96 protein-coding genes and 5 pseudogenes (1 of these 101 running past the window's edge) are annotated in these 115,343 nt (G+C 57.6%); 36 read left to right on the top strand and 65 right to left on the bottom strand.

Annotation, left to right across the window (positions count from 1 at the left end):
* Window positions 1–127: 127 nt before the first annotated feature.
* A pseudogene (locus AC559G_RS14410) lies at window positions 128–946 on the top strand (tyrosine-type recombinase/integrase); the annotation flags it as partial.
* 197 nt (window positions 947–1,143) lie between these two features.
* On the opposite strand, the gene AC559G_RS14415 reads toward AC559G_RS14410, so the two are convergent.
* The 8 genes and pseudogenes from AC559G_RS14415 to AC559G_RS14450 all read right to left on the bottom strand — a co-directional run bounded on the left by AC559G_RS14415 (window position 1,144) and on the right by AC559G_RS14450 (window position 10,797).
* The gene (locus AC559G_RS14415; protein ID WP_498912975.1) at window positions 1,144–1,473 is read right to left on the bottom strand and encodes a hypothetical protein; all 330 of its coding nucleotides are present in this window, start codon (window positions 1,471–1,473) and stop codon (window positions 1,144–1,146) included.
* 38 nt (window positions 1,474–1,511) lie between these two features.
* Window positions 1,512–1,973 (bottom strand): annotated as a pseudogene (locus tag AC559G_RS14420) (IS3 family transposase); the annotation flags it as partial.
* Between the two features lie 80 nt (window positions 1,974–2,053).
* A complete protein-coding gene (ltrA, locus tag AC559G_RS14425; RefSeq protein ID WP_498913212.1) occupies window positions 2,054–3,562 on the bottom strand; it encodes a group II intron reverse transcriptase/maturase in 1,509 nt (502 codons plus the stop codon).
* 672 nt (window positions 3,563–4,234) lie between these two features.
* A pseudogene (locus tag AC559G_RS14430) lies at window positions 4,235–4,932 on the bottom strand (transposase); the annotation flags it as partial.
* A 360-nt stretch (window positions 4,933–5,292) separates the two neighbouring features.
* Entirely contained in the window at window positions 5,293–5,799 is a 507-nt protein-coding gene (locus tag AC559G_RS14435; protein ID WP_498912976.1) for an Imm15 family immunity protein, read from the bottom strand.
* A gap of 218 nt (window positions 5,800–6,017) precedes the next feature.
* Window positions 6,018–9,805 (bottom strand): annotated as a pseudogene (locus tag AC559G_RS14440) (RHS repeat-associated core domain-containing protein); the annotation flags it as partial.
* A gap of 9 nt (window positions 9,806–9,814) precedes the next feature.
* A complete protein-coding gene (locus AC559G_RS14445) occupies window positions 9,815–10,258 on the bottom strand; it encodes a DcrB-related protein (protein ID WP_498912977.1) in 444 nt (147 codons plus the stop codon).
* Between the two features lie 275 nt (window positions 10,259–10,533).
* On the bottom strand, window positions 10,534–10,797 hold the full coding sequence (locus tag AC559G_RS14450) for a helix-turn-helix transcriptional regulator (RefSeq protein ID WP_498913213.1): 264 nt from the start codon (window positions 10,795–10,797) through the stop codon (window positions 10,534–10,536).
* A gap of 510 nt (window positions 10,798–11,307) precedes the next feature.
* On the opposite strand from AC559G_RS14450, the pseudogene AC559G_RS14455 reads away from it, so the two are divergent.
* Window positions 11,308–11,535: pseudogene (locus AC559G_RS14455) on the top strand (Arm DNA-binding domain-containing protein); the annotation flags it as partial.
* Window positions 11,536–11,566: 31 nt separating this feature from the next.
* Here the strand turns inward: AC559G_RS14455 and AC559G_RS14460 are convergent.
* Entirely contained in the window at window positions 11,567–12,466 is a 900-nt protein-coding gene (locus AC559G_RS14460; protein WP_498912978.1) for an AraC family transcriptional regulator N-terminal domain-containing protein, read from the bottom strand.
* A 388-nt stretch (window positions 12,467–12,854) separates the two neighbouring features.
* On the opposite strand from AC559G_RS14460, the gene AC559G_RS14465 reads away from it, so the two are divergent.
* Entirely contained in the window at window positions 12,855–13,697 is an 843-nt protein-coding gene (locus tag AC559G_RS14465; protein ID WP_498912979.1) for an oxidoreductase, read from the top strand.
* 175 nt (window positions 13,698–13,872) lie between these two features.
* Here AC559G_RS14465 and AC559G_RS14470 read toward each other — a convergent pair whose 3' ends face one another.
* Complete coding sequence (locus AC559G_RS14470; protein ID WP_498912980.1) at window positions 13,873–14,760, bottom strand: SDR family oxidoreductase; 888 nt, start codon at window positions 14,758–14,760, stop codon at window positions 13,873–13,875.
* A gap of 121 nt (window positions 14,761–14,881) precedes the next feature.
* On the opposite strand from AC559G_RS14470, the gene AC559G_RS14475 reads away from it, so the two are divergent.
* Complete coding sequence (locus AC559G_RS14475; protein ID WP_498912981.1) at window positions 14,882–15,823, top strand: AraC family transcriptional regulator; 942 nt, start codon at window positions 14,882–14,884, stop codon at window positions 15,821–15,823.
* Between the two features lie 24 nt (window positions 15,824–15,847).
* Here the strand turns inward: AC559G_RS14475 and AC559G_RS14480 are convergent, their stop codons facing one another.
* The 5 genes from AC559G_RS14480 to AC559G_RS14500 form a co-directional block, all read right to left on the bottom strand.
* Window positions 15,848–16,636: an SDR family oxidoreductase gene (locus AC559G_RS14480; protein WP_498912982.1), complete on the bottom strand. Its 789-nt coding sequence runs from the start codon at window positions 16,634–16,636 to the stop codon at window positions 15,848–15,850.
* A 327-nt stretch (window positions 16,637–16,963) separates the two neighbouring features.
* Window positions 16,964–18,268, bottom strand: a complete 1,305-nt coding sequence (locus AC559G_RS14485) for an acyltransferase family protein (RefSeq protein ID WP_498912983.1) — start codon at window positions 18,266–18,268, stop codon at window positions 16,964–16,966.
* Window positions 18,269–18,395: 127 nt separating this feature from the next.
* Entirely contained in the window at window positions 18,396–19,469 is a 1,074-nt protein-coding gene (locus AC559G_RS14490; RefSeq protein WP_498912984.1) for an alkene reductase, read from the bottom strand.
* Window positions 19,470–19,584: 115 nt separating this feature from the next.
* Window positions 19,585–20,628, bottom strand: a complete 1,044-nt coding sequence (locus AC559G_RS14495) for a Rossmann-fold NAD(P)-binding domain-containing protein (protein ID WP_498912985.1) — start codon at window positions 20,626–20,628, stop codon at window positions 19,585–19,587.
* A 16-nt stretch (window positions 20,629–20,644) separates the two neighbouring features.
* Window positions 20,645–21,361: an SDR family oxidoreductase gene (locus AC559G_RS14500; RefSeq protein WP_498912986.1), complete on the bottom strand. Its 717-nt coding sequence runs from the start codon at window positions 21,359–21,361 to the stop codon at window positions 20,645–20,647.
* 104 nt (window positions 21,362–21,465) lie between these two features.
* Between AC559G_RS14500 and AC559G_RS14505 the strand changes: the two genes are divergently transcribed.
* Complete coding sequence (locus tag AC559G_RS14505; protein WP_498912987.1) at window positions 21,466–22,371, top strand: LysR family transcriptional regulator; 906 nt, start codon at window positions 21,466–21,468, stop codon at window positions 22,369–22,371.
* 31 nt (window positions 22,372–22,402) lie between these two features.
* On the opposite strand, the gene AC559G_RS14510 is transcribed toward AC559G_RS14505, so the two are convergent.
* The 7 genes from AC559G_RS14510 to AC559G_RS14540 form a co-directional block, all read right to left on the bottom strand.
* Window positions 22,403–23,173, bottom strand: a complete 771-nt coding sequence (locus AC559G_RS14510) for a YdcF family protein (protein WP_498912988.1) — start codon at window positions 23,171–23,173, stop codon at window positions 22,403–22,405.
* Between the two features lie 91 nt (window positions 23,174–23,264).
* Window positions 23,265–24,155: a ketopantoate reductase family protein gene (locus tag AC559G_RS14515; protein WP_498912989.1), complete on the bottom strand. Its 891-nt coding sequence runs from the start codon at window positions 24,153–24,155 to the stop codon at window positions 23,265–23,267.
* 97 nt (window positions 24,156–24,252) lie between these two features.
* Window positions 24,253–24,930: a hypothetical protein gene (locus tag AC559G_RS14520; protein ID WP_498912990.1), complete on the bottom strand. Its 678-nt coding sequence runs from the start codon at window positions 24,928–24,930 to the stop codon at window positions 24,253–24,255.
* A 160-nt stretch (window positions 24,931–25,090) separates the two neighbouring features.
* The gene (locus AC559G_RS14525) at window positions 25,091–26,023 is read right to left on the bottom strand and encodes a nucleoside recognition domain-containing protein (protein ID WP_498912991.1); all 933 of its coding nucleotides are present in this window, start codon (window positions 26,021–26,023) and stop codon (window positions 25,091–25,093) included.
* A gap of 156 nt (window positions 26,024–26,179) precedes the next feature.
* Entirely contained in the window at window positions 26,180–26,368 is a 189-nt protein-coding gene (locus tag AC559G_RS14530) for a hypothetical protein (protein WP_498912992.1), read from the bottom strand.
* On the bottom strand, window positions 26,365–27,012 hold the full coding sequence (locus AC559G_RS14535; RefSeq protein ID WP_498912993.1) for a TetR family transcriptional regulator C-terminal domain-containing protein: 648 nt from the start codon (window positions 27,010–27,012) through the stop codon (window positions 26,365–26,367). Before AC559G_RS14535 ends, AC559G_RS14530 begins: the two co-directional genes overlap by 4 nt.
* Window positions 27,013–27,293: 281 nt before the next feature.
* Complete coding sequence (locus tag AC559G_RS14540; RefSeq protein ID WP_498912994.1) at window positions 27,294–27,923, bottom strand: TetR/AcrR family transcriptional regulator; 630 nt, start codon at window positions 27,921–27,923, stop codon at window positions 27,294–27,296.
* Window positions 27,924–28,244: 321 nt separating this feature from the next.
* Between AC559G_RS14540 and AC559G_RS14545 the strand changes: the two genes are divergently transcribed.
* Both AC559G_RS14545 and AC559G_RS14550 read left to right on the top strand, forming a co-directional pair.
* Complete coding sequence (locus AC559G_RS14545) at window positions 28,245–29,264, top strand: ROK family protein (protein ID WP_498912995.1); 1,020 nt, start codon at window positions 28,245–28,247, stop codon at window positions 29,262–29,264.
* A gap of 187 nt (window positions 29,265–29,451) precedes the next feature.
* Entirely contained in the window at window positions 29,452–30,996 is a 1,545-nt protein-coding gene (locus AC559G_RS14550) for a nucleoside hydrolase-like domain-containing protein (RefSeq protein WP_498912996.1), read from the top strand.
* 104 nt (window positions 30,997–31,100) lie between these two features.
* Here AC559G_RS14550 and AC559G_RS14555 read toward each other — a convergent pair whose 3' ends face one another.
* Genes AC559G_RS14555 through AC559G_RS14565 form a run of 3 tightly spaced genes read right to left on the bottom strand, consistent with a single transcriptional unit; the run spans window position 31,101 to window position 34,497 of the window.
* Window positions 31,101–32,450: a carboxylesterase family protein gene (locus AC559G_RS14555; protein WP_498912997.1), complete on the bottom strand. Its 1,350-nt coding sequence runs from the start codon at window positions 32,448–32,450 to the stop codon at window positions 31,101–31,103.
* A 2-nt stretch (window positions 32,451–32,452) separates the two neighbouring features.
* On the bottom strand, window positions 32,453–33,829 hold the full coding sequence (locus AC559G_RS14560) for a hypothetical protein (protein ID WP_498912998.1): 1,377 nt from the start codon (window positions 33,827–33,829) through the stop codon (window positions 32,453–32,455).
* 8 nt (window positions 33,830–33,837) lie between these two features.
* Window positions 33,838–34,497 carry an O-methyltransferase gene (locus tag AC559G_RS14565; RefSeq protein WP_498912999.1) on the bottom strand — a complete coding sequence of 220 codons (660 nt, stop codon included), beginning with the start codon at window positions 34,495–34,497 and terminating at the stop codon, window positions 33,838–33,840.
* A gap of 176 nt (window positions 34,498–34,673) precedes the next feature.
* On the opposite strand from AC559G_RS14565, the gene AC559G_RS14570 reads away from it, so the two are divergent.
* On the top strand, window positions 34,674–35,321 hold the full coding sequence (locus tag AC559G_RS14570; RefSeq protein ID WP_498913000.1) for a TetR/AcrR family transcriptional regulator: 648 nt from the start codon (window positions 34,674–34,676) through the stop codon (window positions 35,319–35,321).
* A gap of 45 nt (window positions 35,322–35,366) precedes the next feature.
* Here AC559G_RS14570 and AC559G_RS14575 read toward each other — a convergent pair whose 3' ends face one another.
* From AC559G_RS14575 to AC559G_RS14590, 4 genes are read right to left on the bottom strand one after another with little or no spacing between them, the layout of a single operon-like run.
* Window positions 35,367–36,788, bottom strand: a complete 1,422-nt coding sequence (locus AC559G_RS14575; protein WP_498913001.1) for an outer membrane factor lipoprotein domain-containing protein — start codon at window positions 36,786–36,788, stop codon at window positions 35,367–35,369.
* Window positions 36,789–36,794: 6 nt separating this feature from the next.
* Window positions 36,795–39,893, bottom strand: coding sequence for a multidrug efflux RND transporter permease subunit (locus AC559G_RS14580; RefSeq protein WP_498913002.1), 3,099 nt, complete (start codon window positions 39,891–39,893; stop codon window positions 36,795–36,797).
* Window positions 39,890–43,099, bottom strand: coding sequence for an MdtB/MuxB family multidrug efflux RND transporter permease subunit (locus AC559G_RS14585; RefSeq protein WP_498913003.1), 3,210 nt, complete (start codon window positions 43,097–43,099; stop codon window positions 39,890–39,892). Before AC559G_RS14585 ends, AC559G_RS14580 begins: the two co-directional genes overlap by 4 nt.
* A complete protein-coding gene (locus AC559G_RS14590) occupies window positions 43,096–44,322 on the bottom strand; it encodes an MdtA/MuxA family multidrug efflux RND transporter periplasmic adaptor subunit (protein ID WP_498913004.1) in 1,227 nt (408 codons plus the stop codon). Before AC559G_RS14590 ends, AC559G_RS14585 begins: the two co-directional genes overlap by 4 nt.
* A 301-nt stretch (window positions 44,323–44,623) precedes the next feature.
* Between AC559G_RS14590 and AC559G_RS14595 the strand changes: the two genes are divergently transcribed.
* The 3 genes from AC559G_RS14595 to AC559G_RS14605 all read left to right on the top strand — a co-directional run bounded on the left by AC559G_RS14595 (window position 44,624) and on the right by AC559G_RS14605 (window position 47,919).
* The gene (locus AC559G_RS14595; protein WP_498913005.1) at window positions 44,624–45,658 is read left to right on the top strand and encodes an FUSC family protein; all 1,035 of its coding nucleotides are present in this window, start codon (window positions 44,624–44,626) and stop codon (window positions 45,656–45,658) included.
* 268 nt (window positions 45,659–45,926) lie between these two features.
* Window positions 45,927–46,610, top strand: a complete 684-nt coding sequence (locus tag AC559G_RS14600; RefSeq protein ID WP_498913006.1) for an oligogalacturonate-specific porin KdgM family protein — start codon at window positions 45,927–45,929, stop codon at window positions 46,608–46,610.
* Complete coding sequence (locus AC559G_RS14605; RefSeq protein ID WP_498913007.1) at window positions 46,600–47,919, top strand: histidine phosphatase family protein; 1,320 nt, start codon at window positions 46,600–46,602, stop codon at window positions 47,917–47,919. Before AC559G_RS14600 ends, AC559G_RS14605 begins: the two co-directional genes overlap by 11 nt.
* Before the next feature lie 40 nt (window positions 47,920–47,959).
* Here AC559G_RS14605 and AC559G_RS14610 read toward each other — a convergent pair whose 3' ends face one another.
* The 3 genes from AC559G_RS14610 to AC559G_RS14620 are packed head-to-tail and all read right to left on the bottom strand — an operon-like array spanning window position 47,960 to window position 50,341.
* Window positions 47,960–48,475, bottom strand: a complete 516-nt coding sequence (locus AC559G_RS14610) for a ClbS/DfsB family four-helix bundle protein (RefSeq protein WP_498913008.1) — start codon at window positions 48,473–48,475, stop codon at window positions 47,960–47,962.
* A gap of 45 nt (window positions 48,476–48,520) precedes the next feature.
* Window positions 48,521–49,363 carry a PhzF family phenazine biosynthesis protein gene (locus AC559G_RS14615; RefSeq protein ID WP_498913009.1) on the bottom strand — a complete coding sequence of 281 codons (843 nt, stop codon included), beginning with the start codon at window positions 49,361–49,363 and terminating at the stop codon, window positions 48,521–48,523.
* Between the two features lie 36 nt (window positions 49,364–49,399).
* Entirely contained in the window at window positions 49,400–50,341 is a 942-nt protein-coding gene (locus AC559G_RS14620) for a LysR family transcriptional regulator (RefSeq protein WP_498913010.1), read from the bottom strand.
* Between the two features lie 93 nt (window positions 50,342–50,434).
* Here AC559G_RS14620 and AC559G_RS14625 point away from each other — a divergent pair, with 93 nt between their 5' ends.
* On the top strand, window positions 50,435–50,917 hold the full coding sequence (locus tag AC559G_RS14625; RefSeq protein WP_498913011.1) for a GNAT family N-acetyltransferase: 483 nt from the start codon (window positions 50,435–50,437) through the stop codon (window positions 50,915–50,917).
* 36 nt (window positions 50,918–50,953) lie between these two features.
* Here AC559G_RS14625 and AC559G_RS14630 read toward each other — a convergent pair whose 3' ends face one another.
* From AC559G_RS14630 to AC559G_RS14660, 7 genes are all read right to left on the bottom strand, one after another.
* Complete coding sequence (locus AC559G_RS14630) at window positions 50,954–52,390, bottom strand: glycoside hydrolase family 1 protein (RefSeq protein WP_498913012.1); 1,437 nt, start codon at window positions 52,388–52,390, stop codon at window positions 50,954–50,956.
* Between the two features lie 199 nt (window positions 52,391–52,589).
* Window positions 52,590–53,453 carry a ribokinase gene (locus AC559G_RS14635; protein ID WP_498913013.1) on the bottom strand — a complete coding sequence of 288 codons (864 nt, stop codon included), beginning with the start codon at window positions 53,451–53,453 and terminating at the stop codon, window positions 52,590–52,592.
* Between the two features lies 1 nt (window position 53,454).
* Complete coding sequence (locus AC559G_RS14640) at window positions 53,455–54,312, bottom strand: MurR/RpiR family transcriptional regulator (protein WP_095844977.1); 858 nt, start codon at window positions 54,310–54,312, stop codon at window positions 53,455–53,457.
* Window positions 54,312–55,283 (bottom strand): ABC transporter permease, encoded by a 972-nt coding sequence (locus AC559G_RS14645; protein ID WP_498913014.1) that lies wholly within the window; start codon window positions 55,281–55,283, stop codon window positions 54,312–54,314. The genes AC559G_RS14640 and AC559G_RS14645 overlap by 1 nt, the downstream gene beginning before the upstream one ends.
* Window positions 55,284–55,332: 49 nt before the next feature.
* Complete coding sequence (locus AC559G_RS14650; protein ID WP_346079554.1) at window positions 55,333–56,826, bottom strand: sugar ABC transporter ATP-binding protein; 1,494 nt, start codon at window positions 56,824–56,826, stop codon at window positions 55,333–55,335.
* A gap of 19 nt (window positions 56,827–56,845) precedes the next feature.
* Window positions 56,846–57,886, bottom strand: a complete 1,041-nt coding sequence (locus AC559G_RS14655; protein ID WP_279024783.1) for a sugar ABC transporter substrate-binding protein — start codon at window positions 57,884–57,886, stop codon at window positions 56,846–56,848.
* A 60-nt stretch (window positions 57,887–57,946) separates the two neighbouring features.
* Window positions 57,947–58,927 (bottom strand): apurinic/apyrimidinic endonuclease family protein, encoded by a 981-nt coding sequence (locus tag AC559G_RS14660; protein ID WP_498913015.1) that lies wholly within the window; start codon window positions 58,925–58,927, stop codon window positions 57,947–57,949.
* A 297-nt stretch (window positions 58,928–59,224) separates the two neighbouring features.
* On the opposite strand from AC559G_RS14660, the gene AC559G_RS14665 reads away from it, so the two are divergent.
* The 5 genes from AC559G_RS14665 (at window position 59,225) to AC559G_RS14685 (ending at window position 64,917) form a co-directional block, all read left to right on the top strand.
* On the top strand, window positions 59,225–60,139 hold the full coding sequence (locus AC559G_RS14665; RefSeq protein WP_498913016.1) for a ketopantoate reductase family protein: 915 nt from the start codon (window positions 59,225–59,227) through the stop codon (window positions 60,137–60,139).
* A 311-nt stretch (window positions 60,140–60,450) separates the two neighbouring features.
* The gene (locus tag AC559G_RS14670; RefSeq protein ID WP_498913017.1) at window positions 60,451–62,040 is read left to right on the top strand and encodes an MFS transporter; all 1,590 of its coding nucleotides are present in this window, start codon (window positions 60,451–60,453) and stop codon (window positions 62,038–62,040) included.
* 24 nt (window positions 62,041–62,064) lie between these two features.
* Entirely contained in the window at window positions 62,065–63,204 is a 1,140-nt protein-coding gene (gene bglB, locus AC559G_RS14675; RefSeq protein ID WP_498913018.1) for a glycoside hydrolase family 88/105 protein, read from the top strand.
* A gap of 279 nt (window positions 63,205–63,483) precedes the next feature.
* The gene (gene kduD, locus AC559G_RS14680) at window positions 63,484–64,245 is read left to right on the top strand and encodes a Rossmann-fold NAD(P)-binding domain-containing protein (RefSeq protein ID WP_498913019.1); all 762 of its coding nucleotides are present in this window, start codon (window positions 63,484–63,486) and stop codon (window positions 64,243–64,245) included.
* A 33-nt stretch (window positions 64,246–64,278) separates the two neighbouring features.
* On the top strand, window positions 64,279–64,917 hold the full coding sequence (locus AC559G_RS14685; protein ID WP_498913020.1) for an RpiB/LacA/LacB family sugar-phosphate isomerase: 639 nt from the start codon (window positions 64,279–64,281) through the stop codon (window positions 64,915–64,917).
* Between the two features lie 56 nt (window positions 64,918–64,973).
* Here AC559G_RS14685 and alr read toward each other — a convergent pair whose 3' ends face one another.
* From alr to AC559G_RS14720, 7 genes are all read right to left on the bottom strand, one after another.
* Entirely contained in the window at window positions 64,974–66,203 is a 1,230-nt protein-coding gene (alr, locus tag AC559G_RS14690) for an alanine/ornithine racemase family PLP-dependent enzyme (RefSeq protein WP_498913021.1), read from the bottom strand.
* A gap of 405 nt (window positions 66,204–66,608) precedes the next feature.
* Entirely contained in the window at window positions 66,609–67,592 is a 984-nt protein-coding gene (locus AC559G_RS14695) for an XdhC family protein (protein WP_498913022.1), read from the bottom strand.
* Window positions 67,592–68,164, bottom strand: a complete 573-nt coding sequence (locus AC559G_RS14700) for a nucleotidyltransferase family protein (protein WP_498913023.1) — start codon at window positions 68,162–68,164, stop codon at window positions 67,592–67,594. The genes AC559G_RS14695 and AC559G_RS14700 overlap by 1 nt, the downstream gene beginning before the upstream one ends.
* Window positions 68,165–71,752: a molybdopterin cofactor-binding domain-containing protein gene (locus tag AC559G_RS14705; RefSeq protein ID WP_498913024.1), complete on the bottom strand. Its 3,588-nt coding sequence runs from the start codon at window positions 71,750–71,752 to the stop codon at window positions 68,165–68,167.
* Entirely contained in the window at window positions 71,745–72,275 is a 531-nt protein-coding gene (locus AC559G_RS14710; protein WP_095844990.1) for a (2Fe-2S)-binding protein, read from the bottom strand. Before AC559G_RS14710 ends, AC559G_RS14705 begins: the two co-directional genes overlap by 8 nt.
* A gap of 54 nt (window positions 72,276–72,329) precedes the next feature.
* The gene (locus AC559G_RS14715) at window positions 72,330–72,800 is read right to left on the bottom strand and encodes a MarR family winged helix-turn-helix transcriptional regulator (RefSeq protein ID WP_279024752.1); all 471 of its coding nucleotides are present in this window, start codon (window positions 72,798–72,800) and stop codon (window positions 72,330–72,332) included.
* Window positions 72,801–72,879: 79 nt separating this feature from the next.
* Window positions 72,880–73,932 carry a 2,5-dihydroxypyridine 5,6-dioxygenase gene (locus AC559G_RS14720; RefSeq protein WP_121555068.1) on the bottom strand — a complete coding sequence of 351 codons (1,053 nt, stop codon included), beginning with the start codon at window positions 73,930–73,932 and terminating at the stop codon, window positions 72,880–72,882.
* A 312-nt stretch (window positions 73,933–74,244) separates the two neighbouring features.
* On the opposite strand from AC559G_RS14720, the gene AC559G_RS14725 reads away from it, so the two are divergent.
* From AC559G_RS14725 to AC559G_RS14740, 4 genes are all read left to right on the top strand, one after another.
* Complete coding sequence (locus AC559G_RS14725; RefSeq protein ID WP_095844993.1) at window positions 74,245–75,393, top strand: FAD-dependent monooxygenase; 1,149 nt, start codon at window positions 74,245–74,247, stop codon at window positions 75,391–75,393.
* Window positions 75,390–76,211 carry an alpha/beta fold hydrolase gene (locus tag AC559G_RS14730; protein ID WP_498913025.1) on the top strand — a complete coding sequence of 274 codons (822 nt, stop codon included), beginning with the start codon at window positions 75,390–75,392 and terminating at the stop codon, window positions 76,209–76,211. The genes AC559G_RS14725 and AC559G_RS14730 overlap by 4 nt, the downstream gene beginning before the upstream one ends.
* Complete coding sequence (locus AC559G_RS14735; protein WP_498913026.1) at window positions 76,208–76,843, top strand: N-carbamoylsarcosine amidohydrolase; 636 nt, start codon at window positions 76,208–76,210, stop codon at window positions 76,841–76,843. Before AC559G_RS14730 ends, AC559G_RS14735 begins: the two co-directional genes overlap by 4 nt.
* 160 nt (window positions 76,844–77,003) lie before the next feature.
* Complete coding sequence (locus tag AC559G_RS14740) at window positions 77,004–78,314, top strand: MFS transporter (protein WP_498913027.1); 1,311 nt, start codon at window positions 77,004–77,006, stop codon at window positions 78,312–78,314.
* On the opposite strand, the gene kdpE is transcribed toward AC559G_RS14740, so the two are convergent.
* The 6 genes from kdpE to AC559G_RS14770 form a co-directional block, all read right to left on the bottom strand.
* Complete coding sequence (gene kdpE / locus AC559G_RS14745) at window positions 78,311–79,000, bottom strand: two-component system response regulator KdpE (protein ID WP_095844997.1); 690 nt, start codon at window positions 78,998–79,000, stop codon at window positions 78,311–78,313. The genes AC559G_RS14740 and kdpE overlap by 4 nt on opposite strands.
* A 15-nt stretch (window positions 79,001–79,015) precedes the next feature.
* Window positions 79,016–81,709 (bottom strand): sensor histidine kinase, encoded by a 2,694-nt coding sequence (gene kdpD, locus AC559G_RS14750; protein ID WP_498913028.1) that lies wholly within the window; start codon window positions 81,707–81,709, stop codon window positions 79,016–79,018.
* Between the two features lie 77 nt (window positions 81,710–81,786).
* Window positions 81,787–82,356, bottom strand: a complete 570-nt coding sequence (gene kdpC, locus AC559G_RS14755) for a potassium-transporting ATPase subunit KdpC (RefSeq protein ID WP_498913214.1) — start codon at window positions 82,354–82,356, stop codon at window positions 81,787–81,789.
* 18 nt (window positions 82,357–82,374) lie between these two features.
* Window positions 82,375–84,444, bottom strand: a complete 2,070-nt coding sequence (gene kdpB / locus AC559G_RS14760; RefSeq protein ID WP_498913029.1) for a potassium-transporting ATPase subunit KdpB — start codon at window positions 84,442–84,444, stop codon at window positions 82,375–82,377.
* A 27-nt stretch (window positions 84,445–84,471) separates the two neighbouring features.
* A complete protein-coding gene (gene kdpA / locus AC559G_RS14765; RefSeq protein WP_498913030.1) occupies window positions 84,472–86,163 on the bottom strand; it encodes a potassium-transporting ATPase subunit KdpA in 1,692 nt (563 codons plus the stop codon).
* Complete coding sequence (locus tag AC559G_RS14770; protein WP_121525186.1) at window positions 86,163–86,252, bottom strand: K(+)-transporting ATPase subunit F; 90 nt, start codon at window positions 86,250–86,252, stop codon at window positions 86,163–86,165. Before AC559G_RS14770 ends, kdpA begins: the two co-directional genes overlap by 1 nt.
* A 290-nt stretch (window positions 86,253–86,542) precedes the next feature.
* Here AC559G_RS14770 and AC559G_RS14775 point away from each other — a divergent pair, with 290 nt between their 5' ends.
* A complete protein-coding gene (locus AC559G_RS14775) occupies window positions 86,543–86,884 on the top strand; it encodes a hypothetical protein (RefSeq protein ID WP_498913031.1) in 342 nt (113 codons plus the stop codon).
* A gap of 1 nt (window position 86,885) precedes the next feature.
* Window positions 86,886–87,392 carry a glycine zipper family protein gene (locus tag AC559G_RS14780; RefSeq protein ID WP_279024737.1) on the top strand — a complete coding sequence of 169 codons (507 nt, stop codon included), beginning with the start codon at window positions 86,886–86,888 and terminating at the stop codon, window positions 87,390–87,392.
* Between the two features lie 22 nt (window positions 87,393–87,414).
* Here the strand turns inward: AC559G_RS14780 and AC559G_RS14785 are convergent, their stop codons facing one another.
* Window positions 87,415–88,344, bottom strand: a complete 930-nt coding sequence (locus AC559G_RS14785; protein WP_498913032.1) for an aldo/keto reductase — start codon at window positions 88,342–88,344, stop codon at window positions 87,415–87,417.
* A gap of 388 nt (window positions 88,345–88,732) precedes the next feature.
* Between AC559G_RS14785 and AC559G_RS14790 the strand changes: the two genes are divergently transcribed.
* A complete protein-coding gene (locus AC559G_RS14790; RefSeq protein ID WP_498913215.1) occupies window positions 88,733–89,836 on the top strand; it encodes a YncE family protein in 1,104 nt (367 codons plus the stop codon).
* 49 nt (window positions 89,837–89,885) lie between these two features.
* Here AC559G_RS14790 and gss read toward each other — a convergent pair whose 3' ends face one another.
* Window positions 89,886–91,757, bottom strand: coding sequence for a bifunctional glutathionylspermidine amidase/synthetase (gene gss, locus AC559G_RS14795; RefSeq protein ID WP_498913033.1), 1,872 nt, complete (start codon window positions 91,755–91,757; stop codon window positions 89,886–89,888).
* Between the two features lie 263 nt (window positions 91,758–92,020).
* Between gss and AC559G_RS14800 the strand changes: the two genes are divergently transcribed.
* The gene (locus AC559G_RS14800) at window positions 92,021–92,908 is read left to right on the top strand and encodes a LysR family transcriptional regulator (protein WP_498913034.1); all 888 of its coding nucleotides are present in this window, start codon (window positions 92,021–92,023) and stop codon (window positions 92,906–92,908) included.
* Here AC559G_RS14800 and AC559G_RS14805 read toward each other — a convergent pair.
* Genes AC559G_RS14805 through AC559G_RS14825 form a run of 5 tightly spaced genes read right to left on the bottom strand, consistent with a single transcriptional unit; the run spans window position 92,889 to window position 97,202 of the window.
* A complete protein-coding gene (locus AC559G_RS14805) occupies window positions 92,889–94,121 on the bottom strand; it encodes an aspartate aminotransferase family protein (protein WP_498913035.1) in 1,233 nt (410 codons plus the stop codon). The two genes, AC559G_RS14800 and AC559G_RS14805, sit on opposite strands and share 20 nt — an antisense overlap.
* A gap of 23 nt (window positions 94,122–94,144) precedes the next feature.
* On the bottom strand, window positions 94,145–95,431 hold the full coding sequence (locus AC559G_RS14810; RefSeq protein ID WP_498913036.1) for a TRAP transporter large permease: 1,287 nt from the start codon (window positions 95,429–95,431) through the stop codon (window positions 94,145–94,147).
* Window positions 95,428–95,928 (bottom strand): TRAP transporter small permease, encoded by a 501-nt coding sequence (locus AC559G_RS14815; RefSeq protein WP_498913037.1) that lies wholly within the window; start codon window positions 95,926–95,928, stop codon window positions 95,428–95,430. Before AC559G_RS14815 ends, AC559G_RS14810 begins: the two co-directional genes overlap by 4 nt.
* A complete protein-coding gene (locus AC559G_RS14820) occupies window positions 95,925–96,935 on the bottom strand; it encodes a TRAP transporter substrate-binding protein (RefSeq protein ID WP_498913038.1) in 1,011 nt (336 codons plus the stop codon). The genes AC559G_RS14815 and AC559G_RS14820 overlap by 4 nt, the downstream gene beginning before the upstream one ends.
* A 24-nt stretch (window positions 96,936–96,959) precedes the next feature.
* Window positions 96,960–97,202 (bottom strand): hypothetical protein, encoded by a 243-nt coding sequence (locus AC559G_RS14825; RefSeq protein ID WP_498913039.1) that lies wholly within the window; start codon window positions 97,200–97,202, stop codon window positions 96,960–96,962.
* A gap of 89 nt (window positions 97,203–97,291) precedes the next feature.
* Here AC559G_RS14825 and AC559G_RS14830 point away from each other — a divergent pair, with 89 nt between their 5' ends.
* Window positions 97,292–98,194 (top strand): MurR/RpiR family transcriptional regulator, encoded by a 903-nt coding sequence (locus AC559G_RS14830; RefSeq protein WP_498913040.1) that lies wholly within the window; start codon window positions 97,292–97,294, stop codon window positions 98,192–98,194.
* Window positions 98,195–98,232: 38 nt separating this feature from the next.
* On the opposite strand, the gene AC559G_RS14835 is transcribed toward AC559G_RS14830, so the two are convergent.
* Window positions 98,233–100,365: a TonB-dependent siderophore receptor gene (locus AC559G_RS14835; RefSeq protein ID WP_498913216.1), complete on the bottom strand. Its 2,133-nt coding sequence runs from the start codon at window positions 100,363–100,365 to the stop codon at window positions 98,233–98,235.
* Window positions 100,366–100,566: 201 nt separating this feature from the next.
* On the opposite strand from AC559G_RS14835, the gene AC559G_RS14840 reads away from it, so the two are divergent.
* The gene (locus AC559G_RS14840) at window positions 100,567–100,809 is read left to right on the top strand and encodes a hypothetical protein (protein ID WP_498913041.1); all 243 of its coding nucleotides are present in this window, start codon (window positions 100,567–100,569) and stop codon (window positions 100,807–100,809) included.
* On the opposite strand, the gene AC559G_RS14845 is transcribed toward AC559G_RS14840, so the two are convergent.
* From AC559G_RS14845 to AC559G_RS14860, 4 genes are all read right to left on the bottom strand, one after another.
* On the bottom strand, window positions 100,806–101,987 hold the full coding sequence (locus tag AC559G_RS14845) for a CobW family GTP-binding protein (protein WP_498913042.1): 1,182 nt from the start codon (window positions 101,985–101,987) through the stop codon (window positions 100,806–100,808). The genes AC559G_RS14840 and AC559G_RS14845 overlap by 4 nt on opposite strands.
* A 20-nt stretch (window positions 101,988–102,007) precedes the next feature.
* Window positions 102,008–102,427: a TraR/DksA C4-type zinc finger protein gene (gene dksA, locus AC559G_RS14850; RefSeq protein ID WP_498913043.1), complete on the bottom strand. Its 420-nt coding sequence runs from the start codon at window positions 102,425–102,427 to the stop codon at window positions 102,008–102,010.
* Between the two features lie 130 nt (window positions 102,428–102,557).
* A complete protein-coding gene (locus AC559G_RS14855) occupies window positions 102,558–103,199 on the bottom strand; it encodes a TenA family protein (RefSeq protein WP_498913217.1) in 642 nt (213 codons plus the stop codon).
* Window positions 103,199–104,041 carry a BtpA/SgcQ family protein gene (locus tag AC559G_RS14860; protein WP_498913218.1) on the bottom strand — a complete coding sequence of 281 codons (843 nt, stop codon included), beginning with the start codon at window positions 104,039–104,041 and terminating at the stop codon, window positions 103,199–103,201. Before AC559G_RS14860 ends, AC559G_RS14855 begins: the two co-directional genes overlap by 1 nt.
* Window positions 104,042–104,070: 29 nt before the next feature.
* On the opposite strand from AC559G_RS14860, the gene AC559G_RS14865 reads away from it, so the two are divergent.
* Window positions 104,071–104,940: a ribokinase gene (locus AC559G_RS14865; RefSeq protein WP_498913044.1), complete on the top strand. Its 870-nt coding sequence runs from the start codon at window positions 104,071–104,073 to the stop codon at window positions 104,938–104,940.
* Between the two features lie 9 nt (window positions 104,941–104,949).
* Here the strand turns inward: AC559G_RS14865 and AC559G_RS14870 are convergent, their stop codons facing one another.
* Window positions 104,950–105,897 carry an ABC transporter substrate-binding protein gene (locus AC559G_RS14870; RefSeq protein WP_346080854.1) on the bottom strand — a complete coding sequence of 316 codons (948 nt, stop codon included), beginning with the start codon at window positions 105,895–105,897 and terminating at the stop codon, window positions 104,950–104,952.
* Window positions 105,898–106,288: 391 nt separating this feature from the next.
* Between AC559G_RS14870 and AC559G_RS14875 the strand changes: the two genes are divergently transcribed.
* The 8 genes from AC559G_RS14875 to AC559G_RS14910 all read left to right on the top strand — a co-directional run.
* Complete coding sequence (locus tag AC559G_RS14875; protein WP_498913045.1) at window positions 106,289–107,308, top strand: LacI family DNA-binding transcriptional regulator; 1,020 nt, start codon at window positions 106,289–106,291, stop codon at window positions 107,306–107,308.
* A gap of 364 nt (window positions 107,309–107,672) precedes the next feature.
* Entirely contained in the window at window positions 107,673–108,419 is a 747-nt protein-coding gene (locus AC559G_RS14880; protein WP_498913219.1) for an ATP-binding cassette domain-containing protein, read from the top strand.
* A gap of 20 nt (window positions 108,420–108,439) precedes the next feature.
* Window positions 108,440–109,441 (top strand): ABC transporter permease, encoded by a 1,002-nt coding sequence (locus AC559G_RS14885; protein ID WP_498913220.1) that lies wholly within the window; start codon window positions 108,440–108,442, stop codon window positions 109,439–109,441.
* Between the two features lie 3 nt (window positions 109,442–109,444).
* Window positions 109,445–110,524, top strand: a complete 1,080-nt coding sequence (locus AC559G_RS14890) for a phosphotriesterase family protein (protein WP_498913046.1) — start codon at window positions 109,445–109,447, stop codon at window positions 110,522–110,524.
* Window positions 110,525–110,537: 13 nt separating this feature from the next.
* A complete protein-coding gene (locus AC559G_RS14895) occupies window positions 110,538–111,293 on the top strand; it encodes a glutamine amidotransferase (RefSeq protein ID WP_498913047.1) in 756 nt (251 codons plus the stop codon).
* Window positions 111,293–112,414: a M20 family metallopeptidase gene (locus AC559G_RS14900; RefSeq protein WP_498913221.1), complete on the top strand. Its 1,122-nt coding sequence runs from the start codon at window positions 111,293–111,295 to the stop codon at window positions 112,412–112,414. Before AC559G_RS14895 ends, AC559G_RS14900 begins: the two co-directional genes overlap by 1 nt.
* Window positions 112,415–112,715: 301 nt before the next feature.
* Window positions 112,716–113,648, top strand: coding sequence for an AEC family transporter (locus tag AC559G_RS14905; protein WP_498913048.1), 933 nt, complete (start codon window positions 112,716–112,718; stop codon window positions 113,646–113,648).
* A gap of 96 nt (window positions 113,649–113,744) precedes the next feature.
* On the top strand, window positions 113,745–115,343 hold the 5' portion of the coding sequence (locus tag AC559G_RS14910) for an acetolactate synthase large subunit (RefSeq protein WP_498913049.1). Its footprint extends 75 nt past the window's final position; 1,599 of the gene's 1,674 nt are visible here — the first part of the coding sequence; the start codon lies at window positions 113,745–113,747; the stop codon falls past the right edge of the window.

Consider the following 115,343-nt stretch of genomic DNA (forward strand, 5'->3'; position numbering starts at 1 on the left):
ACTATATCGTTGGGTATTACAGTGCACTCAGGCCACACGAATATAACGGTGGGTTACCACCAAACGAATCGGAAAACCGATACTGGAAAAACTCTAAAGCGGTGGCCAGTTTTAGTTGACCACTTCACTGGAAGTTGCGTCCCGCACGCGGCAGCACCTCAGCAACATCATGCGTTATGCCGTCCATCAGGGATTAATCGACACCAACCCGGCGGCCAGCCTTGAGGATGTGACGACGCCGCCTGTCAGACGCCATTATCCCGCCCTGCCACTGGAGCGGCTGCCTGAACTGCTTGAACGGATTGACGGTTATCACCAGGGGCGTGAACTGACCCGGCTTGCCGTCCTGCTGACGCTGCATCTGTTCATTCGTTCCAGTGAGCTGCGCTTTGCCCGCTGGTCAGAGATTGATTTCAGAAACCGGGTCTGGACGATACCCGCAACACGCGAGGCCATTGCAGGCGTGCGTTATTCCGGGCGCGGTGCCAAAATGCGCACTGCTCATATCGTGCCCCTCTCAGAACAGGCCATCGCCATTCTGAAACGGATTAAGGATATTTCCGGTGAAGGTGAACTTGTTTTCCCCGGCGACCATAACCCGTATAAGCCGATGTGCGAAAACACGGTCAACAAGGCATTGCGCCTGATGGGATACGACACGAAACAGGATATCTGTGGCCACGGCTTCCGCACAATGGCATGCAGCGCACTGATGGAATCCGGTTTATGGACACAGGATGTGGTTGAACGTCAGATGAGTCACCAAGAACGTCACACTGTACGGGCAGCTTATACCCATAAAGCTGAGCACCTTGATGCCCGAAGGGTCATGATGCAATGGTGGTCAGATTATCTTGACAGATGCAGAGTGTTATTCGTGTCGCCTTACATCTTGTCCATAAAAGGTCATGTGAGCAGGAATGAAAACGATGAACAGGATGGATAACAGACATTTTATTTATTAGCCAGTTAATAGATAAATCATTCACACTAATAAGAGCCATATTAGTAAAGTAGCTTCCAGAATGTCAGAGGTATTTTGCCTCCTTTCCGTAGTTTTCATTAAATGAGGATCGATAAATGCCAGCAGCAAGACAGTATTAATAAGCTGCTGGCATTAATCATTATAATCGTTCCAGTATATTATCGATGCAGGCGTAGCATACTTGAGAGTGACGATAGCGCTGATATAAAGCAGGCAAGCCCAAAAACGTAAACGACAAACTGTGCATCGGTGTCGTCCGTTAATCTGTTTAACAGTGCAATAACCATCGCAACCAACGCCGCACCAATGGATTGTCCTGCTGTCCTGGCGGTCGACAATACCCCCGAGGCGGTCACCGTTCGGTTCGCAGAGACATTCGAAAACATTTCTTTATTGTTCGGTGGCAGGAATAGTCCGTAACCAATCCCGCAACCCGCTACACGCCACAGAAAATCATTCATCGTTGCCGCTTCCGGCAGCAGCGCCAATGGTAATCTGATCCTACCCACGTAATGTGGACACCGCCCTAAGCGAGATTCTGGTTTTCAAATTGTTCCGGGCTGAGACCGCCGCAGGCACTGTGACGGCGCCAGCGATTGTAATCACACTCTATATAATTAAACACCGTGCTTCGCATTATTTCACGGCTGGCGAAGTGTTCACCGTGGATGCATTCCACCTTCAGTGAGTGAAAGAAGCTTTCTGCACAGGCATTATCATAACAGCAACCTTTTGCACTCATACTGCCACGCAGATTATGCCGTTTCAGTAAAGTCTGGTAATCCGCTGAACAGTACTGACCACCTCTGTCTGTATGAACAATAACCTGTTCCGGCCGCTTCCGACGCCACAGCGCCATCTGTAACGCATCGCAAACCAGCTGTGCCGTCATCCGCGAGGACATCGACCAACCGATAACTGACCGGGACCACAGGTCGATAACGACCGCAAGGTAAAGCCAGCCTTCATCTGTTCGTAGTAGAGTAAGAGACAGGGCGTAGTCGGACTATTTCCCTGCCTCTCCTCTCCGAACCGGACGTGCACCTTTCAGCGCATCCGGCTCTCCGTTTAAACGCTGGCGAACGCCATTGCCACTTCAGTAAAACGCGATGTGTATGTATTTCTGGCTTCCGTCCTCAGATAGGGATTACCTTCAGGCAGTCGCCAGCGGAACACCTTCTTGCCTTGACCCACCAACCGGTACAGTATTTCACCATTGAGTTTACCGTGGTTAGTTTTACCAAATAAAACCCACGTTTTGCTCTGACCCGGTTTCGGTGATTTACACCACCTCCTCATCAGGCGTTTGATACCGCAGCGGTATTTACGGGCCAGCCAGTGAGCCAGCTTCCAGAACACGATACGGTCAATATAACCGAAGACTTTGGCCTTAAAATCAGCGAACTGGTAGAACGCTGCCCAGCCCTTCAGTTTCCGGTTGAGCATCTCGGCCATATCAACTTTGCTTTCACTGTAGTTGCCTGATAACAGTGCTGTCAGCGATGCTGCGAAGTTTCTGGCTTTCTCCTTGGGGATCGTCGAGACCACCCGCATATCGCCGTAACGACTGCGTTTGCGGATGATACGATGCCCCAGAAAGATAAAGCCATCATTAACATGGGTGATCCGGGTCTTGTCCATGTTCAGCCTCAGTTTCAGACTCTCTTCGAGCACGCGCCGACATTCTTCCCTGATGGTTTCTGCCTGCGCCTTGGTGCCTTTGACGATGAGCACGAAGTCATCAGCATAGCGACAATAGGCAACTGCAGGTTTCCATTGCCGGTTTTCCCTAACCGCAGTGCTTCGGCCTCGCTGGATACTGTTATTCCAGTACCGGCGATTCTTTCGGGCTTTCCCACTCAGGTACCCTTTATGCAGGTACTGATCGAACTCATTCAGCATGATATTCGACAGCAGCGGCGATATTACGCCTCCCTGTGGAACGCCTTCACTGGCCGCCCGAAAGAGACCGACATCGATATGTCCCGTTTTGATGATTCTCCACAGCAGAGCCATGAAACGTGCGTCACTGATCCTGCGACGCACGGCTTTCACCAGCAGTCGATGATGCACAGTGTCGAAGTAGCTGGACAGGTCACCCTCAATCACCCAGCGGCCCCGCGTTTCCCCGCAGTCCGTGAGTTGTAATTTCACCGTGCGGATCGCATGGTGGACGCTGCGTTCAGGTCGGAAGCCATATGAGAGTGTATGAAAATCACTCTCCCAGATCGGCTCCATGGCCATCAGCATGGCCCGCTGAACAATACGATCCCGCAACGTGGGGATACCCAGTGGCCGCAGTTTGCCGTTGCTTTTAGGGATGTAAACCCGTCTGGCTGGCAGGGGCTGGTAATGACCCGAGAGAAGTTCCTCCCTGAGTCGTTGCAGCTCAGCAGGTAGTCTGGCCTGTAACTTTACTTTATTCACACCATCAACGCCGGGGGTATGCGCCCCCTTTGATGAAAGCGTGATCCGCGCGGCTTCAGCCAGCCATTCTGGTTGTGTTATCAGACGTAGCAGCCGCTCAATCCGTCGGGACGGATCGGTTGCTGCCCATGTGGCAAGCTTGCGTTGCATTTCGCTGATTATCAAAGGTCTTCACCTCATTAGGTCAGTTAATTTACGTCGCAAACACATTCAAACTGCTTCCCTTCGCCATGTAATGGGCTTTCCCCATCGCGGACTACTATGGAAGCTCCGCCAGCCAGTGCAACATCGGGGCCATGCCCCCTTAGCATTCGCAACTGACCTTCCCCGGTTCACTTGTCTGGACTCAGGCATGCTGAGGAGGCTGCCCGTCGCACTCTTTATCCTTGCTTGCCGCAAGTTGGCAGAAGTCAGCAACGCGAGCGTGATGGGCGCTGCTGTCCCGGTGTTTCGCATACTTGTCAAAGCACCTTTGACCGGCGGTGCTTACCTATCACTGCCGGTTCCTTCTGCACGACCTGTCAGATCACGTAGGCCGTGGTGACATTTTCAACCCACAGAGGCGGATTAACGGATTCATGTTCTTCAGCCTTTCAGTACTCAACCTTGAGGATCATCTTGGCTTAGTGATCTCGCCTCAATCCCCGTTGTCAGCGGGTTACATCACCCTGCAGGCATGCCGCAGGTCACTGCCGCTCAGGTTCTCCACCGTCACACCCGGTGGGATTGTCGGGTTTCTCGTCATGAGTTACCGGTTCAATATTCCAGACAGACTCGTGGTTCATTTGAGCGTCCATGCTCGCCCTGAACTCCGGGCACACAGTACGTGATGTCACCCGCCCACTTCTGGTTCGGGCCGCTGGCGATAAAGTCCTGCTTCAGCAGGTTTTCCGATACTGGCAGGCCGTGCGCACGGTAGCTGACCGGACTGAACTTCCGGCTGGCTTTTGCCCTCAGCCCCTGACGATGCAGGCTGGAGGCGATGGTTTTCACGTTGTATTCCGGCAGTTCGGCTGCAAGACGCGGCGCACCATACCGTTGTTTTGCTGCACTGAATGCCTTGCGAACAGCATTATCGCAATTAAGGCGGAACTGCTGACGCGGGCTGACCTGATAACGGCGCAGACGCCAGGCATACCAGCCGCTGCGGGCGACACGCAGAACCCGGCACATGGCCTTGATGCTGAACTCAGCCTGATATTTTTCGATAAAGACATACTTCATTTCAGGCGCTTCGCGAAGTATGTCGCGGCCTTTTGGAGAATGGCCAGCTCCTCATCCCGTTCTGCCAGTTGCCGCTTTAACCGGGCATTTTCTGCGGCCAGTTCACTTTCACGTTCTGAAGAGGTCATTTGTTGTTGTTGCTTACTGCGCCAGGTATAGAGCTGCGATTCATAAAGACTGAGCTGGAGGGCAGCAGCAGCGACGCCGATGCGCTCAGCCAGTTTCAGGGCTTCATCGCGGAATTCAGGCGTGTGTTGTTTACGGGGCTTCTTGCTGGTTGATGTCGGTTTTGTCATGAGTCACCTCTGGTTGAGAGTTTACTCACTTAATTGCGTGTCCACTATTACTGGGTAAGATCAAACATCGTGGATAGCTATATGCACGTCATGACAGAATTCCTAAGACGTCCAAGAGCACGCAGAATAATGCCAAAAAGTGAACAGTTGAACGTCCGCTTTGGCACAGAGCCGCCTGTCAGATTAGGTTTGGCCCTGTGTCGTAGTTGTGTCAGGTCAAGTCTGAGCTAATACAAATAATGTCAGCCGCATCGTCGCCTGGATGAAAACGGAAGAGCACACCAGGCGCGTTACCTGTCCAGTTTTTGTTTCCATCGAGCGGCGTGCGCTGAACATCCGGTTCAAATGCTCCTGGGGAAATTAATTATCGATGATTGAGTTCTTCAACACGTAAACCCTCTTATTTGCCTTACCACCCTCAGGAACAAACACGTCGAAATCGATTAGAGCCAGGGAAGACAAGTACTCCTTTACCAGACGCTCTTCATCCGACCCAGTTTTCTTCAGCTTTAAATGAGTAAGCAACCAGCCTTTGCGGCGAGACAAAACTATATTTGGCGTCAAACAATTTATCTCTTCACAATCATCCCATCCAGTCAAACTCATACAGATGAAATAGTCTTTCTGCTCATCCCTATCCAGGTACTCATTTGATTTCTCATGATAATAAGAGACCAATTTCGCACCCTCCCTGATAAACAACTTGTTTTTTTCATCAAATGACAGCGACGAAAGGAATGAAATCTGGTTCCATCTCGAAAATAACGGCACCTCTTCAAAAGTGTCGTAATCTGCATAGTAAACATCTGCATTATCCAGCCCTTCCTTATGCAGAAGGCGCTTCATTTCTCTATCAAAACTCTTCATAGCCAGTCATCCACGTTCCACCCATGATCTTTCAACCATTTTAATGTCTTCTTGGAAAAAGATGGAGCTCCGTCATGCGTTGAACCATCCTGATTCAAAGCGGGATTCTTTCCTTTTTCTGGTTTCGTCTGATGAGCATGCCATTGACTACCAGGCACGCTTTCTTCGGGCTCATCTATACGCTTGATATCTTTCGGTCCCTGCCCTCTGTTCACTTTCTTCTGAGCATCTTTCGGGCTGCCGCCGCATGGTGCTTTGGCCAATCCCAGCGGATCTATCCACGTAAGTGGATTTGGAGCATATCGATAAAGATTCACCCCGCCCGCCAGCCCTATCGGGTCCTGCGTCGTAAACCGTCCGCATTCAGGATCGTAGTAGCGGAACAGGTTAAAGTGCAGCCCCGTTTCGCTGTCTGCGTACTGTCCCGCATAGCGCAGCGGCTGGTCGGTGATCGGCTTGCCGGCGCGCAGCGTATGGCTGTCCACCGTCTGACGACGTACCCGGCCGAATTCACCGTACACGCCGCTCCAGCGCACCGCGCCCTCTTCGTCCGTCACCTCCAGCGGCGCACCGTTCAGGTCGGTGCCGTACCAGTACAGTTGACCGTGCGGCGCATCCCCGGCCTGATCGATGCGTGCCAGCGGGGTATACGGCTCCGTCGGATCATAAGTGTACGTCCGGCGCATGCCGTCGTCATGCAATGTCTGTAGCAACCGCAACCCATGCCAGATAAAACGCGTCTCGCGCGTGCGCCGCTGCGTCCCCTGCCCGGTGATCACCCGTTTTCGGATGCGCCGGCCGGCGGCATCGTATTGATAGTGCGCCTCGAACTCCCCTTCGGGGCCAGTGCCGCGCGCGCGGATTAGGCGGTTGTCCGCGTCATAGGTGTAGTGCTGTTCGTCCGCGCCGCTGCGGCGCGTGACCAGATTGCCCCAGGCATCATAGCGGTTGAACAGTCGCTGCCACTGCGTCAGGCGGTTGTCGCTCACCGGATGTGCATGCGAGTCGTCCAACAGGTTGTCCGCCTCATCGTAGCGCAAGCGCTGATGCAGGCCCTGACGAGGCTCGGACTGGCTCAGCAACCTTCCCTGCGCATCGTAGCCGTACTGTACGTCTCCGCGCAGCGCGTCGTTCACCCCGGCCAGTTCGTCGCGGGCGGTGTAGCGGAACACCCGCCACAGCAGTCCCTCTTCCGGCCGGGTTATCCGACCGTCGTCGCTCAGCGCCCCGCTGCTCTGCCAGGCTCTGCGGCCGAGCGCATCATAGCCGCGCTGCTGGGTCAGGCTGCCCTGGCTGCGGGCGGTCTCCCGGTGCAGACGGTCGCGGGTGAATGCGCTCACCAGCTGCTTGTTGAACTTCACCGCGCTGGCATGCCCGGAGCCGTAGTACAGCCATTGCAGGCGGTCGCCCTGCGGCGTGGTCAGCGCCGTCAGGTTGTCCAACCCATCAAACTCGGCCAGCAGCTCGCCGTGCAGCCCTTGTTCGGCCACCCGCCGCCCGGCGGCGTCGTAGCGGAGCTGCACGGTGTCCGGTTCGATGCCCAGCGCGATGCCGGCCTCCGTGGGCGTGCGCGTCAGCTCGGTCACTCGGCCGGCGCGGTCGCGTCGGTAATGCCAGTGCGCCTGTTCGGTGGCATAGCCCATCAGCAGGCCGCCATCGTCGAACTGATACTGTTTCACCCGCAGCGGCAGGCCGCCTTCAGCATCGGGCCTGCCGGCCTCGGAGCGCCGGGCGGGGAAGCCCCGTTCGTCCCGCTCCAGCCGGTATTGCGTCTCATCCGGTCGGATTTCTCGCTCCAGCCTGCCTTCCGGGTCGTACTCGAAGCGGTATGCGCCGCCGTTGCCATTATCGAGCCTGGTCAGGCGGCCGCGCGGGTCGTAGTCATAGCGCAATTCGCGCCCGATGCGATCGGTGACGCGGACCGGCAGGCCAAGCGCGTTGTACTGCCAGCGGATGATGCCACCCGCCGGATCCTCCCACGCCGCCAGCCGATCTGCCTGCCAGGCGAAGGTCTCCTCGCTGCCGTCGGCGCGAACGATGCGCGCCGGTCGGCCATTGGATGCCAGTCATATCGGGTGACCAGCCCTTCCGCATCGGTCTGTTTACGCAGTTGTCCCAGATAGTCATATTCGTAGGCCGTGACGCTGCCGGAGCAGTCGGTGTAGCGAGTCACCAGGCCCTGACGGTTCCACTCCAGGCGCACCTCTCCGCCCTGCGCATCGACAATGACTTCCGGCAGGCTCTCCTGTTCATCCGGGTAGAGGTAACGGGTCACGTCGCCGGCCGGACCGGTCTGTGCAATGACCCGTCGCTGTTCGTCATAGTCGTTGCGGGTGGTGGCGCCGTCCGGCCCGATGACCGCCGTTATCCGATCACTGTTGCGCCACCACTGATAGCCGGTGCGGCGCCCCTCCGGGTCCGTTTCTTCCGTCAGCCGGTTGAACCGGTCCCAGCGGGTGCGGCGCACCGCGCCGCCCGGCAGGATCACACCGCACAGCCCGGCCCGGTCGTCGCCTGCCTGGTCGTCGTACAGCAGCGCGTACTGCCGCCCGTCCGGCGCCAGGTAGGCCGACACCCGCGGCAAGCCGTCAATCTCCTGCCAGCGGTATTCGTTCAACAGCCCGGCCGCATCCCGGTGGCTGGCCATCAGCCCGTCGCGCCAGCCGAAGCTTCGCACTACGTTGCCGTCCCGGCCGCGCACCGCGATCAGTTGCCCCTCTTCATCGAAGTCATAGCGCACCAGCATCTGCAGGCCGTTATCCGTGTACAGATTGACGCGGCTCAGCCGGATGCCGCGGCCGGTGTGTTGGTAGCCACAGACAATACGCTGGCCGGCACAGTCCACAGCCTCGGTCAGCAGGCCCGCCTCATCACGCAGGAAGTCGGTGGCGTTGCCGGTCGTGTCAATGACCCGGGAAACCAGCGACGACCGATCACCCTGCAGAGGCGGATAGCACCAGCGCTCATCGTCCGGGCCATATACCAGCCAACTGTCGTCGTCCAGATGCTCCAACCACAGAGTTTCAGCTTCGCAGTAGGTTCGATAGCCAATGGGAACCTGCGGGAAGCTGATGTAGTCGCCCGAAGGTGCGCGCCACACCAGTCCGTCCTGATACGGCGCCAGCCAGGACTCATGCGGCAGGCTCCACCCCCGGCCCAGAACGCTGTCACCAGGATTCCCGCTTCGCCAGTAACGCTGCCAGCGCAGCGGTAACCGCGAGGGCAGTTCAAAATCAAGCTCATCCTCGCCATTAAGAAACTTTTGTCCACTGACCACATCGATCGGTCGATCCATGATCGCCAGGGCAGCGGCAGCCTGGATCACCTGGCCCGCACGACAAATAATACGCCCCAGTTTGTTGATACCTGGCAGACGCTCCAGCAACGCGGCCAACCTGCCAACCTTGGCCCCACCGCCCAAACCGATCAACCCGGCAAACAACAGCGTCAGATCCGACGCTTTGTAAGCCCATTCCGGTACCTCAGGAGCGATAGCCATCGTCGTAACCGTCGCACCGCCGATACGAACATTCCCTGAGCCAACCAGCACGCTGGCATCGCAGTTCGTCTTGTCTCCGGTCCGGGCTGCCGGATGGCCATTAATGAACACTGTTGACGAACCCTGCGCCATTTGCATGGAGGGACCGTGGTCAGAGCATTCCACCAGGCTGATCGTGGCGATCGCGGCAGGCTTGCCATTGATGAAGACGTTGGGCGAACCGGAAAGGATCTTCCCGGTTGAAGACGCACTTGCAGCACCGGACTCCGCCATACTGTCGCTCGTTGAGGTAGCTGCAGCTGCAGTCAGGCCGCCAACCGCGACACTGAGCGCAACCAGCACGAGACCAACCCCAATACAGGAAGCGGCCAGACCAACCATGAACAGAGCACTGGATGCAAGACCGCCAAGAGCAGCCAGCGTGCCGCCCACCACAGTGCCGGCAATCATGCCCGCCATGGCATGAGAGTGACCAATGGGGTCACCAACACGCGCCGCTTCGTACATAGCCGCTCCTTACCTGTAATCTGCCGGTTTGAAACTACCAAGCAGATCCCGGAAGATCGCGTTGTCTTCAATACTGAGTTTTTCACTGCGGCTCTGTGTAAAAACCAGGACAGAACCCCTTTGCAAGACGAATACTGCCTGTTGCTGCCAAATACGCTTTCCATCTCGAAGATAACTGGCAGAAATACATTCGCCCGATACCACATCTTTACCAAGCGCTACAGGCTGACGATCAGTGGTTTTCCAGCCACTAAGGTGCTGTTCGAGTAATTTTAACTGCCTATCAACATAGCCGGAAAGACTCTCATTTTCTTGCGCAGTATCACGCGAAACATTGATGGAGGATGCATGTGCATCACGAGGAGAGAAAACGTTTACGGTACGGTCTGAGTATCCTGTTGGCAGTGTCACACTGCCCTCGCTGAACAAGCATTGAGAGGAGGGAGAAGACATCCTGGTGCTTCCTTCACTTAAGTATTTCTGATTGATTGAATCTGCCATATTCACTTAAAGCAGGCAATCCGAAAATACTGCAAATGGAAGCCAGACACGCCAGGAACGGTTCCCCCAACTAACTCATACACAAGAAAACATGAATCTTTGGAACCAGGGCAGGAGAAATCCCAAAGGCAGGCGATCGATAGATTCGTGCGCGCTCAGACCGCTTATAAAGGTAAGCATTTATGCCCCCAAAATGTTTTCTGGCACAAAATTCTTGCTAAACAGGCTCAGGTTTTGGGGATTGACTCTTCCCTGTACAAGTTCAGGACCTTCATAGCAAATTCATCACTCTTTATGTAGAAATAGCATTCGGGCACGCCCAGTATTTCCGCCATCTGGCACGCAAGTGAATATTTGGGCGTATGTGTTCCCAGTTCATATTGAGAAATGCGCTGTCTGGCAGTCGCTTCCTCTATGCCTATCATCACACCCAACTTTTCCTGTGTCATGCCACACATTTTCCGGGCTTCTTTCAGTCTCTTCCCTATCATCGCTAATCCAGACAATCAATTTTTATCATTGACGCCTGTCTAGCATTCCTTTACATTTTATTTGTAAAGTAAAACCTTTACATGAGCCATATACCAGGGAAATCGTCATTATAAGATTGTAGTTTATGGGCTCCGTCCGCAAGACAGAGCCCTGTTTCATCATGCGGGATGTAAAAGAAATAATTTGCAGCCCCTGGCTGGACTGCTAAAGAAGCTCAGGACACTGGCTACCAAATAAAAATAAGTCCATAATTAAGTCCTGACCATTTTTTGTTGTTTACGAAACTCTTTTTTCAACAATTGGTTAGAGCCTGGATTCAGGTCCAGTCAGGGAGCCAAATTCTTGTTTTCATGCCTCTTTGCGAATCATTATACGATTTAGATTCAACAAGTTAGCGTGAAAAATCTTCCCGATGCATTTTCAGTTTTCCCTCCGCATCGGGAGAATTTGGTGGTCAGATTTGGGGTCAAGTTGGTTCGATGACGGAGTGACCCCCAAATGTCTCTTAACGACTCAAAAATCTAAAATCATCCGCTAATCCCTTCAAAGTTTCCGATTCTCATGGTCTGTACCTTTTGGTCAACGCCGGCGGTTCATGTCTCTGGTATCTCAAATATCGTATCGATGGCAAAGAGTCCCGCCTCAGTTTAGGCGCTTATCCCGATGTGTCTCTGACCGATGCTCGGCAACAGCGCGACGGCATCCGTAAACTGCTGGCTCAAAATATCAACCCGGCACTGAATCTGGTCGGCGTAATGGCTCCGCCGGTTAGCAGAGTTGGCCGAGATCTCGATTAGTCATTAGCCGTGTGGTATCCGTCATCGGTGGGGCACCGAACATCCGCTTGTAATCCCGGGTGAATTGCGACTGGCTCTCATAGCCCACCCTAACCCCGACTGCGCCCGCTCTTTCACCCTCCGCCAGAAGTATTCGGCGGGCCTCCTGGAGACGGATCTGAGTACGGTACTGGATTGGGGACATCAATGTGATATTTTTAAAATGACGGTGAAACGAACTGACGCTCATGTTTGCCATATTAGCTAACGTCTCAATGCTCATCGGATTTGCATAGTGCAACTTAATCCAGTTTGTCACCTTACGTATTTGTAATACATGAGGCCTGTTAAGAGAGAACTGAGTGAGGACATCGCCCAGGTTACTTTGTATCAGGCGAAAATAAATCTCTTTTACAATCAACGGGGCGACAAACTCAATATCGTTCGGCTGGTCGAGAAGTCTTAACAGCCTCATGAATGGTTCGAGCAAGTTGAATGTCGTTGTAGTCGCCGCAATTCCCGGAAAGGAACATGCGCTAATGGGTTTAGCCGGAACCTTTTGCAACACATCAGCAAGAACAGATAGATCAAGATCGAGAGTAAATGCAAGGTGCGGCATGCCATTTGTAGCCGTGTAAATTTGTGTTGCGACAGGAACATCCACAGTCACCACTAAAATTTTCTTCGGATTAAGCCAAAATGGGCTGCGTCCAAGCTGGACCCGCTTGCTTCCTTGAGCAACAACGAGAATTCTTGGATGATAAATAAGATGCTGTGGACGTGTCGCATTTTCTATCCTGAACAAAGTAAGGCCTGAAATAGCGGTCAACCGATGCGAATCCGTGCAGTGACGTTCAACAATATCGCACAAGGACGGAAGAACCCTGTTCATAAATAATTCCGTATCTCAATGTTTGACCATAGCCCCCAATGAAGCCGCCTGGCTATATTGACATAGTATTCTGAATCATCATATCCGGTCTGCTTGCCGCGAGCGATGCTTAATCCTTTTCAGTGAAAATCACCTTAACCTCAAAGCCCGCCCCGGCGTATGCATTCATGAGGCCCCCCCAGAGGTGGTGATGAGAAGAAAATTGATACGATCGTGCAAAATAACGGCAGTATGGTTGTAGTAGATAAACCCCCAAAGCACGAAAATTTGCTCTATCACCGTTAAATATATTGATCCCCCTTTTTGCAGAAAATACCCAAAGAAGAAACTAAGCGGGTTGCATGCCATCAGGACCAACGTCTTTTAATCATCAGTAGAGGTCAGCGATATGACAGAAAGAAAGGTTTGGTTTATTACAGGATGCTCGACTGGATTTGGATATGAACTGGCACACCAGGTTCTCGCAAAAGGCGATCGAGCAGTCCTCACAGCTCGAAATATCGCAGCGCTTCACAGCCGTTTCGCAGCGTATGCCGATAATGCTTTTATCCTGCCGCTGGATGTCACCAATGAGGACATGATTCGTAAAGCGGTTGCAGAAGCAGAGGCACATTTTGGCCGCATTGATATTCTGGTCAATAATGCAGGTTATGGCTACGTATCAGCGATTGAAGAAGGCGAAGATGTTGAAATCCGGCGTCAGTTTGAAACCAATGTGTTTGGATTATTCTCTCTGACGCGGCACGTACTTGCGGGCATGCGGAGGCGTCATAGTGGTCACATCATTAACTTTTCTTCCATCGGTGGTCTGATGGCGTTCCCGGCGGTCGGTTATTACAACGCAACCAAGTATGCTGTGGAAGGATTCTCTGAAGCGTTGTCTCTGGAGGTCGCCGCTCTGGGTATCCATGTAACGATTGTCGAACCAGGACGTTTTCGGACCGACTGGGCCGGTCGATCAATAATCGAATCCGGTACGATTATTGAGGAATACGTTAATATCACAGGAAAGCGCCGGGAGCAATTGCGTGCCTCCTCCGGAACCCAGCCGGGCGATCCATCACGCGGAGCGACGGCTATTATCAAGGCGACGGAAGCTGCTCAGCCACCGTTACGGCTTCCACTTGGCACCGATGCCTATCAACTCATACTCGCCAAACTTGATGCCATGCGGAAAGATTTTGAAAAGTGGAAGGAACTGACTGTTAGTACCGACTTTCCTGAAAAATGATGCCAGCAACGCGAGACTGGTCAATGAACGCCCTGGGCAGGCCACCTCATGGTACGTCTACTCCTGGAAGAGAATGACGTCTGCCTTGATCAATACGGATATCAGACTCGCCGTCCAGCAAAGCCGCTCAAGGAAACTTAAGCGGCTTTTTTTGCTGCAACAGGTGGTTGGCAGGTTAAAGCGAAAAATATCGCGCGAGATCCGCAAGCAGCCCTGAATGGGAGGGATGCCAGCCGACGCGCTGCCGGGTCTGCGCGCTTGATGCCCGCATATCCATCTGCGCGAACATCGCCAGCCAGCCAAAATGGTCATTAGCGGCTTCAGACGAGAGGCTGACCAGCGGGACACTCAGGCCCACGCTAATCGCTTGCGCGATATCACGAAGAGGAATGCCCTCTTCCGCTACCGCATGATAACGCAGCCCGGATTGCGATTGTTCCACCACCAGCCTGTAAAGCGCAGCGACATCAAGAAGATGAGCCGCGGCCCATTGGTTGGTCCCCTCTGCCACATACGCGGATACCCCTTTCTCGCGCGCAAACGCGATCAGTTCAGTGACGAACCCTTGTTTACATTCATTATGAACTTGCGGGAGGCGGACAACCGAAACATTGACGCCGCTATCCGCGACGCGGGCCCCGGCCAGTTCGGTCGACTTACGCGGATTGCGCGTCGCGGAGTCATAAAAATCTTCGGTAGCCAGTTGACCCGGCGCAGCGCAGCCCATGGCGGCAACGGAGGTAATGATCAGGGGGCGCGAGGAACCCTGCAGCCCTCTTCCCAGCGCTTCGATGGCCAGGGTTTCTTTTTTCGCCGTCTCCTCAGGATAGCTAAAAGAGTGATCATAAGCACAATGAATCACTGCATCGGCCCTTTGCGCCCCCTCAAGCAGGCTCTGAAGATTTTCCAACGCCCCCCGGTGAGTTTCCGCTCCGATGCGGGCCAGAAGTTGTTCGCTTTTATCCGAACGAGCTAGGCCCGTCACCCGATGGCCGGCCCGGATAAGTTCTGCAGTGACCGCGAGCCCAATAAAACCGGTGGCTCCCGTTAAAAAAATATTCATAATTTTCCCCTGCTAAGCGGTTTCAGGTTAACGATTTCACCCTTAATGGCAGTATAAAAGATGAACATCGGTACGGTCTCTGCTATAAATACGTCATTCTGTGCAGATCGTACGGTATTATATGGATCCTCTTTCAGAAGTTCTGTCATTGCTCAAACTGGAGGCTTATATCTCCGGCGGTTTTCCCCTGCAGGCGGGAAACGGGCTTGAATTCAGCCGCCACCCTGGCATCAAATGCTGCGCTGTTATTGACGGAAACTGTTGGGTTGCTATCGCCGGGAGCCAGCAGCCCGTCTTTCTAAAATCGGGTGACTGTGTATTTCTGCCTTCCGGCGCCCCCTTCTATCTGGCGACCAATCCCAACAGCCCACGGCAACCTTTTATCCCGCCGGACAAGAGGACGGGCTCTGCGCTGACAATGCAGGCGCCCCGGAACGGGGCGTTTATTCTTGGCGGACGTTTTACCTTCAGCAGCGCTCATGCCGATATCCTGCTGCATTCCCTGCCTCCACTGATACCGATCACCGAAGGTATTGGGCAAAAGGTCATGCGTAATGCCATGGAATGCCTGCGCGAAGAGATGCGCGTCCCCCAGCCGGGTGGTGATTTGATCGCGCAGCAGCTGGTACAAATCATGCTGGTTCAGGCGCTAAGGGTATTCCTTCAGCAGGAAGGGAGTGAACGCGTTGGCTGGATGTTTGCCCTTTCCGATCCGCAGCTCAAAGCCGCGCTTAGCTATATGCACCAGGATCCCGCGTTCCCTTGGACCCTGCAGGAACTGGCGAATCGGGTTGGCATGTCCCGGACTGTTTTTACCAAACAATTTAAACAAAAGGTCGGCACCACGCCGATGAAATACCTCTCCCGATGGCGAATGTTACTCGCAGGAGAGCGCCTCAGAAACTCCCGCGATTCGATCACGCAGATATCGCTGTCCGCCGGATATGACAGCGATAGCGCGTTTGGCCGGGCGTTTAAAAAAGAGTGGGGATGCTCTCCGCGCGAGCATCGCCAACAGCAGCTGGGGAAAAACACGATCTCGTCATCAAATGCAGGCGAATAACACGCCGCCAGATGCAATAGCCACTTACTGCGACGCAATACGATCGTTGAATGCCTGATAAAAAGCGGCGTAGTCTCCACGTTCAGCAAAACGCTGAGGCTTCACTTTTTCAACCAGCACTTCCGCGATATCGGGCTGAGCACTGAGGATACTCATCGTTTCCGCAATAAATGCCGCCAGCGGTATTCCGGCAGGATTGCTGGCATGCTTATCACCCATCAGCTTCGTTTGTACCAGTGGAGGAACAAGTTCGGTCACCTGTATGGAAGTATCGCGTAGTTGATAGCGCAGGCTCTGCGTCCAGGAGTGAATCGCCGCTTTCGTTGCACAGTAGGTTGGAGTCGGCGCGATCGGTACAAAAGCTAAACCGGAAGAAACCGTCAGGATGGCAGCATGGGGTTGCGCCAGCAGATGAGCTATCAGTGCGGCGGTTAAACGAATCGGCCCCAGAAGATTCGTGGTGATTTCGGCTTCCGCTACCGCAATATCGCCGCTTTTCAAATCTTCCGCACGCATGATCCCCGCGTTATGTACAACAACGTTTAATTTGGGCCATGTTCGGGTTAACGCGGCGGCGCAGGCCAGAATCGACTGCGGGCTATCAATATCAAGGACGATCGCATGCATGCCCGGGTTTGCGGCCACGGTATCATCCAGCGTTTCTTTTCGCCGCCCGGCGATGATCACCACATTGCCCGCCGCATGGAGCGCCTCAGCCAACCCGCGGCCAATACCGGAACCGCCCCCGGTGATCAGAATCGTATTGCCGGTTAGTTGCATAAAAATTCCCCTCTGCGTGCTGCCAATAAGCATCAGTGGCTCATGGGTAATAAGAAGGGAAAAGTATATGGCGTTTTCTCGTTGGCTACTCGACAGAACGTACGTAATACTATGCCGACAATACCTGAGTAATAAGATGATGCGTTAAAGCCAGGAAGACAGGAAGTTTCCGAATTAAAATATGCCCATAGCCAATCTGGCTTATACATGAAACAATTCTTTCATCAATTGCTTTCTCTACTTCAGCCTGCCACCTGCGCAGATCGTTCCGCGTTTGGCGAGCGGATCAACGTATTACCGGATACTTCGGCGCTATAGTTCAGGTTCATCAACGCGGCCGTAGCCAGGCGCCGGTAACCGTCAAGGTGTCGAAACCATCGGGGCAAGCTCATCCCACAATACCGGTGCAAGGGTGAGTGCGAACGACGCCGTCATGTGGTGATCGTCACGGTATACCAGATGATTGCCAATCACCGGGCCACAACGGCTTTGCGTACATAAATAATCGCTGAGATCGATAATCGCCGCCCCCGCATGCTGCGCGGCAAGTGCGAAATCCTGCGCACGATCAGTGACGAGCGCCTTGCCGCGAGGGGCGCCGCAGGCTTGCGTGTCCGTCAGATGATCAGCGAGACATTCGGCCCGTATAAATGAAAAATGTGACGTATCCGCGATCACCGCCACTTTCGAAAATTGCCGCAATTGCTCAATGACCTCGGTAAGCGCGCGTTCCCAGCTTACTCGGCTATGACTATATTCTTCGAAGCTTGAGATAATCACCAGATCCGGTGGCGACGATTTCAGCTTGGCGAGCACATTTCTGCGCCAATCCTGGCAAGCGGAATACTGATTGTTCTGCATCGCCTCACAATCGGATTTTGTATAAGTAATGAGCCGAAAATCATGTGCGTTCGCCAGTTCATCAAGCGCGGGAAACCACTGCGCGGCATGTAAATCGCCGAAGAGCGCCACGATAAGACGCGCATGGGCGTGCCCAAACGTACAGTGGGTTTGCGCCGCCGAGCCGGGATAATCGAGATGACAGCCATTTGTATACAGAATGGGGACGTAGTCACTGGCCTGCTGTAGCGCCGGGATCAGGTTATCCGGAACATAAGAAGTGAATTGAGGCGGCTTGCTAATGGCTACCGGAGTGACCGTTTTTGCTGTTTGCAACGCGGCGGCATTCGCAGCGTAGTAGCTTCCCATAAGCGAAACTGCCAGCCCACCGGATGCGATAGTCGATAAAAGCGAAGGCGCATCGCTCTTGTTTAAATAATAGAGTCCTCGTACGGCGAATAGGATATTTGGAACATAGAGCGTTGCCGCGATCGCATCGCGACTGACGGCCTTGAGTTGCAAAGATGACAGAAACACCCAGGCCAGCAGACTACTGCCGGCAATGACGAAAAGAGCCGCCGGAAGCAGCCGCTTGGCTCGGCGCGCATAGAAGGCGGAAAGCGAAGCCCATGTGTTGCCATGAACTTCAAGCAATTGTCGGCTAATGAGATAGCCCGATATCACGAAAAAAATATCGACGCCAACGTAGCCGCCACGCAATCCCGGTACGCCGACGTGATACAGCACGACAGCACACACAGCAACAGCACGAAGCCCCTGGATATCGCTGCGAAACGGGCGTTTTTCAAGCGCGATCGGGTCCACGGCGTGATCTCCGTCTTGAGTTGGCTGGCACGGCCTTGGCAACGAGCATGCCCACGCCCACAGTCAGGGAGCACCTTGAGGCACACGATGACCTCGCGAGCCGCCTCAGACGCGGTATCAGGGGTGCTTAGGCGCCATTCGGGTAATCCGTATAACCCTCAGCCCCCTGGCTGTACCAGCTCCCCCGGTCATCCGGCGCAAGCGGCAGACGTGCGCGCAGACGATGCACAAGGTCAGGATTGGAAATGAACGTTCGCCCGAAAGCGATCGCGTCCGCCGCTCCGTTATGTAGCGCTTGGGCGGCGGCCTCCGGCGTGTAGTCCTGGTTCAGCACCAACGGCCCGGTGAAGACTTGCCGGATCGCCGGCGAGAGTTTGGGTGAGTCGCGACGGTCAAAGGTGCCATTCGGCCCCGGTTCACGCAGTTCGAGGAAGGCAAGACCAACGCCGTCAAGCAACTTGGCCACACGCAAGAACAACGCCGCTGAATCGCTATCAATGCAGCCTTTACTTTCAGCGTTGGGTGACAACCGCACCGCGGTGCGGCTGGCGCCGACGGCGTCTGCCACACGTTCGACCACCTCTCGCAAAAAACGCAGGCGGTTTCCCGGTTCGCCACCGTAGCCATCCTCGCGGCAATTGGTGCTGTCGCGCAGGAACTGGTCGATCAAATAGCCGTTTGCGGCGTGAAGCTGCACACCGTCAAACCCCGCCGCCAGGGCATTGCGCGCAGCGTGGGCGTAATCGTCGAGGATACGCGCGATATCGGCGATATCCAGCGCTCTGGGCAGTTCATAGGACATCTTGCCGTCATAGGTGTGCGCCTGCCCAGGTGCCGCGATTGCCGATGGGGCAACAGGCTGTTGGCCGGTAACGCTCGAATGCACCGCCCGGCCCATATGCCAGAGCTGCGCGACGATTTTCCCGCCCCGCTCATGAACTGCGACCGTCACCGGTTTCCAGGCCCCGACCTGCGCCTGGCTCCATATGCCTGGCGCATAAGGCCAGCCCAGGCCTTCGCGGCTGATGCCGACGGCTTCGCTGATGAGCAGGCCCGCAGTCGCACGCTGACGATAATAGTCGGCCATCATCGGTGTGGGAATATGGTGGGACGTGGCGCGGGCCCGCGTCATCGGCGCCATGAATACCCGATTTTGTGCCTTGATGGCACCCACGTCGATAGGCGTGAACAAATCAACCATATCAGTTCCCCCGTTTGGGTGCTTCCGTGGGCACTGCCAGTGCCGGCCATGAAACCATGGCTGGCGAGGATGCCGCCCACGATACCCCGCCAGAACACGGGCACACAGAGTCCGATCACGGGATCAGTTTGCGTGCGCGCATCCCCTCCAGGTGCGCCAGCAGTACGTCATCGGAGCGTTCGTTCATGGCATTGAAGCCTGCACGGCGCGCCTTGGTGAGGTCAAAAATCGCGTCGGTTTGCACATGGAAGATAAAATCGCCGAAGGCGCCCAACGCAATGCGGTCGAGACTGGCTTCGGCCAGGCCGGCATTGCTGGCCAGGTTCGCCCAGACAGGCCGCAGCGCCGCCAGGCGCTGAGCGAGTGAGATGGGTTGCGGCTCACCGATCTCCAGGCCAAACCAGTCAGCCAACTTCGGCCAGACATGCGCCCATCGGAACACATCGCCGTTGGTGATGTTAAAGGCACCGTCTGCATTTTCCTGTGCCGCCCACAAAGCCGCTGCGCCAAGCACTTTGCCGCCCGTCACGTTGACCAGCGCGCCGCGATAGGCTGCGTCGGGGCCGGGGAACTGCATGGCCGTTCCTGTCTCCCGGCACAGCGTGCCGTAGGCACCGATCAGGTTACCGAGGTTCATCGCCGAGCCGAGCGAGTGGCCGATAACGATGTCTGGGCGCAGCACAGTCCATTTCAGGCCCTCACTCTCCAGCGAACGGGCATAGTCCTCGTGCCGAAAATAGAGGTTGGGCGGGAAATGCCGGCTGTCGTCTTCACGCGCCGGCGTTTTATACACCCCCAGATGCGCGCCATACACCTTACCGCCCTGGATGAAGATGATCCGTTCCAACGGAGCGGCGGCCGTACGCAACGCAGTGACAAGATTTTCCAGCATCGCGGCGTTCTCGTCAGCCTCTATGCCGGGATCTGAATTGGGTTTCAGGGCCGCGTAAAAAAGATGTGTGACCGTCTTGAAGACGTGGGTGTTGGCCGCCAGGCTCTCAGGGGCAAGCAGATCCGCAGACAGATGCCGGTGATCGCTTGGCCCCGTCGTACTGCGGTTGAGTGTCGTGATTTCCCAGCCGGCGTCACCGAATGCGTCGATTGCGGCGCGGCCCACCACTCCGCCGCCGCCTGCAATAAGTACATGCTTGCTCGCCATGGATCATGTTCCTTTATTAGAAGCGGGCTCCGCCTTCAACGTGGATGGTTTCGCCGCTCACGAAGCCGGCACCGAGCAGCCACAGCGCGGTATCGGCAATGTCGCCGCTCACGCCTGCACGGCCAACGAGCGTCGATGCGGCAGCGCCGTCGAGCAGCCCCTTCTTGGTTTCCGCGCCGAGCGCATCCCAGGTGCCGGAATCAATAATGCCCGGCGAAATCGCGTTGACACGTACCGGCGCCAGCTCCTTCGCCAGGTGGGTGGCGAGGAAGGCTACCGCCCCATTGGACACGCCCATGACGGTGTAGGGCGCACTCGGATTCCACGCCGCAACGCCGGAGAACAGGATGATCGACCCAGCCTTGGACAGGCTCGGTGCGAAATGTTTGGCCACCAGCAACGGCCCGAAGACTTTTGCGTCGAACGCCGTGATGAGCTTGTCCTTCTCCAGCACCGCTACCGGAACGTTATGATGCGCGGACGCAGTGATGACGATGTGGTCGATCTTGCCGAGAGCGGTCGCTGCCGCCGCGATGGTGGACTCATCGGTGATATCCAGGCGGATGGCGCTGCCACCCGACAGGCTGTCGGCAACCACCTTCGCTTGCGTGAGGTCACGTGCGCCGATCACAACCTGCGCGCCGGCGGCGGCAGCCTTCCGGGCGATCGCTTCCCCGAGGAACTTCGATCCGCCGATGACGAGGACCTTCTGACCAGTTAAGTTCTGACTCATGTTGCGCTCTCTGTTTCCAATAGATGAATACTGAATAATAGACGCACAGCGTTCGAGTTGATAAGAGCCTTTGCGATGCAGGCTTTATTCACATAAGATGAACTATGGACCTGTTGACCCACCTTCGTATTTTCATCGACATTGCCGATCACGGCAGTCTGGCGGCTGTCGCACGGGCACGCAGTCTCGCGCCCTCGGCGGTAACCGCCAGCCTGCGCCGGCTTGAGGCGCACCTCGGTACCCAGCTCATCCTGCGTTCCACCCGCCATCTAACTTTCACGCCGGAGGGCGAGCTTTTCCTGACCCAGTGCCGCCGTATCGTGCGCGATCTCGATGATGCCTGTGACCAGATTGCCGACGACGGGCCATTGAAAGGAACCATCCGCATCACCGCATTGAATGATTTCGGGCGATCTCGGCTTGCTTCGGTGATCGACTCGTTTCTCAAACAACATCCAGGGGTGCGTTTCGATCTGACACTCGATGACGCAGTCGTGGACCTGATTGAAGGTGGGTACGATCTCGGCATCCGCACGGGGCCCCTTTCCGACTCACGACTGAAGGCGCGGTTGATATTGCGCAGCGGGCGCTCGATCTGTGCCGCCCCGGCCTATTGGCAACGCTGGGGCAAACCAGCCCGGCCGGAAGAATTGGTCCATCATAACTGTCTTGTCCTGTCCCGAATCGGCAACCCCCAGACGATCTGGCGCTTCAATGACGGCACGGAGACGCTTTCCGTTGCGGTCTCGGGCGACAGAACCGCGGACGACGGCGGGCTGTTGCGCCGCTGGGCGGTCTCGGGTGCCGGTGTCGTACTGAAATCAGATTATGACATCGCTGATGATCTAAAGGCGGGAAGACTGGAAACGGCGCTGGACGAGTTTAAGCAAAACGACGTCAATCTTTATGTCGTGCATGCCGCCGCCCAGTATCTCCCGCGCCGGGCGCGCGCCTTTATTGAACACCTCGTCACCGAAGGCAATAACGACACAACGGAAACCGCCCCATAAACGCGATGACGTAACACCATCAGGCGATCCGTTAGCGAACGATTTCCACCAGTTTGCTATCTCCGATAAGACGCTGCCACGCGCACTCTATTTCTTCAGGAATATCAACATGGCCGATGAATCCTGCCCCTAATGGGCCGTAGCCTGACACATCATCCCGAAGACGCTTCACCTCACCCAATATCATTGAGATGTAGCGATTAATCGCCCATACACCGTAGAATTGCACGCCAGTAATAATCGGCTGATTGCTTGCCATAATTAAATGGGGTTTAAAAACCGGCCAGTTAATAAAACGCCCCGCCATATTTTTCTTCTTCCAACTGAATGCGAAAGATTCGTAAGTTCTGCGCTGCATCAGTGGATCTTGCACAAGAATAATCGTTGATGGCGCCCAATTATGCTGTAATATCAGTTCACTACTGAAATCAGCATTTTGACCACAGTTGGTTGATTGACTCTCAACAAAAATCTTATTTTTCGGTATTCTGAAAATTCGCTCAGCAATATCCGCAAGGATCTCCGCTTCACTTTTATCTTCGGTTTCAATAGCCGTGGTCAGGGGATTATTTTTAACCGCCTGCCGCAGAAGCGCCGTCGAATGCCCTATACCACCACTAAAAAGTACTGGGATACCGGTTTCAGCAATAAACCGCATAGCCCCGGTAATATTAGGCAGAATTGCATGGCCTGCCAGGATGAGCAGATCCGGGCTGATACTTTCAGAAGCAGCCAGCTCGTCAGGTGAAAGCCAATCAGCCAGCGTATTCAGATCGTGGATTATGCCACTAGATAAATTCATAACGACCTCGTTATTTGTTGCTGTGGGAATCAAGCTCATACGCCACGATGCAATATGGTCTGTACAGGGCCGGTGTGCGAGTGCCTGAAGATTACCCCGGCCCGTCGCTGCCTGCCGCAAGCAGAGGAACGATGATATCACTGAGTGGCGTTGGGATACCGTGCATACGCCCCCGGCGTTGCACCACGCCATTACGAATATCCCATTCCAGCGGGCGCTCCGCTTGCCGGTCGGCGAGGATCGAGGTGCCTAAATCAGCCGGGGCACGATGAAAGCCATCCACAATCTCCCGCGGCACGTCATCACTTAGCGTTGCGCCTTCGGCGCGCGCGACGGTGAGGCATTCACACAAATACGCTAATGCCAGCTCGGTGATATCGGCGCGTGCAAACATGCCGGCACGGCGGTTCGCCAACACCATCAACCCCGCCACCGCGTTCTGAAGCAGCTTGCGCCAGGCGATAGAGGTGAAATCGGCCGCCAGGTCCACCGAACAACGTGTGCCGCTTAGCGCGTTGAGCACCAACTTCGCCTGCGGAGAATCCGGCAGTGTGAGCCGCGGTTTAGCACGCAGCCAGACGGAAGCATCCGCTTCACGCTGTGCTGGGAACCATACCACTGAAGGCAATACCGTAGCGCCACACACATAAGGTGCAAGCAGGCTCTCCTGCTCAACGCCATTTTGCAGTGCACACACCACCGTGCGCTCATGGCATAAAGCAGCCAACCATGGCGCCGCCGCATCAATCTGCGTGGTCTTTACCGCAACAAAAACCAAGTCAAACGGGTGGGAAGTCTCCGTGGGATGAGTAAGCACCGGCCCAGGGACAATAATCTGGCCGCCATCGTAGCGCAGTACCAACTGCGTATGCGCTGTGCGCCCGCAAAGGCGTGGCGTTCGCCCTACCTCATGCAGTGCCGCAGCAATGGTTGTGCCAATAGCGCCCGGCCCAATAAGCGCAATGGTTGGATTCAAAGGCATCGTTTCATCCTCCTGATCCTCATAGGCTGCCCTGCGGCATTAGCAGGGCGCATATCAAGATTTCATCGAACAACGACGACGCACCTTGCCATTGACGCTATTCGGTGGTCGCCGCCGCCGGTGTTGTGGTTTCTGGCACCGCAGTGGTTGTCGGCGTTGATGTTGTTGCTGGCGTCGTGGTTGTCGTCGGCGTGGTGGCTGTTGGTGTAGATGTCGTTTCTGGCGTGGTTGTCACGGCCGGTGTCGTCGTAGAGGGCGTGGTTGTTGCGGCCGGCGGCGTCGCCGTTGAAGGCGCTGTAGCCGCCGCAGGGGCCGTGGCAGCAGCCGGGGCGCTAACGATCACTTTCGTAGAAGGCCCAACGGTGAATTTAGGCGTTTTGCGCGTTATGGCGTAATTGACGTGCTGCTTGGTGTGCGGTTCCGTTGTCACCTCTACCGCAGGAATGGTTACACGGCCCACTAACGAACGAGCATAGCCGCCGATTTTATGTTTGCCCTCGCTGACGTGCAACTCAACGGTTTGGCCAATAGCAAGAATACCCGCATCAATACCATCAACAGTGACGTAGATCGGTTCACCATCGTCTGCCGGCGTAGCAACATGGGTAACGCTGACCAGCGTAGGCCCGGTAGAAAAATCGACAATTTCAGCCTCAGCCGGGGACAAGACTGCGCTAACCGAGGACTTGGCAGCTGAAGTTGCCGCTGTAATCTTCGCGCATCCGGTCAGCATAAGCGCAGAGGTGACGGCAATCAGGGTGAAACGGTTAATCATGTTGCGACATCTTCCTATCAGATTTTTGTGACTTGGTTAACATCATAACTGATAACGATATTGAGATGAATGTCAGGCTGATGGTCTTAACAAAAACCAGACAAAATGAATATCCCCTCTCACCTCTTCCGGGCAGGAACATATCCTCATCGCTGTTGTATTAAAAAAGAGCCAAATGCAAAAGCGTGCGCACTAAAATGCCGAACATCGCGCCCGGTGCGGCATAGCGGAAAACCCGAGTGAACCGCGAGCCAGCACCGAGAAATATGCCAATCCCGGGTAAATCAAAAGTCTGTACCAGCAGCCCCGAAGAGGCGTTAATTTGGCTAGCGGTAATCTTGCCTTGCTGAACCAGATCAGAAATCACACCGAAATAGGCAGTACCGCCTGCCAGGCATTTCACCAGTGTCGGCATAACGAATACTTCAGGGATGCCCATCGCCGCCAGCAACGGCGACAGCAAATGTTCCAGCCCGCTGACTACCCCGGCCGCCGTCAGCATGCCCACGATAACCATCGACAAAAGCAGCATCGGCACCGAGCCAATGGCCAGCCGAATAGCATCCGAACCTGCGCCATTGATAATCCCGATAATCCCGCGGGCCGTTTTCTCTTCTGGCCGCGCCGCCTCTAAACGGGCGCCTTCCGCCACGGACAGCTTTCGCCCCAGCCAGTGGTAGGTCAACGCGGCCGCGCTCAATCCGCCGATAATGGAGATCACAATCGCGGCGCCCCAATGCAAACCAAAAGGCGTTAACGGATAAAACGTGTTGCCCTGCCCCATCGCGAACACCATCGCCAGCGTCGCCGCCAGATGACGATCGGATACCCCACGCTTTTCCATGATCGATAGCGTGGCAAGCGGCGCGGCAAAACTCACGAAGTTAAGCTGAATCATGGCAAAAGTGCTCATACCGCTAAGCCCGAAGGGCCGCAGCAAGGGCGTCATCCACTTAACGACAACGTCCAAAATGCCTTTGACTTCGAGAAATTTCATGATGACCAGCATCACGACCATGATGGGGAGTAGCGTATACAACGCGACATCAACGGAGGACTTCCCCGCTGAGATGATGATTCCGATTACGTCCATGACCAAACTCTTTCGGGCCATTTATTATTGAACGCGTACCTTAGCACCATCATGCGGGATTAAACAGAGCCGGTTCATTTTTTAACTAAAGGAAACACAACCTCAGGCCGATAATAACAGCCTGATGCAACCAGCCTGCTTTCTGTGCGCAGACTGTCAACGATTATCATCTGCTTTTGCTGCTAATCCTCTCGCGTTATTACCATTATTTTTATCTGCCGTTATGACATAAACAGGCTTGTATTTAATATCCAATAACCTTTTGTTTTTATAATCTCTTTTTTTCTTTCTTCCTGGCCAATACATTAATATATCGGCGATTAAATCAAGTAGTTCCATGCTCATACCGCCCCGTTGGTGTGCCCGTTTGTCGCTCCAGGCCTCACTGCGGCGCCGTACAGGAACACATGCACCGCTTCGCGAACCATTTTTCTTATCTGGCACAGGTTGAGGGGTTCAGGCTCCTGTTCCAGCAGGCGTATTTCACCAACGGCAAAGAAAAGCGAAAGTAATTGTTGGGCCATTATGCGCGGATCGCCCAGCCGGATTTCCCGGCGAACCATGGCAATATCCAGCGCTTGCGTGAGTTTTTCCAGCGCATCACGAAAACCCGCTTCATAAAAAAGCAAACCAATATTCGTGCATGCGGCATCGGATAGAACACGGCGATAGATATCAAGCGCATCCCGATCGTCTTGCAGCACAAGCAGCATCCGCACACCAAAACGGGTGAGCATGGCGCGCAATTGATAACTCTGCGTGTCGGATATCACGGAAACGGCCTGCGTTAAATGCCGGGTGGCATAGGTGCGGATCACCACCGTAAGCAGTTTATCTGGATGGGCAAAATGGTTAAGCAACACGCGCTCGGCACAGCCCAGGCGGGAAGCCAATTGCCGGAATGTTAATGCTTGGTATCCCTGGCTTTGCAGTATCGCAGCCGCCTCAGTGATGATGTGTTCCCTCAGGATATCCGAGCCCTTTCTCATGCTCTCCTCCGTTGTTGCTGAATATAAAGAACCCTAAATCCAGAAACATTTTATTGGCGAAGCGATGATAGCAACGAAAAACCACCCCGTACAGTTATAATCGATATCGCCTTAGGCGCCCGGCGTTCTCCGGTGGTCAGCAAAGGAATAGCCATAGCCTGAGCCGTAAAGGCAGATGATACAGCGTGAAGAATGCCAGCTCTGAAAGGCCAAGGGCTGGCCTATTCAGAGGGATGTGGGGGCCATAATGCGCAGACAGGCAATAGGGAAAACAGCGCGAATTATTTATTCTCTTCCCGCGGTATTGCGCCGTTCAAAAACAACCGCACGGCGCCCTTGACCATTTGCTTGATTTTGGCATTGGTAAAACGCGGCAGTTCGCGCTCAAAGAGCAGCGCATCCGTCTCGGATTTAACCAGGGCGGTAAATTGTTTTGCCCGCAGCATCGGCTCACCTTCGGTCAGCTCACCTTTTTGCATGGCTTCTCTCATGACCTCGGCCAGCGCTTCCATGCTTTGCCGAATGCCGGCCTCGCGAAAACGTGCGCCAATATCGGAATGCCCGGCCTCGCCCACCACCACACGGTAAATCTGCAGCGCCTGATTATCGCCGGTAAGCACCTGAAGCATCCGTTCGCCAAAGCGGGTAATCTTTTGCTCAAGCGAGAGTTTTTCACTGCCAGGCGCCACCAACTCCGCCGCCGCTTCCGTTAAAAAATTTGCGCTGTATTGACGGACTACCGTTTCAAACAGCGCTTCTTTCGATGAGAAATAGTTATACAGGGTCGCCTTAGAGCCACCGACACGCTTGGCAACCTCATTCATTGACGCGCGCTCATAACCGATCTCCTGGAAAACCTGCGCAGCGGCGGCAATGATGGCCTCTCGCCGTTCCTCTGTTAATGTTCTCATGCCATCGCCTCCCCTTGGGTCTGCTGAAGAGTTTACATCAGCAAAACGAACGAAATAACTAAACAGTGCAGTTAATAAAGCATTATGTCACGCTAAAGCAGCCAAGGTTAAGACATGCGTCATGCCGTGGGCAATGGTGCCCATAAACGCAACATAGAAAAACTATACCACATGGTTTAGTTATTAACAGCTCCTCGGTGTTTCAGCAAATGTTAAAAATATTTATTTGTAATAAGAAAGAAAATGATTCTAAAACAAAGCACTCTATGAGCATAAAATGCTAAGGTATTGGCAGTACGCTTCTACCTTGCGGGGCTGACCATGGATTACAAACAGCAAATTCTGAATATTCTGCATAGCACCCCCACCTCGCGGGTCGCCATGACCAAAACATTGAATATCACCCGCGCCTATGTGACCAAGCTGACTGCGGGGTTGCTCAGCGACGGCATTATCGAAGAGTCTGACGTGAAAGACGCGCCACTGGGGCGCCCACAACAGTTGCTGGCCGTTAAAGCCGGCAGGCTGTTTAGCATCAATGTTATGATCAGAACCTATGGCCTGCAGGCCTCGCTCAATGATTACAACACCACCCGGCCAGCGCTGGCCACGGTGAACTATCCATTGAGCGGCGCGATGAAAACGCAACGCCTGGCTGAAATGCTTGATGCGCTGGTGGCGGAGCTATGCGCCCAGGCCGGTGTGGCAAGGGAACAGGTCAAAGCCCTTGGCGTCGCGTTGCAGGGCGGCATCGAACAATACTCCGGCGTCGTGAGATGGTGCCCGGTGCTGGAAGAGCGCAATATCAACCTGCGCGATATTATTTGCAGCCGCAGTGGCATTACAACGCAGATCGTCAACATCGCCTGGTGCTCATGTTACATGATCAATAAGCGAACCCATTCCCGCGAATCCTGGGTGGCTTTTATGCCGGGCTTCGGCAGCCTGGGGTTCGGTTATTGCATCGACGGCCAGCCGGGCCTGGGCGACAACGGGTTTTACCCTGAAATCGTCCATTTGCCCTATGCTTCCGGGCTGGAAAACGCCTTTTTGTTCGATCCCGCCACGCCGCAGCAATCCGCGCAGCGCATGGCCGAAGCGCTCTATTTTGCCATCTGCTGTACCGCGCCGATACACAACATTAAGCGTGTGATCCTGACCGGCGAACTGTTTGAAGACTATGTGGATTTGATCATGCCGATCACCCATTGCCTATTGCGTGAAAACCCCAGCGAACATATCAACACCATTCGTCTGGAATACATGAAAGCCAGCTACAACTACAGTATGGTCGGGCTGGTTCAGCTCAGCGCAGACGCCATCACGGCCACCCTGCTTTAAACGCGCCCCGTTCCCCTTCCCGCTCCGGCATTACGCCCAGCGGCAGATCTCTTTTTTGTGATTCATTTAGCAAAAATGATTTTTATTTTTTTACTTTGTTTCCTCTGCTAACTAATGTGTTCTCACCCGCTTTTCATCCCCCACAAAGAAAAATAATTCATTGATTTCATTAGCCATGAGGTTTCCAATGATCAAAGTAACGCACAACGCCATCACCAAAGGCCTGCTGCTTATCGCCCCGGTGTTGTTCACCGCAGCGCTGCCTGCCGCCGCGGTTGCCAATGAGTCTATGCAGCAAATCGCCGGCAAAACCCTGCCTTACCAGGAAAGGCCGCGCGTTTTCATCCTGAGCGATATCGGTAACGAGCCCGACGACCAAATGTCGCTTACCCGTTTTCTGCTCTATAGCAACGAGCTGAACGTTGAAGGCCTGGTAGCCACCACCTCCACCTGGCAACGGGAAAAGGTGCATCCTGATATGATTGAACTGGTGGTGAACCACTACGCCGAGGTGCAACCGAACCTGCTGAAACACGATCCGCACTACCCTGCCGCTTCGTTGCTGAAAACGCTGATCGCCTCCGGCCAGCCGGCTTACGGTATGGCCGCTACCGGGGAAGGGAAAAATACCCAGGGTTCGGATCTGTTGCTGAAGTCGATTGAGAAAAGCAGCGATCCGGCACATCCTCTGTTTATTAACCTCTGGGGCGGCGCCAACACCTTGGCACAGGCACTGATCGATCTGTCGAAAAAACACCCGGCAGCGCAGGTTGACGCACTAACGCGGAACCTGGTGGTCTATTCCATCTCCGATCAGGACGATGCTGGTGCGTGGGTCAGGCAGCATTATCCACAAATCACCTATATCGTCGATCCGTCCAGCCAAAACGGCGAAGACTACGCCCGCGCCACCTGGACCGGCATCAGCGGCGACAAATATTACCGCAATGCGCCCGGCGCGGATTTCACCACGGTTTCGCAAAGCTGGCTGGATAAAAACATCCGCAGCAAAGGGCCGTTGGGGAAAGGCTATCTGCAATATGCCTTTATTATGGAAGGCGACACGCCGGCCTTTCTCGGCCTGATCCGCAATGGCCTCAACAGCGACATGAACCCCGGCTGGGGTGGCTGGGGCGGCCGTTACATTGTGCGCCAGCCGCAAGGTGAAACCCGCCCGATCTGGAGCAACGGCGGCGATTTCTTCCCTGGCAACCCGAACGCGGCGGATACGGTCATCGGCAGCGATGGCCAGCAGTACACCTCCAATCAGGCCACCATCTGGCGTTGGCGCACCGCATTTCAGCATGATTTCGCCGCCAGAATGGACTGGAGCATAAAAGACTACGCCGCAGCCAACCATAATCCGCGGGCCGTGATAAACGGTAAAACCGGCAAAGAGGTGCTCAACATCACCGCCCACGTGGGGGAAACCGTCACACTGAGCGCGAAAGGAAGCCACGATCCAGATGGCGATAAACTCAGCTATAACTGGATCCGTTACCCGGAAGCCACTTCCGCCATTTCCCACCAGGTGGCGATGGATCAAATTGTCGGCAAGTCAGGGGAAGACTTCCTGCAAAAACCACCGGTGCTGGAATTAAGCAAGAATGGCAAAGAGACGATAGACGTGCAGGTGAAAAACAAGGGAACGGAGCACATTATCCTGGCCGTGACCGACGATGGCAGCCCGGCCTTAACCGCCTACCGCCGCATCATCATCACGGCGCAATAACCGCGCTTATTCAATACCGGCATAGCGTTCGCTGTGCCAAACAAAAAGCCACGGCGCCTTTATGCGCGCCGTGGCTTTTTCATCGTGTCGCCTGGTTAACCGCCCTATTTATGCTGACGGAAGATCCACTCCCGAATCGGCTCAATGGTATAGGCGATGCGCCAAGTGTTGCGATGGCCGCTGGCGCCGGCGGCGGACTGGCCCTGCGGGATCACAGTGCCTTTGCGGAAAGTCACGTAATTAATCGGGCTGTTCTCCGCCGTAATTTTGTCGAAGGCGGCGCGGAACTGCTCCGGCGACCAGGTGCCGTCCCAAACCGCACGGCTGATCTTCGCCCCGGCTTTCTCCAGGTTGGCGGTGATGGCGTTCTGCCCAGGGTAGGCTTTGTCGTCATCCTGTGAAACCAGTATCCACAGTTTCTGCCCGGCCAGCGGTTTCACCAACGCAGGGTCCCATTGGCCGGCGACTAAAAACGAAGCGGCGAAGAAACTGGGGTATTTGATGTCCATGGCGATCGACATCATACAACCGCCGGATTGGCCGGTGGTATACAGCCGGTTGCGGTCAATGCTGTATTTCTCCGCCAGCGTCTTGATCAGCGTAATGGTGATATCCAGCATATCGGAGGTTTTTGAATCGTCATCGGCGATAATTTCCGCATACTGCGGCGCCAGAACGAAACACGGCCGTTTGGCTTGATCGGCCGGGCTGGCCCAGGCTATCGCCCCCAATCCCTGATACAGCGTTGTCCGCGTCACATCGCTGGTTGCGCCCGCGTCGTGCATAAACAACACCAGCGGATAGGCTTTATTGGCATCATAGCCTTTCGGCACGAACAGGTTATAACGCAGCAGTTTGCCGGTTTTTGGATCGTGGAATTCCAATTGCTGAAAATCATCAACGATCGGGTTTTCCACCTGCGTGGTTGCAAGCGCCTGGCTGCTGGCGGGTATCACATCGCCGTTTGCCAGCGTGACGGGCGCCGCCTGCAGCACCTTAGCCGCCGCCGTTTTATAGACGGTGTCATAGGTGGGAATATCCCCCGCGTTGCCGGGGCCGCCGCCTTTCATCCCTTTGCCAGCCTCCTTGCCTGACGCGCCCTGCGGCTGCACTTTCTCGGCCAGCGTGGCGTTGGCATCTTCGGGCGACAGCGTCACGATCGCAAAGCGCCCTGCCTGCGCACGATCGGCCGGGTTAGCCGAGGTACTGGCGAAAACGCCGGTGACCGTCCGCCCTTCAACCTGGAAGCTCGCCGCCTGTAAATCCGCGCTGTTGATCGGTGCATCGTACTCTACGGCAACCGCCGCCAGCCGGATGCCATCGCCGAACACCTGTGTGATAGCGGTCGCACTCTTCGCATGCAGAGCCCCATTTTTGGCAAACACAGGAACATTAATCGCAATCAAGGCTCCGGTGCATACCCCCATAAGCAGGAATTCCCGACGTGATGGCATCTTTATTCTCCTTCGCCGTTGCTGGCTTTCATTTGTTTCAGTTTATCCACTATCGCCGCTGCAGCCGCTTCCGCCGCGCCTTTGGCATAGGGCGAATTACGCGCTTCATAGGTGAAACGCGCGTAGCTTTGCGCATCGGGCAGGTATTTGGCCGCGCCGTCGACCATGGTGGCGACGAGGGTCTGCGGATACGGCGAGGCCGCACGGATTTGTGCGCCAACGCGGGCAGCCAACTCCGGCTGCATGCCCACCAGCACCATAGCGCCGATACGCATCATCACGATCGGCAGCGCCCGCGTTTTGGCACTGGATGGATAATTGAACGCGATAACGGGGCCGGTGGGCCGATCTTCCGGCGTAATCTCTTGCGCGGCCACGTTTATCTGCGCGCGCCGTACCGCCAGCGTGGCTTGGGATGCCGGCGTAATTTGCCCGGCAACCTGCACCACGCCGGCGCCGAGCCGCTCGCCCAGCAAATCCACCAGCGTGAACCCCGCTTCGTGCACATCAATTTGGCCCACGCTGCCGTCGCCGTTGACGACCTGGCGGTTGGCCTGCAAATACGGCGCCTGATCCCCGGCCGCCCCCACCAGGAACAGTGCGACGGTATCCGAACCGTAATGTGCCTCAACGTAACGCGCCGCGGCGCCGGCAAGATCGGCGGAAATCAACTTCCCGCCGGCGGCCTGCTGCGAACCGTCCATAATCGACGACTGCACGGCAAAGTTCATCAGGAGCGCCAGCGGCTTGCCATCACGGCCATCAATACGCAATACGGCGAGAAAAGGATCGGCAAAACCGGCATCGTTCGCCCCCAGCCACCAGCCGTGCGGCGTCGGCACATCACGGTTCACATTCACCCGGCTGGTCCCGGCGCCAAAGCCCAAACGGGCTGGCTGCAAACTGGCGTTGGCATGCTCCGCCGCAGCGCGCAGCGCGGCAAGCACCGCGCGCCAGGCAGCTTCATTACGCACGGTGTCCGTACCGGCGGGCGCTTGCCCAGCGGGAAAAATATGCGGAGTGGAAAAGGTGTGGCTGGCGCAAACCAGCGTGTTGTCAGGCGGCACGCCCGCCACCTCGGTCAGGATGGTTTTTATCGCACTGATCATGCCTTCGGCGATCGAGGTCAGATCGACGACTACGATGCCGAGGCGTTGGCTGCCGTCATCCAGCAGCAACACGCGGACAGCCAGCGGATCGTGCACGCCGGCAAAACCGTCCAGCGGGAAAAGCGCGGCGGGAAAGACGATCTCCGTCCGCCCGGCGCCAGCCCGGAGCGCCGATGCCGTTGCCGTACCTGCTGCCGCCACCAACGGTTGCAGCAGCGCCGCCGCCCCCAGGCCGATGCCCGTTAACAGAAATTGCCGCCGTGATTGCATACCAGACCTTAACCCACCTTCAGCGCCAGCTCCGTGCCGCGTTTGATCGGCAGGGTGACGGAGATAAATCCATTAGCAGGATCGCGAATGTATTCCAGGAAATCCGGCTCGGCGTTATCGTTGAGCACATAGCCGCCGGTGCGTAACTGCAGCGCGATAATCTCAATCACCTGGCGGGCGAGCGAAGGCCCCTGCTCAACCGGCCAGCCATCGATCAACGCAAAATCGATAGGTTCGCCAAGGTCGCGCAGCGTTTCGCGCGCATCGCCCACGCGAATATCCGCATAGTCTGCCAGCCCGGCATCGGCCAGATTGCGCCGCGCCACATCGACCTTCGCCTGCACATACTCCGCGCCGATCACCAACCCACCGCCGTTGTCACGCATCGCGGCGGCAAAATACAGCGCCGACATGCCAACCGAGGTCGCAAAATCCACCACCCGTTTCGCCCCCATGCCGCGGCACAGCAGGTATATCAGATCCCCCTGATCGGGGTGAATGGAAAAACCGTAATCGGCGAAGGCCTCGGGCGCCTTGCCCGCAGCGCCCTGAAACGCACCCGGTTCCGGGAAACGCCGCGCGGCGTTCATCCGGGCGATAACCTCAAGAACGCGGGGATCCCGGATAGGGCTTGGCCCTGTTCCCTGGGATGGAATAGCCTTTGGCATGATCAACCTCCGTTACCTCTTCTAACCGTAGCAAAGCAACCCAGCCCGCTCAAACGCGGCCGATGTTCGCCGCAAGCCGGGCCAGCCTTGAAGAAAGTCTTGCCCACTGATATGGTACTATAAAAGTACCATATTGTAGCCGATGCAGGCTGTCAATGAGAAAACCAGGAGAACGGATGGACGTCACCCCCAAAAAAACCACGCCCAAACGCGGGCGGCCAAAAGTGTTCGGGGAACAGGAACGCCGGCAGTCCATCATCGCCGGGGCCTATGAGGCCTTTATCGAACTGGGGTTTGCGCGCACTACAACGGCCGTTATCGCGGCAAAAGCCAAAGTTTCCAAACGCTCGATCTATGAAGTATTCAGTAACAAAACGGCGCTCTTCGCCGCCGTGATACAAGAGAAACAACACCTGATCCTGGCTCTGCCGCGCCCGCCGGGTGAAGCACTGCCGCTGCTGGAAACGTTGATCGAAATTTTCCGCCTGAATATTGATCAGGAAACCGCCCGCGCGCGTGAAGCGATACTCAATTTGATCGTTAGGGAATCGATCCAGTTCCCCGAGCTGTCCGATTATCTCTATGAAAACGAAATCATTCGTTCACGGGAAGCGCTTATCGAATGGCTCCAACTGGAGGCTGAACGCGGCCGTATGGTGGTTGACGATCCCGAGCTCTGCGCCGGGATGCTGATGGATATCGTATTTGGTGCGCTGCTGCCGCGCAGAAGAACACAACAGGCGCCGGACTATGTGCGCCGCGCGGCGCACATTAAACAACGGCTGGCGATATTCCTGCGCGGCATCCAGGCTGGCCCGGCATAACGCCCGCCCGCCGACATCAGGGGAAGGCGTACCGCGCCGGCGCCGCTATGGCGCCAGGTTTTTCGAATCCCAGCCGCCGCCCAGCGCCGCAATCAGTTCCACGCTGGCCACCCACTGCGTGCTTTGCAGCGACAGCAGGCTTTGTTGCTGGCTCAGGCTGGTGTTTTCCGTAGTGGCGACGTCCAGGTAATCAATCATACCGGCCTCATACTGATTGCGCGTCACGCGTGCCGAATCCTGCGCCGCAGTGGCGGCGCGCTGCTGCGCGGCCAGCTCATCCTGCAGAGTATTCAACTGCACCAGATAGTTTTCCACCTCGGTAAAGCCCTGCAGCACCGCCTGGCGGTAACTGGCGACGCTGGCGTCATAGGCGGCGCGCGCCTGTTCCACCTTCGCCGACGTCGCGCCAAAGTCCAGCAGCGTGCCGCTCAGCTCCGGCCCGAGCGACCAGACGCGGTTCGGCAATGAGATCAGATTATGCAATGCCGAACTGGTGAAGCCACCGCTGGCGCTTAACGTCAGATCCGGGTAGTAACCGGCGATCGCTACCCCCACCGCCGCATTCGCCGCCGCCACATTACGCTCGGCATAGGCGATATCCGGCCGGCGCTGCAACAGTTCCGATGGCAGCGCATGTGGGATCGCCGGCATGGTTGCGCTCAGCGGCGCGGCGGCCAGGCTGAACTCCGCCGGCGTTTTGCCGATCAGCAGCGCAATCGCGTGTTCCAGCTGCGCCCGTTGCCAGACATAATCCAGCGCCGACGCTCTGGCGCTCTCCAGTTGCAGTTGCGCCTGCGCCAGCGTACTGCGTGATTCGGCACCGGCCTGATATTTGTTGTTGATCACCTGCAGATAGCGTTCATAGGCCTGCACGCTCTGCTGATACAGGGCGATTTGCTGATCCATAATACGCAACTGGAAGTAATCCTGCGCCAGCTCCGACTGGGCGCTCAGGGTAATGTTGGCCAACTCGGCCTGGCTGGCCTGCGCGCTGGCCTTGTTCTCTTCCAGCGTGCGGCGCAACTTGCCCCACAGATCCAGCTCCCAGCTGGCGCTGGCCTCGGCCGAGAAACTGTTGCTGACGGAACGCTGGCTGGAACCGCTGCTGCTGGCCTTGCTGCCGCTGCGGGTGCCCGAGCCGGTAGCGCTGAAGGTGGGGAACAGTTCAGAACGCGATTCCGCCGCCAGCGCTTTAGCCTGGCGATACAGCGCCTCATACTGCGCCACGTTCTGGTTCGAAATACTCACCTGGCTGAGCAACGACGATAGCGTGGCATCGTGATACACCGCCCACCATTCGCCCTTGTTGACCTGATCCTGCGGTTTGGCCTGCTGCCAGCCTTTGGCTTCCTTATACTGCAACGGCACGCTGGTGGGAGCCGGGCGCTGATAATCGGGCCCCACGGCGCAGCCGCTGAGCACCAGGGCAAGAAAAAGCGGAGTAAAGGCAATATTTTTCAGTTTCATAAACGGTTATTCAGCATGGCGCAAACGCTGCCACTGACGACGAGTGGCGCGGCTGGCGCGATCAAGATAAAGGTACACCACCGGCGTGGTGAACAGCGTAAGTAACTGGCTGAGCGCCAGGCCACCGGCAATCGCCAGGCCCAGCGGGCTGCGCAAATCGGCGTCGCCGCCGCTGCCCAGCGCCAGGGGCAGCGCGCCGAAGAACGCCGCCAGTGTGGTCATCATAATCGGGCGGAAACGCATCAGGCAGGCCTGGGTGATCGCCTGCTGCGGCGACATGCCCTGCTGGCGTTCGGCCATCAGCGCAAAGTCGATCATCATGATGGCGTTCTTCTTCACGATACCGATCAGCAACAAAATACCGATCAGCGCGATCACCGTAAGCTGGGTGTTGGTCAACAACAGCAACAGCAAGGCGCCCACGCCGGCCGACGGCAGCGTTGAAAGAATGGTCAACGGGTGGATATAGCTTTCATACAACATACCCAGCACGATATACACCGCGGCCAGCGCCGCCAGGATCAGCCACGGCATGGTGGCGGTCAGTTCGCCGAACTCACGGGCAGTACCGCTGTAGCCGGCCTGCACGTCGCTCGGCAGGCCGATCTGCGCCATGGCGTTTTTGATCAACACCTGCGCCTGCTCCAGCGAAACGCCGTCCTGCAGGTTGAAGGCGACGGTGCTGGCGGCGGACTGCCCCTGATGCGCCACCGACAATGGCGCAGTGTCGCTGCTAAAGGTGACAAAGGCAGACAACGGCACCTGATCGCCATTGTCGTTCACCACGAACAGATCTTTCAGCGTATCCGGATCGCGGGTGAAGGTGTCATCCACCGACATCACCACATGATACTGGTTAAGCGTGTGGTACAGGGTGGCAATCTTGCGCTGGCTGAAGGCGTTATTCAGCAGGGTATCGAGCATATTGACATCAATACCCAACCGCGTGGCCTTGTCGCGATCGATATTGATCATCACTTCCTGCCCGCCGTTCTGCGAGTCGGAATCCACGCTGGTCAGTTGCGGGATCTGCGCCAGCGCCGCCTGCACTTTCGGCGTCCAGGTACGCAGGGTACTGAGATCGTCCGCCTGCAGGGTGTACTGGTAGCTGGCGTTGGCGCTGCGGCCGCCGACGCGCAGATCCTGCGCGGCCATCAAAAACAGTTGCATGCCGGCCAGATGTTGCGCTTTGGCGCTCAGGCGGTTGGCGATTTCGCTCGCCGTGGCGCTACGCTGATTAAAGTCTTTTAGATGCACGAAGAAGTTGGCGCTGTTGCGCGAACCGAACGCGCCGCTGCCCATCGACGCCATCACCCCGTCCACGTCCGGATCTTCGGCGATCAGTTTGGCGGCCTGTTGCATCTTGGGCTTCATCGCCTGGAACGAGATGTTCTGATCGGCGCGCACCATGCCCATCAGCAGCCCGGTATCCTGGGTCGGGAAGAAGCCCTTCTGCACCACGGTGTAAAGGAAAACGTTGAGCATCACGGTCAGCAGCAGGCTGAACAACGTCAGGCGCTGGTGCTTCATCACCCAGCCCAGCCCGCGTGCATAGGCCGCCAGCAAAGCGTTGAGCTGATTTTCAATCCACTGGTACAGCGGATGCGGCCGTTTCGTCACCGCCGGTTTGCGTTTCAGCAGCCGCGAACAGAGCATCGGCGTCAGCGTCAGCGACACCAACATCGAGATCAACAGCGACACCGTCAGCGTCACCGCAAATTCACGGAATAACCGCCCTATTACGCTGCCCATCAGTAGGATCGGAATAAACACCGCCACCAGCGATAAGGTCATCGACAGCACGGTGGAGCTAACTTCCCGCGCCCCTTTCAGCGCCGCCCGCACCGGGCTAAGGCCGGCTTCGATATAGCGGGTAATGTTCTCCAACACCACGATGGCGTCATCCACCACAAAACCGGTGGCGATAATCAGCGCCATCAGCGACAGGTTATCCAGGCTGTAATCCAGCAGATACATCACCGCACAGGTACCGATCAGCGATACCGGCAGCGCCAGCGCCGGGATAATCACCGCCTGCACATTGCGCAGGAACACGAACACCACAGCGATCACCAGCAGCACGGCGATCAGCAGCGTCTCTTCGGTGTCATACAGCGAGGCGCGCACGGTGGTGGAGCGGTCGACCACCAGCTTCAACTGTGTATCCGCTGGTAGTTCCTTTTGCAGATCCGGCAGCAATGCTTTGATCGCATCAATGGTTTGCAGCATGTTGGCGCCCGCCTGCCGGGTCACGCCAATCATCACCGCCGGCTGTTGGTTGTAGTAACCGGCCTTGTATTTGTCTTCGATCGCATCGTACACCGTGGCCACGTCGCTCAGGTGGATCGCCCGGCCGTTCTGATAGCTAACCACCAGGTTGCGATACTGCGCCGCTTTATCCAGTTGACCATTATTGTCCACCACCCACGATTGGCTGTTGCCGTTCAGAATACCTTTGGGCAGGTTGGTGGTGCTGTCGGCAATGGCGGCGCGCACCGTATCCAACGAAACGCCAAAGTGGGTCAGCATCTGCGGCTGCAGATCGATACGCACCGCCGGCAGCGCGCTGCCCATCAGCGACACCTCGCCGACCCCCTGCACCTGGGCGATTTTCTGGTCGATCTTGCTGTCCGCCAGATCGTAGAGTTCGCCGGCCGGGCGCGTTGCCGAAGTCAGCGCCAGCATCACGATCGGCGCATCGGATGGGTTGGCCTTGCGGTAGGTCGGCAGCGTCGTCATGCTGCTGGGCAGCAGGCTGCGGGCGGCGTTGATCGCCGCCTGCACGTCGCGCGCCGCGCCGTTGATATCGCGGTTCAGTTCAAACTGCAAAATGATATTGGTGCTGCCGGAGGAACTGCTGGAGGTCATCTCGGTAATCCCGGCGATCTGCCCCAGCGCCCGCTCCAACGGCGTCGCCACGGTGGCGGCCATGGTTTCCGGGCTGGCGCCGGCCAATGAGCCGGTCACCATGATGGTGGGGAAATCCACCTGCGGCAGCGGCGCCACCGGCAGCAGGCGATAACCCAGCATGCCAAGCAACAGGATCGACAGCGTCAGCAACAACGTGGCGACCGGACGGAAGATAAACAACCGTACCATATTCACTCCCCGCCCTGAGACTGCTGCTGCGCTTTACGCATATAGCGTTTCCCGCGCTGCGCCAGGCCGTCGAACCATAGATAAATCACCGGCGTGGAGAACAGCGTCAGCACCTGGCTGACGATCAAACCGCCGACGATCACCAGCCCCAGCGGCTGACGCAGCTCCGCACCGGAACCGGAAGCCAGCATCAGCGGCAGCGCGCCGAGCAATGCCGCCATGGTGGTCATCAGAATCGGCCGGAAACGCAGCAAGCAGGCCTGATGGATCGCTTCACGCGGGCTGAGGTGCTGATGGTTCTCGGCCTCAAGCGCAAAGTCGATCATCATGATGGCGTTCTTCTTAACGATGCCGATCAGCAAAATCACGCCAATCAGCGCAATCAGGCTGAATTCGGTGCCGGCCAGCAGCAGGATCAGCAGTGCCCCCACCGCCGCCGAAGGCAGCGTCGACAGGATGGTGATCGGATGAATAAAGCTTTCGTACAAGATGCCCAACACCACGTACATGGTGAGCAACGCCGCCAAAATCAGCCACAGCGTGTTGCTGTTGGCGCTCTGGAAAGCGGAAGCTTCCCCTTGGTAACGCAGGGTAATGCTCGAAGGCAGTTCCAGTTGCTTGCTGACCTCAGCAATCGCCTGCTGCGCGTTTTCCAGCGAATAGCCGTCATTCAGATTGAACGACACCGTGACCGCCGGGAACTGGTTCAGCCGCATATGCATCAACGAACCAGGGCGCTGGTGAATGGTGGCGATCGAGGTCAGTTTCACCATATTGGCCGTCGAACTGCTTGAACTGGTCGACGTCGACGTGGAGGACGTTGAGCTCGTAGAAGACGTCGATGTTGTGGATGAAGATGACGTACTGCTGCTGTCGGAAGACACCGTACTGGCCAGCCAAACGTCATCGAACGACGCCGGGGACTGCTGATAGGCCGGCGCCACTTCCAGCACCACGCGGTACTGGTTCGACTGAGTAAAGATGGTCGAAACCAGGCGCTGCCCGAAGGCGTTATATAACGCGGTATCCACATCGGACGCGGTAATGCCGTAGCGCGCCGCCTTATCGCGGTTCAGCTCGACATAGGCCACCTGCCCCTGATCCTGCAGGTTGCTGACCACGTTGTTGAATTCCGGGCGTTTTGCCAACGCCGCCACCAGCTGCGGCGACCACTTCACCAGGTTTTCGCTGTCGGCGTCATCCAGCGTGAACTGATACTGGCTCGGCGTCACCTGGTCGTTCACCGTCAGATCCTGCGCCGATTGCATATACAGCTCGATGCCCGGCACGCTGCGCACCGCTTGTTTCAGCTCGGCGATCACCGTGTCGGCGCGATCGTCGCGCTCATCGAACGATTTAAGATTGATTTGCAGGCGCCCGCTGTTCAGGCTGGTGTTGTTGCCGTCGATGCCGATGGTGGACGACACGCTCTCAACCGCCGGATTCTGCAAAATCACATCCGCCAGCGCCTGTTGCCGCCTGGCCATTTCACCAAAAGAAACATCCTGCGACGCCACGCTGATCCCCTGAATCAACCCGGTATCCTGCGTCGGGAAGAAGCCTTTGGGGATAATCAGATAAAGCAGCGCCGTCAGCACGAAAGTGCCCAGCGCCACCAGCAGCGTCAGTTTCTGATGGTTAAGCACCACCGTCAGCAAACGATCGTAGCCGTGGATCAGCTTGTCGAAAAACTCCCCGCCCTTGCGCGAAAAGCGCGACTGTTTTTCCGGCGGGATGTGGCGCAGCAAATAGGCGCACAGCATCGGCGTTAAGGTTAACGACACCAGCATCGACACCAGTATCGCCACCGCCAGCGTAATGGCGAATTCGCGGAACAGCCGCCCGACCACATCGCCCATAAACAGCAGCGGGATCAACACCGCAATCAGCGAGAAGGTCAGCGAGATGATGGTGAAGCCAATCTGCTGCGAGCCTTTCAGCGCCGCCTGCATCGGCGTTTCGCCCTCTTCCAGCCGGCGGGAAATATTCTCCACCACCACGATGGCGTCATCGATAACGAAGCCGGTGGCGATGGTCAGCGCCATCAGCGACAGGTTGTTGAGGCTGAAATCGGCCAGATACATCACGCCGAAGGTGCCCACCAGCGACAAAGGAACCGCCACGCTTGGGATCAACGTCGCGGCGATATTGCGCAGGAACAGGAAGGTCACCATGATAACCAGCGCAATCGACAGCATCAGTTCGAACTGCACGTCGCTGATTGAAGCGCGAATGGTTTGCGTGCGATCGGACAATATCTCCATTTTCACGCCATCCGGCAGCGCCGCCTGCAGCGTCGGCAGTTGGGCCTTGATATTATCCACTACCGAGATAACGTTGGCGCCTGGCTGGCGCTGCACGCTGATGACAATCGCCGGGCTGCGGTTGGCCCACGCCGACTGATAGCTGTTTTCCGACGCTTCTTCAATATGGGCGATATCGTGCAGGCGCAGCGCCGCACCGTTCTGGTAAGCCAGAATCAGATTGCCGTACTCTTCGGCGGTGCGCAGTTGGTCATTGGCATCAATGGTGACCGAGTGGTATTTACCGTCAAAGCCGCCCTTCGAACCGTTAACGTTGCTGTTGCCGATCAGCGTATTGACATCTTCCAGCGTCAATCCCCGCGCCGCCAGCGCTTTCGGATCCACCTGCACGCGGATGGCAGGCTGGTGCCCGCCGGCCAACGTCACCATCCCCACGCCGGAAATCTGCGACAGCTTGAGCGCGATACGGGTGTTCACCAGATCCTGCACTTTGATCAGCGGCAGGGTATCGGAGCTGGCGGCCAGAGTGATCACCGCGCTATCCGCCGGGTTAACTTTTTTATAGGTCGGCGGATTGGGCAGATCGCTTGGCAGCAGGCTGTCGGCGGCATTGATTGCCGCCTGCACTTCCTGCTCGGCAACGTCCAGCGACAGATCGAGCGAAAACTTCAGGGTGATCAGCGAAGAACCGCTGCTGCTGTTGGAGGTCATCTGGCTCAGGCCGGCCATTTGCCCCAGTTGGCGCTCCAGCGGCCCGGTCACGGATGACGCCATGACGTCCGGGCTGGCGCCCGGATAGAGCGTCGTTACCTGGATGGTAGGATAGTCAACCTGCGGCAGGGCGGAAGTCGACAGTGTGCGATAAGCAAAAATCCCGGAAATCAACACGCCGACCATCAATAAGATGGTCGCGACCGGGCGCTCAATAAATATTCGTGACGGGTTCATTGAGCCTTAGCGCTCCCACTGGCCGCGCCGGTCTGCGTCTGTTCCGCCGTCACCACACTGACTTTGCTGCCGGTGGCCAGGCGATCGACGCCTTCCGTCACCACCCGATCCCCCGGCGCGACGCCGGAAATAATCGCCCGCTGGTCGTCACCGAAGTTCGGCCCGGTTGCCACCACCTTACGCGTTACAGTGTTGTCTTGGTTGATCACAAAGACAAAACTTCCGTCGCTGCTAAGCTGCAGCGCCTGGGAAGGAATTACCGTCGCCTGCGACAGCAGGCCGATTTGCAGCCGCACGTTGACGAACTGGTTGGCGTACAGCGCCTCATCCTTATTATCGAACAGGGCTTTTAACTGCACAGTGCCGGTGCTGGTATCGATGCTGTTGCTGATGAACTGCGCTTTGCCCTCGGCAAGCTGCGTTTTGTTATCCTGATCAAACGCGGTTACCGGCATGCTCTGCCCGTTATGTAACGCTTTCAGCAGCACCGGAATATTGCTTTGCGGCACGCTGAAGGTCACCGCCGCGGGTTGAGTTTGCGTAATGGTAACGATGCCGGTGGTATCGCTGCTGGTCACCATATTGCCCGCATCCACCAGCCGCAGGCCCACGCGCCCGCTGATCGGCGCCGTGATGCGCGCGTATTCGATATTCAGCTTGGCGGCGGCAATCTGTGCTTCATCGGCTTTAATCGCCCCGCTGTACTGCCCGACGGTGGCGATTTGCGTATCCAGATCCTGGCGGGAAAGCGAATCCTGCGCGAACAGCTTTCTGTAACGGGCCAGCGTGAGCTGCGCGCTTTTCAGCAGCGCCTGGTTTTCACTCAGCTCGGCCTGGTACTGCGCCAGCGTGGCCTGGTAGCTGCGCGGATCGATCTGCGCCAGCAACTGGCCGGCTTCCACCTTCTGCCCTTCGGTAAAATAGACTTTCATGAGCTGGCCATCGACCCGGCTGGTTACCGTTACCATGGCGTTCGGCGTCACCGTGCCCAGGGCATTGAGGTACACCGGCACATCGGCCTGGGTGGCGGTTCCGGCATGAACCAGCGTATTGCCACCGCCCATCATCATCCGGCCTGGCCCGCCGTGACCACCGGGGGCACGCATACCGGTTTGGCCGCTCTGCCCTTGTGGCCACAGGCGCCAGACCACGCCGGCAACGATCAGAACCAAGATAACAAGTAACAGAAGTTTCAATAATCGAGAACGCGATGGCTTAGTCATGAAAATCTTAATGTTGATGAGAAAAGGACACCTCACCCACTTGCGGGATAAGGAAAGTATATACCCTTGATACTTCACGTTGCCGATGTGCTGGCTTTGCTGCAACTCGGATTATTTTGGGTATAGGTGCTTATTATCGTCAACTATGTTAGCTGCTTTCTATAGCTGAACTGTAAGGTTTTCGTTAAAAGGCTTCAGTATTTCCAGCAGCCGGCGGATGCACCCACGGCCAGCCACCGCCCGTTAGGCTACACTAGGCTTTAGGATACGCCCGTTGCCCATCAGATTCAGGAGACACCGTTTGCCGATTCGCCTTCCCATCACCTTGCAGCAGGATATGTTGCTGGGGCTGTGCTGCTTGCCGGCCATTATCGTGATTTACCTGGTCGGCTTTGCACTGGATCGCGTCCCGGCGGCAAGCGTGGTGGCAAGCGGCGCATTAACGCTGGCGTTTGGCGCCAACAAAACCTGGGGCGGCTCGGCGTTTTCACTGCTCATCACCACCACGCTGGGGCTGGCTTTTTCGTCCTGGCTGGGCTGCCTGACGGGGAACGTTTTACCGTTGTACATCGCCGGCGCCATGCTGTATGCCGGGGTCTACGTCACGATGGCGAACGTGGACAGCAGTGCCTGGTGGATGTTGCTGCAATGGGCGATCGCCTATCTGGTTTCCGGCTATTTCGCCGGCTCCGCGGAACACGCCGCCGCCCGTGCGGCCATGACGGGCGGCGGCGGCCTGCTGCAAATGCTGTTCCTGGCGTTGATCTTCCGCCGTTACGGCTTCCACCGGCAAGATTTCAGCCCACGATCCTGGCTGCGTTTTTTGCGCATCACTACCAGCAAATACAAGCGCAAAATCCATCTGCAATGGTCGATTTTTTACGCCCTGCTGACCATGTGCCTGGCATTAAGCACCGTCGAACTGCTTCATATGAAAAATGGCTACTGGGCCGGTATGACGTTGCTGTTTTGCCTGCGCAACAACTATAAGGACACGGTGGAGCGGGTGCAGGCGAGAGTGCTGGGCACGCTGATGGGCAGTATCCTGGCCGCCACGCTGATAGCTTATTGGCACAGCCCGCTGTTGCTGGTCTGCGGGTTTATTTTGTTTGGCTATATCGCCTTTACCTTTTCCTATTCGCTGATTTCAAAATCCTATTTTATCTTCACCTTTTTCGTCACTCTGATGGTGGTGTTTATGATTTCCAGTCTGGGTTTCTCACAGGTGGATGTCGCCACGCATCGCCTGGAATCAACCGCGCTCGGCGGGATATTTGCGATCTTTGCCGTCATGATGACCCGTCTGTTTACCCGGCGGCAAATCGTCAATAAATGAACCGCGATTGCCGTGCCGAAGAATAAGCGCCAACCCCAGGCATAATGGTTTGGTAGTGTTCTCACGACAATCCCCCCCTGAAATATAAATGGCACCACCATAATTAACGTTTAAACATTTCAGCATGAATAATAATTTTTCATGAAGGTTTTATTAAGAAAAGAATAGTTCCCCTTTGGTGTCTTGCTTTTATTTTTTCTCGCTGAAAAAATAGCGCCTTCGAAGGACGTTATATCCTAAATAATTATCAATTAGCTGAACAAGACAAATGTATAATCGTAATTTATTCCTTTTCCCCTGTTTGCTTTTTTCCATAAATGCTCATGCACTATCGCTCTCTTGGGCGCACGAATTCGCCGACGTTACCCGTGAGCATACCGATAAGTTTGAATTAAACCACAGCTTTGAAAACGGCCTTGGCGTCTCGACGGCGCTTGAGTACTCACCGCGCGAAACCGAAGATGGCCGCAGCGGCCAGGCGTTCAACCATTTAAAAAATAAAAAGAAGGTGTTCGGCATTGATTATGCGATTAATGCGCCGGCTAACTTTACGCTAACGCCCGGCCTGTCGCTCAATCTGTATGATGAGAAAAAAACCTGGAAGCCGGGGTTAGAGATCCGATGGGATTATAATAAATCGCTGGCTTTCGTCACGCGCTACCGCTATGAAATAACCGACTATGATGAAAAACCTACCAAACACACACACCGTATAGATATCGGCGCCAAATATAAAATACAACCGGTAACACTGATCTATAAATACGCACGTTACTTTAGCGACAAACCAATTTATGCTAAAAAAGACACCGACTATAAGCACGAGGTGGCCATGAAGATTAAATTCTTCACCCATTGGAAATATGTAATGGAAGTCAGTAATGAGTCAGTGGCAAAAAACAGCGAACGCCGGCAGACGGTTTACACCACGGGGGTTGAATATGCTTTTTAACTCCCGCCAATACGGCCATATGTATAAACCCATGCTCAGCGCCGCCTTGTTAGCCCTGAGCGCCTCGTTGTTGGCCGCCACCCCGGCGCATGCAGTAGACGAACGCTACACGCTGGAAAAAGTGGTGATGCTAAGCCGCCATGGCGTGCGCCCACAAACCGACACGGAAAAGCTGAACAAAGCCACCGGCCGGCAATGGCCGCAATGGAACGTCGAGGACGGCCACCTTTCCGGCCACGGCTACGCCGGCATCGTTAACCAGGCGGCTTACCAGATCGCCAGTTGGCGCCGCGCCGGGTTAGCGCTGGGGCCGGCGTGCCCACCGGCCGGTGCGGTGTTTGCCTGGGCCAGCCCACTGCAACGCACCAGAGCCACCGCGCAGGCGCTGCTTGACGGCATGTTTCCCGGCTGCGGCCTGGCCGCTGGCCACACCCGCAACCGCTACGATCCGCTGTTTCAAAGCGTAGACATGGGCCTGGCGAAGCCGGATAAGGCGCTGGCCAGGCAGCAGATTATGGCGCGCATGGGCGGCAGCGAAGCCGCGGCGGCCGCGCATTATCAGCCCGACGTGGAACGCCTGCACGCCGCGGTTTGCGCCGACGATACGCAGGCGTGCGCCTTCCTGCACGAACCGTGGAAACTGGTTGAGAAAGAAAACGGTTTTGCGCTGAAAGGCCCGCTGTCGCCCGGAGCAAATATCGGCGAAACTATCCGCCTGCAATACAGCGAAGGGTTGCCGCTCAGCCAGGTCGCTTTCGGCCATGCCGCCAACGCCAAACAGGTGGCGGCTCTGATGGCGCTGCACGCGGCGAAATACGATTTGATCAGCGATACGCCGGAGCTGGCGCGCCATGGCGGCACATTACTGATGGAACAGCTCGCCACCGCACTGAAGCAGGGCACGCCGCTGGAACAGCCGGCCGCCAAAACCCCTGCCCCACGGCTCACGCTGTTTATCGGCCATGACACCAATATTGCGCAAATCCACACCATGCTGAACATGAACTGGGCGCTGGGGGAATACCCGCCCAATGACATCCCGCCGGGCGGCAGCCTGATTTTTGAACGCTACCGCGATAAACGCAGCGGCCAACGCTTGGTGCGCCTGGCGTTTACCGCCATGTCACTGGATCAGTGGCGCAGCCTGCGCCGCATAGACACCGCCCACCCCTTGCTCAGCAAGGATTACAGCGATAAGCATTGCCATAAAACCGCGCGCGGAACACTGTGCCCGCTCGACCACGTGCTGCAGATGATGCAACACGCACAGGTTGCCGGCATCAACACCCCTCAGCCGATTTTCCAGTAGGGGCTAACGCCAGCGCCAAGCCAGGCTGTGTCATGCACTATTACGGGACACAGCCTACTTTTCGCAATGCGTTTAGCCTGCCGCAGGCGTTCTTATACGGTGACGCCGTGTTGAACTGAATCATCCGGCCGCGCGTCCATTTGCCGTACCACGGCTGGCCGTAGAGCGCCTCATCGCTAAAGCCGTCAATCAACGCGATAATCTGCCGTTTATTATCGGCAAGCCGCATCAGCAGGGCGCCGTAGTCCGTAATCTGCGCATAATCACGGTAAAACTTTTGCGCCAGCAACCCCAATTGGTTCCACTTAAAACCGTCTTCGGGGAAGGCGATTTCAAGGCCTTGCCTTTCTTTCGCATGCCAGGACAAAACCAGCTCCCCCCAGCCAATCAGATAGGCCACCAGTTGGGCAACGCTCATTACGCTGCCCTTGGCATACCCCGGCATCAGCGGCTCAAACGCCTTTTCTGCCGGTATGTCGTCCAGTTTTTTCATCAGCAGCGCAAAATTGCTGTTCACCGCTTTGATCAATGCGCCTTTTGATTCCGGCACGGCCATCCGTCACTTCCTTTTGTTTTTCCTGCCATAATCGGGGGCAGCCGGTTACTCCGCCGTCATCCGGCGCGCGGTGCCGGAAACACGGATCGACGCCCCCGAAACCGGGGTGATGTCAGCGTGAATACGCGAAGGCATCCCCATATCCTCACCCTGAATAATATCGATCGCCCCGGCGTGCGGCCAGGCAATATCCCGCAGGTAACCCGCATAAGCGGCCGCCGCCGCGCCCGTTGCCGGATCTTCATACACCCCGCCGGAGGCAAATGGATTGCGGCAATGAAAGCGCTGCGGCGTTTGCGCATAGGCCAGCATGATGGTGGCCCAGCCTTCACGCAGCATCAGCGCCTGCCCGGCGGCGATATCGTAATGCATGGCCGCCAGCGCTTCACGCGTGTTGAGGGTCAAGGCAAAGTGATCGGCGCCGCCGTGGATGCGCGCCGGCGCAATCGCACTGCTGACATCGCCAGGCGTATAGCCAAACAACGCCAATACCTCTGCCACCAGCGGCACTGGAGCGGGCGCGCTATGGGTCGGCGGCGACTGCAACACCGCCGAAAGCCGGCCGTCGGCCTGCGCCCCTTCAACAGTGATCGTCGCCTGATTAAGCACCAGAGTAAACACCCCGTCACCCTGGCGCAGAGCCAACGCCGCGCCCAGGGCGATGGTCGCATGGCCGCAAAACGGCACTTCCATCTGGGGCGAGAAATAGCGCACCCGCCAGCCCTGTTCACAGGGCGCCGCGAAAACCGTTTCCGAATAGCCCACTTCGGCCGCGATCCGCTGCATCTCGGCAGGATCCGGCAGTTGTTCGGCGATCAGCACCCCCGCCGGGTTGCCGCCCGTCTGACCCTCGGAAAACGCGGCAATACGTAAAACATCAATGCTCAACGGATCTCTCCTGCCAAAATAAGACGCCGCTGCGGTTTATGCCCCCGCAGCGGCCGATGCGCCGGAAAAAGCCAGCGCGCGGATTTGCTCTGTTAGCCAACGGTTGGCCTCGCGGCGTTGGTTACGCCGGTGAGAATAGATTTTGATCCGGTACGGCGGCACGTAAAACGGCAATTCATGTATCGCCCAATGGTGCAATGGCGCCAGTTGCCGGGCGGCGAACGCCGGTAGCGTCATAAACATCCGGCTCTGGGCGATAATAAACGGCGCCGCCAGCAGCGAAGGCATGCGCAAAGCAATGGTGCGCTGCCGCCCCAGTTTATCCAGTTCGTAATCAATCGCCCCGCGCGCCTCGTTCCAGGGGGTGATCACCACGTGCTTTGCCGCCAAGTATTCGGCCAACGACAGCGGCGTGAGATTATTGCGCTGCGCTGCCGCGATGATGGCGACATAGCGATCCTCCATCCAGTCAATCTCGTCAATATCCTCATGCAGGCTATCGGTAGATTCGGTGAAACCCAGCGCGAAATCAATACGCCCGGCCAGTAAATCCTCGATCGCCACTTTTTGATCGCCATGCAACAGCTGGAACTGCAAATGAGGCGCGCGCTCCTGCAGGGCGGCCATTAACGTCGGGAAAAGGCAAAACGCGGTGTAATCGGTGACGGAAAAGGTAAATTGTTCATGGCTGTGCAGCGGCGCAAAGCGCGGCTGTGTATTCAGTTCGCGCTCCAGGGTGCGCAAGCTGTCGCCGATGGTCGCAGCCAGGCTTTCCGCCAATACCGTTGGGCGCATTTGTTGGCCGGAGCGGTAAAACAGCTCGTCGTTCAGCGCATTGCGCAGGCGCCCCAGCGCGTGGCTTAAGGCCGAGTTACTCATTGCCAGCTCGTCCGCTGCACGGGTAACCGACTGGTGGCGATAAATAGCGTCAAAAACCAACAGCAGGTTGAGATCCATCCGGCGTAAATAAGAATGCATAAAATTCACTGTCTATTGAGGATATTGCACTTCATGCAGTATAGAGCAGTGATTATGATGATGCATCACTGATAAACACACTGGAAGACCATCATGACATTACACATCCGCCCGGCGGAAAAGCGCGACGCTGCCACTATTTTTTCGTTCATTTGCCAACTGGCCGAGTATGAAAAAGCGCTGCACGAGGTGAAAACCACCCCGGCGGAAATCGAAGCAACGCTGTTCGGCGAGCGGGCCGCCACCGAAGCGTTGATTTGCGAATCGAACGGCACGCCAATCGGCTTTGCCGTGTTCTTCAGCAGCTATTCCACCTGGTTGGGCCGCAATGGCATCTATCTGGAAGACTTATACGTCGCCCCTGAATGCCGTGGCCAGGGCGCCGGGAAAGCCTTGCTGAAACACATTGCACAACTGGCCGTCGCACGCGGCTGCGGCCGCCTGGAGTGGAGCGTGCTGGACTGGAACCAACCGGCGATCGACGTGTACAACCGGCTGGGCGGCGAACCGCAGACAGAGTGGATCCGATACCGGCTGGAAGGGGATTCTCTGCACAACATGGCCGCCGCGCAATGAGGCTTGCCGCCCCGTGCACCCGGGGCGGCCTGGCGATCAGCCGATATCATCGCCGTTGGTGGCGATCACCTTCTGGTACCAGTAGAAAGATTTCTTCTTATAACGGTTGCCGCTGCCGGCGAGAGTATCGTCCAGATCGACATAAATCAGGCCGTAGCGCTTCGACATTTCACCGGTGGACATGCTAACCAGATCGATACAGCCCCACGGGGTATAGCCCATCAGCTCCACGCCATCCTCAATCGCTTCGGCCATCGCTTCAATGTGCTGGCGCAGATAATTGATGCGGTAATCATCGGCCACATAGTGGTTGGCGTCCGGCTGATCGATCGCCCCCAGGCCGTTTTCGACGATAAACAACGGCTTTTGGTAGCGATCATAGAGCTGATTAAGCGCGATGCGCAGGCCAACGGGATCGATCTCCCAGCCCCACTCGCTGGCCGCCAGGAATGGGTTGCGCGCCCCGCCCAGCAGGTTACCCTGCGCCGCTTGGCTATCCGGCTCGGTCTTATTGACCGTCGACGACATGTAATAGCTAAAGCCGATGTAATCCACGGTATGCTGCCGGATTAACGCCAGATCGCCAGGTTCGATGGCCAATTCCACACCGAGCGTTTCCCACAGGCGTTTGGCATAGTAAGGATATTTGCCGCCGGCCTGCACATCCGCACAGTAGAAATTGAACGCCTGCGTTTCTTGCAGAGCGGCCAACTGGTTAGTGGGGTTGCAGTCATAGGCGTAGGTGGTGGCGTACAGGATCATACAGCCGATCTGGATATCCGGGCGGATCTCATGGGCGATTTTCACCGCCATACTGCTGGCAACAAACTGGTTGTGCCAGGCCTGGAATTTGGCCTGGGCCTCCAGCGCCCCGGTTTTAACAATCAGCCCCTGGCTCATCACCGGGAAATGGGCGGCACTGTTGATCTCGTTGAAGGTCATCCAGTATTTGACCTTATGACCAAAGCGCGCCAGCACAGTGCGGGCAAAGCGTTCATAGCAGGCGATCAACGCACGGTTTTTCCACCCGCCATAGGCGGTGGCCAGGTGCAGCGGCATTTCATAGTGGGAAATGGTCACCACCGGTTCGATACCGTGCGCAATACAGGCATCAATCACCCGATCGTAATGGCGCAGGCCGGCTTCATTCGGCGTTTCTTCAGTGCCATTCGGGTATATCCGAGTCCAGGCGATGGAAAAGCGGTAACACTTAAAGCCCATTTCGGCAAACAGCGCGATGTCTTCGCGAAAGCGGTGATAATGGTCGATACCATTATGGTTTGGATAGCTGTATTTTTCCGGCTCAATGGTGAAGTCAAATTCAGCCGATGAAACAATATTTAACCGTTGCTTGCCGCCTGGAATCGCGTCGACAATCGACAGCCCCTTTCCCTCTTGGTCATAAGCCCCTTCAACCTGGTTGGCGGCCGTAGCGCCGCCCCATAAAAAGCCTTGCGGAAACCGATTTTTCATTGAGTTCGTCTCTGTATGAACGCGGGTTGTGTCACAGCACTCGCTGGCCCGTGCGGCCAGGCGGCGCTATTTGGCTAGCCATCCGTCCTTGAGCGATGGCGGCGCACAGAGATTCTAAAATAAAAGCAGAGAAGCCGACAGCCCGGCGGGCGGTTAGCGCCCCCAACCGCAACCGGGGGCGAATAACATCAAGAGAGGGTCAGGAATGTGGGCGCGAAACGTGCTCGGCGGCAGCCTGATTTGCGTTGGCCACCGCCTGCGCCAGAGGATGGCCCTGTAACAGCGAGGTGCACAACATGCCCATAAAGCAGTCGCCGGCGCCGTGGGTGCTGATCAACACCACTTTCTGCGCCGGCAGGGATTGGCTGCTCTCCCCTGCTTCACAGAAGGCCACGCCGTGTTCGCCGGCGGTGACCACCACCGCCGGATAGGCCTGGCTCAACGCTTCGGCGGCGGCGCAGGCACCGGGCAGATCCGGCACCGGGATGCCGCTCAGATCCCGCGCTTCCACCGCGTTGACCACCAGCAGATCGATACAGGATTGCAGGGCTGTGCTCAGCGCCCGGGCGGGCGCCGCATTCAGGCACACCGTCACGCCGCGCTTTTTCGCTTCGCTGGCCGCCTGCAAGTTCACCGCCTCCGGCACCTCGTTTTGCAACAACAGCATGCTCACCTGGTTCCACACGGCATCATCATGAAACAACTGCGGATCGATATGGTTATTGGCGTTTGAAACCACCACCGCGCCATAGTCGCCTTCCGCATCCGTGATCGCAACGCTCATGCCGGAGGGCGAGGCGGCGGTCACTGCCACCTGCGAGTGGTCTACGCCGTGCTGGTTGAGCACCGAGAGCAAAAATGTCCCCTGGGAATCCGCCCCCACCGCACCGGCGAAGCTCACCTGCGCCCCGGCCTTGGCCGCCGATATTGCCTGGTTGCCGCCCTTGCCGCCGAATTTATAGGAACAGGCGCTGCCGATAACCGTTTCCCCCTTTTCCGGGCGGTGATGCGCCTGCAGCATGATGTCGTAATGGAGACTGCCGGTAACGAGTATTTTACCCATGTTAATATTCTCGTAGGTCCTGAACCGCCTGTTGGGTTTTCATCAGGTTCTTTTCGGCTTTCTTCAGATCCTTTTGTGCAATCGCCACAAACAGTGCATCCAGTATGTTCAACTGGGCAATGCGCGACGCTGCATTTTCCCCAAGCAAATGCGATCCCTGAGAGGTTGAATTGAGCACCACGTGCGCATTGCGCGCAATGGGCGATTCGGCATAGTTGGTGATGGCAATCACTTTGGCACCGTTACGCGCAGCCAGTTTAATCGGATCGTTCACCGCGCGGGTTGCGCCGGAATGGCTAATGGCGATCACCGCATCATCATCCGATAAAACCGCCGCTGACATCAGCATAATATGGGCATCATCATAGACCGTTGTTTTGATCCCGATTTTGAGCAATTTGTGCGACAAATCACGGGCGACGGTTGCCGAACCGCCGACGGCATATAAATCGATGTGCCTGGCTTTAAACAAAATGTCAGCCGCACGGTTGAATTCAGAAATATCCAAAATAGAAATAGTTTCTTCTATTGCCTGAATAGAGGTTCTGAATACTTTTGCCAGTAATTGCTCCGACGAGTCATCGGGCTCAATTTCCGCATGTAAGCCGGCCACTTCAGAATAGTTATAGTAAATTAAACTACTTCTAAATTCCCGGAAGCCTGAGAAATTAAGTTTCTTGGCTAATTTCACTACCATTGCCTCAGAAACATTATTCCCTTGAGCAATCTCTTTTAACGACGTTTGCTCGGACAAATCCGTTTTCGAAGTAATTGAATCGACAACTTTCCTTTCCAATGGCGTCAGGTGTGGCAATCGCATACGAATTTGAGCACCTATTGCTCGCGGATCTTGCTTCATTACTTGCCTCTTGTCGCTCTGTCAATCAACATCGCTATAATAATTATAAGGCCAGTAGCAAGCAATTGATAAAACGCCTGAATATTCAGAAGCGTCAAACCGTTACGCAGCGCCCCCAGAATAATGGCGCCGATCAGGGTACCGATAATGCTCCCCTTGCCCCCCATCAGCGAAGCGCCCCCGATGGCGGCCGCCGCGATAGCGTCCAGTTCCCATAAATTCCCCATCGTCGGTTCGGCAGCGCCGAGGCGGCCAATCAGAATCAGCGAAGCCAAAGAAGCCAACACACCGGAAATAACAAACACCGTCACCTTGGTTCTTTTTACCGGCACCCCGGCCACGCGGGCGGCTTCTTCATTGCCACCGACGGCAAGAATATATTCACCCAGCGGGGTTTTATTCATCAATACCCACAAAATAACGGCAATGGTGATAACAATCACAATCGGCGCCGGCACCCCAAACACCGTACTGTTGATCAGGGTACGGAACTCCACCGGAATGCCAAAAATCGGGTTACCGTTCGTGAAGATCAGCGCCAGCGCGCGGAACAGAGACAAACCGCCAAGGGTCACGATAAACGGCTGCAACCCGGCGTAAGCCACCAGCGTACCGCTGAACACCCCGCACAACGCCCCAATGCCCAGGGTCGCCATCACTGCCAGCGGCACCGGCACGCCGGCCACCATCAGCGTGGCGCCGAGCACCGCCGACAGCGCCGCCGTCGGCCCTACGGAAAGGTCGATGCCGCCGGAAATGATCACCAGCGTCATCCCCAGCGCAATAATGCCGTTAATAGACGATTGCTGCAAAATATTCAGCAAATTGGGCACGGTCCAAAACATCGGTGAAAGAAAAGAGAAGGTGACAACAATAATGAGCAAACCAATAAGCGTACCGGCATCACGCAAATTAAACTTAAACAGCGATGCAGGGTTTGCTTTTGGCTGAGTATTACCTTGTGCCATCATAATGATTACCTTAGTGATAAATGCAGGTTACAGTTACAGTGGTTATGTTTTAAGTCAGATCGTTAATCGCATAGCGTGCAATATTTTCTTCCGTAATCGCATCGCCTTTCAGTTCTTTGGTCACCTTCCCTTCACGCATGACCAATACGCGATCCGAGATGCGTATAATTTCCGGCATCTCTGAAGAAACGACCACAATCGCCTTTCCCTGCCGGGCCAGTTTTTCTATCAGATTATAAATTTCCGACTTGGCCCCGATATCAATCCCCCGGGTTGGCTCATCAAATAAAAACACTTTATTATCCGCGGCAACCCAGCGGCCGATTATTACCTTTTGCTGATTACCGCCGCTTAGGGTGCCGATAGGTTTATCAATATTTAGCGGCCGCAGTTTCAGATCGCTCATCACTTCCAGCGCAATCTGGTTTAAGCGCGCGTTTTTCAGCAGCCCATAGCGGGTGAATTTCCCCATGGAAGGCAGCGCCATATTCATTTTCACCGCCCGTTCCTTAATGATGCCCTCTTTTTTTCGATCCTCCGGCACCAGGCCAATCCCGGCACGAATCGCGCTGCTGACGTTGAGGTTTTTCACCGGCGCGCCATCGATCAGCACGCGGCCGCTGGTTTTGGCGTCAATCCCGGCAATCAGTTTTAGCAGCTCGGTGCGCCCGGAGCCCACCAGCCCGGCGATGCCCAGCACTTCCCCGGCCTGCACGCTGAAACTGGCCGGCAGCACGGCGCTATCGCGCCCCAGTTCTTCGATCCGCAGCACTTCCTGATCCGTGACGAACGACTGGTGCTGCACTTTCTCAATCTTGCGCCCCACCATTTTGGTGACGATGCTCTCTTCCGTTTCGTCGCAGATATTCACCACGCCGACCTGTCTGCCGTCGCGTAAAATCGTGGCGCGATCGCACACCTTAAAAATCTCGTTCATCTTGTGCGAGACATAAATCAGCGAGACGTTCATGGATTTCAGATCGGAAATCAGCTCCGCCAGCCGGTCAAATTCGGTCGGCGTCAGGCTCGACGTCGGTTCGTCCATGGCGATGATTTTGGCCTCATCCAACAGCGCACGCGCGATCTCAACAATCTGCTGCTGGGAAACCTTCAGGTTTTTAATCGGCTCGTCGGGATTAATGCTCGGATCCAGCCGCCGCAGGATCGATATCGCCCGCGCGTACTGGGCCTTTCTGTCGACGAACCACCCTTTATATTTGGTTAACGGCCGCCCAAGAAACATATTTTGCGCAACGGAGAGTTCGGGAACGTGCTGCAATTCCTGGTGGATCATCGCAATCCCGGCGCGGCGCGCGGAAAGCGGGTTTTTCATCTGAATCGCCTGGCCCTCCACGCTGATTTCACCGGAGTCCGCCGCCCGCACGCCCGAGAGAATATTCAGTAGCGTCGACTTGCCCGCGCCGTTTTCGCCAATCAACGCATGCACTTCGCCGCGCCGGACTGAAAAATCAACGTCCTGCACTGCCGCCACGCTACCGTAGGTTTTATTGATGCTGCGCATCGTTAAACAGAACTGTTCCATAACCCCTCCGTTGCCTTGCTTAGTGCTGCTCAAGCAACTGGCGCAGCTTGGCGTTGTCTTTGGTCGAGAAAGCATCCGCATTTTCTTTGGTGATCAACGCCTGCGGGGTGGAAACCACGCGCGAGAGTTTCTGGCCGTCGATCAGGCGCAGCATCACTTCCATCGCCACTTCGCCGGTCAGCACCGGGAAGCTATCCACCGTGCCGGTCAGCTCACCGCGCTTGATCGAGGCATAGGCATCAGAGATACCGTCGGTGCCAAACACCGCTACCTGGCTGGCTTTGCCCAGCGAGCGCACGGCTTCCACAACCCCCAGCGCCATCCCGTCATTGTTGGCATAAAAGCCAATCAAATCCGGGTGCTGCTGCAAAATGGTGGAGGCGGCGTTGTAGGCATTTTCACGGCTCCAGTTGGCCGGAATGCTGGCCACCACGGTGAACTTGCCGTTGGCTTCGATCGTTTCCCGGAACCCTTTGGTGCGCTGCGCTGCGGCGTAAACGCCCGGTTGGCCTTCGATAACCGCCACCTTGCCGCCTTGCGGATGGTGTTTGATAAACCAGTCGGCAACCCTGACGCCGTTATCCTTCTGAACGTTGCCCACGTAATACTGCACGTTCGGCATAACAGCATCGTTCACATTCACCACCGGAATGCCTTTGCTTTTGGCAACTTCATAGGCCGGCTGCAAATTCGCGTCAGTCTGCGGGGAAACCAGCAGGCCATTAAACCCTTGGGAAATTAACGTTTCGGCAATGGAGAGCTGGCCCAATTGATCGTCTTCATTGGCCGCGGCCTGGTAGGCCAGCGTGAAGCCGTACTTTTTCGCCACGTTTTGATAGCCTTCGCCCAGCGAACGCCAATATTCATTGGTCAGCGTTTTAGAGACGCCGCCGATCTTCAGCTTGCTGTCAACGGCGGGCAATGGGCCATACTTGGTGGCCAATTGCGTCCAGTCGGTGCGATCCGGCTCGGTGTCGGATTGCAGCGGCGGAAGATCCGCCGCGTAAACGCTGGTGCAAAACAGGGTAGAAGCGAGTACAGAGAGTAATTGTTTTTTCATCATCTATCTTTCCTGTTGTTATTGATGGAAATACCGCAGTTGGCTGCGGCGGTGTAGGGATTATCTGGCCAGCATCAGGTCGTTAACGATCTGCTGTGAAGCTACCGCATCCTGCCGGCCAATGGCCGCCAGCAGTTCGGCATTGCCTTCCAGTTTTTCGCACAGCGCTAACAGGCGGGTCACCGTGGCGATATTGGTTTCCGCTTCACGCACCGGATCGAGGCCGCTGGCATCCGGGAAGGTATCGAAGTAGTAAGCGCCCTGATAACCGTCGCGCTTCATCTGCCAGAGGAATTCCAGCGTGGCGCGCGGGTTGACGGAAGCGACCATCAAGCCATCATCGCGCTTGCCCCAACCGTCGTTCAGATCCAGGCCCAGCAGGCGTGAACGGCGCGCCACCATGGCGGCGGCAAAGGCCGGGACTTCATTGGCAAACAGCACATGGGCAAAATCAAGGGTGATGCCCAGGTTGCGGCAGCCGGCTTCTTCCACCGCCAGCAGGCAGGTGGTGGCGTTAGGGAAAATGCTGAAGGCGCGGGGTTCGTTGGGCTTATATTCGATGCTGATGTCGATATCCGGCGCATACTCCGCCACTTCGCGCACCGCGCTGACGGCATCTTCCCAGATTTTTTTGTAATCGGCCTGGAAGCAGTAATCAAAGCCGTCCTGCCCCATCCACAGCGTCATTAAACCCGCGCCGAATTCACGGCCGGCGTCAATGCCGCGCTTGGTCAGTTCGATCGCCTGGCGGCGGATTTTTGCATCCGGATTGGTAAACGCGCCGATTTTAAACTCCGGCGCGTCCCAGCGCATTTGCATACCGTTGACCGCCAGCCCCACGTCTTCAATCTTCTTACGCAAGGTCTTCAGATCGTCGGTGATGTGCTGGGGATAGTTCAGATCCAGGTGGGTCAAGCCTTTCACCGTTCCGGCACGTTCAATCATTTGCAATACCGACGGCTTGCCCTTCAATCCTGGCCAGTAGCGAAAGGCCCCTGACGCAAAGGAGTTCAGACGTGTGGCAAATTTAATTTCCGACATGGGGTGTCCTTCATGTGTTGACTCGTAATGTACTTTACTCATTCACAGATATTAGTGAACTAGTGCATTACTATCATTGCGCGCAGGCGGCTGCAAGATCGCTGGATGCTTAAATAATCAATTTGCGAAGTGATTCACGAATTTGCCCGTAGGGGCCGGCAAAGCCGGAGAGTTTGCGCAATGCGCGGCCTTTCGCCGAAAGCGCTATCGCCGAGTTCAGACCAACGGCGCGCATGCTATTGCACCGCGTCTTTTGCTATAGTCTTTTTTACCTTGAACTCTTTAGCGGACAACAATATGCGCATTCTCGTGGTGGGCGCCGGGGCAACCGGCGGGTATTTTGGCGCCAGGCTGGCACAAGCCAGCAGAGACGTAACCTTCCTGGTGCGGGAAAAACGGGCGGCGGCGCTGCAGGCGAGCGGCCTGAACGTCATCACCCCGCAAGGCAACTTTTCACTAAGCCCGAACATCGCCCGGGCGAAAGATCTCAACGCGCCTTTTGATCTGATCCTGCTGACGGTGAAAAGCTTTGGCCTCGCCGCCGCATTGGACGACATCGCACCGGCGGTGGGCGCCAATACCACCATCATGCCGGTGCTAAATGGCATGGGCCACCTGGCCGTGCTTAAGCAACGCTTTGGCGCCGAAGCGGTTATCGGCGGGTATTGCAAAATCAACGCCACGGTGGATGCCGACGGCAATATCGTGCAGATGACCCCGCTGCATGATATCGCCTACGGTGAACTATCCGGGGAGCGCAGCGAACGCATTCGCCAGATCGACGCGCAGTTCCAGGGGATTGGCGTTAATGCCCGCCTTGCTGACGACATCACCCGCGAAATGTGGGAAAAGTGGCTGTTCTTGTCCAGCCTGGGCGCCATCACTTGTCTGATGCGCGGCAATATCGGCCAGGTTGCGGCGGCCAGCGGCGGCAAAGCCTTTGCCACCGCCCTGATCCACGAAATTGCCGCGACCATCAAAGCGGGCGGATACCGTGAGCGCGAAGGGATGGTGGCCAGCACCATCAATGCGCTGACCGACCCCGAGTCGCCGCAAACCTCATCGATGTACCGCGACATGGTGCAAGGGTTTGCGGTGGAAGCCGACCACATTATTGGCGATCTGGTGCGCATTGCCGCCGCCCATGCGGTGAATGCCCAGTTGCTGAATGCCGTTTACACCCACCTGTCGGTGTATCAGCAGGCAAGATAATCCCCCCGCCGGTGATCTGGGGCCTGGCCGGCCCCATAGCTGGCTGGCAACCACGCCGCCAACCCTCTTTCCGTCTTCCCTTAGCCGTACATTTCTTATTTTTAAAACCATATTTTATTAAAAATAAAACACCGTTTTTAATTTATTGAGAAGTTGGCCACCCTATTCTTTTCACCGCTGCCATTAAATACGCCCCTATGGCAAAAACACAAAGGCTAGCGATTGCACATCCCCCTACCTTACAGATGCACCCCACTGATCGTACCTATGGCGGGAACACGACGTCTCTTATGGCTATGGGAATAACAGTCATGAAAAAAAGAAAAATCGGACTTATTAACTATTTGGCCTACGGCTCGGGCGATTTCCTGGGCGCAGGCACCACAGCATTAACCGCCGCCTGGCTACTCTACTTCTACACCACGTTTTGCGGCCTTAGCCCCATTGAAGCCACGTTTATCTTCGCCATGGCCAGGGTGCTCGACGCGGTGGTCAGCCCGGTGATGGGCTACCTGACCGACAACTTTGGCGGCACCTGGCTGGGCAAACGCTTCGGCCGCCGCAAGTTTTTCATCCTGCTCGGCATCCCGCTGGTGTTCAGCTACAGCCTGATGTGGGTGGGCCATATGGACTATTGGTACTACCTGTTTACCTACCTGTTCTTCGACGTGATCTACACCATGATCCTGGTGCCCTATGAAACCCTGGTGCCGGAGATGACCGATGATTTCAAGCAAAAGACCAAATTCTCCGGCGCACGTATTTCCCTGGCGCAGCTTTCCGCCATCCTGGCGGCGTTTCTGCCGGGGATCCTGCTGAGCTATTTCGGCAAGGACAACGCGGTTTCCTTCTTCTATTCCAGCATGGTGTTTTCCATCATTTGCGCCTGCGTACTGACGCTGGTGTATTGCTTTACCTGGGAGCGCGCGCCGGAGCAAAAATCAGCCGCAGCCCTGCAGGCCGAGCAACAAAAGCTTACCCTGCGCCAAAGCCTGAAGCGCCTGAACGTTGAGCTGACCTCCACGCTGCGCATCCGCATCTTCCGCCAGCACCTGGGCATGTATCTGGGCGGCTACATCGCGCAGGACGTCTTCAACGCGGTCTTCACTTACTACGTGGTGTTTGTGCTGATGCAGACGCCGTCGATGGCCTCCAACCTGATGGGGGTGATGGCGATCATGCAGTTCATCGCGGTGATCGGCATGATCCCGCTGTGCATCCGCTTTGGCCCGGCTCCGTCTTACCGCGTCGTCACCGCTCTGTTCGGCCTGAGCGCCATTTCTTACGCCATTTTGTATTACGCCAACCTCAGCGACATCTTCTCGTTGCTGCTGCTGATCTCCGCATTGGCGGGGCTGGGGCGCGGCGGGATCAACTATGTGCCCTGGAACATCTATACCTATATTGCCGACGTAGACGAGGCCATTACCGGCCAGCGGCGCGAAGGCATTTTCGCCGGCATCATGACGCTGACGCGCAAGGCCTCGCAGGCCGGCGCCGTGATGCTGGTCGGCATTATCCTGCAACTGTCGGGGTTTGTTTCCGGCCAGAGCGCCCAAACCCCCGCCGTGAGCCACACCATCCTGCTGGTGTTGTGCTTCGGTACGTTAGCGGTGCTGACCGTCGGTTTTATCATTTCGTTGCGTTTCAAACTGAACCTCGCCACGCACAGCATATTGCGTGAAGAAGTCGCCAAAATGCGTGCCGCCGGCCAGATTGTGCCAAACAACATTACGCCGCAGGCACGCACCACCGTCGAAATGCTGGCAGGTCTGCCGTATGAGGCCCTGTGGGGCAACAACAATATTGGCTATCTCAACCGCCATAAGCCGGCGATCGCCACGCGTGTGAAGGCCGCTGACGGTGATGACGCAACGCACGCATCCCCTTATCAACCCTGATTAATCTTTACTGAGAGCCGCATTATGCTGATATACCCCGTAAAACATAGCCCGCTGTTGCGCCAGCCAGAACGCTTCATCAGCCGCGAAGCGCTGCACCAGTTGATTCAACGCCTGGTAGACAACCTCATCCACATTACGGATGACAGCGGTGAATTCTTGTTACGGCTTGACGACGGGCGCGTGATCGATACCAAAGGCTGGGCCGGCTGGGAGTGGACGCACGGCGTGGGCCTGTACGGCATTCACCGGTATTTTCGCCTGACCGGCGATAACACGCTGAGCGCCATCATCGACGACTGGTTCGCACAACGCTTTGCCGAAGGTACGCCGACCAAAAATGTGAACACCGTCAGCCCCTTCCTCACACTGGCCTATCGCTACGAAGAAACCGGCAACCCGCAGTGGCTGCCCTATCTGGAACGCTGGGCCGAATGGCTGATGCACGACATGCCGCGCACGCAGCGCGGTGGCATGCAGCACGTCACGCTGGCCGAAGAGAACCACCAACAGCTGTGGGACGACACGTTGATGATGAGCGTGCTGCCGCTGGCCAAAATCGGCAAACTGCTGGATCGCCCCGCTTATATTGAAGAAGCCAAATACCAGTTTTTCGTCCACACCCAGCATCTGATGGAACGTGAAAGCGGCTTGTGGTTCCACGGCTGGACTTTCGACGGCAACCATAATTTCGCCCGCGCCCGCTGGGCGCGCGGCAACAGTTGGTTGACCATTGTGATCCCAGAATTTCTCGAGCTGCTGGATTTGCCAGAGCAGGACGCTACGCGGCGTTTTTTATTGCAGGTGCTCGAAAGCCAGGTGGCCGCACTGGCGCAGTGCCAGGATAGCAGCGGGCTGTGGCACACGCTGCTGGACGATCCCACCTCGTACCTGGAGGCCTCGGCCACCGCCGGTTTCGCCTTCGGCATACTGAAAGCGGTACGCAAGCGTTATATCGCCCCGCATTACCAGGCCGTGGCGGAAAACGCATTGCGTGGGGTGATCGAGCAGATTAACGCCGACGGCGAACTGGCACAGGTGTCCTTCGGCACCGGCATGGGCAAACAACTTGACGACTACCGGCAAATTCCGCTGACCGCCATGCCGTATGGCCAGGCGATGGCGATCCTGTGCCTGGTGGAATATCTGCATGTTTATCTGTAAACACGCCGGGCTTGTCTGCCCCGGCACAAGCCCGCGCCCCCTGTCGGGGGGCGTACTTACATATTAACTGGGTGAATATATACGAAATGATCCAAGCCGCGTCGAGGCGGCCTGAAGCATTAAATGTATAGCTCTAAATAATTCGAGTTGCAGGCAGGCGGCGACGCAACGAGTTCCCAGGCGCTTACTCAGGTAAGTGACTGGGGTGAGCAAGGAAAGCCAACACACCTGTAACTTGAAGTATGACGAGCATATGCCCATAGCACCAAGGAGAACAGAATGAGTCTGGAGAGTTTCTCGTTGCACGGCAAAGTCGCCATCGTCACCGGCTGCAACACCGGGCTGGGCCAGGGCATGGCGCTCGGCCTGGCGCAAGCAGGTTGCGATATCATCGGCATCAACCGGGTGCAGCCGCAAGACACCGTCGCCGGCGTTACCGCGCTCGGGCGGCGCTTTTTAAGCCTGGAGGCCGATCTCAGTCAACAAGAGGCGCTGCCGGCATTGATGGCGCAGGCGGTGGCGGAATTTGGCCATATTGATATTTTGGTCAATAACGCCGGCATTATTCGCCGCCAGGACGCACTGGCGTTTAGCGAGCAGGATTGGGATGACGTGATCAACCTGAACGCCAAAACCGTATTTTTCCTTTCACAGCTGGCCGCGCGCCAGTTTATTGCGCAGGGCCAGGGCGGCAAGATCATCAACATCGCCTCGATGCTCTCTTTTCAGGGCGGCATCCGGGTGCCTTCCTATACTGCATCCAAAAGCGCCGTGCTGGGGTTAACCCGCCTGATGGCCAATGAATGGGCGCAGCACGGCATCAATGTTAATGCGATCGCCCCAGGTTATATGGCCACCAATAACACCCGGCAACTGCGTGACGATCCTGAACGCAGCCAGGAAATCCTGCAGCGTATCCCGGCCGGGCGCTGGGGCGAGCCTGCCGATCTGGCCGGCCCGGTGGTTTTCCTGGCTTCATCGGCGGCGGACTATATTAACGGCCACACTCTGGCCGTTGACGGCGGTTGGCTGGCGCGCTGATGGCCACGCCGGCACATTTTTGAGGAGACAACGATGAACATTGCATTAATGATGGAAAACAGCCAGGCAAGCAAAAACGCACTGGTGCTGGAACAGCTGCAGGCCGTCGCCGATACCCATCACGATCGGGTATTTAACGTCGGCATGAGCGACGAGCAAGACCACCACCTGACATATATCCATCTAGGCATCATGGCCAGCCTGCTGCTGAATGCGCAGGCGGTGGATTTTGTGGTGACCGGCTGCGGCACCGGGCAAGGGGCGCTGCTGGCGCTGAATATTCACCCGGGGGTGATCTGCGGTTACTGCATCGATCCCGCCGATGCCTTCCTGTTCGCCCAAATCAACAACGGCAATGCCATCTCGCTGCCGTTTGCCAAGGGCTTCGGCTGGGGTGCAGAACTGAACCTGCGCTATGTTTTCGAGAAGTTGTTTAGCGGGCGCCAAGGGGAAGGCTACCCGGTGGAGCGCAAAGCGCCGCAGGTCCGCAACGCGGCCATCCTGGGCCAGGTGAAAAGCGCCCTGCTGAAAGACGACTACCTTGACAGCCTGCGAGCCATCGATCCGGCCTTGGTGCACACCGCCATCGGCGGCGCACGTTTCCAGCAGTGCCTGTTCGAACAGGGCAAAAAGCCAGAGGTTCTGGCCTTCGTTGAACAGTTGCTCAAATAACGGCCCCACGCCGCGGTGGCCGGCACAATGGCCACCGCGCATCACGCTCCCCAGGGTTATTTCACCAGCACCTTGTGGTTGGAGTTGCCCCAGATGGTATAAAGATCCGCCAGCAAGGCACCGTTAATATCTTCAAGTTCGGCCTGGCTGATCTCCTCATTGCCCTGCTTGCCGAACAACACCACTTCATCTTCCATTTTCACGTTGGGGATATCGGTCACGTCCACCATCAGGGTATTCATCGAAACCTTGCCCACCACGGGTGCGCGTTTGCCGTCGATCAGCACAAACGCCTTATTGGTAAATACCCGGCGGTAGCCGTCTGAATAGCCCACCGGAATATTAGCCAGGAGCGAATCACGTTTCAGCGTATAGGTTTTATCGTAGCCAACCGTATTCCCAGCCGGATACGCGTTAACACTGGCCACTGCCGATTTGAACTGCATAACGCGCTGGTACTCCGTGTGGCTGGGGACGGTATCGCCGTACAACGCGCCGCCAACCCTGACCATATCAAGCTGGGATTCCGGCACCTCCAGGGTGGCGAAGGAATTGGCCGCATGCAGAATCAACTTGCTGCGATCCAGCCCCGCGGCCTGAATCAACCACGCCGACTGCTGGTTGAATTTTGCCAGGTTTTGCCGCACATCCTCTTTTTCCTCCACCGGGAAGTGCGTCATGATGCCAACCAAGAGCAGTTTAGCCAGCCGGGTAATGGCGATGGCATCCTGCTTGCCTTGTTCAGTGGAAACGTCCAGGCCGTTGCGGCTCATGCCCGCCGCGTTTAACCCGAGATGTATCGCGATAGTCCGATGATGGCGGGCGGCGATGGCGGCGACCTGCTGCGCATGGGCCAAATTGCCCACCAGCTCTTCAATATGGAAAGGCAGGCCCGCTTCAACCTCGCCAAGGGTCGCCGTGCGCAGCCGCATCAGTTGGCCCTTATAGCCGCTGGCGCGCACCGTTTGCGCCTCTTCGTTACTGGTAATGCCAATGCAGTTCACACCGCTTTTTATCACCTGCGGCATCAGCAAACCGATGCCGTGACCATAGGCGTCGGCCTTCATCACCGCGCAAAGCCGGCTTTTCGAATTCAGATAACGCTGCATGGTTTCAATATTATGCTGAAATGCCGGCTGAGAGATTTCCACCCAGGAATGATATTGCGTCAGTGATTTTGCCAGCGGAGGAATAACCACTCCGGTATTCGTTTCCTTTGCCAACAGGGCACTGCTATTTAACGCCAAAGAGATCGCCAGTACGGAAAATGCTACTTTAAACTTCATATTTTAACCTTATGTTCACTCATTCTTTATATAAAAACTGTCCATCACACAACGGTTGTGTAGCATCAACCGTGCCAATCGCAGCCATAATGAGCACCCGCCAATTTTCCTGATAAAAACAAGGTGATAGAGTGAATAACAATTCATTTATCATGGTTTTATATTGAAAAAATCAGCAAAAAACTCGTCATTAATAAATAGGGATAAAAAATAATCAATCGGGTGAGGGCGTAATTTTTCCGTAAAACGATAACGGCGGAAGAAGCTATTTTTTGAACAAGCAAAATTCACATGCACTAAAATAGAACAGCACAGGGATCAACTCGGTGCAATAAAGGCCGACATATTGGCGGCATCAAATATACCCTTCATACTTCAAGTTGCAGATGTATTGGTTTTTCTCGTTCACCCCGCTGGCGATTGCAGCCGGTTCTTTGCCATCACAATCTGCGCCATCACCGCCAGGGCGATCTCCGCCGGGGTTTTACTGCCGATCGGCAAACCAATCGGCGCCTGGATACGCGCCAGCTCGGCCGCGCTCAACCCACCAACGGTTGCCAGCCGTTCACGCCGCCGCTGGCTGTTGCGTGCGGAGCCCATCGCGCCAATGTAAAACGCCCGGGTATTAACCGCCTCGGCCAGCGTCAGATCGTCAATGCGCGGATCGTGCGTTAACGCCACGATGGCGCAGCGCGCGTGGGCGCTTTCCAACTCCAGATAGCGCGCAGGGAAACGCGGTGAAAAGCGCAGCGCCGCTTCAGGAGCCGGAAAATCCTGGCGAAACTGCCGCTGTTGTTCTTCACGGTGCTCACACAGCAACACCTCAAAACCCAACATCTGCGCCAACAGGATGCAGTCATGAGCAACCGCGGAATAGCCGGCGACGATCAGCCGCGGCGCGGCGCCCATCGGGATAACCACCTGTTCGCCCTGCCAATGGATCTGCAGGCCTGCCGCCCCACCGACATCCCATTGCCAGCCGGCGCGCTGGGGAAGCGTGATGCGCCGCACCAGCGCCTGCCGCCCTTCCAGCGCCGCCAGCATCGCCGCCAGCTGTGGCCGATCGGCGGCCGTCATCCGTTCCACCAGCACATCGATACTGCCGCCGCACGGCAAAGCCACGGCCGCCGGCAACCCGCCCGCGCCGTAGCGAATAATCTGGCTGTCGGCGGCAAACGCCCCACGGCTCAAACGGGTGATGAAATCATCTTCAATACAGCCGCCGGATAAAGAGCCGCTGAACGCCCCGGAGCGGGTGGCCGCCAGCAGGGAGCCCGGCACCCGCGGCGCCGAGCCATAGGTATGCAAGACCGTGCACAACCAAACAGGTTGGCCGCTTTCCAGCCAGCTCTGCGCCTGGCGGACGACGCGGATATCCAGTGATTCCATCAGTTGCCCTCGCTAATGGCCTGCCAGTCGCCCGGCAGATCGACATCCTGTACACAGCCGGCGTCATCCACCGGCAGTAAATGGCAGCCCACGTGGCGCATCAGTTGGCGTGCCCCCCATTCGCCACCGAGCGCCAACAGCGCCTCGCGCTGGTCGGCCCGCCAACCCACCGGGTGCCCCGGTAGCCCCTGATACACCGGCCGCACACAGGCATATTGGCCCAGCGCGGCCAAGACCCGCCGGCAGGTTTCAATGCGCACGGCGGGCATGTCCGCCAGCAGTATCAGCCAGCCTTCGGCATCCAGCGTTGCCGCCACGCCGGCCGCCAGCGATTGCGCCAGCCCGGCACTGGCCAGTTGCGTCACGCCACAGCCGTGAATCTTCGCCCGCGCCACCAGCGGTGAACCCGGCCGGGTGACGGCCTGCACCGGCAACCCCAGCGCTAACGCCCGGCGTAAACTGACGTCAAACAGCGCTTGCCCATCCGGCCCTGCGGCCAACAGCTTGTGGCAGCCCGCCGCTGCCCGGTAGCGCCGGCTTTCACCGGCTGCCAGCAACAGTACCGTAACCATTTAGTGGCTCCCCGGGTGAGCGCGCACCTCGGCAACCGCCGATTGCAAATCCGCCCATGCCGGCTTATCCGGCGCGTAGCGATGGCGGATCCAGGCGGCCAAATCCGCCACCTGCCGATCCGAAAAGCTGCCGCCAAACGCCGGCATGTAACCCAGATCGCCCGTCGCCGGTTCGGGAATGCCATACAGGATCACGCGGATCAGGTTATCCGGCGCCGCGCTGTGCACACTGGTATTGTTGGCCATTGCCGGGCTGACGCCATACAGCACCGGCCCGCCGCTGTCGGCGCTGTGGCAGGCCTGGCAAGCGCCGTTGAACAGTTGCTCGCCACTACGCAGCGCGCGCAGGCCGTCAGGTACCGGTGGTGGATTGGCAGCCAGAGGCGGTGTCTGGGGCGTTGGCGCCGCTGCGCCTCCCTGCGCCGCCAGATAGTGGGCGATCGCCCGCACATCGCTTTCCGGCAGCGTAGCCAATTCGCTAACCACCGGCCCCATCGGCCCGGCTGCCACGCCGTGTTCGCTGGCATAGCCGGTGAGCAAATACTGATACAGTTGTGCTTCCGTCCAGGGTTTGGGCGCCATCGACAGCCCGTTCAGCGCCGGCGCATCCCAACCGTCGACGTTGCCGCCGGCCAAAAAATCGGCGCCGCCCTTTTCCGCCCCCAGCGCGTTGCGCGGCGAATGGCAGGCGCCGCAGTGCCCCAGGCCGTTGACCAGATACGCGCCGCGGTTCCACTGCGCGCTTTGCTGCGGATCGTTACGGTATTCGCCACGGCCAAGAAATAACGCATTCCAACCGGCCATCAGCGGGCGCAGGTTAAACGGGAAACGCATGTCATTTTCCGGCGCCGCTTGGCGCACCGCCGGCCGGGACATCAGCCAGGCATAAAGCGCCTGCATATCGGCATCGCTCATCAGGCGAAAAGAGGTATAGGGAAAAGCCGGGTAAAGATGGCGCCCATCACGGCTTATACCCTGACGCATGGCGCGATCGAAGGCGGTGAACGACCAGGCGCCGATGCCGGTTTCCACATCCGGGGTGATATTGGTGCTGTACAGCGCGCCGAACGGCGTGTCCATTTTCAGGCCGCCGGCATTGGTGGCGCCGTGTTCGCTGGTGTGGCATACCGCGCAATCGCCCGCCGCCGCCAACTGCCGCCCACGTTCCAGCGTCGCCGCCGACCAGGTATCCGCCGCCGGCGTGGCGATCGGCGCAATCGCGCTGCGCCACGGCAAGGCGGTGGTGGCCAGCCCTACGGCCGCCCCGACGATGCCCGCCACGCCGCCCAGCAGCCAGCGGCTAAAGCGGGGCTTTTTTGCCGCCGGCCCTGCCAGCCGGCCGCTGTCTTCACTGTCTGGGCCGTTGAGCGCCACCCGTAGCTTATCCGAGGTGATCGGCAGTTCGCGAAAGCGGATGCCGGTGGCATCAAACACCGCGTTGGCAATCGCCGCCGCGCTGGGCACCGAAGCCGATTCGCCGGCGCCCAGCGGCGGCTCCTCCGGCCGCGGCATCATCATCACATCCACCGCCGGCACTTCCGGGAAGGTCAGGATCGGGTAACCGCCCCACTCTTTGCTGGCGATGGTCGATTGTTCAAAGGTGACGTTTTCCTTCAGCACCCGGCTGGTGGATTGGAGCACGTTGCCGTGGATCTGGTGGCGCACGCCGTCCGGGTTGACCATCATGCCGGCATCGTGGCCCACCACGATGCGCGTTACGGCGATTTCGCCGCTCTGTTTATCAATGGCGACATCCGCCACCCAGGCCGCCCAGGCGGCGCCAAAGCCGGGGAACTTGCTGTGAATGTAACGGGCATAGGCAAAGCCGCGCCCACGCAGCACGCCGTTGGCATCCGGCTGTGGCGCGGCATCGGCGCGCGGCGTCCATTCAGCGCGGGCGGCGGTGCTGCGAATTAATTCAGCGGCCCGTTCATCCTTTATATAGCGCAGGCGGTATTCCACCGGATCGACGCCGGCCGCCGCGGCCAGCTCATCCATGTACGACTCATGGGCAAAGGTGTTCGGCATCGCCGATACGCCACGCATCCAGGAGGCGCGTACCAGCGGCGCCATGTCATTGATGGTGATGCGCATCGCCGGGTAGTCATAGGGCGGGATGCTGGTGCGATCCCCCATTTCATAGGCCTGGGCAATCGGCTCCACCCGGCCGGTCAGCAGCAACGCCAACGTGGGCGCGCCGTTGGAAGGGTACGAGGTGGCGAAGTCGTACACCGCCGGGTTGCCGGCGGCGTCCAGCCCGCCGTCCACTTCCATCAGCTGTGCGCTGCCCTTCGGCTCCCACAGGTGCTCCTGCTCGCGGGTCAACTGCACGCGCACCGGCCGCCCCACCGCCCGTGAGAGCAGCGCCGCATCAGCGCAAACGTCATCCGCGCAGTTGCGGCCGTAACACCCAGCGGCCTCCATTCGGCAGATCTCGATCTGTGATTCAGGGTATTCCAGCAGCCAGGCCAGATCGGCCCGCAGCAGGTGCGGGTTCTGGGTTCCCGACCAGACCCGCAACGCTTCCGGCCGATAGTCCGCCAGCGCACACGAAGGGCCGATCGAGCCGTGCATCTGGTACGGCCACAGATAGCTGCGGGTAAAACGGCGTTCCAGCTTCGCCAGCGCCGCGTCAACGCCGCCGGTATCGTGCACCACCCGCTGGCTGCTGGGATTGTCACGCAGCGCCTGGGCGATATCGCGTATGTCCGGCAGTTGTGTTTGCCACGGCTTCCATTTGACCTGCAACTCGCTCGCCGCCTTGGCCGCCTGCTCTTCGCGCTCGGCGACGATGCCGATAAAATCACGGATCACCACCACGCTCACAATGCCCGGAATATGGGCGATTGACGATTCATCAACCGCGATCAGGCTATTGCCGACGAAATCCCCGCTGTCATAGCCGGCATAGGGTGGACGCACCACCCGGCCATGCAGCATATCCGGCAGGCGCATATCGTGTACGTAGGTGGTTTCGCCGGTGGCCTTGGCGGGAATATCCACCCGCTGTGAGGAGGTGCCGACCAGACGATACGCCGCCGCCGGCTTGAGCGGCGCGCTGCCGCTGATAAACAGCTGTGTGCGGCGCCCGGCCACCAGCTCGCCATAGCGCAGACGTTGGCCGTCGGGGGCAATAATTTCGCCGTCGTTCAGCGCCAGTGCTTCCTGCGGTTGGCCAAAGCGCGCCGCCGCCTGTTGCAGCAGCCAACGCCGCGCTTCGGCGGCGGCATTGCGCAACGGCACGGCGGAAATTTGCAGCGTGGCGCTGGCGATCGTCGCCCCCTGATTGGGCGCGCGGGCGGTGTCGCCCAGCACCATCGTCACCTGTTCCATACGCAGATACAGCTCTTCGGCGACGATTTGCGTCAGCGCCGTGCGCACGCCAGTACCCAGATCGACATGGCCGTTAAAGGCATAAACCTCGCCGCTGTCGCACAGGGCGATAAACAGCCCCAGTTCCGTAGGCTGTTGTTTCGGCGTACTGCCTTTCGGCACCGGGCCGGAAGGCGGCTGGATATGATCGACAATCAGCAACACACCCTCGCGGGCCAGTAGCGCCGCCTGGGTCGGCGAAGGAGCGTTAGTCATGGCGGGGATCCTTACGGCAAAGTTCAGCGGCGCGCCGCACGGCGCGCAAAATTTCCAGGTGGGTTCCACAACGGCACAAATTGCCAGAGAGCGCCCGGCGGATTTCGCTTTCCGTCGGGGCAGGGTTGCGGCGCAGCAGCGCCGCGGTGGTCATGATCATGCCGTTAAGGCAGTAGCCGCACTGGGCGGCCTGTTGTTCGATGAAAGCCTGTTGGATGGGGTGTGGCGCAGCACGGCTGCCGAGCCCTTCAAGGGTCGTGATCTCACGCCCGACCAGGCCGGCGGCCGGGATCACACAGGCGCGTGCGGCAACGTTGTTAATCATCACGGTGCAAGCACCGCATTCACCCAGCCCGCAGCCGTATTTCGGGCCGTTCAGCTGCAGATCGTTACGCAGCACCGCCAGCAGGCTGGTGTCTTTAAAGGTGGTAAAGCGCCGTTCCTGCCCGTTGACCCGCAGCGTAAATGACACTTCCGGTAATAGACGTACTGCGATTAACTCACTATCGGGGCGCCCCTTCATGATGCTCCGTTCTCCGCTTCGGCCACGGTGACAGCGGCCAGCAGAGCAGACGCCTTACTCTATCTGGACATCACCGTCATCCAACATTTTTCTTAACAGATACACCAGCGCAATGCGTTCGGCCGGATTGAGCCGGGCCATCGTCAGTTCGCTGATGCGCAGCGCGTGCGGCACCGTGGCTTCGACCAGCGCCGCGCCGGCCTCGGTCAGCGCGACAATTACTTTGCGCCGGTCGTAGGGATCCGGGTTGAGCGCTACCAGGCCGCGCGCCTTCAGCCGTTCGACAATGCCGCGGATGGTCGCCTGGTCCACCGCCGTGACGCGCACCAGATCGGTTTGCGCGCTCGGCCCCAGATCGCGGACGGCGCACAGGGTGATGAACTGCACCGCGGTCAGTTGGGCATCACCCACGTTTTGCTGAAAAATCGCCTGGTGCCGCTGGTATACCTTGCGTAACAGGTGCCCCACCTGCTCGGTATACTGATATGCGCACGGCCCTGCGGCGTTGTCCGGTAAACTTGTCATCGTGTTTCCCTATCGGGTCAGAAAGCCTACCGGAATAGTACAAAGCCGCGATCCCGGCAGCAATGTAATCTGCGCGCCCTCAGCCGGCGCGCGAAGCCGCTGGCGCGATGACATCGCCGTCGGCCACCACCGTTTCGCCATCCAGGCTGATATCACAATGGCGCAGCGCAATGTCCATATGGCACGGCGTTTTGCGCGTTCCCCCCACCTCGGTATTCGGGCCGGTGGAAAACAGGAAATTGCCGTAAAACGCCCGCGCATCCATGCACATGCCGTCGTTACGATCGTGCAGCCCCATCGCCGTCCACTGCGCCCGCGGCTGCAACCCCCAGCCGATGTGCGAAATGCCGTACACTTCCGGATCGTTAAAATACTTCATGTAATCACGCAGGTATTCCGCCTCAAAGCCGCCGTGAATGGCAGTGACAAAGCCCTTATCAATCTCCAGCGTGATGCGCTCGCGGCAGTAAGTTTTAAACGGCAACAGGATATCGCCCACGTCCAGCACCAGCGTTCCTTCGGCCTGTTCTTCGTTCGGCCAGGTAAACAAAAAGCCGCTCGGCCAGTGATCCCAACGCCCCGGTTCATCGGCAAAGCCGTATTCGGTCACGGTGGGGTACTGCCCCAGCGGCGCGCGAAAATCGCTGCCGGCGCGGGATTTCACCTGCATCACCCGGGCTTTTTCCAGCACCGCCGCCGCCGCCATCACCCGCGCTTTGTCCTGTTCATTAGGCAACATTCGTGCCAAAACTTCCGGCGGTTCCACCGCCAGCAGAATGCGGGTGCCGGTTTTCAGGATTTGCTCCTGCTCCGGCGAATGCAGCAGCATCATGGTATCGACAATCAGATCCGCCGCTTCCAGCGCCCGCTGCGCCGCGGTATTGCCGGTCAGCGCGGTGTCGCCGCACCAGGCCGTCATGTCGTTGCCCATCGCCCGGGTATGGTTGAAGGCCGGCAATTCCACGGTATACACCTTGGCGCCAAGCCGCAGCGCGGCGTCGGTGGCCGCACGCACCGTGCGTGGATCGGAATAGTGGCTTTTCAGTATTGCTACGCTTTGCGTGGCATCAACCCGGGACAATCCCAGCACCTGCTCAAACATTTGCCCTAACTGGCTGTCGTTCACTGCCATGTCGTTCTCCTCGTAACGGTTTGGGTAACCACCGCCGCACACTGCTTAAATTAACAACAAATTAAAGTGAATACGCTTTAATTAACTTATAGGCCAACTCATTCACCAAATGCAACACGCGATAACCATGCATAAGAAAATCCTATTTTATCCACACACAGCAATGGGTATAACGTTAATTTAACAAAAACAAGCGTGACAATAACCTGATGAATCCTTTTGTTAACACGACCATTTACAGTGTATACACTTTAAATATCTGCTTAATAAAACCCGAATCACAGGTGAACACGCTCACGATGAGGATGGGCTATGAGCAGTAATCAACGGATCGCAGTAATCGGCGCGGGGTTAGGCGGCGCGGCGGCGGCGGCACTGTTACAGAAAGCGGGATTTAAGGTGGATGTCTACGAGCAAAGCCCGGCGTTTTCACGGCTGGGCGCCGGCATCCATATGGGGCCAAACGTGCTGAAGATCTTTCGCCGCATGGGGATTGAAAAGGCGCTGGAGCAAATGGCATCCCACCCTGATTTCTGGTTCAGCCGCGAGGCGCAAAGCGGCGACTATCTGGCGCGCATCCCCCTGGGCGACTACGCCCGCCAGCACTACGGCGCCGCCTATGTCACCGTGCATCGCGGCGATCTACAAGCCCTGCAGATGACCGCCCTCACCCCCGGCAGCGTGCATTTCGGCAAATGTTTACAGCAGGTGGACGATAACGGCAGCGATGTACACCTGCGCTTTAGCGACGGCAGCGAGGCACGGGCAGATATCGTCATCGGCGCCGATGGCATCAACTCGAAAATCCGCGAGCACCTGCTGGGCGTGGAAGCGCCGACCTACAGCGGCTGGGTGGCGCATCGCGCGATGATCAGCGCCAGCCAGTTGGCGAAGTATGATTTGCGCTTCGAAGACTGCGTGAAGTGGTGGTCGGAAGATCGTCACCTGATGGTTTACTACACCACCGCCCGCCGCGATGAATACTACTACGTCAGCGGCGTGCCGCACCCGGCCTGGGATTTCCAGGGCAGCTACGTCGACAGCAGTCAGCAAGAGATGTACGACGCGTTCGCCGGCTACCACCCGACGGTGCAGGCGCTGATCGCCTGCAGTGAACAGGTGACCAAATGGCCGTTGCTTAACCGCAAGCCGCTGCCGTTGTGGAGCCAGGGCCGGCTGGTACTGCTGGGCGACGCCTGCCACCCGATGAAGCCGCATATGGCGCAGGGCGCGGCGATGGCGATTGAAGACGGCGCCATGCTGGCGCGTTGCCTGGCGGAAACCGGCCTGGCGGATTTCACCACCGCCTTCCGGCTGTACGAAGCCAACCGCAAAGAGCGCGCTTCGCGCGTACAGGCGGTGTCGAACGCCAATACCTTCCTGCGCACCCAGGAAGATCCGGCCTGGGTGTATGGCTATGACCTGTACGCACAGCCGCTGAAAACGGAGAGCGCCGCATGAGCCAGTTTCTGTACGGCGGCAACGTAACTGCCAACGGCATCCGCCAGCACTATCTGCGCTACGGCGGCAAAGGCCCGGCGCTGCTTCTGATCCCCGGCATCACCAGCCCGGCGATTACCTGGGGCTTTGTGGCCGAACGCCTGGCCGAACGCTATGACACCTGGGTGCTGGACGTGCGCGGCCGCGGGCTGTCCGCCAGCGGCCCGGCGCTGGATTACGGCACCGATGCCTGCGCCGACGATATCAGCGCATTCGCCGCGGCAGTTGGGCTGGAGGAATACCACCTGATGGGGCATTCGATGGGCGCGCGCTTTATCCTGCGCGCCGCCGTGCGCCACCCGGCCAGGGTAAAAAGCCTGACGCTGATCGATCCGCCGGTCTCCGGGCCGGGGCGGCGGGCCTATCCGGGCAAACTGCCCTGGTACGTCGATTCCATCCGCCAATCGCTGCAGGGGATGGATGCCGACGCCATGCGCGAATACTGCCCCACCTGGACGGAAGAACAGCTGCGGCTGCGCGCCGAATGGCTGCACACCTGCTATGAACCGGCGATCGTCAAAGCCTATCACGATTTCCACGAGGTGGATTTCCATCAGGATTTGCCGGCGGTGACGCAGCCGGCCCTGCTGATGGTGGCGGGCAAAGGCGGCGTGATCCTGCCCGACGATCAGGCCGAGCTGTGTGCGCTGCTGCCGTCGCTGGCGGTGCGCCACGTGCCGGACGCCGGGCATATGATCCCCTGGGACGACTTTGACGGCTTTTTCGCCGCGTTAGGCGATTTTCCGCTGCAGGCGCAACACGGGGGGCAGGCCAAATGAGCGATCCACAGGCAAATTATCAGGGCGTGTGGGGCAACCGCATTGGTTTTGGCCAGCGCCCGGCACTGCTGGTGATCGATTTTATGCAGGGCTACACCATGCCCGGCGCGCCGCTGTTTGCCCCTGGCGTGGTCAGCGCCGTGGAACACGCGGCCGTGCTGCTGGCGGCGGCGCGCAGTGCGGAAATACCGGTTATTCATACCAATATCCGCTATCATCCCCCTCATTTCGCCGACGGCGGCATGTGGGTACAAAAGGCGCCGGTGATGAAAAGCATGGTGGAAGGCAACCCGCAGGCTGCCTTCTGCGAAAGCGTCACCCCTTTGCCGGAAGAGCTGGTGATCAGCAAACAATACGCCAGCGCCTTTTTCGGCACCGCTTTGGCTTCCCTCTTGCATACGCAGGGTATTGATACGCTGCTGCTGGCCGGCTGTTCCACCAGCGGCTGCATTCGCGCCAGCGCCGTTGATGCCGTGCAGCACGGCTTTCGCACCATTGTCGTGCGTGAATGCGTCGGCGATCGCCATCCGGCCCCGCATGAGGCCAACCTGTTCGATATCGACAGCAAGTATGGCGACGTGGTTAGCCGGCAGGAAGCCCTCGACTATTTGACCACCCTGGCGCAGGCGTAACCGCCCCGTTGGCCACCCGGCACATCGCGCCGGAAACTGATGTAAATCCTGGTGCGGGCTGTTATAACGCGCCTTATCCGCCCCCTGGCGGAACACATTCACCTGCAGATCGCTCCCTGTCAGCCGGGGGATCCAGACTGCCATTGCCGGAGATGTAAACATGGCTATTGCATACCCACGCCCTTCTCAGGAAGCGCACGCAACATCGCCGTTGCTGTACCGCAAAATCACCTGGAGACTGATCCCGTTTCTCTGCCTGTGTTACCTGGCCGCTTACCTTGACCGCATCAACGTGGGCCTGGCCAAGCTGCAAATGGCCGATCAGTTGGCGTTGAGCGAAGCGGCCTTCGGTTTGGGCGCCGGGCTGTTTTTCGTCGGTTATATTCTGTTCGAAGTGCCGAGCAACCTGGTGCTGCAGCGCGTCGGCGCCCGGCTGTGGATTGCCCGCATCATGATCAGTTGGGGGCTGCTTTCCACCGCCACCATGTTTGTCACTACGCCGATGCAGTTTTACGTTATCCGTTTCCTGCTCGGCGTTGCCGAAGCCGGCTTCCTGCCGGGCGTGCTGTTCTATCTGACCATGTGGTTCCCCAGTTGGCGCCGTGGCCGCATCATCGCGCTGTTTATGCTGGGGCTGCCGCTGTCGAGCGTGATCGGCGGGCCGCTGTCCGGCTGGATCATGGGGCATTTCGATATGCGCCACGGCCTGCACGGCTGGCAGTGGCTGTTCCTGCTTGAGGGCCTGCCGAGCGTGCTGCTGGGTATTATGACCTTCTGGATGCTGCCGGACCGTTACCAGCAGGTGAGTTGGCTGAACACCGAAGAAAAAGAGCAGTTGGCCGGCGATCTGAAGCGCGATGAGGCCGAAACCGACCACACCAACCACCGCTTTCGCGACGGCTTTTTCAACCTCAAGGTGTGGATGCTCGGCGGGATTGATTTTTCGATACTGCTCAGCGCCTATGCCATGGGCTTCTGGATGCCTTCGTTTATCAAAACCGCCGGGGTGGCGGACATCACCCACATCGGGATGCTGACCGCCATCCCAAGCATCGCGGCATTGCTTGGCATGCTGCTGATCGGCGCCAGTTCCGATCGCCACCGCGAACGGCGCTGGCATATCATCGCACCGTTCTGGATTGGCGCCGCCGCCATGGCCGCCAGCACCTTTTTCACCCATAACGTCTTCGCCACCGTGCTGCTGTTTTCCGTGGCGCAGGCGACGATTATCGGCGCGGTGCCGGTGTTCTTCAGCCTGCCGGCCACCTTCTTGCGCGGCGCGGCGGCGGCCACCGGCTTTGCCCTGGCCTGCTCGCTGGCCAACATTGCCGGGCTGGTGAGTAATTCGCTGATGGGGTTGGCTATCGATCTGACCGGCAGCGGCAGCGGCGCACTGTGGGCCTTCGCCGCCTGCCTGCTGCTCAGTTCACTGCTGGTGGTGGCGCTGCCGGCGCGGGTGGTGAACCGCTAAGGCATGAAACGGTAACCGACGCCGGTTTCCGTCAGCAGATGGCGGGGCCGCGCCGGATCGTCTTCCAGCTTCTGGCGCAGGTGGCCCATGTAGATGCGCAGATAGTGGCTGTGCTCCACGTAGTTTGGCCCCCAGACGTGGCTCAGCAACTGGCGCTGCGTGATCACTTTGCCAGGGTTGGCCAGCAGTTCGGCCAGCAGGCGGAACTCAATCGGCGTCAGGTGCAGCGCTTCACCGTTGCGCTGCACCTGGCGGTTGATTAAATCCACCGTCACCTGCGAAAACGTCACCAGCGGGCTTTCTTGCTGGCTGCCGGCATGGCGGCGCAGCGCCACCCGCACCCTGGCCAGCAGTTCGCCGATGCCGAACGGCTTGCTAAGATAATCATCCGCCCCAGCGTCCAATGCGGCGATTTTGTCTTCTTCAGCATGGCGCGCCGACAGCACAATCACCGGGATGGCGCTCCACTGGCGCAGATCGCGGATATAGCTCACCCCGTCGCCGTCCGGCAACCCCAGATCAAGAATAATCAGATCCGGCTTACGCGTACCGGCCTCGATCAGACCGCGCTGCAGCGTTTCGCTCTCAAACACCCGCAGCCCTTCGTTTTCCAGCGCGGTGCGCACGAAGCGGCGGATCTCTTTCTCGTCTTCGACAATCAGAATATTGGTTGGCGTGCTGGTCACAGGTCCCCTTCGGCGTTATGGCAAATCACAACGTTCCTCATCCATCAGCGGCGGCGTTTCCAACGGCAGGCGGAAGTTGAAGCTGGCGCCGCCATTTGCGCCGTTTTCCGCCCAAATGCGCCCACCGTGTATTTCAACAATCGCGCGGCAAATTGCCAGCCCCAGGCCGACGCCGGGGATCGCCGACTCTTTGTTGCCGCGGGCGAACTTATCGAAAATCTGCTGCACCTGCTCCGGCGGGATGCCGGTGCCGTTGTCCCAAACCTCCACCGCCAGCCAGCCTGGCTGCACGCGGGCGCGGATGCCCATCATAGCATCGGGGCCGGCATACTTGATGGCATTTTCCAGCAGGTTGCTAAACACCCGCTCCAGCAGGCTGCCGTCGCAATTGATCAGCACCATGGGCACCGGCAGCTCCACCTTGATCTGGCGCGGGCTAAGCAGCGGTTCAAGCATATGCAGCGCGGCACCGACGATCTCTTCCAGCGATTGCCACTCTTTGCGCAGGCTAAAACCGCCGGACTGCAGGCGCGCCATGTCCAGCAGGTTATTCACCAGCCGGGTGGTGCTGAGCACCTGCTGGCGCATCTGGCCGGCCTGATGCGCCTGGGGCGAACCTTCCGCCGCCAGGGCCTGCGCCAGCAGTTCGGCCTGGCCCAACAGCACCGTCAGCGGTGTGCGCAAATCATGGGACAGCGCCGCCAACAGTGAATTGCGCAGTTGTTCGCGCTCCGTATCCAGCCGCGCCTGTTCCGCGCTGTGCGCCAGATGCAAGCGCTCAAGCGCACTGGCAATCAGCACGGTGAAGGTCTGCAACAGACGCTGCTGCTCCGGCACCATCAACTGGCGCAGACTTTGTGGCTCGATCGCCAGCAGGCCGAAGGTGTGCTGCGAGGCACGCAGCGGCAACAGTTGGTAAGGTAACGCCGGTAGGGTATCGGTGCCGGCGCCGGCCGGCTGGCCTTTATCAAAGCTCCAACGGGCGATCGCTTCATCCACCGCCTGCAGGCTGTTCTCGCCGCCCTGCGGCTGCAAGCGGCCGTCTTCCTGCGGCAACAGCAGCGCGGCCTTGGCCTGAAAGCTGCTGGCCAGAAAATGGCTGCTGGTTTTGGCGATATCCGCCGCGGTCAGCGATTGGCTCAGGCCGTGCGACATTTCATACAGATAGCGGGCACGCTGTTCGCGGTAGCGGGCAACCCGCGCCTGGTAGCGCACCCCGGCGGTCAGGTTGCCGACGGTGATGCCCACAATCAGCATCACGCCGAACGTCAGCAGGTATTGCACATCGCTGACCGAAAACGACCATTCAGGCTGGACGAAAAACAGATCGAAGCTGGCAACGTTAATCACGGCCGCCAGTACCGAAGGCCAGCGGCCGAACAACAGTGCGATAATCACCACGCCGAGCAGATACACCATCACCAGGTTGGCCTGGTCAAAGCCCGGCAGCAGCCACTGGAAAAACAGCGTGATCAACGCACACAGCGCAAACGCCACCGCGCAGCCACGCAGTTGAACGCGCCATTTGTCGCCCATCGGGCGGCTATCGGCTTCCTTCGTCGGCGGCGGCGTGCGGGTTTCCTCCAGCGCCACCACCAGCAGATCAACATCCGGGCCGAGCCTGGCGAGCCGATCGGCAAAGCGGCGGCGCAGCGGCCAGCGCCGTTCGGGCCGCCGGCCAATCACGATCTTGCCCAAATTATGCTCACGGGCATAACGCAGCACCGCACGCTCTGCGCTGGGATCGGCCAGGGTCGCCGTCTCTGCCGACAGATCCTGCGCCAGCTTCAGCGCCCGCAGCACAGCGCGGCGCTGGCTTTCCGGCAGGCGATGCAGCCGCGGCGTTTCCACGTACACCGCGTGCCACTGGCAGCCAAGCCGCGCGGCCAGGCGGGCGGCGATACGCACCAGCTTTTCATTGCCGCCGCCCGGCCCGATGCACAGCAAAATGCTGTCGCGGGTGTGCCAAACCTTGTCCTGGCCGAGCGGATCGCGGAAGGCGCGCATCTGCTCATCCACCCGATCGGCGGTGCGGCGCAGCGCCAGCTCACGCAGAGCGATCAGGTTGCCCTTGCGGAAAAAGTGCTCGATGGCGCGCTCGGCCTGGCCGGGGATATACACTTTACCTTCGTTCAAGCGCTGGCGCAGATCGTCCGGCGGCAAATCCACCAACACCACCTCCGCCGCCTCGTCAAATACGTGGTCGGGCACCGTTTCGCGGATCTGCACCCCGGTCACGCCGCCGACCACGTCGTTCAGGCTTTCCAAATGCTGCACATTGACCGTGGTCAGTACGTCGATGCCGGCATCCAGCAGCTCTTCCACGTCCTGCCAACGTTTGGGGTGGCGTGAACCCTGCGGGTTGCTGTAGGCCAGCTCGTCGATCAGGATCAGCGCCGGGCGGCGAGCCAACGCCGCGTCCAGATCGAATGCCGCCAGCACCCGCCCGCGGTGGCGAATACGCTTTGGCGGCAACTGCGCCAGCCCGGCCAACAACGCGGCCGTTTCGCGGCGACCGTGGGTTTCCACCACCCCCACCAGCACATCCAATCCCTGGGCGCGCTGGCGCTGCGCTTCCTGCAGCATGGCATAGGTCTTCCCCACGCCGGCGCAAGCGCCGAAAAACACCTTCAGCCGGCCGCGCGGCGTTTCATTCGCCACCGCCAGCAGGCTGTCGGGATCGGGGCGTTGCGGTTCCTGCTCTACCATCGCTGTTCCTTTATACTTAACGCAAACGGGGCCAAGATATCAGCCCCGGAGTATTGCCCCCTGCCGGGGCGGCGCGATTATTTCAACGCATCCAGCGCCATGTTCAATGACAACACATTAACCACCGTTTCGCCCATAAAGCCAGGGAAGGCGCGCACGGTGTGCTGTTCAATCAGTTTCGCCACCGTGGCAGGCGGCAGGTGGCGGGCGCTCGCTACGCGGGCCGCCTGATAGTGCGCCGCCGCCAGCGAGATTTGCGGATCCAGCCCGCTGGCCGATGCGGTGAGCAAATCGACCGGAATTGGCCCCTGCATCGCCGGGTTCGCCTGGCGCAACGCAGCCGCACGCGCGCTGACGGCCTGGTCTAACGCCGGGTTGCTGGCGGCCAGGTTACTGCCGCCCGAAGCCAGCGCATTATAGGCGGAATCGGCGGTGGCCGATGGCCGGCCCCAGAAATACCCCGGCCGGCTAAACGGTTGGCCGATTAACGCCGAGCCGGCCACGCGGCCCCCCTGGTATAGCAGCGAACCCTTGGCGCGCTCGGCAAACAGCAGTTGCGCCAGCCCGGTCGTCAACAGCGGGTAGGCGATACCGGTGAGCAGCGCCAGCACAACCAGCATCACCAACGCAGGACGTAAATAAGCCATCATAATTTCCTCGTTATCTTAACCCGCGAGATGCAGGCCAACCAGCAACAGATCGACCAGCTTAATGCCGACAAACGGCACCAGCAGGCCGCCGACACCGTACAGCCATAAATTGCGCCGCAGCAGCGCCGCCGCGCTCATTGCCTGATAGCTCACCCCTTTCAGCGCCAGCGGGATCAGAAAAACGATCACCAGCGCGTTGAAGATCACCGCCGACAGGATGGCCGAAGCCGGTGAATGCAGCCCCATCACATTCAGCGCATTCAACTGCGGATAGGTGGCGGCGAACGCCGCCGGAATAATGGCGAAGTACTTCGCCACGTCGTTGGCGATGCTGAAGGTGGTCAGCGAACCGCGCGTCATCAGCATTTGTTTACCGATGTGCACCACTTCGATCAGCTTGGTGGGGTTGGAGTCCAAATCAACCATGTTGCCCGCTTCCTTCGCCGCCTGGGTGCCGGAGTTCATCGCCACCGCGACATCGGCCTGCGCCAGCGCCGGCGCATCATTGGTGCCATCGCCGGTCATTGCCACCAGCCGCCCTTCCGCCTGGTACTGGCGGATCAGCGCCAGCTTGGCTTCCGGCGTGGCCTCGGCCAGAAAATCGTCCACCCCGGCTTCGGCGGCAATCGCGGCGGCGGTCAGCCGGTTATCGCCGGTGATCATCACCGTTTTAATGCCCATTTTGCGCAGTTCGGCAAAGCGTTCCTTAATACCGCCTTTGACAATGTCTTTTAGCGCGACCACCCCCAGCACCCGCGGCCCTTCGGCCACCACCAGCGGGGTGCCGCCGCTGCGCGCCACGCTTTCCACCAGGTTATCGACCACCGGCGGAAAGTGCCCCTGGTTGGACTCCACGTATTTGCGGATGGCATCCACCGCGCCTTTGCGGATCGCCCGTTGTTGCACGTTGACGCCGCTCATCCGGGTCTGGGCGGAAAACGGCACGAAGGTAGCGTTCAGCGTGTGCAGATCGCGCTCGCGCAGGTTAAAGCGCTGTTTGGCCAGCACCACGATGCTGCGCCCTTCCGGGGTTTCATCCACCAGCGAAGCCAACTGCGCGGCGTCTGCCAGCGCTTGTTCTTCCACGCCCGGCGCCGGCAGGAACGACGAGGCCTGGCGGTTGCCAAGGGTGATGGTGCCGGTCTTATCCAACAGCAGCACATCCACGTCGCCGGCGGCCTCTACCGCTCGCCCGCTGGTGGCGATCACATTGGCGCCCAGCATACGGCTCATCCCGGCCACACCGATGGCGGACAACAGCCCGCCGATAGTGGTGGGGATCAGGCACACCAGCAGCGCCACCAGCACCGTAATGCTCACCACCGTGCCGCTGCCCGCCGCCGCCACGCTGTAGGCGGAAAACGGCAGCAACGTCGCGGTGGCCAGCACGAACACGATGGTCAACGCCACCAACAGGATGGTCAGCGCCACTTCGTTCGGCGTTTTACGGCGCTTGGCCCCTTCCACCATGGCGATCATCCGGTCAAGGAAGGTTTCGCCGGGGTTGACGCTGCACTGCACCACCAGCCAATCGGACAGTACGCGCGTCCCGCCGGTCACCGATGAAAAATCGCCGCCGGATTCACGGATCACCGGGGCCGATTCACCGGTGATGGCGCTTTCATCCACCGACGCGCCCCCTTCCAGCACTTCGCCGTCGCAGGGAATGGTATCGCCGGCTTCCACCAGCACCACGTCGCCTTTACGCAGGCTTTCCGCCGGTACCTTTTGGCTAGCGCCTTCACGGTCCGGCGAGGCCAGTTTTTTCGCCCAGCGGGTTTTTTTCGTGCCTTTCAGGCTTTCCGCCTGCGCCTTGCTGCGCCCTTCCGCCAGCGCTTCGGCCATGTTGGCGAACAGCACGGTGAACCATAGCCATAATGCAATGCTGCCGGTGAAGGCGGCATCGCCCTCGGCGTTGCCGGTCAGCATCGCCAACCAGATACCGCTGGTCAGAATGCTGCCGAGATACACCACGAACATCACCGGGTTGCGCCATTGCACGCGCGGATCGAGTTTTTTCACCGCGTCGAATAATGCGCGGCGCACCAGAGCAGGCTCAAACAGTGCGCGTTGTGTGCGTGTCATCGATTTTCTCTCTCTTGATAACGGTGATCAGTTAGCCAGCCAATGCTGTAAATGCTCGGCCACCGGCCCCAGCGCCAGCGCCGGGATGAAGGTCAGTGCGCCCACCAGCAACACCGTGCCGATCAGCAAGCCAATAAACAGCGGCCCATAGGTTGACAGAGTGCCGTTGCCCACTGGCTGCCGCGGCTTCACGCTCAGTGAACCGGCAATCATCAATACCGGGACGATCACCCCAAAACGGCCGACCAACATGGCGAACGCCAGCAGCAGGTTATAAAACGGGGTGTTGACGCTCAGCCCGGCGAATGCGCTGCCGTTGTTGTTGGCGGCGGAGGATACGGCGTACAACACCTCGCTCAGCCCATGCGCGCCGGGATTCAGGATCCCGGCACGCCCGGCGGCGGTGGCGATCGTCAATGCACTGCCCAGCAAGACCAGCGTTGGAGTGATCAGGATCGCCAAGGCGGTCATTTTCATCTCGTACACGTCAATCTTCTTGCCAAGGTATTCCGGCGTGCGGCCAATCATCAGCCCGGCGATAAACACCGTCAGCAACACGAACAGCAGCATGCCGTACAGGCCGGAGCCGACACCGCCGAACACCACCTCGCCTATCTGTATCAGCCACATCGGCACCATGCCGCCCAGCGCGGTGAATGAATCCAGCATGGCGTTCACCGCGCCGCAGGAGGCGGCGGTGGTCACCACGTTAAACAGGCTGCTGGCGAGAATGCCGAAGCGCGCCTCTTTGCCTTCCATATTGATGTTGCTTGCGCCGCCCAGAGCCGAGAGGTGCGGGTTGCCCGCCAGTTCAGCGGCCATCACCGCCGCGACCGCCGCCACGAAGATCAGGCTCATCGCCCACAGCAGCGCGTGGCCCTGGCGGTTTTCACCGGCCAGTTGGCCAAAGGCCAGGCACAGCGCACAGGGGATCAGGAACGTCGCCAGCATCTGCACCATGTTGGTCAGCGCCGTTGGGTTTTCAAACGGATGGGCGGAGTTGGCGCCAAAGAAGCCGCCGCCGTTGGTGCCCAGCATTTTAATCGCCTCCTGCGAGGCCACCGGCCCCATAGGCAACACCTGCGCTGCGCCCTCCAGCGTTTGCAGATGCAGGTACGGCTGCAGGTTCTGCAACACGCCCTGGCTGACAAAAAACAGCGCCAGCAGCAGGGAAAGCGGCAGCAACACATACAGCGTGATGCGCAGGATATCCAGCCAGGCGTTGCCGACGGTGGCGCTGCCCTGGCGGGTTAGCGCGCGGATCAGCGCAAAGGCCACGGCGATGCCGCTGGCGGCCGACAGGAAGTTTTGCACGGTCAACCCAGCCATCTGGCTGAAATAGCTCAGGGTATTTTCACCGCTGTAGGCCTGCCAGTTGGTGTTGGTGACAAAGCTGACGGCGGTATTCAACGCCAGGTGCCATGACAGCCCCGGCATCCCCTGCGGATTGAGCGGCAGCGCGCCCTGCGCGATCAGCAGCGCAAACAGCAACAGCAGGCCGAACAGGTTGAACAGCAAAATGGCCAGCGCATACTGCCAACCGTTCATCTCCGCCTGGTTGCCGGCGCCGCAGCAGCGCCACAGCACGCGTTCAAGCGGCCGCGCCACCGGCAAAGGTTCGCCTTCGATCAGGCGTGCCAAAAAGCGCCCCAACGGCTGCGCAAGCACCAATAGCGCCAGCAGGAAGCTGGCGGTCAATAAAAACGCCTGTGTCGCCATCAGAAATCCTCCGCATTGAACAGGGCGTAGACCAGGTAGCCCAATAGCAGCAGCACCAATAGCCCACCGCCAATAACGCTGATATTCACAAGACACCCCCACAGGTGTGATTTTGGATAGAGGGAGTCTAGGGTGAGGGGTAAAAAGAAGATGAAAAAATAGCGCTGCGGGCTGTAAAAAAGGTATAAAAACGGCAACCTTTCCCGCCGCATTAGCGCCGATCGCCACCTTGATGCGCGCAAACCCGCCAGGTGTATCTGCCCATTAAACAAACACAAACTTGCTGATTCTTCTTATCAGTATCTTTAAACACCGTTGCAGGACACCGCGCCACGGGCGGCCTATAGTGCCAAAGCCGTTATCATTTGCGGAGAGGATCATGAAAAAGATGAAGAGTGCCTTGTCAGTGGCCGGCCTGCTGGTGATGGCTGGTTTCAGTGCGCCGCTATTTGCCTGGCCGCATGGGCCTGGCCCGGAGAGAGACTACCCCTGGGGCCCGCCGTTCGTGCCCTGGGGCGAGGTGATTATCGACTACCCGCCCCCGCCGCCGCATGTGATCTACGTTGAGCCGCCACACCCGCAGGCATGGGTGGAAAAAGCGCCGCATTATCGCTACTACTGCCCCGATCCGGCCGGTTACTATCCGCAGATCGCGCGCTGCCCGAGAGGATGGATGAAAGTCGTGGCCGATCATGCCCACCCTGATAGAGAAGATGATTAACATGAAAAAGGCTTACACGCAGTTGTCGCTTTTGCTTGCAGGCGTTGCGCTGGCCGGCTGTGTCTCAACGCCCACGGCGCCTTCGGTGATGGCGATGCCGGGCAGCAGCAAATCCTACGAACAGTTCAGGCTGGATGACGCCACCTGCAGGAACGCGGCCTACAATACCCTTGGCGGCGCAGCCGAAACTTCCAACAACCAAGGCCTGGCCACCGTCGCCGCCGGTACCGCCATCGGTACGGCTGCCGGCGCGTTGCTTGGTTCAGCCGGCGGCCCACGCGGCACCGCCAACGGTGCGGCGATCGGCGCCGCTGGCGGGCTGCTGGCCGGCACGGCGGTGGCCAATGGCAACGGCGGCTACAGCCAGGGTTCGCTGCAGGATCAGTACGACGTCATTTACATTCAGTGTATGTATGCCAAGGGCAACAAGGTGCCGCAGTCATACACCTGGGATGAACGCACCGAGCAGGACGCCGCGCCAGAGGTGCCGCCCGATTACCATCCCTAACGCTTGCAACCGGCTGCCGCGCTCAGGCAAGGGCAACCAGCGCCCTTACCTGCTGCGGGCTTAGGGCCGGCCCGTTGGCCGCCGCCGCATTTTCGGCCATGTAACGCGGGTTGCCGGTGCCCGGTATCGCGCAGGTCACCGCCGGGTTGGCGAGCAAAAACTTCAACGCCAGCTGCGCCCATGACGCAGCACCCACTTCGGCGGCCCAGGTGGGCAACGGCCGGGAAGCCAACCGGCGCAGCAGGCCGCCGCCGCCGAACGGCGTATTACAAATCACCGCGACGCCCCGCGCCTGCGCCAACGGCAGCAGGCGTGCTTCGGCGTCACGATCGTCCAGCGCATAATTGATCTGCAAAAAATCCAGCTCGGTGCTGTTCAGCACCTTTTCCAACGCGTCATACGCCGTGCTGGTGTAATGCGTCACACCGATATAGCGGATACGCCCCGCGGCTTTCATCTCGCGCAGCGCCGGCAAATGCGCCTGCCAGTCCACCAGATTATGAATTTGCATCAGATCGATACGATCGGTTTGCAGCAGGCGGAAAGATTCTTCCATCTGCCGGATGCCGGCCATGCGGCCTGAAGTCCATACCTTGGTGGCAAGAAACGCACGCGGCCGTGGCTGACGCACGCTCAGCAGTTCCCCCACCGCCTGTTCCGCCCGCCCATACATCGGGGAACTGTCGATCACGCTACCGCCGGCGGCAAACAGCGCATCCAGCACGGCGGGCAGTTTGGCATAATCGCTGCTGCCGGGGCTGACGTCAAAGCTGCGGTAGGTGCCAAGCCCGATCACCGGCAGTGCCTCCCTGCTGCTGGGGATCGGCCGGGTGGGCATTGGCTGAGTCTGCGGCGTGGGGCCTGGCGGCGCCCCGGCGGCCACCCGCAACACCCCGCCGGTGGCGCACAACGCCGCCAGACGCAACAGTTGACGCCGGTTCAACGCGGCCATCGCCCGCCGCCCTCCTGCCGGCGGCAACGCGGGCAGCCCAATGCCGCCCGTTTCAACTGATTGTTTGTGGTATCCATCGCGAACCCCCGTGGTGAACAAACCCATTGGCAACTGATATGAATATAGTCGCCCTGGCCTGCGGCAGGGCCGACGCCCCCACGACGATGGCGGTAACCGCGGATATTTACATTTACTTACACCATAAATGATAATGAGCACGATTATCATTTATATGTCATGCATTTTTTAGGCTATGGTGGGGGGCATTATGCCGCACCGGCATAATGCTCATTACCACCGGAAAAACAGCAAGATACCGCGGCCGGTTGGCTATCAAGAATGGATTGCTGCCGAGCGATATCGTGCATTTACTATGGAAAGTATGATGATAAAACACCCGTTTACTCCCCGTATGCCGCTGCTGGCGGTGGCCATCGTAGCCGCCTTCACCTTGACAGCCTGCCAGGCGCTAGCCCCGAAAGCCGCCGTGCAACCGCCCGCCGCCGCCGTAACTTCTGCCAACGTGCAGCAAAATGAGCTGGGCGATGGCCTGTACGAAATGGCCTACAGCCAGCCCGCGCAGGCTATTTTTGTCGCCAGCGCGCAATCGTTCAAAGGGGTTAACGGCGGCGTCGTTTACCGCCTTAACCCGGCAACGCTGGCGCTGACCGGCACCACCCATACCGATCTGAAAAACTTTGGTATGGCGATCGATCCCGCAGGCACCACGCTGTATCTCACCAACACCCTCGATGGCGGCGTTACCGCCGTGGATACCGCAACCGGCAAAGTAAAAAATCGCCTGTTGATCGGCGATAAAAACCAAAAGGGCACCTTTTACGGCGCACGTGAAATTATCTATCATGACGGCGCGTTGTATGTCGGCGGCGTGCGCGATCCAGGCGTCATTTGGGTTGTGGACGCGAAAACCCTGGAGCTGAAATCGCGCATCAAAAACGCCGGCAAATGGGTGACGGGGTTGTTGTGGTCGCCGACGGCTCAGCGTATTTATGCCGCCAACGGCGGCGGTGAAATCCTGGTGATCAACCCGCGTAATCAGCAGATCGAAGCGCGCTGGCGGCCGGACGACGGCAAGGAATACCTGTTCCTCAACCTGGCGGAAGATCCCGCCACCGGCCGGCTGTTTGTGACCGACAATTCCAAAGCGAAAACCACGCTGGTGTTCGATGAGCACAGCGGCAAGGTGATTAAACGGTTGGATACTGGCGACGCGCTGGGCATCAAATTCAACCCGGTGCGCAACGAGCTTTACATCACGCAACGTGCGGCCGGCAAGGTATTGCAGGTGGATGCCGCCAGCTATGCGGTAAAGCAAAGCTGGACGTTCGAGCCGCACCCGAACAGCCTGCTGGTGTCGCCGGATGGTCAAACGCTGTACGTAACGGTGAAACAGGATTTGAACAAAGACACCTCATCCAAAGGGCCGGATAAGGTAGTGCGGATCCCGTTGAACCCGGCAGCGGCACACTAGGAATAATGCAGCCAGCCATGCTGGCTGCATCATCAGGCGGCCCGCCGCCCTACTTCTGGTTATCCTTCAGCACAATCAACGGCTCAATATCGCTCTCTTTTTTGATCACCAGCGAATCATCGCCGCGCAGGCAGGTGCCGGCATAGTTGCCGCCAACGGTGAAGGTGCAGACCTGGATATACTTACCGGCAACCTTTGGCAGGCACCACAGTTGCTGGTAGATATTTTTGCGATCGACAAACTGGCCGGAAGTCTGATCGAGCACCTCATCGTGGTGGCTGACCAGATCGATGTTGCTGCCGCAGCGCCCGGAAATCGGTTTGATCGCGTAACCGGTTTTCGCCAGCTCGTCATTGACCACAAAATCGGTATCCAGCAGGTAGCGGTGGTTCGGGAACAGTGACCACAGCACCGGCAAGATCGCTTTGTTGCCCGGGATCACCGTCCACAACGGTTCGAAAACCATCACTTCGGGGCGCATCAGCACGTCGATCAGGCGCACTTCGTGATCCGGGCGGCCGGTGCGGATCGGCACCGCCGCATATTCGGCGGCGCTGACCTCGCGTACCTGTTCAATCACCGTCTCCCAGGCCCAGGTTTTCCACACGCAGTTCACCAGCCGGCCGTCGCCATCAATCAGCTGCCCGGCGGCATCCCAGCTCAGTTCATCAAGCCCGTAAAGAATTTTGCTGTCGAAGCCGGCCTGCGTCAGCGAACGCTGCATAAACTGGGCGTGGTAATTCTCTTCCAGATCCGCATCTTGCATGATGTGCACAAACGGCCGCGCCAGGCTGTGTTTCCACGCGCCAGTCAGTTCGCCGAGCAGCTCTTCCCCTGGGTTATAGCCTTGGCCGCTATAGCCCTTTTGCAGCCACTGTTCGAGGATCAACCCGCATTCGGTATGGCAGGATGCGGAATCGGCATTGTATTCGTACACTTTCAGGCCGCGCTCATCCATGCAGAAATCCATGCGGCCGGTGATCATATCGTGCCGGCGGCGCTGCCAGGAGAGGCGTAAACGCGGCCAGAGAATTTTCGGGATATCAAACAGCGCCAGCAGATTATCATCTTTCAGCACCTTGTCCGTCGCGTGCAGATACATCAGATGCAGTTCATTGGTCGCCTTGTTCAGCTCCTGCTCGGCGCTTTCGGTGATGGTGAAATATTGATAGGGATCCTGGTTGATAATATGGCCGCCGTTGGCCTGCACATAGGCCATCTGTAGAGGATCCTGCTCGTTGAGCCATTTACCGTCGAACTGGCCGTGGTTTTCCAGCCGGGCACCATGAATAACCAACTCTTCACCGGGAATCGCCGGCTGCGGCAGGCTGTGCGTGGTGTCGTCGGTCTGGATCATCCAGCCGAGGATAGTGGTGTCATCGAAGGTATCGTGCAGGGTGTAATGGCCATCGGTCACCTCCAGCGCCAGCTCGCGCGTCCATTGCTGCCCCTGCGGCAACAGTGCGTCAACCACGTTCTGCTCGGCAATGCGCACTTTATCGCCCAGCAACTGGGTGATCACCGCCACGTGGCCGGTTTTACTGAACTCGCCGCCTTTTTGCCAGATCAACAGCGCACCGGCTACCGGTGGGCGGCGCGAGCCGTTGGCGAAGGCTTGTAAAGGCAGGATATCGTCATTCACCACCTGGCGTAAAAAGCGCAGCGAGAATATTTCATAGGCCATGCCGACATCGGTAAAAACGAAGCCATAGGTCAAAAACAGAAAGCGGCGGGCGAACTCGACGCACTGCCATTTGTGCCCCATGTATTCATTATCGATATAGCTGCGAAATGAAGCGTCATCCGGCAGGTTTTGCCGATCAAGACTGCTGTAATTTGATGAATAAATCGCTACGCCACCCGGCGCATACCCCAACAACGTGCCGAACGGCGCATCGTTGTCTGCTGTTTCCTTACTCATTACCTGACCTTACATTCATGATGCTGCCCAGACAGCCGGCCGAAGAAAATCCCCTGAGAGCCCCGTCCAGGCAATAGCTGAAACAAGAGAATTATCATAGCACCGCTGGCGCAGGATGACGGCGCCAAAGCCGAGAATCCGCACTTTTTAGCGCCGTGCCGGCCAGGGAAACTCATCACCGCCATGCCATTACCGGAAACGCCAAAAATGGAATAAAAAATGCATGCAGAGTTGCAGCAATCGCCTTCTGGCTGGAGATAATCATGCGCCACCTTGATAACGCTACCTTGGCTGCGTTTATTGCAGTCTACGATTACGGCAGTTTTACCATCGCAGCAGAACAATTAGGCAAAACGCAAGCTGCAGTCAGTATCATGTTGAGCCGGCTGGAAAAACAGCTGGGGCAACGTTTATTGGAACGCTCGCGTCAAGGCATCACCCTTTCCACGTCTGGGGAAAAACTGTTGGATTATGCGCGCAACATGTTAGCGCTGGAAGAAGCCGCCTTAACGACTTTAGGCTGTTTCGAATCCAAGTCGCGCATCCGTATCGGGATGCCGGATGATTATTTGGGCACCATTGGTGCAGAACTCATTGCTCGCTTTTCTCAACGTAACCCGCAGTTGCAGGTAGAAATTGTCAGCGATTTTTCTTATAAGTTGGAAAAACTTCTGAGCGATGGGTTACTTGAATTAACGATTTTCACCCGCCAACCTGAAGAGACAAAAGGAGAGTTTTTACGCAAGGAGCCACAATTATGGTGCACGGCGCCTGGCTGCTTTCCGGAACGGCAAACACCTATACCACTGGTGCTGTTTCCCGAAGGGTGCCGCGCCCGGCCACAGGTGATTACCGCGCTGGAGAATGCCAATCTCCGCTGGCGCATCGTATGCACATCATCACATCTGGCTGGAGTTCAAACCGCTACGGCTATTAGCCAAGCACTGGCGGTACTACCCGCTTCAGTTATTCCAGCCAACTGGCGCATCGTTGGGCAAAATGAGCAACTTCCGGCGCTGCCACCGCTCGATCTGGCGCTGCTGGTACCGGAAGATGCGCACGTCGGAACACGCCGACTGGCTCAGTTCCTGCGTGAACTGGTGAACCGGCCGGATACGCATGAAACCGAACCTAGGCAGAAAGCGCAATAATCGATGCGCTACACGCCGCCGCCAGCTGTTCCACCACTGGTGAACTATGGCTGAATGACAGGTAAAAACGGCCAAAAGCGAATGGCATCATTAAGATCTGCCGCCGCCGCAGAGCAATATGCAGATCGAGACTCCATTGTTTATTTGCAGCGGTCAATGCTTGCGCATAATTCTGTGGAGCCAGTGCCTGGGGCCACAGTGTAAATACCGTACCGTAGCCGGAACTGGATAACGTTACGCCTTGAGCACGGCAATTCTCAATGATCTTTTCGTATAATAATTCTCCGCGCAGCAGCAATTGCTGATAGTCCTGCTGGCGCAACTGCGCTAACGTTGCGATAACCGCAGCACAAACCGGAGGGTTGCCACTATAAGTTCCCGCCCTTACCGCTTTCCCATTTTCAAATACCTGCATATGCGCCTCCTTGCCCACCAACGCCGCCACGACAGCCCCGTTACCAATGGCTTTACCAACGGTGGCAAAATCGGCATCCACACCGTATAGATGCCCGGTCAACCCAGGATGCAGGCGAAACCCCATCAGCACTTCGTCGAGGATCACTAATGCGCCGGCCTGATGCGAACGCTCAGCCAAATATTTCAAATACCCCTCGGCAGGCTCAATGCAACCCGCATTTGCCATTACCGGCTCGACAATGATTGCTGCAATATCCGGGTGCTCGGCAAACAACGCATCCACATCCTGAAAATCGTTATAGCGCAGCAGTAGGGTTCCCTCACGCTCGGGCCGACGGACAGCAGACATAGCAGCATCTGGCGAACCGGCATTACCAAAGGCGACACGATCAAACCAACCATCGTAGCCCGCCGCAAACTTCACGATTTTCTGACGGCCGGTAACAGCACGGGCGGCACGACATGCAAGATGTACCGCCTCACTACCAGAGTTAACAAAAATGACTTTATTTAATTCCCCGGTGAAGGCGCTCAACAGTGTTGCCGCTTCTTCTTCCAAAGCATGTGAGAATGCCGGCATCATCATTTTTTTCTGCGCCTGCTGAACGGCATCCACCACTGGCGGCGGATTGTGGCCAAGCAAGGTGGCACCGAATCCCAGCGCCGTGTCCAGAAAGCGTTGCCCATGCTGATCCCACAGCCAGGCTCCCTCTGCCCTTTCAATTATCACCGTCTGACCATCGATTTCAGGCAAAGCGCGGCCTGCGCTGGATATTCCACCAACCAAATGTTTCATGATTAATCTCGTCTACTCGCGCGTCAGTAACCCATAATGTTGGGTAACCACACAGTTAATGATGGGAAGAAAATCAATAGCGCAATAGCAAACGCCGTGGCGAACCAAAACGGAATAAGCCTGCGCGATACCGAGCCAATATCAATTTTTGCAACGTTGCATACCACGAAAATATTGGTGCCAATGGGGGGAGTAAACAGCCCCCATCCCAGCGTCAGCGTGAAAATCAGGCCGATCTGATAAGGTTCAAAGCCCGCAGTTTTGGCTATCGGCACCAGAATCGGCGCCAGGATGATCATGGCTGGCCCCAAATCGATCCAAAACCCCACCACTTTTAGCACGAGGATCACCAACAGCATGGTGGCAATCGGCCCGGTATGCAGGGCACCAATCCATTCCGCCGCCATATGGGGAACCTGAGTGACGGTTAATAACCAGCCAAACGGTAAAGCTACCGCCATAATGATCATGACCGAACCCGTCAACGCTACAGACTCGATGATTGCCGGGATCAGATCGCGCCACCCCAATTCCCGATAAAATAGCCCGCCAATTAACAACGCATAAACTACCGAAAGCCCTGCTGCTTCTGTTGCGGTAACAAACCCAGTAATAATGGCGCCCAAGACAAATACCGGCATAAACATTGCGGGTAACGCGCGCCACAGATCGCGCCAAAATATTGCAAAATCGAATTTGCTTTCTACACGCGGATAATTTTCCCTGACGCCGACAAACCACGCCGTCGCCATAAAAACCACTGCCAACAAGCAACCGGGGATCACCCCAGCGACGAATAACCCACCAATCGACGTGTTGGTCAACACACCATAAAGCAACAAAATGACACTTGGCGGCACAATAATTCCCAGCGTTCCGGACGCAGCAGTGACCGCCGCTGAAAAATCGCGCGGATAGCCCTTTTTCTCCATTATCGGAATCATGACCTTAGCAACAGTGCTGGTATCCGCCGTTGCCGAACCAGTCAAGCCCCCGTAAACAAACGCCGTGGCGACATTCACCAGCCCCAAACCACCACGAAAGCGGCCAAATAGATGCTCAGCCACCTGCATAATCCGAGTTGTCAGGCCACCGCGATTCATTAACTCGCCAGCGAAAAGGAACAGTGGAATAGCGATCAATGAATAGGTATCAGCTCCTCGAATCGTCTGCTGCGCCAGCCAAGCCACCGGCATTGGAAAATCACCAAATGCCAACGCCGCCATGCTGCCACCCGCGATCGCCCAGGCAATCGGTACGCCAGCGCAAAGCAGGATCAAAAATGCGAAGATTAAAATGAGAACCGTCATAGGGATGCATCCCTTTTCGAAAGGAAAAAGTGCCAGACTCTCCACAGTGACAATATAATCAACATAATGGCAAAGCTTACTAATGAGCAGGTGATCACACTGTTTGGCAGCCGCAACACCGGTGTTGGTACCCAGGCTGACGTTTGCAAAATGCGCAGGCCACTGGTCAATAACCAAATGCCAAGCACCAATAACACCAGTGAAGAAAACAGCTGCAATCCCCGTTGCATGGCTGGGGGACAAAGTGCCACCAGGCTGGTAAAGCGAACGTTTTCCCCGCGAACTTCCGCCAATATCGCGCCGATAAAAGTGACCCAAATGAAAGAAATTGCAGCGGTTTCAAATGTCCATTCCAAATCTGCCCAACTGAAATAACGGGCGACGATGCCCAAAAGAGTAGACAGCAACGTGATCATAAACAGCCCGCCACCAACCCACATCAGTAAGCGAGTCAACCAAACAGGCCCGCTATTGGTAACATCATTGAGAGGTTTCATCGGCTTGACTCTGCATCGACGTCACTGCGCAACTGTTTAATGAACCCCGTTCCCCAGGCTTTGCTGAACTGTTCATACACCGGCCCGACTTTGGCCAAAAAAGCAGCCCGATCAACATCATTGAATACGACATTTTTAGCTTTGAGCTGCTTAGTCAGTTGGCTATACACCTGTTCGAGTTGGCTACGGTACCAGATAGTGGTATCCATCACGGCGGTTTGCAATACCTGCTGGTTTGCCGGGCTTAGCGCATCGTAAGCCGCTTTATTCATATACCAGTAATTGGCTGACCAAATGTAATTGGCAACCGACACATGCTTAATCACTTCGTACCAGCGCTGATCGCTGAAATCCCGTAACTCAGGCTCAACGCCATCAACCACGCCGGACTGTAAAGAGGTATATACCTCGCCAAAAGGGATAGATTGCGGTAAACCACCCATTTGCTTAATGGTGGCCAGGATCACCGGGTTTGGCGGCGTGCGAATTTTAAGGCCGCTGAGATCCGTAGGTTCTACAATCGCACGTTGATTATTTGCAAACTGCCGGAACCCCGAATCCAACGCAGAAAGCATCACATAACCCCGGGCTTCTCCCAGTGAAAGGAATTTCTTCCCCGCAGCACTATCCAGAAAACGGTGAACCGTATCGGCATCTTTAAATAGAAAAGGCAATGACACTGCGTTCAGGCGAGGATCAATCGCATCTACAACCCCCCCTAGCCCTATTGTAATGGCCCCAGAACCAGTAGACTCAGCAATAGCGCCTTCATCGCCCAACTGACCATCAGGGAATATCTGGATAACAAGCGCGCCATTGGATTTTTGCTTCACTTCGGCAGCAAAACGCACCACAGCCTGATTAATCAGGCTATCGCTACTGGAAGCATGGGCTAAACGCAGCGTTTCGGCCGCCGGTGAGCTAACCGTATGGAGGCCGATGCTCACCCCGAACACAGTTAACGCAACAAGACGACGGTAGAAAACGGTATTCAGAAGAGCAGCCATTATCGTTCTCCTTACTACTGGTTGTTAAAGGGGATAACTCCAGCATAGGTATTTTGCCGCAGATGAAAAATAAAGAGTTTTAATACTGGAAAACAAATTTTTATGCAGGGACTGCGGACGTAACCCGCTATATTCCCAAAATAATGCGAGTTGCAGGGCAAACAATGTCATAAGCGCCAGTGCTGGCCCCGTAGGGCGGGGGCCGTCAGCCCCATTATGAGGCAATGCGGCGCAAGCATTGACTCCCCCCACAACATTATCCATCATGCGGCATACCGGCGGGTATTAACGCTTATCAAAGCGCCCATCCCCGGCCAATGAAGAGTACATCGTGATACAACCTGACTGGTCATACCGTGAAAACGCTAAACGCTAAAAGAAAACATGCGCCGCAAGATCTGTACGGCGAACGTTTGCGTAACCGTAAACACCTGTTGTCCCCGCGTTTGTATGCGGTTGCCATGTATATCGATCAGCACCGCAGCGCCGTTCTGGATCACACCGCCATTGAGATAGCGGCGGAAACCCGCACCTCGGACGCGACGGTGGTGCGGGCCATCCAGGCGTTGGGCTTTTCCGGCCTGCGCGATCTGAAAAACGTGCTGACCAGCTATCTGGGGCAGGCGCTCTCCCCCGCCGCCAAAATGGCCACGACGATCAATGCGTTAAAACCCGACGTTAACGCCAGCATCGACTTTGTGCTGGAGGGTTACCGGGTAACCTGTGAAATGCTGGCCGATGAAAAAAACCGCCGGGCGTTGGCTCAGGCTACGGCGTTGTTGCAGGCCGCGGCGCGCGTGGCGGTATTTGGGTTGGGGGCTTCCGCCATCCTGGCGGAATACACCGCCCGGCTGTTCAATCGCAATGGCACGCCGGCCTATGTGCTCAACCGCACCGGGGTATCCTTGAACGAACAGCTCATCGTCATGGCGCCGGGGGATGTGCTGATCATGATGGCTCAGCGCAGCGCTCACCGCGAAGGCGTCACCACGCTAAATGAAGCCCGCCGCCTGGGCATACCGGTGATTTTGCTCACCGGCACCCACGATTCGGCGTTCAGCAAGGAAGCCGATACGGTGATTTTTATCCCCCGCAGCGCACAGCCGGGCAAAATGCCGGTCCATGGCACCCCGCTGATCGGCCTGGAAATTTTGGTTTTGGCGCTTGCTGCCGCTTCCCCGCAGGTGCCGCTGCAAACCATGAACCGGCTTTATGAGCTGAATAACTCCATCACAAAACCCAAAAAACCGGTGCGATAACGCCTGCCGATCGGCAGGCGTTATCATGCGGCAAGGCATCAAAAATCTACGGAAGCCTGCACATAGACGACCCGCGGCTCGCCCTCGATGACGCGCAGGTTGCCGGCGCTGGATTCGTAGTATTCCTTGTTAAACAGGTTGTTCACATTCAGCTTCAGCTGGGTGTGTTTGCCGATCAGATTATTGTCCCAGGCGACAAACGCATCAGCCACGGTGTAATCCGGCATGGTGAAGCTGTTTTCCGGATCGCCCGCCCGGGTGCCGACATAGCGGCCGCCGCCGCCAACGCGCAGTTCGCCCGGCAGCAAGTTAAAGCGCAGCGTATGGGTAAGGTACAGGCTGCCCATATTGCGTGGCGCGTTCACCAGGCGGTTGCCAACGTTATCCGGGTTGACATCGTCTTCGACGATCTCGGTTTTGTCGTAGCTGTAGTTGGCGATAATGTTCCAGTCCGGCACCGGTTCGCCGTTCAGCTCAAACTCAACACCGCTGGAGCGCGCTTTGGGAATATTGCGCGTTACGCCGTTGATATAGACCGACATATCCTTTTCATCAATACGATACAGCGCCATTGTTGCCGAAAGGGCCGGCGTCACTTGCCATTTGCCGCCGACTTCATAAGTCGAGCCTTTCTCGGTCGCGGCGACGTTGCCGTCGTCGTCGGTCTGCGTCGACGGGGTGAAAGAGCGGCTATAGCTGCCGTAAAGCGATACGTCCGGCGTCAGTTTATACACCAGGCCCAACTGCGGTAAGAAAGTATTACCGCGATCGTTAAGGGTTGATTCCGGCGTGACAAAGCCGCTGCTGGACGTTTGGGTATAACGCTGGAAACGCCCCCCCAGCACGGCGATCCACTTATCGTTCAGATGAATGCTATCTTTGGCGAACAGTGAACGGCTGTACAGGTTAGTGCGCAGATTGCTGTTGCTGTCGCTGTAAGTGCTCGCATTGAGCACGGGTTCCTCGCCATAGACCGGATCGTACATATTGAACGTCTTCGATACCGTACCGCGCCAGGAATAGGCTTTGTAGGTTTCATTTTGTTCATAATCCACGCCCAGCATCAGATCGTGCTGCATTCCCCACAGTTGCGGGCTGCCGCTGACATCCCAGGAGACATACTGCGTCTGGTGATTAAAGCCGCGGTTGGCGTCTGCCCGGCGCGAGACGATGCCGGTGGTGGTATCAATGGCCGTCGCCCGCACTTCATTGCTGTCGTAACGCCGTTGCATCCACGCGTAGTTCAGGTGGGTTTCCCAGGTATCATTCAGCGCCCAACTGCCGTTGATATTCAGCCGCTTGTTTTTCCCCCAGGCGTGGTTTGCGCTGTCGTCCAGCCGCTGGTTGTACGGCACATTGACAGGCTTGCCGTCGATAAACGCGGTGCCGCGGTCATACGGAATATCGTATTTATATTCCACATAGCCAATATTGAAAGAGGCGCGATCGCCATACCAACTCAGTGACGGCGCGATCAGGGTGTGTTCGCTCACGCCGAAATTGCGCCAATAGTCTTCACGTTGGCGTTCAGCAATCATCCGGAATGCGAAACCGTTGCCCAGCGGGCCGGTGACGTCAACCATGCCCGAGCCCCCTCCAAAGCTGCTGGTTTGCCCGCTGATATGGGTATTCCAACTGTACTGGGGCTTTTTGCTGATCAGGTTGATCACGCCGCCGGGGTTGAGGATGCCATACATCAATGAGGCTGAGCCTTTCAGCACTTCGATGCGGTCAATCGAAGCATCCATCGCCAACCCTTGGTTACTGCGAACGCCATCGATAAAAACGGAACCGTCGGAGTTGGCGCCAAAACCGCGTTTGACAAAACCGTCTTCTATACCGCCCAGAGTATTGCCCTGCGCAATGCCGCTGACAAACTTGATGGCATCATTAACTTTTTTAACCTGGTAATCCTTGATCACCTGCGGTGTGACCACGCTGATCGACTGCGGCGTTTCACTGCGCGGCGCCGCCGTGCGGCTGGCCGTCGTGGAGCTGTCGCTGCTGTAGCTACGGTTCGTATCCGCTGAGCCGGCGGCGGCGGTCACGGTGAGCGTTTCATCCGCGGCATGGGCGCCGCTACAGAGCGCCATCACGCTTAATGCGAGCAGTTTCTTACGTAATACTGGGGGAACGGGAAAAGCAGAAGACAAAAAACAACGGTTAATCATCATGTTATCTCAAAACTCGGGATGAATTCCGTTGATTATAATGGTAATGGATGTAGTAATGCTTATCAAAAGCATTACTGGATTACAGTGCGCATGGTGTATCCCCCTGATTGGCGCCCAAATCGCCTGGCTCGTTTGATTGATGGGCGTTCTGGCCGGGCGGTGCTATGATTACCACCAAAATGACACGGAGGCGTTGCCATGAAACTCAAACTGTCGCTGGCCCTGCTGGCGTTTATCGCAACCCACGCTGCGGCTTTTCAGGCGAAAATCGCCCCCGAAAGCCAACCGGCAGCGAATGGCGCCGGCGCGGCGGAACAGCCTTTTAACGGCTTCCACCTTATGGCGTTGCAAGCGCAGCGCCCTGGTGGCCAGTGCAGCGCCGTATCAATCAATGGCTGCGGCTGCCCCTTCTGTACCCAATTGCGCGACATCGGCCGCTAGGCCTTGAGCCTGGCCACCTTGCTAGGCCAGGGATCGGCAAACTGGCCGCCCGCCGCCCACCAGTCAATTTCTTCCGGCGTGAGAAAGCATTGCCGCAGCGCGGCGGCGAACGGCTCAACCTGATCGCGCCGGCCGATGACCGTCAGGCTACAACGACGGTCGCCAAAGCGCCCCGGCATGTTCGCCAACTGTTGCTGCAAGATCCGCCGTTCGTCGGCGTTTAACCGGCCATCCTGATGGGCCAGCACGCCCGCCTTCCAATAGCTGATGAACTCTAGGCTGATGCGCCCGGCGGCCTGATTCCACAGCAGCGCTAGATCGTCCCGGCTCGGCAACCAGAAAAACCCTTTGCTGCGGTGAATACCGGCCCCGAGGTATTGATGATAGGTATCCCACAGGCGCTGGGGATGAAACGGGCGATCGTCTTCAATCACCCGTGATGCGAGAGTAAAGGTTTCGTTCTCAACCTGCTGTTCCAACTCATCCACCAGCCTGGCCACACGATAAAAATCGTAATCCGGCATGGCCAGCACATCGTCCAGCTTCAGGTTACCCCAGCGGGTAGCGACAACCGCCACGCCGGGGTTTATCGGGTGAATAGCATGGGCGACCGCCAACACGCGCGCTGCCGGTAAATGATCGACTTTAGTCAGTAGCAGATGGCTGCAAAACAGGATTTGCTCCGCCAGCAGGTTTTCCATACCGCGCCGCCCCTGCGCCAGACGGGCCTGCCAACGCGGCAACAGGGCGGCGCCCGCGGCGTAGTCGTTATCCAGCATGGCGGCATCCACTAACGAGAGAACCCCTTTCAGCGCCACCCGCGGATGATCGCGCAGCCGCTTAATCAGCGGCAATGGGTGGCTGCTGCCGGAAGTTTCGAGAAAAATATGGTCAAAACGTTGGCTTGCCAGCAAAGTCTCCAGCGCAGCATCCAGCTTTTGGATGCCTCTGCGGCTGCTGATGCTGTCGGCAGAAATCGTCACAAAGTTCTGCTTTTTGGCCGAGACGATCTCGCTGTTGGCAACCAGCACGCCGTCCACGTCCAGGGTACTCATATCATTGACAATCACACCGATCGCCAACTTTTGTTGGTTGGCCTGGGCCAGCAGGCTTTTCAGCAGCGTGGTTTTCCCCGCCCCGAGAAAGCCGTTCAGTATGGTTAACGCGGTTCGCGCCATGCCTCCTCCGCCCGCAGTGGCTATTTGCGGTAATGTGCCTCTTTGTTTTCCTGCCGGGTTTTCGCATCGATACTCAGTTCGGCGGTGGGCCGCAGCAGCAGGCGGCGCAGGCCGATGGGTTCGCCGGTTTCCCGGCAGTAGCCGTACTCGCCGGCCCTGATGCGCTGCAGAGCTGCATCCAGTTTGGGCAGCAACCGGCTTTCACGGTCGATTTGCCGGAACAGAAAACGCAGTTCCTCTTCCCGGGCGGCCTGATCGCCTTCATCGCCCTTTGGTTCGCCTGGCTGAAGCCCGGCCTTCAATTCATCAATGTGCTGTAATAATGCAGCGCGTTCAGCCAGTAATCGCTGGTGGAAAAACGCCCGTTGCCGAGCGTTCATATACTCCTCCGCGGGCATGGCCAAGATGAGATCTTCTTCTTGTGTTGCGGTTTTTGGCATACCAGGCTCCTGGTTGGCTTGGCCTCAATTAATTATGTTATAACATAACAAAACCAAAATACCAGAACCGGAAAACAACCGGGCAACGGCTAACGGCTTCCCACCATCAGCCCGGCGCGTAAGATGTGCTTTATTCCCAGGCGGCGCTGTGAAAGTCGATTTCCCAGCGCAGCACATCGCCGTACAAGCTTGAAAGCCGCTGCTTTTCATCTTCATCCAGCGCCAGCGCACAGGCATCCAGTTCGGTTTTCAACCTGTTGGCCTGCTGGAAAAATGTGGCCGCTGCGTGCATTTCCACCCACTGGCGCAGATCATTATCCTGCTGAGTGCGCTGCGCCGCGCGCGCGCACCAGTGGTAATACATCCATTCCGCGCCAAACATCAGGGTGATGATTTCCGGATACCCCCCTTGCCGCGCGGCGTGCAGCATCCCCTGCTGGAAATGCTGTACGCCAACTGGGGCCGGCAGATAGCTCGCCCGGTTGATGCACCGCTTCGCCAGTACCGTTTCAAACCAGCTGATTTGCGTATCCACCAGCTCGTTGAGCCCGCCGATAAGCCAGCGTTGGCGTTCCGTATCCGGCGCATGGCTTATCCCCAAAGCCAAAATCGCCACGGCAGTGGCGACAAAATCGCCTTCATAAACCAGGTAACGGTCAAACACTGCCGCCGGTAGAACATCGTTTTCAATCGCGCGCACAAAACGGTGCTGCTGCATGGCTTGCCACCCCGTTTGGTATTCGCGCAACAGGCGTTCGCTGAACGATTCCATCATGCCTCCAACGCTGTTTTCGCCACGGACATAAAGTGTTTAACCCGCGCCGGCTCCACCGGGTTCCACCACACCCCGCCCTGTTTCAGCGCGCTGGCGACGATCACCCCCTGGGTACGGCCCAAGATCTCAACCACGTTGCCAGGGGTCACGCCCGAGCCCACCAGCAAAGGCAAGGACGTCGCGCTGCGTATGTCGTCTATTTCACTTAGCGTGGCGCTGTCGCCGGTGCGCTGCCCGGTGGCGATCACCGCGTCCGCCTCAAAGAACTCAACGTCACGGGTTAATTCCGCAATGGCGCGATCGGCGACGATCGCATGGCTGCCGTGTTTAACATGGCTGTCGGCAAAAACCCGGATGTGCTCGGCCCGCAGTTGGCTGCGGTAGCGCAGGGCTTTGGCCGCCGCGCCTTCAATAAACCCTTCGTTGGCGATGTAGGCATTGGCCCATTGATTAACGCGAATAAAATCCGCGCCGCCGGCCAGCGCTGTCGCCAGCGCGGGAACAGCGGCGTTGGCCAAGACATTAATCCCCAGCGGCACCTGAAACCGGCGGCGGATATTATCGGTAATCACCGCCATCAACGCCGCGGTTTCCGGGCCGATATCTTCGGGTTTGGAAAATGGAATATCGCCATGATTTTCTATAATCAAACCGTGAACACCGCCGGAAAGATAATTTTCAGCATCATATAAAGCGCGATCGATAATATCACTCACTGTTTTACCACGGTATTTTGGCGCCCCAGGGAAAGGCGCACAGTGAATAACGCCAATCACTGCTTTACTTCGTGAAAAAATATCTTGAATAGCGCTGGTTTTTTCTGCTGATATAGAACCCATCATTGACCTCTTATTAAAAGGAAATGGTTATGCATATCTATGTTGCCGGTAATATTACCGTGGATGAAACCTGGCAATGTGAAACATTGCCCATCAAAGGTGAATCCCTTCTGGGTAAAAAGATCTTGCAGGATATCGGCGGCAAAGGAGCAAACCAGGCCATTATTTTATCCCGCTGCGGGCTACCGGTCACTTTAATTGCCGGACGCGGCGACGATCATTACGGGCAGTGGATAAAAGAGAACCTCCGTAATGAAACGCTGGTATTTTACCCGCCCACCCCATTAGCCACACATACCGATACCTCTATTATATTGACTACCGCCGATGGCGATAATGCGATCATGACCGGCAGTGAAGCCGCCGAACGGCTGACGACGGAGATTATCCTCCAGGCGTTGGGCCAGGCCCAACCGGGGGACGTGCTGTTGCAACAGGGCAATTTCTCCGTCGCCAAAACCCGTGCGCTGTTCACCTTTGCCCGCCAACGAAAAATGCTGACGATATTTAACCCCTCGCCGGTGCAGGCCGGCTTTGCCGCCTTGTGGCCGCTGGTGGACATCGCCGTGCTCAACGAGCACGAAGCCCGCCTGCTGGCGCCCGATCCGGCCACGACCCAGGTGGTGATCACCCAAGGCCCGCAGGGCGCGGTGCTCTATCACCAGCAGCACAGCACGCACGTGCCCGCCTGCCCCGCCGCCGCCGTCGACACCACCGGCGCCGGCGATACCTTCCTGGCGGTGATGCTGGCCTCTGCCTTGTTGCGCGGCGGCCTGCCCGACAGGCTGGCGCTGCTGCACGCCAGCCGTGCCGCGGCGCTCACCATCGGCCGCCGGGGCACCTACCGGGCATTCCCCAACGGCGCCACGCTGGCGGCGCTGCTGCAAAGCAGGCAATAAGCCGGCGGGTTATTTAAACAGCGAGCGGTAAGCATCCACGTTGGCTTTTGTCACCACCGTGGCCGGCACCAGAATGTTTTTTTCCACGCTTTGGCCGCTGGTTAGCGCATTCAGCGCTTTCACCGCTTCACGGCCCATGGTTTCAGGATCCTGCTGCAATACGGCGGCCACGTAGCCGGCATCAATGCCGCTGATGGCGCGGGCGGTCAGATCCCAACCAAAGACCTTGATATCCCCTTGTTTACCCTGATTTTCCACCGCCGCAATCGCGCCGAGCAGCGCCGGCTCGCCGGTGGCATAGATAGCGGTGAGATCCGGGTTGCCGGTAATCAGATTTTCTGCCGCCGTCATGGCGTCGTCCTGAATATTGCGCCCATCCACCACATTGGCGACGGAAATACCGCTATGGCCTTTCAGGGTGTCTTCAAAGCCTTTTTGGCGGGCATTTTGGATCGCGGAATTGAGCGCGCCGACAATGCCGATGCGCGCTTTGCCGGCGCTGTTTTTATTTACATAATCGAGGAAGTAGTTGCCGATAATTTTCCCGCCTTCGATGTTATCCACGCCCACCTGGGAAGCCTGCGGCCCGGCAGGCAGAACGGCATCAATCGCAATGACCGGGATATTTTTCGCGGCGGCTTCTTTTACCGCAGGCATAATGCCATTAACATCAATCGCATCAACCAGGATCCCCTTCACCCCCTGCTGAATATAATTTTCGATCGCATCGTTTTGCGCTACGGGGTTATCGTTGGCATTAAAAATAACCAGGTTTTTGCCCGTGGCTTTGGCCTCTTCCTGGGCACCTTTATTCATCAGATTAAAAAATAATGCCTGCTGGTTAATTTGCACCAGTGCGTAGGTGGGAGCGGCGGCAATCGCTTTGCCGATAAATAAAGCAGAGATAACCAGTGCGCTGGTAATAAGCCGTTTATTTCCGGTGTTGAATAACATGATAAATGCCCTCGATAAAAGTTGATTCCCCCGGCCGCACGGCAGCAGTGGGATGTTTTTTAGCGGGCAAATAGCGGAGCACCAGCGCCAAAAAAGGCGCGGAGGCAACAAAACAAAGCGGCTTTTCCTCTGGCACTCCGTTGGCAGTGAGGGAAAGCGAAAGCCGGCACGGCTTCGGGAACAGGTTAATAAAATTCTCTGTTTAACGCCTATTGTCAAGTAATAATTTCCTTACCGCCCGCCTCTGCCCGCGGGGCGACAAAAAGCTGTATGCCAGCGGGTTTTTTATGTTACTGGTAATATCCGGTAGCCACCGATGACGCAGTCTGGTCCTTTCATACTTCACGTTGCAGATGCGTTGCCGCCCTCGTGCAACTCGAATTATTTTGGGTATATGATTAAAAAACGGGTTTTACTTGCCGACGTCGCGAACCTGGCCGGGCTTTCCAAGGCCACCGTATCGCGCTATCTCAACAACAGCCTTGTCCTGCCGCAGCAAACTGCAGCGCGGATAGAGGCGGCTATCCATCAGCTAGATTATCGCGGCAACAGCCTGGCGCGGCGCCTAAGCAAAGGGGGCAGCGAAACCCTGGGGCTGGTGCTGCCGGACATCACCAACCCGTTTTTCGCCGAACTGGCGGACGCCGCGGAAGAAGCCGCATCGGCGCAGGGTTACAGCCTGGTGCTGTGCGTCACGCGTAACGATCCGGAAAAAGAGCGCCAGTTTATCCGCTGGCTGGATACCTGCCAGGTGGACGGCCTGCTGTTCACTACCAACCGCCCAGACGACGGGCTGCTGCGCCGCGAGATCCAACGCCACTCACGCATTGTTCTGCTGGACGAAGACATCCCCGGCAGCCACGCCCCGAAAGTGTTTGCCGATAACCAACAGGGCGGGCGGATCGCCACCGAGCAGTTGATTGCCGCCGGCCACCGGCGCATCGCCTTCGTCGGCGGGCCGGACGCGCTGATGAGCGTGCGTGAACGCTATCAGGGGTTTTGCGAGGCGCTAGAACAGGCTGGCCTGCAGTGCCCGCCGGAGTGGGTGATGCATGGCGAATACCAGCGCACCTATGGCACCGATGCCCTGAATATCCTGTTCAGCACGCGGGAAAAACCCACCGCCATCTTCGCCGCCAGCGATTATCTGGTGCTCGGTATCCTGGACGGGCTGCGCGCGCGCAACCTGCGGGCGCCGGAATCGCTCTCCGTGGTCGGCTTTGATGACGCCAGCTACGCAGACTTTACCCAACCGCGAATTTCGACCATCCGCCAGCCGGCCCACCAGATGGGCCACACCGCCGTCACGCTGATGCTGCGTTTGCTGCATGGCGAAACGGTGCCCGAACTGACGCGCCTGCCGGTGGAATGGATCGCCCGGGATTCCATTCTTCCCCTGCCCGCCGCGCGCTAAAATAGCGCAAATATTGCACGCTTTTAGCGCAACGGCATCGCCCCGTTGCCTGGCCTTCCCTGCATTTAGTAAACCGGTTTACTCACCTACCCGATTTTATTGAATGATTATCATGCCATTAGCGGTTTCTGCACACCTCTTTGGCCGATTTGGCATGCTTGCTGCTTTAGCCCGGTTGGCGAACAAATAGCGAACATCGCGGGAAAAGCAGTAACCGCCTTTTACGTGTCACTTTTTAGTAAACCGGTTTACATGATGTGGATCGGTCACGAGGCACCCGGCGGCACCGGCACAGCAGCATCCACCGTCAACAGACCTTGGGAGTACTGGCATGCAACAACAGGCAATCCCCGCCCGCGTCGAAATGGTGAACATCACCAAGACGTACGGCTCGATACGCTCCTTACGCGGCGTTAACCTGCGTCTGGCCCCCGGTGAAGTGCTGGGGCTGGTGGGTGACAACGGCGCCGGTAAATCAACGTTAACCAAAATACTGTCCGGCGCAGTGGTGCCGACCAGCGGCAGCATCCGCATCGACGGCGCCGAGCAGCAGTTTCTCTCACCGGCGGACGCCCGCCGCTGCCATATCGAAATGGTGTATCAGGATCTTTCGCTGTGCGACACCGTAGACGTGGCCGGCAACCTGTTCATGGGGCGCGAACCCACCCGGAAGATCTGGGGCGTGCCCTTTCTCGATCAGGAAAAAATGCATGCCGACGCGCGGGAAATGCTTAAAGGGCTGGGGATCTCGATTCCCGATACGCGCCTGATGGTGCGCAACCTTTCCGGCGGTCAGCGGCAGGCGATCGCCATTGCGCGCGCGGCGGCATTTTCCCCCAAGGTGCTGATTATGGATGAACCCACTGCCGCCCTGGCGGTGGCGGAAGTCGAAGCGGTGTTGGCGCTGATCAAACGCGTCAGCGCCCGTGGCGTCAGCGTTATTTTGATCACCCACCGCCTGCAGGATCTATTTCTGGTCTGCGATCGGATCATGGTGATGTACGAAGGCACCAATACCGCAGATCGCAATGTCGCAGACACCGATCTGGGGGAGATCGTCAATCTTATCGTGGGCGATAAATTCACTGCCCATTCGGCTCGCGCCCATTAAGGGAATCAACGATGAGTATGATTAATATGACCAGCCCGCGCATGCGCCAACATTCATTGCCCAAGCGAATATTGCATAACCACTCCGGCGTGGTCAGCATCGCGCTGTTTTTTATCTTCTGCTGCGTGGTGTTTTCACTGATCACCAGTAATTTCCCAACCGGGAACAACTGGCTGAATATCATTCGGCAAACCGCGCCGCTGCTGATTGTCGCCAGCGCCATGACCTTCGTCATCACCACCGGCGGGATCGATCTTTCCGTCGGCTCCACACTGGCGCTGGTGGGCGCCCTGTCGGCCATCGCCCTGAATCAGTGGGGGCTGCCCTGGCCGGTGGTGCTGATCGGCGGGCTGTTGGTCGGCGCGCTGGTGGGGCTGATCAACGGCTTTTTTATCGCCTGGGAAGGCATACCGGCGTTTATCGTCACCCTGGCGACGCTGGCGGTGGTGCGCGGGATCGCATTGCTGATCACCCAGGGTTATTCCATCCCGATCCCGGCGGACAGCGCCTTTACCTTTATGGGGCGGGCCTGGGTGTTGGGTATTCCGATGCCAGCGCTGATTGGCATTGTGGTGCTGATCGTCGCTCATATCGCACTGAACCATATGCGCTTTGGCCGTTACGTCACCGCGATCGGCGCCAACGCCGAAGGGGCGCGCCGCAGCGGCATCAACACCAAAATCGTCACCCTGCGGGTCTATATGCTCAGCGGCATGGCCGCCGCGCTGGCCGGGATGATCATCACCGCCCGCCTGGGCAGCGGCTCCTCCAACCAGGGTGAGGGCTTTGAATTGCAAGTGATCGCGGCTGTGGTGCTGGGCAGCACCAGCCTGTTCGGCGGCTTTGGCACCATTATCGGCACCCTGTTGGGCGCCCTGTCCATCGCCGTGATTCAAAACGGGTTGATCCTGTCGCACATCTCACCGTTCTATACCCAGATCGCCACCGGCACCATTATTCTGCTGGCCATCTGGCTGAACACCCGCATCCTGAACCCAACGCGTTCGCCGGCAAAGGGGTAGGCCATGAAAGGATCGATTTTTCGCCACCCGGAACCGCTGCCGGTCGGCGTTGGCAGCGGTTATGTGATGACGGTGCTCGGCCCGCTGCCGGTGGCGCAGATGGGCGTAACGCTGATGCATGAGCATATTTTACTGGATGCCGCCGGCAAATGGGTGCCGCCCTGCTGCTGCAGCGAACGGCACATCGCGGAAATGCCGGTGCGGATGGAAAACCTGGGCGAACTGTCCCTCAATCCATTGATGAGCAGAGACAACTGCCAGCTGTTCGACGTCGATTTGGCCATTGAAGAGCTGATGAAGTATCGGGCACTGGGCGGGGAAACGGTGGTGGATCCGACCAACATCGGCATCGGCCGCGATCCGAAGGCGCTGCAGCGCATTTCAAGGCTCAGCGGGCTGAATATCATCATGGGAACCGGGCTATACCTGGAGCCTTCGCACCCGCAGTGGGTCAAGGAGATCAGCGTCGACGCCCTTGCCGAAAAGCTGATTTATGATCTGGGCGGGCGGGAAGAAAAACCCGAGGTGATCGCCGGGCTGATTGGCGAGATCGGTATTTCCAGCCGCTTCACCCTGGATGAAGAAAAATCGCTACGTGCCGCCGGGCGCGCCAATGCCGCAACCGGCGTGCCCATCGAAGTGCACCTGCCGGGCTGGGAGCGCCTGGGGCATAAGGTGCTGGATATTTTGGCGGAAGAAGGCGCCGATCTACGCCACACCGTGCTTTGCCATATGAACCCCAGCTTCGCCGATAAAGCCTACCAGCGCAGCCTGGCCGCTCGCGGGGCGTTCCTTGAGTACGACATGATCGGCATGAGCTATTACTATGCCGACGAGGCCGCCCAGTCCCCTTCCGATGAAGAAAACGCCCGCGCCATCCGCGAACTTATCGATGACGGTTTTATCCATCAGCTGTTGCTGTCGCAGGATGTCTTTTTGAAAACCATGCTCACCCGCTACGGCGGCCACGGTTATGGCTACATCCTTAAGCACTTTGTGCCGCGTTTGCGCCGCCATGGCGTCAGCGGCGAACAGTTGGAAACGCTGATGATCACCAACCCGCAGCGTGTTTTTGGCGGGTAACAAGGAGAAAATAATGCAAAAGACAGTATTACTGGTCGGTGAGTCCTGGAACAGCAGCGCCACCCACGTAAAGGGCTTCGATCAGTTTTTCACCTCCACCTGGCACAGCGGCGCGGATGCCTTTCTCGAGGCGCTGGCAGACAGTGACTATCAGATCACCCATATGCCGGCCCACGAAGCGCAGAGCCATTTTCCAACCACGCTGGCGGCGTTGCAGCAGTGGGACGTGATTATCCTTTCGGATATCGGCGCCAACACCCTGCTGCTTCATCCGGATACCTGGCTGAAAAGCCGCCGCACGCCGAACCGGCTGGCGCTGTTGCACGACTATGTCGCCGCAGGCGGCAACCTGATGATGGTTGGCGGCTACTTCAGCTTCCAGGGCATTAATGGTGCGGCGCGTTTTCGCAATACGGCCGTTGAAAAGGTATTGCCGGTGCGTTGCCTGCCCTGGGATGACCGGGTGGAAGTGCCGGAAGGCTGCTACCCCGAGCTGGTGGCGCAGCACCCGGTGTTGGAAGGGCTGCAAGGCGAATGGCCGTGGTTGCTGGGCTATAACGAAGTGGAAATGCACCCCAAGGGGCAACTGCTCGCTACGATAGCCGGCAGCGGCCACCCGCTGATCGCAGTGCGCGAGTATCAGCACGGGCGTTCGCTGGTCTGGACCAGCGATATGTCGGCCCACTGGCTGCCGGAAGAGTTCAGCGCCTGGGAAGGCTACCGCCGCCTGTGGATAAACTGCCTGAATTGGTTAACCCGCGTATGCTGATGAACGATGCCGCCCTTGCGCTGGCCAGGCAGCTATTGGGCTTTAATACCATCAATCCGCCGGGTGACGAACAGGCCTGTATGGCGTTCCTGGCCGGCTGGCTACAGGCCCGCGGCTTTGAGGTGGCGCTGCATGAATTCGGCGATAAACGCGCCAATCTGGTTGCCGTCCTCCCCGGCCAACAGGCCGGGGCGCCGCTCGGCTTTACCGGGCACCTGGACACGGTGCCGTTAGGCAACCAGCCGTGGCGCTACGATCCTTTCGGCCATGATGTGGAAGACGGCAAACTGTATGGCCGCGGCGCGAGCGATATGAAAGCGGCGATTGCCGCGTTTGCCTGCGCCTGCGTGCGCCACCGCCAGCAGATCCAGGCGGGCTGCGGCGTGGTGTTGTTGCTAACGGGCGGGGAAGAAACCGGCTGCGACGGCGCCAAGGCGCTGATGCAACGCGGCCCACTCCCCGAAATCGGCGCGTTGATCGTCGGCGAGCCGACCGCCAACTACCCGGTGATCGGCCACAAGGGCGCGCTTTGGCTGCGCTGTGAAACCCAGGGCAAAACGGCGCACGGCGCCATGCCGGAGTTGGGCATCAATGCCATTTATCTGGCGGCAGATGCGCTGGTGAAAATCCGCCATTTTTCCCCCGGGCCGCCCCATCCGCTGATGCGCCAACCCACGCTGAACGTCGGCAGGATCCAGGGCGGCTTGAATATCAATTCAGTTCCCGACAGAGCGGCGTTCGACGTCGACATCCGCACCGCCCCCAATCTGCAACATGAGGAAATCTGCGGCCGGCTGCATAGCCTGCTGGGAAGCGGCGTTAGCCTGTCGCCGCTGGTCGATCTGCCGGCCGTGCTGACGGAAGCCGCCACGCCCTGGATCCAAACCCTCTACCGGCTATGCCAGCCCTACCATGATGCGCCGCTGGCGCCGCGCATCGTGCCCTATTTTACCGACGCCTCGTTGCTGTTGCCGGCGCTTAACCACCCGCCCTGCGTTATTCTCGGCCCCGGCGAGCCGGCCATGGCGCACCAGACGGATGAATATTGCGAGCTGGAAAAACTCCGCCAGGCCGAAGAACTGTACGGCGACATTATTTTATCCTGGATGAATAAACAGTAACGGTGAAAAACAGCCTGCCTATGGCGGCTCTGCGCGAAAAAACCAGGGAAATTAACTCCTGCCTAATAATTAATTCCGCATTGAATAACACATGATATGAATTATCTTTATAAAAGATTCATTAAAGAGTAATCAGGTAGAATTAGTTTTATTATCCTCTCACTAATTGATAAATACCATGAGTTAAGAATGAAACAATGAGTTATTTCATTTCAAAAAATAACAGCACTTTTCGTTGAGCCAAAATGAAAATAACGGCGTAGGGTCACTATTACGTTGTTTATTGAATAAGGCATGCGCTGTGGAAGAAACAATTATTGCATCACTGCTGCCCATCGTTGTGACGCTATTTCTTGGTTTTTTTGCCGGCTGGCACCATGATTTCGATTCCAAACAGGGCGCGGTGCTCAACCGCATGGTGATGCTATATGCCCTGCCGCTAACGCTGTTTGCCGGCATGATGGGGGTGGAACGCGCAACGCTTCTGCAACAGGGCACCATGGCGCTGCTGCTGGTGATCGGTATGGTGGGCGGCTACGCCGCCGTTTTTATCGTCTCGCGCTATCTGTTCCGCGTTGCCAGTAAAGTCGCCGCCTTGCAGGCGCTGGCGATCGCCGGCCCGGCCGTGCCTTTTGTGGGCGTGCCGGTGCTGGGCTTTCTGTACGGTGGGTTAAGCACCGTGCCGATAGCATTATGCAGCATCATAATGAACCTGGTTCAGGTGCCCATTACGCTGCTGATACTTTCACACGGCGCCGCAGATTCGGCCGGCGGGAATAAAACCTTTCTCGCCAATATTAAGGCGACACTCAAAGAGCCGGTCGTGTGGTCGCCTATTTTAGCGTTTATCCTGCTGCTGTTGAACGTGCATATTCCAGGCCAAATTCGCTCATCGTTGCAATTATTGGGTAGCGCCACCGGTGGTGTGGCGCTATTTGCCTCCGGGATTATTTTATATTCCTATCACGTCAGCCTGAACCTGACGGTGGTGCTTTCCGTACTGGCGAAAAATATTCTGCTGCCGGGGCTAATCCTGCTGTGCGGACTGGCTATGGGCGTCACCGGCAATACGCTGAATATTTCCGTGGTTACCCTGGCGATCCCAACGGCGTCCATTTGCGTCATTCTGGCGGTGCAATATCACACCGCCGAGCAGGAAATGGCATCCACATTATTTTTCAGCACCATTTGTTCGATTATCACCATGGGCGGGCTGCTCATCTATTTGCACTAAGAGCCTATCCCAGTAGGCGTTATTGTCGCAGCCAGTTTGGACACGGCCAGCGCGCAAAGCCGCCAAGGTACACACCTTCTTTAACGGAGAGTTGAAATGAACACACCGAATAGCAAACAGAAGAATGTCGCAGAATTTATTGTCTCTTGTCTGGAAGCCGAAGGCGTTAAATACGTCTTTGGCATCCCCGGCGAGGAGAATATCAAACTGGTTCGCGCCGTCGCCGCGTCCGAACATATCCGTTTCATTCTGGTGCGCCATGAGCAAGGCGCTTCCTTTATGGCGGATATTTACGGGCGCTTAACCGGCCGGGCCGGGGTTTGCACGGCCACGCTGGGGCCGGGCGCTATCAACCTGCTGCTCGGCACCGCCGATGCGCAAACCGATTCCAGCCCGCTGGTGGCGATTTCCGCCCAGGTCGGCCTGAATCGCATCTATAAAGAGTCGCACCAGATTGTCGATCTGGTTTCCATGTTCAAACCGATCACCAAATGGGCCGATGTGGTGCTGACGCCGCATGCCGTGCCGGAAATGGTGCGCAAGGCCTTTGCGCTGGCGCAGGAGGAACGCCCCGGCGCCACCTACCTGGCGATCCCACAGGATGTGGAAAGCGCCGTCATGCCCGCAGAGCTACGGCCATTAACGCCAACCCGCGCCACACAAACCTACCCTTCTCCAGCCGCGGTCGAAAGCGCCGTGGCGCTGTTGCGCGCCGCGCGCAACCCGGTGATTCTGGCCGGGCACGGGGTTGCCAGAACCGGCTATGCGCCGGCGCTGGAAGCCTTTGCCGAGCGTTACCACCTTCCGGTCGCCACCACCTTTATGGGCAAGGGCGTGATTAGCGATCGCAATCCTCTGGCGCTGGGGGTGATTGGGTTTATGCAGCACGACTATGAAAACTTCGCCTTTGATCAAGCGGACCTGATCTTATCCGTCGGTTATGAGCTGCAAGAGTTTGCCCCAGAACGCATGAACCCGCACGGCGATAAAAAAATCATTCACGTTAATACGTTTTCGCCAGACACCGATGCGCATTACAGCGTGGACGTCAGCATTGAAGCCGATATCGGCCTGTGTCTGGCGGCGCTGGCCGGGAAGCTGGGCGACAGCCCACTGAAAGCGCAGGGAAACGTGGCGAAAATCCGCGATTTGCTTAGCAATGAGCTGAAAAAAGGCCAGGCCAGCAGCGATTACCCACTAAAACCACAGCGTATCGTTGCCGATATCCGTGCCGTAATGGGCGACAACGATATCGTGCTGGCGGATACCGGGGCGATAAAAATGTGGATGGCGCGTTTGTATCCCACCTATCACCCCTTGACCTGCCTGATTTCCAACGGCTTGTCCACCATGGCGTTTTCCCTGCCGGGGGCGATTGGCGCCAAGCTGGCCTGCCCGGAACGCCAGGTTCTGGCGGTGATGGGGGACGGCAGCTTTATGATGAACTCGCAGGAAATCGAAACAGCGGTGCGTGAAAAGATCCCACTGACGGTGCTGATCTGGGTTGATGAAAGCTATGGCCTGATCAAATGGAAAATGGATATCGAAGAAGGCTCCCATGACAGCGTGGATTTCACCAACCCGGACTTCGTGAAATACGCCGAAAGCTTTGGCGCCAAAGGCTACCTGATTGACAGCGCGCAGGCGCTGCGCCCGACGCTGGAAAAAGCCCTGAGGGAAAACGGCGTCTCGGTG

Source organism: Gibbsiella greigii, from assembly GCF_039540155.1.
Classification (GTDB): Bacteria; Pseudomonadota; Gammaproteobacteria; order Enterobacterales; family Enterobacteriaceae; genus Gibbsiella; species Gibbsiella quercinecans.

Bases quoted from the DNA above. Each gene is read 5' to 3' on its own strand.
- AC559G_RS14620 (WP_498913010.1), bottom strand. From the start codon at position 50,341: ATGCATTCTTATTTACGCCGGATGGATCTCAACCTGCTGTTGGTTTTT.
- AC559G_RS14465 (WP_498912979.1), top strand. From the start codon at position 12,855: ATGACAGAAAGAAAGGTTTGGTTTATTACAGGATGCTCGACTGGATTT.
- kdpA (WP_498913030.1), bottom strand. From the start codon at position 86,163: ATGGCGACACAGGCGTTTTTATTGACCGCCAGCTTCCTGCTGGCGCTA.
- AC559G_RS14725 (WP_095844993.1), top strand. From the start codon at position 74,245: ATGAGCAGTAATCAACGGATCGCAGTAATCGGCGCGGGGTTAGGCGGC.
- dksA (WP_498913043.1), bottom strand. From the start codon at position 102,427: ATGCCAAAAACCGCAACACAAGAAGAAGATCTCATCTTGGCCATGCCC.
- AC559G_RS14695 (WP_498913022.1), bottom strand. From the start codon at position 67,592: ATGGAATCACTGGATATCCGCGTCGTCCGCCAGGCGCAGAGCTGGCTG.
- AC559G_RS14805 (WP_498913035.1), bottom strand. From the start codon at position 94,121: ATGAAACATTTGGTTGGTGGAATATCCAGCGCAGGCCGCGCTTTGCCT.
- AC559G_RS14435 (WP_498912976.1), bottom strand. From the start codon at position 5,799: ATGAAGAGTTTTGATAGAGAAATGAAGCGCCTTCTGCATAAGGAAGGG.
- AC559G_RS14730 (WP_498913025.1), top strand. From the start codon at position 75,390: ATGAGCCAGTTTCTGTACGGCGGCAACGTAACTGCCAACGGCATCCGC.
- AC559G_RS14545 (WP_498912995.1), top strand. From the start codon at position 28,245: ATGGATTACAAACAGCAAATTCTGAATATTCTGCATAGCACCCCCACC.
- AC559G_RS14895 (WP_498913047.1), top strand. From the start codon at position 110,538: ATGCAAAAGACAGTATTACTGGTCGGTGAGTCCTGGAACAGCAGCGCC.
- AC559G_RS14480 (WP_498912982.1), bottom strand. From the start codon at position 16,636: ATGCTTATTGGCAGCACGCAGAGGGGAATTTTTATGCAACTAACCGGC.
- kduD (WP_498913019.1), top strand. From the start codon at position 63,484: ATGAGTCTGGAGAGTTTCTCGTTGCACGGCAAAGTCGCCATCGTCACC.
- AC559G_RS14630 (WP_498913012.1), bottom strand. From the start codon at position 52,390: ATGAAAAATCGGTTTCCGCAAGGCTTTTTATGGGGCGGCGCTACGGCC.
- AC559G_RS14890 (WP_498913046.1), top strand. From the start codon at position 109,445: ATGAAAGGATCGATTTTTCGCCACCCGGAACCGCTGCCGGTCGGCGTT.
- AC559G_RS14555 (WP_498912997.1), bottom strand. From the start codon at position 32,450: ATGCCATCACGTCGGGAATTCCTGCTTATGGGGGTATGCACCGGAGCC.
- AC559G_RS14530 (WP_498912992.1), bottom strand. From the start codon at position 26,368: ATGAGCATGGAACTACTTGATTTAATCGCCGATATATTAATGTATTGG.
- AC559G_RS14515 (WP_498912989.1), bottom strand. From the start codon at position 24,155: ATGCCTTTGAATCCAACCATTGCGCTTATTGGGCCGGGCGCTATTGGC.
- AC559G_RS14470 (WP_498912980.1), bottom strand. From the start codon at position 14,760: ATGAATATTTTTTTAACGGGAGCCACCGGTTTTATTGGGCTCGCGGTC.
- AC559G_RS14535 (WP_498912993.1), bottom strand. From the start codon at position 27,012: ATGAGAAAGGGCTCGGATATCCTGAGGGAACACATCATCACTGAGGCG.
- AC559G_RS14800 (WP_498913034.1), top strand. From the start codon at position 92,021: ATGCGCCACCTTGATAACGCTACCTTGGCTGCGTTTATTGCAGTCTAC.
- bglB (WP_498913018.1), top strand. From the start codon at position 62,065: ATGCTGATATACCCCGTAAAACATAGCCCGCTGTTGCGCCAGCCAGAA.
- AC559G_RS14815 (WP_498913037.1), bottom strand. From the start codon at position 95,928: ATGAAACCTCTCAATGATGTTACCAATAGCGGGCCTGTTTGGTTGACT.
- AC559G_RS14575 (WP_498913001.1), bottom strand. From the start codon at position 36,788: ATGAAACTGAAAAATATTGCCTTTACTCCGCTTTTTCTTGCCCTGGTG.
- AC559G_RS14500 (WP_498912986.1), bottom strand. From the start codon at position 21,361: ATGAGTCAGAACTTAACTGGTCAGAAGGTCCTCGTCATCGGCGGATCG.
- AC559G_RS14450 (WP_498913213.1), bottom strand. From the start codon at position 10,797: ATGATAGGGAAGAGACTGAAAGAAGCCCGGAAAATGTGTGGCATGACA.
- AC559G_RS14685 (WP_498913020.1), top strand. From the start codon at position 64,279: ATGAACATTGCATTAATGATGGAAAACAGCCAGGCAAGCAAAAACGCA.
- AC559G_RS14825 (WP_498913039.1), bottom strand. From the start codon at position 97,202: ATGATGGATAATGTTGTGGGGGGAGTCAATGCTTGCGCCGCATTGCCT.
- AC559G_RS14510 (WP_498912988.1), bottom strand. From the start codon at position 23,173: ATGAATTTATCTAGTGGCATAATCCACGATCTGAATACGCTGGCTGAT.
- AC559G_RS14570 (WP_498913000.1), top strand. From the start codon at position 34,674: ATGGACGTCACCCCCAAAAAAACCACGCCCAAACGCGGGCGGCCAAAA.
- AC559G_RS14610 (WP_498913008.1), bottom strand. From the start codon at position 48,475: ATGGCCGTGCCGGAATCAAAAGGCGCATTGATCAAAGCGGTGAACAGC.
- AC559G_RS14505 (WP_498912987.1), top strand. From the start codon at position 21,466: ATGGACCTGTTGACCCACCTTCGTATTTTCATCGACATTGCCGATCAC.
- kdpD (WP_498913028.1), bottom strand. From the start codon at position 81,709: ATGGTAGAGCAGGAACCGCAACGCCCCGATCCCGACAGCCTGCTGGCG.
- AC559G_RS14660 (WP_498913015.1), bottom strand. From the start codon at position 58,927: ATGTCGGAAATTAAATTTGCCACACGTCTGAACTCCTTTGCGTCAGGG.
- AC559G_RS14740 (WP_498913027.1), top strand. From the start codon at position 77,004: ATGGCTATTGCATACCCACGCCCTTCTCAGGAAGCGCACGCAACATCG.
- AC559G_RS14775 (WP_498913031.1), top strand. From the start codon at position 86,543: ATGAAAAAGATGAAGAGTGCCTTGTCAGTGGCCGGCCTGCTGGTGATG.
- AC559G_RS14600 (WP_498913006.1), top strand. From the start codon at position 45,927: ATGTATAATCGTAATTTATTCCTTTTCCCCTGTTTGCTTTTTTCCATA.
- AC559G_RS14540 (WP_498912994.1), bottom strand. From the start codon at position 27,923: ATGAGAACATTAACAGAGGAACGGCGAGAGGCCATCATTGCCGCCGCT.
- AC559G_RS14700 (WP_498913023.1), bottom strand. From the start codon at position 68,164: ATGGTTACGGTACTGTTGCTGGCAGCCGGTGAAAGCCGGCGCTACCGG.
- AC559G_RS14460 (WP_498912978.1), bottom strand. From the start codon at position 12,466: ATGAACAGGGTTCTTCCGTCCTTGTGCGATATTGTTGAACGTCACTGC.
- AC559G_RS14640 (WP_095844977.1), bottom strand. From the start codon at position 54,312: ATGAAGCAAGATCCGCGAGCAATAGGTGCTCAAATTCGTATGCGATTG.
- AC559G_RS14715 (WP_279024752.1), bottom strand. From the start codon at position 72,800: ATGACAAGTTTACCGGACAACGCCGCAGGGCCGTGCGCATATCAGTAT.
- AC559G_RS14585 (WP_498913003.1), bottom strand. From the start codon at position 43,099: ATGAACCCGTCACGAATATTTATTGAGCGCCCGGTCGCGACCATCTTA.
- AC559G_RS14670 (WP_498913017.1), top strand. From the start codon at position 60,451: ATGAAAAAAAGAAAAATCGGACTTATTAACTATTTGGCCTACGGCTCG.
- AC559G_RS14445 (WP_498912977.1), bottom strand. From the start codon at position 10,258: ATGTCTTCTCCCTCCTCTCAATGCTTGTTCAGCGAGGGCAGTGTGACA.
- AC559G_RS14900 (WP_498913221.1), top strand. From the start codon at position 111,293: ATGAACGATGCCGCCCTTGCGCTGGCCAGGCAGCTATTGGGCTTTAAT.
- AC559G_RS14645 (WP_498913014.1), bottom strand. From the start codon at position 55,283: ATGATGGCACAAGGTAATACTCAGCCAAAAGCAAACCCTGCATCGCTG.
- AC559G_RS14490 (WP_498912984.1), bottom strand. From the start codon at position 19,469: ATGGTTGATTTGTTCACGCCTATCGACGTGGGTGCCATCAAGGCACAA.
- AC559G_RS14880 (WP_498913219.1), top strand. From the start codon at position 107,673: ATGGTGAACATCACCAAGACGTACGGCTCGATACGCTCCTTACGCGGC.
- AC559G_RS14845 (WP_498913042.1), bottom strand. From the start codon at position 101,987: ATGGCGCGAACCGCGTTAACCATACTGAACGGCTTTCTCGGGGCGGGG.
- AC559G_RS14780 (WP_279024737.1), top strand. From the start codon at position 86,886: ATGAAAAAGGCTTACACGCAGTTGTCGCTTTTGCTTGCAGGCGTTGCG.
- gss (WP_498913033.1), bottom strand. From the start codon at position 91,757: ATGAGTAAGGAAACAGCAGACAACGATGCGCCGTTCGGCACGTTGTTG.
- AC559G_RS14860 (WP_498913218.1), bottom strand. From the start codon at position 104,041: ATGGGTTCTATATCAGCAGAAAAAACCAGCGCTATTCAAGATATTTTT.
- AC559G_RS14785 (WP_498913032.1), bottom strand. From the start codon at position 88,344: ATGGCCGCGTTGAACCGGCGTCAACTGTTGCGTCTGGCGGCGTTGTGC.
- AC559G_RS14735 (WP_498913026.1), top strand. From the start codon at position 76,208: ATGAGCGATCCACAGGCAAATTATCAGGGCGTGTGGGGCAACCGCATT.
- AC559G_RS14655 (WP_279024783.1), bottom strand. From the start codon at position 57,886: ATGAAAAAACAATTACTCTCTGTACTCGCTTCTACCCTGTTTTGCACC.
- AC559G_RS14560 (WP_498912998.1), bottom strand. From the start codon at position 33,829: ATGCAATCACGGCGGCAATTTCTGTTAACGGGCATCGGCCTGGGGGCG.
- AC559G_RS14855 (WP_498913217.1), bottom strand. From the start codon at position 103,199: ATGGAATCGTTCAGCGAACGCCTGTTGCGCGAATACCAAACGGGGTGG.
- AC559G_RS14650 (WP_346079554.1), bottom strand. From the start codon at position 56,826: ATGGAACAGTTCTGTTTAACGATGCGCAGCATCAATAAAACCTACGGT.
- AC559G_RS14605 (WP_498913007.1), top strand. From the start codon at position 46,600: ATGCTTTTTAACTCCCGCCAATACGGCCATATGTATAAACCCATGCTC.
- AC559G_RS14665 (WP_498913016.1), top strand. From the start codon at position 59,225: ATGCGCATTCTCGTGGTGGGCGCCGGGGCAACCGGCGGGTATTTTGGC.
- AC559G_RS14820 (WP_498913038.1), bottom strand. From the start codon at position 96,935: ATGGCTGCTCTTCTGAATACCGTTTTCTACCGTCGTCTTGTTGCGTTA.
- AC559G_RS14835 (WP_498913216.1), bottom strand. From the start codon at position 100,365: ATGATTAACCGTTGTTTTTTGTCTTCTGCTTTTCCCGTTCCCCCAGTA.
- AC559G_RS14475 (WP_498912981.1), top strand. From the start codon at position 14,882: ATGGATCCTCTTTCAGAAGTTCTGTCATTGCTCAAACTGGAGGCTTAT.
- kdpC (WP_498913214.1), bottom strand. From the start codon at position 82,356: ATGGCTTATTTACGTCCTGCGTTGGTGATGCTGGTTGTGCTGGCGCTG.
- AC559G_RS14550 (WP_498912996.1), top strand. From the start codon at position 29,452: ATGATCAAAGTAACGCACAACGCCATCACCAAAGGCCTGCTGCTTATC.
- alr (WP_498913021.1), bottom strand. From the start codon at position 66,203: ATGAAGTTTAAAGTAGCATTTTCCGTACTGGCGATCTCTTTGGCGTTA.
- AC559G_RS14565 (WP_498912999.1), bottom strand. From the start codon at position 34,497: ATGCCAAAGGCTATTCCATCCCAGGGAACAGGGCCAAGCCCTATCCGG.
- AC559G_RS14875 (WP_498913045.1), top strand. From the start codon at position 106,289: ATGATTAAAAAACGGGTTTTACTTGCCGACGTCGCGAACCTGGCCGGG.
- AC559G_RS14705 (WP_498913024.1), bottom strand. From the start codon at position 71,752: ATGACTAACGCTCCTTCGCCGACCCAGGCGGCGCTACTGGCCCGCGAG.
- AC559G_RS14520 (WP_498912990.1), bottom strand. From the start codon at position 24,930: ATGATTAACCGTTTCACCCTGATTGCCGTCACCTCTGCGCTTATGCTG.
- AC559G_RS14720 (WP_121555068.1), bottom strand. From the start codon at position 73,932: ATGGCAGTGAACGACAGCCAGTTAGGGCAAATGTTTGAGCAGGTGCTG.
- ltrA (WP_498913212.1), bottom strand. From the start codon at position 3,562: ATGCAACGCAAGCTTGCCACATGGGCAGCAACCGATCCGTCCCGACGG.
- AC559G_RS14710 (WP_095844990.1), bottom strand. From the start codon at position 72,275: ATGAAGGGGCGCCCCGATAGTGAGTTAATCGCAGTACGTCTATTACCG.
- kdpB (WP_498913029.1), bottom strand. From the start codon at position 84,444: ATGACACGCACACAACGCGCACTGTTTGAGCCTGCTCTGGTGCGCCGC.
- AC559G_RS14840 (WP_498913041.1), top strand. From the start codon at position 100,567: ATGAAACTCAAACTGTCGCTGGCCCTGCTGGCGTTTATCGCAACCCAC.
- AC559G_RS14625 (WP_498913011.1), top strand. From the start codon at position 50,435: ATGACATTACACATCCGCCCGGCGGAAAAGCGCGACGCTGCCACTATT.
- AC559G_RS14590 (WP_498913004.1), bottom strand. From the start codon at position 44,322: ATGACTAAGCCATCGCGTTCTCGATTATTGAAACTTCTGTTACTTGTT.
- AC559G_RS14525 (WP_498912991.1), bottom strand. From the start codon at position 26,023: ATGGACGTAATCGGAATCATCATCTCAGCGGGGAAGTCCTCCGTTGAT.
- AC559G_RS14810 (WP_498913036.1), bottom strand. From the start codon at position 95,431: ATGACGGTTCTCATTTTAATCTTCGCATTTTTGATCCTGCTTTGCGCT.
- AC559G_RS14495 (WP_498912985.1), bottom strand. From the start codon at position 20,628: ATGGCGAGCAAGCATGTACTTATTGCAGGCGGCGGCGGAGTGGTGGGC.
- AC559G_RS14865 (WP_498913044.1), top strand. From the start codon at position 104,071: ATGCATATCTATGTTGCCGGTAATATTACCGTGGATGAAACCTGGCAA.
- AC559G_RS14635 (WP_498913013.1), bottom strand. From the start codon at position 53,453: ATGGGTAAAATACTCGTTACCGGCAGTCTCCATTACGACATCATGCTG.